This window comes from uncultured Microbulbifer sp. (genome assembly GCF_947504145.1).
In the GTDB taxonomy this organism is placed as follows: domain Bacteria; phylum Pseudomonadota; class Gammaproteobacteria; order Pseudomonadales; family Cellvibrionaceae; genus Microbulbifer.
In genome coordinates, this window is the sequence record NZ_CANNGQ010000003.1 from 114,453 (window position 1) to 229,795 (window position 115,343).

105 protein-coding genes, 1 tRNA gene and 1 pseudogene (1 of these 107 only partly in view) are annotated in these 115,343 nt (G+C 56.2%); 36 read left to right on the forward strand and 71 right to left on the reverse strand.

Annotated features, from left to right (window positions below):
• Positions 1-71: 71 nt before the first annotated feature.
• From rfbD (Q1A74_RS11175) to gltX, 14 genes are all read right to left on the reverse strand, one after another.
• Positions 72-956 (reverse strand): dTDP-4-dehydrorhamnose reductase, encoded by an 885-nt coding sequence (gene rfbD / locus Q1A74_RS11175; RefSeq protein WP_299596968.1) that lies wholly within the window; start codon positions 954-956, stop codon positions 72-74.
• A gap of 1 nt (position 957) precedes the next feature.
• Complete coding sequence (rfbC, locus tag Q1A74_RS11180) at positions 958-1,506, reverse strand: dTDP-4-dehydrorhamnose 3,5-epimerase (RefSeq protein ID WP_299595812.1); 549 nt, start codon at positions 1,504-1,506, stop codon at positions 958-960.
• 49 nt (positions 1,507-1,555) lie between these two features.
• Positions 1,556-2,470, reverse strand: coding sequence for a glucose-1-phosphate thymidylyltransferase RfbA (gene rfbA / locus Q1A74_RS11185; protein ID WP_299595814.1), 915 nt, complete (start codon positions 2,468-2,470; stop codon positions 1,556-1,558).
• Positions 2,471-2,623: 153 nt separating this feature from the next.
• Positions 2,624-4,255, reverse strand: coding sequence for an SLBB domain-containing protein (locus tag Q1A74_RS11190; protein ID WP_299595816.1), 1,632 nt, complete (start codon positions 4,253-4,255; stop codon positions 2,624-2,626).
• A gap of 34 nt (positions 4,256-4,289) precedes the next feature.
• On the reverse strand, positions 4,290-5,492 hold the full coding sequence (locus Q1A74_RS11195; RefSeq protein WP_299595819.1) for a hypothetical protein: 1,203 nt from the start codon (positions 5,490-5,492) through the stop codon (positions 4,290-4,292).
• 5 nt (positions 5,493-5,497) lie between these two features.
• Positions 5,498-6,193: an ABC transporter ATP-binding protein gene (locus tag Q1A74_RS11200; protein ID WP_299595821.1), complete on the reverse strand. Its 696-nt coding sequence runs from the start codon at positions 6,191-6,193 to the stop codon at positions 5,498-5,500.
• The gene (locus tag Q1A74_RS11205) at positions 6,190-6,981 is read right to left on the reverse strand and encodes an ABC transporter permease (protein ID WP_299595823.1); all 792 of its coding nucleotides are present in this window, start codon (positions 6,979-6,981) and stop codon (positions 6,190-6,192) included. Before Q1A74_RS11205 ends, Q1A74_RS11200 begins: the two co-directional genes overlap by 4 nt.
• Before the next feature lie 289 nt (positions 6,982-7,270).
• Positions 7,271-8,347, reverse strand: coding sequence for a dTDP-glucose 4,6-dehydratase (gene rfbB, locus Q1A74_RS11210; RefSeq protein ID WP_299595825.1), 1,077 nt, complete (start codon positions 8,345-8,347; stop codon positions 7,271-7,273).
• The gene (gene rfbD, locus Q1A74_RS11215; protein WP_299595827.1) at positions 8,344-9,219 is read right to left on the reverse strand and encodes a dTDP-4-dehydrorhamnose reductase; all 876 of its coding nucleotides are present in this window, start codon (positions 9,217-9,219) and stop codon (positions 8,344-8,346) included. Before rfbD (Q1A74_RS11215) ends, rfbB begins: the two co-directional genes overlap by 4 nt.
• A 52-nt stretch (positions 9,220-9,271) precedes the next feature.
• The gene (gene rfbC / locus Q1A74_RS11220; RefSeq protein WP_299595829.1) at positions 9,272-9,820 is read right to left on the reverse strand and encodes a dTDP-4-dehydrorhamnose 3,5-epimerase; all 549 of its coding nucleotides are present in this window, start codon (positions 9,818-9,820) and stop codon (positions 9,272-9,274) included.
• A 36-nt stretch (positions 9,821-9,856) separates the two neighbouring features.
• Positions 9,857-10,771, reverse strand: coding sequence for a glucose-1-phosphate thymidylyltransferase RfbA (rfbA, locus tag Q1A74_RS11225; RefSeq protein WP_299595831.1), 915 nt, complete (start codon positions 10,769-10,771; stop codon positions 9,857-9,859).
• A gap of 166 nt (positions 10,772-10,937) precedes the next feature.
• Positions 10,938-11,013 (reverse strand) — tRNA-Ala (locus Q1A74_RS11230).
• Positions 11,014-11,196: 183 nt separating this feature from the next.
• Positions 11,197-12,108 carry a UTP--glucose-1-phosphate uridylyltransferase GalU gene (galU, locus tag Q1A74_RS11235; protein WP_299595833.1) on the reverse strand — a complete coding sequence of 304 codons (912 nt, stop codon included), beginning with the start codon at positions 12,106-12,108 and terminating at the stop codon, positions 11,197-11,199.
• A gap of 311 nt (positions 12,109-12,419) precedes the next feature.
• Positions 12,420-13,895 (reverse strand): glutamate--tRNA ligase, encoded by a 1,476-nt coding sequence (gene gltX, locus Q1A74_RS11240; RefSeq protein WP_299595835.1) that lies wholly within the window; start codon positions 13,893-13,895, stop codon positions 12,420-12,422.
• 326 nt (positions 13,896-14,221) lie between these two features.
• Here gltX and Q1A74_RS11245 point away from each other — a divergent pair, with 326 nt between their 5' ends.
• From Q1A74_RS11245 to Q1A74_RS11255, 3 genes are read left to right on the forward strand one after another with little or no spacing between them, the layout of a single operon-like run.
• Complete coding sequence (locus Q1A74_RS11245) at positions 14,222-14,785, forward strand: hypothetical protein (protein ID WP_299595837.1); 564 nt, start codon at positions 14,222-14,224, stop codon at positions 14,783-14,785.
• A 54-nt stretch (positions 14,786-14,839) separates the two neighbouring features.
• Positions 14,840-17,353 (forward strand): TcfC E-set like domain-containing protein, encoded by a 2,514-nt coding sequence (locus Q1A74_RS11250; protein ID WP_299595839.1) that lies wholly within the window; start codon positions 14,840-14,842, stop codon positions 17,351-17,353.
• Entirely contained in the window at positions 17,350-18,438 is a 1,089-nt protein-coding gene (locus Q1A74_RS11255; protein WP_299595841.1) for a hypothetical protein, read from the forward strand. The genes Q1A74_RS11250 and Q1A74_RS11255 overlap by 4 nt, the downstream gene beginning before the upstream one ends.
• 22 nt (positions 18,439-18,460) lie before the next feature.
• Here Q1A74_RS11255 and Q1A74_RS11260 read toward each other — a convergent pair whose 3' ends face one another.
• The 8 genes from Q1A74_RS11260 to fliD all read right to left on the reverse strand — a co-directional run bounded on the left by Q1A74_RS11260 (position 18,461) and on the right by fliD (position 24,562).
• Complete coding sequence (locus Q1A74_RS11260) at positions 18,461-19,135, reverse strand: molecular chaperone (RefSeq protein ID WP_299595843.1); 675 nt, start codon at positions 19,133-19,135, stop codon at positions 18,461-18,463.
• Positions 19,136-19,800: 665 nt separating this feature from the next.
• Positions 19,801-20,367: a flagellar transcriptional regulator FlhC gene (gene flhC / locus Q1A74_RS11265; protein WP_299595845.1), complete on the reverse strand. Its 567-nt coding sequence runs from the start codon at positions 20,365-20,367 to the stop codon at positions 19,801-19,803.
• 10 nt (positions 20,368-20,377) lie between these two features.
• The gene (flhD, locus tag Q1A74_RS11270) at positions 20,378-20,680 is read right to left on the reverse strand and encodes a flagellar transcriptional regulator FlhD (RefSeq protein ID WP_299595847.1); all 303 of its coding nucleotides are present in this window, start codon (positions 20,678-20,680) and stop codon (positions 20,378-20,380) included.
• 531 nt (positions 20,681-21,211) lie between these two features.
• Positions 21,212-21,460 (reverse strand): hypothetical protein, encoded by a 249-nt coding sequence (locus Q1A74_RS11275; protein ID WP_299595850.1) that lies wholly within the window; start codon positions 21,458-21,460, stop codon positions 21,212-21,214.
• 16 nt (positions 21,461-21,476) lie between these two features.
• Positions 21,477-22,142, reverse strand: coding sequence for a flagellar hook-length control protein FliK (locus Q1A74_RS11280; protein WP_299595852.1), 666 nt, complete (start codon positions 22,140-22,142; stop codon positions 21,477-21,479).
• A gap of 251 nt (positions 22,143-22,393) precedes the next feature.
• The gene (locus Q1A74_RS11285; protein ID WP_299595854.1) at positions 22,394-22,780 is read right to left on the reverse strand and encodes a flagellar protein FliT; all 387 of its coding nucleotides are present in this window, start codon (positions 22,778-22,780) and stop codon (positions 22,394-22,396) included.
• The gene (gene fliS / locus Q1A74_RS11290) at positions 22,770-23,201 is read right to left on the reverse strand and encodes a flagellar export chaperone FliS (protein WP_299595856.1); all 432 of its coding nucleotides are present in this window, start codon (positions 23,199-23,201) and stop codon (positions 22,770-22,772) included. The genes Q1A74_RS11285 and fliS overlap by 11 nt, the downstream gene beginning before the upstream one ends.
• A 5-nt stretch (positions 23,202-23,206) precedes the next feature.
• Positions 23,207-24,562: a flagellar filament capping protein FliD gene (gene fliD, locus Q1A74_RS11295; protein ID WP_299595858.1), complete on the reverse strand. Its 1,356-nt coding sequence runs from the start codon at positions 24,560-24,562 to the stop codon at positions 23,207-23,209.
• Positions 24,563-24,816: 254 nt separating this feature from the next.
• Between fliD and Q1A74_RS11300 the strand changes: the two genes are divergently transcribed.
• Positions 24,817-25,947 (forward strand): FliC/FljB family flagellin, encoded by a 1,131-nt coding sequence (locus Q1A74_RS11300; RefSeq protein ID WP_299595860.1) that lies wholly within the window; start codon positions 24,817-24,819, stop codon positions 25,945-25,947.
• A gap of 91 nt (positions 25,948-26,038) precedes the next feature.
• Here the strand turns inward: Q1A74_RS11300 and fliE are convergent, their stop codons facing one another.
• A complete protein-coding gene (gene fliE, locus Q1A74_RS11305; protein ID WP_299595862.1) occupies positions 26,039-26,389 on the reverse strand; it encodes a flagellar hook-basal body complex protein FliE in 351 nt (116 codons plus the stop codon).
• Positions 26,390-26,624: 235 nt separating this feature from the next.
• Between fliE and fliF the strand changes: the two genes are divergently transcribed.
• From fliF to fliR, 13 genes are all read left to right on the forward strand, one after another.
• The gene (fliF, locus tag Q1A74_RS11310) at positions 26,625-28,346 is read left to right on the forward strand and encodes a flagellar basal-body MS-ring/collar protein FliF (protein WP_299595864.1); all 1,722 of its coding nucleotides are present in this window, start codon (positions 26,625-26,627) and stop codon (positions 28,344-28,346) included.
• A gap of 40 nt (positions 28,347-28,386) precedes the next feature.
• Entirely contained in the window at positions 28,387-29,373 is a 987-nt protein-coding gene (fliG, locus tag Q1A74_RS11315; RefSeq protein WP_299595866.1) for a flagellar motor switch protein FliG, read from the forward strand.
• Complete coding sequence (locus Q1A74_RS11320; RefSeq protein ID WP_299595868.1) at positions 29,366-30,067, forward strand: flagellar assembly protein FliH; 702 nt, start codon at positions 29,366-29,368, stop codon at positions 30,065-30,067. The genes fliG and Q1A74_RS11320 overlap by 8 nt, the downstream gene beginning before the upstream one ends.
• 44 nt (positions 30,068-30,111) lie before the next feature.
• The gene (gene fliI, locus Q1A74_RS11325) at positions 30,112-31,458 is read left to right on the forward strand and encodes a flagellar protein export ATPase FliI (protein ID WP_299596971.1); all 1,347 of its coding nucleotides are present in this window, start codon (positions 30,112-30,114) and stop codon (positions 31,456-31,458) included.
• Complete coding sequence (fliJ, locus tag Q1A74_RS11330) at positions 31,455-31,919, forward strand: flagellar export protein FliJ (RefSeq protein ID WP_299595870.1); 465 nt, start codon at positions 31,455-31,457, stop codon at positions 31,917-31,919. Before fliI ends, fliJ begins: the two co-directional genes overlap by 4 nt.
• 18 nt (positions 31,920-31,937) lie before the next feature.
• Positions 31,938-33,158, forward strand: a complete 1,221-nt coding sequence (locus Q1A74_RS11335; RefSeq protein WP_299595872.1) for a flagellar hook-length control protein FliK — start codon at positions 31,938-31,940, stop codon at positions 33,156-33,158.
• Between the two features lie 221 nt (positions 33,159-33,379).
• Complete coding sequence (fliL, locus tag Q1A74_RS11340) at positions 33,380-33,865, forward strand: flagellar basal body-associated protein FliL (protein WP_299595874.1); 486 nt, start codon at positions 33,380-33,382, stop codon at positions 33,863-33,865.
• 11 nt (positions 33,866-33,876) lie between these two features.
• Complete coding sequence (fliM, locus tag Q1A74_RS11345) at positions 33,877-34,926, forward strand: flagellar motor switch protein FliM (RefSeq protein WP_299595876.1); 1,050 nt, start codon at positions 33,877-33,879, stop codon at positions 34,924-34,926.
• Complete coding sequence (gene fliN / locus Q1A74_RS11350) at positions 34,923-35,390, forward strand: flagellar motor switch protein FliN (protein WP_367275385.1); 468 nt, start codon at positions 34,923-34,925, stop codon at positions 35,388-35,390. Before fliM ends, fliN begins: the two co-directional genes overlap by 4 nt.
• A complete protein-coding gene (gene fliO, locus Q1A74_RS11355) occupies positions 35,387-35,794 on the forward strand; it encodes a flagellar biosynthetic protein FliO (protein ID WP_299595878.1) in 408 nt (135 codons plus the stop codon). Before fliN ends, fliO begins: the two co-directional genes overlap by 4 nt.
• Before the next feature lie 44 nt (positions 35,795-35,838).
• Positions 35,839-36,567, forward strand: coding sequence for a flagellar type III secretion system pore protein FliP (gene fliP, locus Q1A74_RS11360; RefSeq protein ID WP_367275399.1), 729 nt, complete (start codon positions 35,839-35,841; stop codon positions 36,565-36,567).
• Positions 36,564-36,833 (forward strand): flagellar biosynthesis protein FliQ, encoded by a 270-nt coding sequence (gene fliQ, locus Q1A74_RS11365; protein WP_299595880.1) that lies wholly within the window; start codon positions 36,564-36,566, stop codon positions 36,831-36,833. The genes fliP and fliQ overlap by 4 nt, the downstream gene beginning before the upstream one ends.
• Positions 36,834-36,891: 58 nt before the next feature.
• Positions 36,892-37,641, forward strand: coding sequence for a flagellar biosynthetic protein FliR (gene fliR, locus Q1A74_RS11370; RefSeq protein ID WP_299595882.1), 750 nt, complete (start codon positions 36,892-36,894; stop codon positions 37,639-37,641).
• Between the two features lie 17 nt (positions 37,642-37,658).
• Here fliR and flgL read toward each other — a convergent pair whose 3' ends face one another.
• The 11 genes from flgL to flgB form a co-directional block, all read right to left on the reverse strand.
• A complete protein-coding gene (flgL, locus tag Q1A74_RS11375) occupies positions 37,659-38,855 on the reverse strand; it encodes a flagellar hook-associated protein FlgL (protein ID WP_299595885.1) in 1,197 nt (398 codons plus the stop codon).
• A gap of 44 nt (positions 38,856-38,899) precedes the next feature.
• The gene (gene flgK, locus Q1A74_RS11380) at positions 38,900-40,519 is read right to left on the reverse strand and encodes a flagellar hook-associated protein FlgK (protein ID WP_299595886.1); all 1,620 of its coding nucleotides are present in this window, start codon (positions 40,517-40,519) and stop codon (positions 38,900-38,902) included.
• 71 nt (positions 40,520-40,590) lie between these two features.
• Positions 40,591-40,968, reverse strand: a complete 378-nt coding sequence (locus Q1A74_RS11385; protein WP_299595888.1) for a rod-binding protein — start codon at positions 40,966-40,968, stop codon at positions 40,591-40,593.
• Positions 40,968-42,083, reverse strand: a complete 1,116-nt coding sequence (locus Q1A74_RS11390) for a flagellar basal body P-ring protein FlgI (protein WP_299595890.1) — start codon at positions 42,081-42,083, stop codon at positions 40,968-40,970. Before Q1A74_RS11390 ends, Q1A74_RS11385 begins: the two co-directional genes overlap by 1 nt.
• Before the next feature lie 34 nt (positions 42,084-42,117).
• Entirely contained in the window at positions 42,118-42,675 is a 558-nt protein-coding gene (locus Q1A74_RS11395; RefSeq protein ID WP_299595892.1) for a flagellar basal body L-ring protein FlgH, read from the reverse strand.
• Between the two features lie 116 nt (positions 42,676-42,791).
• On the reverse strand, positions 42,792-43,574 hold the full coding sequence (gene flgG, locus Q1A74_RS11400; RefSeq protein WP_299595894.1) for a flagellar basal-body rod protein FlgG: 783 nt from the start codon (positions 43,572-43,574) through the stop codon (positions 42,792-42,794).
• Positions 43,575-43,589: 15 nt separating this feature from the next.
• On the reverse strand, positions 43,590-44,345 hold the full coding sequence (locus tag Q1A74_RS11405) for a flagellar basal body rod protein FlgF (protein WP_299595896.1): 756 nt from the start codon (positions 44,343-44,345) through the stop codon (positions 43,590-43,592).
• 27 nt (positions 44,346-44,372) lie between these two features.
• On the reverse strand, positions 44,373-45,563 hold the full coding sequence (gene flgE / locus Q1A74_RS11410) for a flagellar hook protein FlgE (RefSeq protein WP_299595898.1): 1,191 nt from the start codon (positions 45,561-45,563) through the stop codon (positions 44,373-44,375).
• Between the two features lie 51 nt (positions 45,564-45,614).
• On the reverse strand, positions 45,615-46,289 hold the full coding sequence (gene flgD / locus Q1A74_RS11415; RefSeq protein ID WP_299595900.1) for a flagellar hook assembly protein FlgD: 675 nt from the start codon (positions 46,287-46,289) through the stop codon (positions 45,615-45,617).
• Positions 46,289-46,696 (reverse strand): flagellar basal body rod protein FlgC, encoded by a 408-nt coding sequence (gene flgC, locus Q1A74_RS11420; protein ID WP_299595902.1) that lies wholly within the window; start codon positions 46,694-46,696, stop codon positions 46,289-46,291. Before flgC ends, flgD begins: the two co-directional genes overlap by 1 nt.
• A gap of 33 nt (positions 46,697-46,729) precedes the next feature.
• Positions 46,730-47,164: a flagellar basal body rod protein FlgB gene (gene flgB, locus Q1A74_RS11425; protein WP_299595904.1), complete on the reverse strand. Its 435-nt coding sequence runs from the start codon at positions 47,162-47,164 to the stop codon at positions 46,730-46,732.
• A 167-nt stretch (positions 47,165-47,331) separates the two neighbouring features.
• On the opposite strand from flgB, the gene flgA reads away from it, so the two are divergent.
• The 4 genes from flgA (at position 47,332) to Q1A74_RS11445 (ending at position 50,209) form a co-directional block, all read left to right on the forward strand.
• The gene (gene flgA, locus Q1A74_RS11430) at positions 47,332-48,042 is read left to right on the forward strand and encodes a flagellar basal body P-ring formation chaperone FlgA (protein ID WP_299595906.1); all 711 of its coding nucleotides are present in this window, start codon (positions 47,332-47,334) and stop codon (positions 48,040-48,042) included.
• A gap of 104 nt (positions 48,043-48,146) precedes the next feature.
• A complete protein-coding gene (flgM, locus tag Q1A74_RS11435) occupies positions 48,147-48,431 on the forward strand; it encodes a flagellar biosynthesis anti-sigma factor FlgM (protein WP_299595908.1) in 285 nt (94 codons plus the stop codon).
• Entirely contained in the window at positions 48,428-48,877 is a 450-nt protein-coding gene (locus tag Q1A74_RS11440) for a flagella synthesis protein FlgN (protein WP_299595910.1), read from the forward strand. The genes flgM and Q1A74_RS11440 overlap by 4 nt, the downstream gene beginning before the upstream one ends.
• Positions 48,878-48,964: 87 nt before the next feature.
• On the forward strand, positions 48,965-50,209 hold the full coding sequence (locus Q1A74_RS11445) for an EAL and HDOD domain-containing protein (protein ID WP_299595912.1): 1,245 nt from the start codon (positions 48,965-48,967) through the stop codon (positions 50,207-50,209).
• 117 nt (positions 50,210-50,326) lie between these two features.
• Here the strand turns inward: Q1A74_RS11445 and Q1A74_RS11450 are convergent, their stop codons facing one another.
• Positions 50,327-50,449, reverse strand: a complete 123-nt coding sequence (locus Q1A74_RS11450; RefSeq protein ID WP_299595914.1) for a hypothetical protein — start codon at positions 50,447-50,449, stop codon at positions 50,327-50,329.
• A gap of 47 nt (positions 50,450-50,496) precedes the next feature.
• On the opposite strand from Q1A74_RS11450, the gene Q1A74_RS11455 reads away from it, so the two are divergent.
• Positions 50,497-50,883: an energy transducer TonB gene (locus tag Q1A74_RS11455; RefSeq protein WP_299595917.1), complete on the forward strand. Its 387-nt coding sequence runs from the start codon at positions 50,497-50,499 to the stop codon at positions 50,881-50,883.
• Positions 50,884-50,950: 67 nt separating this feature from the next.
• On the opposite strand, the gene Q1A74_RS11460 is transcribed toward Q1A74_RS11455, so the two are convergent.
• The 13 genes from Q1A74_RS11460 to motA all read right to left on the reverse strand — a co-directional run bounded on the left by Q1A74_RS11460 (position 50,951) and on the right by motA (position 66,268).
• Positions 50,951-51,649, reverse strand: a complete 699-nt coding sequence (locus Q1A74_RS11460) for an RNA polymerase sigma factor FliA (RefSeq protein WP_299595919.1) — start codon at positions 51,647-51,649, stop codon at positions 50,951-50,953.
• A gap of 156 nt (positions 51,650-51,805) precedes the next feature.
• Positions 51,806-53,890, reverse strand: a complete 2,085-nt coding sequence (flhA, locus tag Q1A74_RS11465; protein WP_299596977.1) for a flagellar biosynthesis protein FlhA — start codon at positions 53,888-53,890, stop codon at positions 51,806-51,808.
• Positions 53,891-53,895: 5 nt separating this feature from the next.
• A complete protein-coding gene (flhB, locus tag Q1A74_RS11470) occupies positions 53,896-55,065 on the reverse strand; it encodes a flagellar biosynthesis protein FlhB (RefSeq protein WP_299595921.1) in 1,170 nt (389 codons plus the stop codon).
• A gap of 104 nt (positions 55,066-55,169) precedes the next feature.
• Positions 55,170-55,862, reverse strand: a complete 693-nt coding sequence (gene cheZ, locus Q1A74_RS11475) for a protein phosphatase CheZ (RefSeq protein ID WP_299595923.1) — start codon at positions 55,860-55,862, stop codon at positions 55,170-55,172.
• A 39-nt stretch (positions 55,863-55,901) separates the two neighbouring features.
• Complete coding sequence (gene cheY, locus Q1A74_RS11480) at positions 55,902-56,288, reverse strand: chemotaxis response regulator CheY (protein ID WP_299595925.1); 387 nt, start codon at positions 56,286-56,288, stop codon at positions 55,902-55,904.
• Between the two features lie 37 nt (positions 56,289-56,325).
• A complete protein-coding gene (locus Q1A74_RS11485) occupies positions 56,326-58,083 on the reverse strand; it encodes a methyl-accepting chemotaxis protein (RefSeq protein ID WP_299595927.1) in 1,758 nt (585 codons plus the stop codon).
• Between the two features lie 45 nt (positions 58,084-58,128).
• Positions 58,129-59,181 (reverse strand): chemotaxis response regulator protein-glutamate methylesterase, encoded by a 1,053-nt coding sequence (locus Q1A74_RS11490; protein ID WP_299595929.1) that lies wholly within the window; start codon positions 59,179-59,181, stop codon positions 58,129-58,131.
• A gap of 188 nt (positions 59,182-59,369) precedes the next feature.
• A complete protein-coding gene (locus Q1A74_RS11495) occupies positions 59,370-60,215 on the reverse strand; it encodes a CheR family methyltransferase (RefSeq protein ID WP_299595931.1) in 846 nt (281 codons plus the stop codon).
• Positions 60,212-61,900 (reverse strand): PAS domain-containing methyl-accepting chemotaxis protein, encoded by a 1,689-nt coding sequence (locus tag Q1A74_RS11500; RefSeq protein ID WP_299595933.1) that lies wholly within the window; start codon positions 61,898-61,900, stop codon positions 60,212-60,214. The genes Q1A74_RS11495 and Q1A74_RS11500 overlap by 4 nt, the downstream gene beginning before the upstream one ends.
• A gap of 6 nt (positions 61,901-61,906) precedes the next feature.
• Positions 61,907-62,410 (reverse strand): chemotaxis protein CheW, encoded by a 504-nt coding sequence (locus Q1A74_RS11505; protein ID WP_299595935.1) that lies wholly within the window; start codon positions 62,408-62,410, stop codon positions 61,907-61,909.
• Entirely contained in the window at positions 62,407-64,536 is a 2,130-nt protein-coding gene (gene cheA, locus Q1A74_RS11510; protein WP_299595937.1) for a chemotaxis protein CheA, read from the reverse strand. The genes Q1A74_RS11505 and cheA overlap by 4 nt, the downstream gene beginning before the upstream one ends.
• Positions 64,536-65,408: a flagellar motor protein MotB gene (gene motB / locus Q1A74_RS11515; protein ID WP_299595939.1), complete on the reverse strand. Its 873-nt coding sequence runs from the start codon at positions 65,406-65,408 to the stop codon at positions 64,536-64,538. Before motB ends, cheA begins: the two co-directional genes overlap by 1 nt.
• Positions 65,405-66,268 (reverse strand): flagellar motor stator protein MotA, encoded by an 864-nt coding sequence (gene motA, locus Q1A74_RS11520; protein ID WP_299595941.1) that lies wholly within the window; start codon positions 66,266-66,268, stop codon positions 65,405-65,407. The genes motB and motA overlap by 4 nt, the downstream gene beginning before the upstream one ends.
• A 245-nt stretch (positions 66,269-66,513) precedes the next feature.
• On the opposite strand from motA, the gene Q1A74_RS11525 reads away from it, so the two are divergent.
• The 5 genes and pseudogenes from Q1A74_RS11525 to Q1A74_RS11545 all read left to right on the forward strand — a co-directional run bounded on the left by Q1A74_RS11525 (position 66,514) and on the right by Q1A74_RS11545 (position 71,034).
• Positions 66,514-67,206 (forward strand): glycerophosphodiester phosphodiesterase, encoded by a 693-nt coding sequence (locus Q1A74_RS11525; protein ID WP_299595943.1) that lies wholly within the window; start codon positions 66,514-66,516, stop codon positions 67,204-67,206.
• The gene (locus tag Q1A74_RS11530; protein WP_299595945.1) at positions 67,190-68,398 is read left to right on the forward strand and encodes a glycerol-3-phosphate dehydrogenase/oxidase; all 1,209 of its coding nucleotides are present in this window, start codon (positions 67,190-67,192) and stop codon (positions 68,396-68,398) included. The genes Q1A74_RS11525 and Q1A74_RS11530 overlap by 17 nt, the downstream gene beginning before the upstream one ends.
• 162 nt (positions 68,399-68,560) lie before the next feature.
• Positions 68,561-69,529: pseudogene (gene dusA, locus Q1A74_RS11535) on the forward strand (tRNA dihydrouridine(20/20a) synthase DusA); the annotation flags it as partial.
• Between the two features lie 75 nt (positions 69,530-69,604).
• Positions 69,605-70,549: a transaldolase gene (gene tal, locus Q1A74_RS11540; RefSeq protein WP_299595947.1), complete on the forward strand. Its 945-nt coding sequence runs from the start codon at positions 69,605-69,607 to the stop codon at positions 70,547-70,549.
• Positions 70,550-70,575: 26 nt separating this feature from the next.
• Positions 70,576-71,034 carry a TerB family tellurite resistance protein gene (locus Q1A74_RS11545; protein ID WP_299595949.1) on the forward strand — a complete coding sequence of 153 codons (459 nt, stop codon included), beginning with the start codon at positions 70,576-70,578 and terminating at the stop codon, positions 71,032-71,034.
• Between the two features lie 59 nt (positions 71,035-71,093).
• On the opposite strand, the gene Q1A74_RS11550 is transcribed toward Q1A74_RS11545, so the two are convergent.
• From Q1A74_RS11550 to hrpA, 7 genes are all read right to left on the reverse strand, one after another.
• The gene (locus Q1A74_RS11550) at positions 71,094-71,618 is read right to left on the reverse strand and encodes an STAS domain-containing protein (RefSeq protein ID WP_299595951.1); all 525 of its coding nucleotides are present in this window, start codon (positions 71,616-71,618) and stop codon (positions 71,094-71,096) included.
• Between the two features lie 409 nt (positions 71,619-72,027).
• Positions 72,028-73,230: a SpoIIE family protein phosphatase gene (locus Q1A74_RS11555; RefSeq protein ID WP_299595953.1), complete on the reverse strand. Its 1,203-nt coding sequence runs from the start codon at positions 73,228-73,230 to the stop codon at positions 72,028-72,030.
• Positions 73,214-74,167, reverse strand: coding sequence for an MlaA family lipoprotein (locus tag Q1A74_RS11560; protein ID WP_299595955.1), 954 nt, complete (start codon positions 74,165-74,167; stop codon positions 73,214-73,216). Before Q1A74_RS11560 ends, Q1A74_RS11555 begins: the two co-directional genes overlap by 17 nt.
• Before the next feature lie 186 nt (positions 74,168-74,353).
• Complete coding sequence (locus Q1A74_RS11565; protein ID WP_299595957.1) at positions 74,354-75,175, reverse strand: DUF2063 domain-containing protein; 822 nt, start codon at positions 75,173-75,175, stop codon at positions 74,354-74,356.
• Complete coding sequence (locus tag Q1A74_RS11570) at positions 75,165-76,040, reverse strand: DUF692 domain-containing protein (RefSeq protein WP_299595959.1); 876 nt, start codon at positions 76,038-76,040, stop codon at positions 75,165-75,167. The genes Q1A74_RS11565 and Q1A74_RS11570 overlap by 11 nt, the downstream gene beginning before the upstream one ends.
• Positions 76,041-76,153: 113 nt before the next feature.
• Positions 76,154-76,489, reverse strand: coding sequence for a hypothetical protein (locus Q1A74_RS11575; RefSeq protein WP_299595961.1), 336 nt, complete (start codon positions 76,487-76,489; stop codon positions 76,154-76,156).
• Positions 76,490-76,756: 267 nt separating this feature from the next.
• Complete coding sequence (gene hrpA, locus Q1A74_RS11580; protein ID WP_299595963.1) at positions 76,757-80,671, reverse strand: ATP-dependent RNA helicase HrpA; 3,915 nt, start codon at positions 80,669-80,671, stop codon at positions 76,757-76,759.
• Between the two features lie 259 nt (positions 80,672-80,930).
• Here hrpA and Q1A74_RS11585 point away from each other — a divergent pair, with 259 nt between their 5' ends.
• On the forward strand, positions 80,931-82,412 hold the full coding sequence (locus tag Q1A74_RS11585) for a peptide MFS transporter (protein ID WP_299595965.1): 1,482 nt from the start codon (positions 80,931-80,933) through the stop codon (positions 82,410-82,412).
• A 49-nt stretch (positions 82,413-82,461) separates the two neighbouring features.
• Here the strand turns inward: Q1A74_RS11585 and Q1A74_RS11590 are convergent, their stop codons facing one another.
• From Q1A74_RS11590 to dnaX, 10 genes are all read right to left on the reverse strand, one after another.
• On the reverse strand, positions 82,462-83,643 hold the full coding sequence (locus Q1A74_RS11590; RefSeq protein WP_299595967.1) for a VWA domain-containing protein: 1,182 nt from the start codon (positions 83,641-83,643) through the stop codon (positions 82,462-82,464).
• Positions 83,644-83,709: 66 nt separating this feature from the next.
• Positions 83,710-84,555: a MoxR family ATPase gene (locus tag Q1A74_RS11595; RefSeq protein WP_299595969.1), complete on the reverse strand. Its 846-nt coding sequence runs from the start codon at positions 84,553-84,555 to the stop codon at positions 83,710-83,712.
• A 182-nt stretch (positions 84,556-84,737) separates the two neighbouring features.
• Complete coding sequence (locus Q1A74_RS11600) at positions 84,738-85,418, reverse strand: YEATS-associated helix-containing protein (protein ID WP_078084697.1); 681 nt, start codon at positions 85,416-85,418, stop codon at positions 84,738-84,740.
• A gap of 294 nt (positions 85,419-85,712) precedes the next feature.
• A complete protein-coding gene (locus Q1A74_RS11605; protein WP_299595975.1) occupies positions 85,713-86,075 on the reverse strand; it encodes a hypothetical protein in 363 nt (120 codons plus the stop codon).
• Between the two features lie 60 nt (positions 86,076-86,135).
• The gene (locus tag Q1A74_RS11610; protein ID WP_299595978.1) at positions 86,136-86,588 is read right to left on the reverse strand and encodes a YcgN family cysteine cluster protein; all 453 of its coding nucleotides are present in this window, start codon (positions 86,586-86,588) and stop codon (positions 86,136-86,138) included.
• A 10-nt stretch (positions 86,589-86,598) separates the two neighbouring features.
• Complete coding sequence (locus Q1A74_RS11615; protein ID WP_367275387.1) at positions 86,599-86,904, reverse strand: YcgL domain-containing protein; 306 nt, start codon at positions 86,902-86,904, stop codon at positions 86,599-86,601.
• 12 nt (positions 86,905-86,916) lie between these two features.
• Positions 86,917-88,071 (reverse strand): ribonuclease D, encoded by a 1,155-nt coding sequence (gene rnd / locus Q1A74_RS11620; protein WP_299595980.1) that lies wholly within the window; start codon positions 88,069-88,071, stop codon positions 86,917-86,919.
• Positions 88,071-88,697, reverse strand: a complete 627-nt coding sequence (gene recR, locus Q1A74_RS11625) for a recombination mediator RecR (RefSeq protein WP_299595983.1) — start codon at positions 88,695-88,697, stop codon at positions 88,071-88,073. Before recR ends, rnd begins: the two co-directional genes overlap by 1 nt.
• 82 nt (positions 88,698-88,779) lie before the next feature.
• Positions 88,780-89,127, reverse strand: a complete 348-nt coding sequence (locus tag Q1A74_RS11630; protein ID WP_367275400.1) for a YbaB/EbfC family nucleoid-associated protein — start codon at positions 89,125-89,127, stop codon at positions 88,780-88,782.
• A gap of 79 nt (positions 89,128-89,206) precedes the next feature.
• Positions 89,207-91,279: a DNA polymerase III subunit gamma/tau gene (gene dnaX, locus Q1A74_RS11635; RefSeq protein WP_299595988.1), complete on the reverse strand. Its 2,073-nt coding sequence runs from the start codon at positions 91,277-91,279 to the stop codon at positions 89,207-89,209.
• A 322-nt stretch (positions 91,280-91,601) separates the two neighbouring features.
• Between dnaX and Q1A74_RS11640 the strand changes: the two genes are divergently transcribed.
• From Q1A74_RS11640 to Q1A74_RS11660, 5 genes are all read left to right on the forward strand, one after another.
• Complete coding sequence (locus Q1A74_RS11640) at positions 91,602-92,129, forward strand: RNA polymerase sigma factor (protein ID WP_299595990.1); 528 nt, start codon at positions 91,602-91,604, stop codon at positions 92,127-92,129.
• Between the two features lie 439 nt (positions 92,130-92,568).
• Entirely contained in the window at positions 92,569-93,651 is a 1,083-nt protein-coding gene (locus tag Q1A74_RS11645; RefSeq protein ID WP_299595992.1) for a FecR family protein, read from the forward strand.
• Between the two features lie 121 nt (positions 93,652-93,772).
• On the forward strand, positions 93,773-96,685 hold the full coding sequence (locus Q1A74_RS11650; protein ID WP_299595994.1) for a TonB-dependent receptor: 2,913 nt from the start codon (positions 93,773-93,775) through the stop codon (positions 96,683-96,685).
• 332 nt (positions 96,686-97,017) lie between these two features.
• On the forward strand, positions 97,018-99,795 hold the full coding sequence (locus Q1A74_RS11655) for a TonB-dependent siderophore receptor (RefSeq protein ID WP_299595996.1): 2,778 nt from the start codon (positions 97,018-97,020) through the stop codon (positions 99,793-99,795).
• A 310-nt stretch (positions 99,796-100,105) separates the two neighbouring features.
• The gene (locus tag Q1A74_RS11660) at positions 100,106-103,057 is read left to right on the forward strand and encodes a TonB-dependent receptor (RefSeq protein ID WP_299595998.1); all 2,952 of its coding nucleotides are present in this window, start codon (positions 100,106-100,108) and stop codon (positions 103,055-103,057) included.
• A 114-nt stretch (positions 103,058-103,171) separates the two neighbouring features.
• On the opposite strand, the gene Q1A74_RS11665 is transcribed toward Q1A74_RS11660, so the two are convergent.
• From Q1A74_RS11665 to Q1A74_RS11675, 3 genes are all read right to left on the reverse strand, one after another.
• Positions 103,172-104,824 carry a sulfotransferase gene (locus Q1A74_RS11665; protein WP_299596000.1) on the reverse strand — a complete coding sequence of 551 codons (1,653 nt, stop codon included), beginning with the start codon at positions 104,822-104,824 and terminating at the stop codon, positions 103,172-103,174.
• A gap of 143 nt (positions 104,825-104,967) precedes the next feature.
• Positions 104,968-105,246 carry a hypothetical protein gene (locus tag Q1A74_RS11670; protein ID WP_299596002.1) on the reverse strand — a complete coding sequence of 93 codons (279 nt, stop codon included), beginning with the start codon at positions 105,244-105,246 and terminating at the stop codon, positions 104,968-104,970.
• A 118-nt stretch (positions 105,247-105,364) separates the two neighbouring features.
• Positions 105,365-106,471 (reverse strand): class I SAM-dependent methyltransferase, encoded by a 1,107-nt coding sequence (locus tag Q1A74_RS11675; RefSeq protein ID WP_299596007.1) that lies wholly within the window; start codon positions 106,469-106,471, stop codon positions 105,365-105,367.
• 23 nt (positions 106,472-106,494) lie between these two features.
• Between Q1A74_RS11675 and Q1A74_RS11680 the strand changes: the two genes are divergently transcribed.
• Positions 106,495-107,079 (forward strand): MarC family protein, encoded by a 585-nt coding sequence (locus Q1A74_RS11680; protein ID WP_299596009.1) that lies wholly within the window; start codon positions 106,495-106,497, stop codon positions 107,077-107,079.
• A gap of 515 nt (positions 107,080-107,594) precedes the next feature.
• Positions 107,595-110,294, forward strand: a complete 2,700-nt coding sequence (locus Q1A74_RS11685; protein ID WP_299596011.1) for a TonB-dependent siderophore receptor — start codon at positions 107,595-107,597, stop codon at positions 110,292-110,294.
• Positions 110,295-110,363: 69 nt separating this feature from the next.
• Here Q1A74_RS11685 and Q1A74_RS11690 read toward each other — a convergent pair whose 3' ends face one another.
• Entirely contained in the window at positions 110,364-111,560 is a 1,197-nt protein-coding gene (locus Q1A74_RS11690; RefSeq protein WP_299596014.1) for a tetratricopeptide repeat protein, read from the reverse strand.
• 176 nt (positions 111,561-111,736) lie between these two features.
• On the opposite strand from Q1A74_RS11690, the gene Q1A74_RS11695 reads away from it, so the two are divergent.
• A complete protein-coding gene (locus Q1A74_RS11695) occupies positions 111,737-113,275 on the forward strand; it encodes a peptide MFS transporter (RefSeq protein WP_299596016.1) in 1,539 nt (512 codons plus the stop codon).
• Between the two features lie 102 nt (positions 113,276-113,377).
• Here Q1A74_RS11695 and Q1A74_RS11700 read toward each other — a convergent pair whose 3' ends face one another.
• Both Q1A74_RS11700 and pnp read right to left on the reverse strand, forming a co-directional pair.
• Positions 113,378-114,202, reverse strand: a complete 825-nt coding sequence (locus Q1A74_RS11700) for a sulfite exporter TauE/SafE family protein (RefSeq protein ID WP_299596018.1) — start codon at positions 114,200-114,202, stop codon at positions 113,378-113,380.
• A 100-nt stretch (positions 114,203-114,302) separates the two neighbouring features.
• A protein-coding gene (pnp, locus tag Q1A74_RS11705; RefSeq protein WP_299596020.1) for a polyribonucleotide nucleotidyltransferase crosses the window boundary here: on the reverse strand, positions 114,303-115,343 show its final stretch. 1,077 nt of this gene lie beyond the right edge of the window; 1,041 of the gene's 2,118 nt are visible here — the last part of the coding sequence; its start codon lies beyond the right edge, outside the window — the gene reads right to left on this strand; the stop codon is at positions 114,303-114,305.

Here is a 115,343-nt window from a genome sequence, read left to right on the forward strand (position 1 = left end):
GGAGCAATCAGTTTTGAATTTGTTTTCTTAGTAGGGCATTACTATGCCGCAGTTCACCTGAAGGGATACTTCTACAAGTTGTGTGAAGCCAGAGCAGCCCTCAGTACTTGGCGCCAATGATTCAGCTCTACGCCGGCTTCCTTTGTTAGCCGGGTTTTATCCAGCACACTGTAGGATGGACGTGTTGCTGGGGTTGGGTAGTCGCTGGTGGCAATGGGGCCAATTTGTACTTCGCAGTCTTGAGGCAACAGGCCGGCGGCTTTGCCTTCTTCATAAATTGCGACGGCAAAGTCGTACCAGCTGGCAACACCAGCGTCGGCGCAATGATAAGTTCCACTGGCTTCGGGGGTTTGAGCCAATGCGTAGAGGCTCTTTGCAAGAGTCCCGGCCCAGGTGGGTGTTCCAATCTGATCAGCAACAATACCGAGTTGGTCGCGCTCGCTCATGAGACGCAACATGGTGGTGGCGAAGTTACTGCCCTTACTGTCGTAGACCCAGGCGGTGCGCACAATGATCGCTTCCGGCAGAATGGCTTCGATGGCCTCCTCGCCGCGCGCCTTGGTTTCGCCATATACACTGACGGGCTTACGGATATCTACCGGCTGGTATGGATTCGACTGCTTACCGTCGAACACAAAATCGGTGGAAACGTGAATCAGGCGAATTCCCAACTCGCGGCAGGCGAGAGCCAGATTTTCTGGACCGCGTGCGTTAATAGCGTGGGCTTGTTCTACTTCGGATTCGGCCTTATCGACCGCGGTGTAGGCGGCAGCGTTTATAACTACATCTGGTTTCGCCTCACTTAGGACAGAAAATACCTGTTCTTTGTCAGCGATATCCAAGGTTTCGCGGCCGTGGGCGATGACGGAAATATCCGCGGGTGCTTGCTTTTGCAGTTGCTGGCCCAGCTGGCCGTTTTTACCAGTGATCAAAATTTTCATTTTTCTTCCCTGCACATCAATCAAAGACGACTGCGTCTTTCAGCAGCTTGCCTTCGGCGTCTTTGGCGGAAAGCTTGGGCTGCTCGCCGTTGACCAGGGGCCACTCGATACCAATTTCCGGGTCGTCCCAACGCAGGGAGTGTTCGTGCTCCGGTGCGTAATAGTCGGTGCACTTGTAGACGAACTCGGCGGAATCGCTGGTGACATAGAACCCATGGGCGAAGCCTTCTGGAACCCAGAGTTGGCGCTTATTATCTTCGTTTAGTAGTACACCCACCCATTGGCCAAAAGTGGCGGAGCTTTTACGCATGTCTACGGCTACGTCAAATACTTCACCGGCGGTTACGCGCACCAATTTTCCTTGGGTGCTTTGGGTCTGGTAATGCAGACCGCGGAGAATACCTCGACTGGATTTGCTATGGTTATCTTGCACAAAGGTACGCTCGGCACATTCGCGGCTAAAGAAGTCCTGGCGGAAGGTTTCCAGAAAGAAACCGCGTTCGTCACCGAAAACTTTGGGTTCGATGATTTTCACATCAGGAATTTTTGTTTCTATTACTTTCATAATTCTGTTCGCCTGCAGGCAGGCTTCCACATCTTGTAATCAGGGCGAATTAACGTGAGAAAAGGTGGTCGGTTTTGGATTCGGCGAGAATCTGCATCAAGTATTCCCCGTAGCCGCTCTTAATCAGAGGCTTGGCCTGCTTTTCCAGGGCTTCTTCGTTGATAAAGCCTTTGCGGAACGCGACCTCTTCAGGGCACGCAATTTTCAGGCCCTGGCGCCGTTCGATGGTCTGTACGAACTGTGCGGCTTCCAGCAGGTTGTCGTGGGTACCGGTGTCGAGCCATGCGGCACCGCGGCCCATCAGCTCTACGTTTAGATTGCCCTGCTCCAGGTACATACGGTTGAGGTCGGTTATTTCGAGCTCTCCACGGTGGCTCGGTTTGATTTCTCGTGCCAGGTCGCAGACCTGGTTGTCGTAAAAATAGAGGCCGGTAACCGCGTAATTGGATTTTGGCTGCTCAGGCTTTTCTTCGAGGCTAATAACCTTGCCTGATTTATCAAACTCGGCGACACCATAAGCGCGAGGGTCAGCGACGTGGTAACCGAATACGGTGGCACCCTCGGTGCGTTGATCAGCACTTTTCAGAACTTCACTGAAGTGCTCGGCGTAATAGATGTTGTCGCCCAGCACTAGCGCACTAGGATTATTGCCAACGTGTTCGCGGCCGATCAGAAATGCTTGTGCAAGACCATCTGGAGACGGCTGAACCGCGTAAGTGATGTTGATGCCCCACTGGCTTCCGTCTTCCAGCAATTTCTGGAAAAGAGACTGCTCTTCCGGGGTGGTAATAATCAGGATATCCTGGATACCTCCCATCATCAGGGTGGTGAGGGGGTAATAAATCATCGGCTTGTCGTACACGGCCATCAACTGCTTGCTGACGCCTTTGGTCAGCGGATAGAGTCGAGTACCTGACCCGCCAGCCAGAATTATTCCTTTTCGTGACGAAGTTCCAGTTTTCATTCATTCCTCCAAGTACAATTTATTTAAAGTTGGACGACTACTGTGCAGAAATTTTAGGGTCAGTTATTTAATCTATTTGCCACGCAGCGCGATTAATTCTTCTGGCGGCCCGACCTACCTCCGAGCCGCCCCCTTCCAATTAGAATGACTTACCTAAAAAGACAATACTGCTGCAGTACCAACTGCAATACGGTACAAAATCTCCGTTACATCTTTGGTAACTTGCAACTCACTCGCCTGAATCTTTGGCATGATCATGATCTCGTCACCCGGGCGTAGCACACCCTTGAGACGATTATCAAATTTGCTTTCCTTTATGCGACTGATGGTTCCATCCATGTGCAGCACAACGAGTTCGTCGGAGTTTGCGTTATTGGAAAAACCACCAGCCAACTCGATGTAGTCTTCCAGGGTATTGCGCTCATCAAATATCAACGAAGTGGGGAACACCACTTCACCCACTACTGACACGGTGGACGAGCGCAAAGGAACGATCAGCGAGTCACCATCTTCAAGTAACATTTGCCCTGCGTTGGCATTGTTCGCCAGCACTACCTGCCCTCGCGGCCGAACATTTCGTGCCTTGGAAATAAAATTCTGGATCATGGAAGCCGTATCCTTAATTGACGCCTGGTCTGCTGTCGTCGTGGGTTGACGGGTCAGCGCTTCCATTTCCAAGGCATCCAGTGAACGCTCCAGTGCCACTTTCTGCTTTTTCGCCACGCTTTTGCGGTATAACTGAAGTGCAAATGCATCGGCATTATCCCGGTATCGCAACTTGTCAAGAAGGTCCTGCAGAGTAGCACCATACGGCAATACATAAGCGGCCGGTCCATTCACTTCGCCACTGACACGAACAGAGATACTGCTGACTTCACTATCGCTCACCAGCTCTACATGAGCACCTGGGTGCAATGGGGTACTCAGGGCCTCTTCCAGCGGGAGGTAACTCGCCTGCTGCTCGTTATCAATGATCTGGGTAATGCGTGCAAAATTGGCCTGCGGGTCGGGCTTGGCAACCAGCAGCATTTCGCCAAGGTGGGTGGCAGGACCCACAAACTCGATCTGGCCGGACTCCTGTACGGCGCCCTCTACGCTGATATAGCCCTTACGCGGCCCGACGACGATGGAATCTCCATTGCGCAATTGCAGCGCGGGCATTTGCCCCTCCACCAGGAAACGATAGAGGTTCACGCGGTGTAACTCTTTACCCTGGCGCAACACTTTGACATCGATGTAGCTGCCACTCTCGCGATTAATACCGCCGGCACTGTCGAGGTAGTACAGCACGGAATCCGATGAAAATCCGGGGTACAGGCCCGGGCTTTTCACAAAGCCAGTCACAAAGACTTTTACTGGCTGGCTAGCCTCAAGGTTTGCGTAGGCTTGTACATTACTCTTGAACACCCGCTTTACATGCCGCAGTACAAAGCTGTTGAGCTCACCGTTCTCAACACCTGCGACGTGTACCGGCCCAACTTCCGGAATAAAAATATTCCCCTGTGCATCCACGGTCAGCACTGCGTTAAAGCTGTAGGCTCCCCACAGTTGCAGGGCAATCTGGTCGCCCACGGTAATGTGATAGCCGCCATTGAAGCCGCTAAAGGGCTGGTCTTTAAAGGCACCTTTGAACAGGGATTCGCCGAAAACGGGGAGATGGCCCCCCGTGGACACCTGCAGCCGGTCTTTTTCCAGCTGCTGGGTATCCAGCGCAACGGCACTGGCACTGAGCCCGGTGGCTACAAGCGCGCTGATCACCCAACGCTTTATCAATGTTTTTGTCATAACGCTTATCAAATCTGGGGATTAAATGTTCCGCTTACACACGGTGATCACGAATACTGGCGACCAGCATTTTGCCGATGCCGTACAGCAGTAACAGAATCACTGCCAGGCTCGTAAGGTTGTACAGCTTATGCGGATACTCCGGGTCTTCTGCAATGGAAGGCTGGCTGATTACCATCAAATGCTTCAACTTGCCCGAGGCCTCCATACGTGCGGTTTCCAGAGCCGTGAGCGATGCCTGATAGGCATCCATGGCAAACTGCAGGTCCAGCTGTAGATTTTGGAAGTGGGCGTTGAGGCTATTGAGGCGCTCTTCGCCACCTTCTTCAGCCACTCCGACAAGGCGGATTTTTTCCGCCTCAATTTGTTGCTGTAGGGAACTGATCTCCGCCTGCAGGGAAATCACCTGAGAGGAATCCGAGTGCAGGTAGGTTTTTGCCGCCGTGAGCTTCGCCCGAAGCTCGGCGAGCTTGGCCTCCAGTCCCTGGATAATGGCGCCGATACCTTTCGTCAGTTCTTCCGGGCTGACGACCTGATTCCGGTTCTGAAAATCCAGGATTTTTTGCTTGCTGGTACGCAGCTTGGTCTGCGCAAGCTCCAGCTCACTGCGCACAAATGATACCTGCTTGTCGGCGAGCTGATTACTGATGGCATTGACAAAATCTTCCGACTTGCGGATTACCGTTTCTACCAGCCACTGTGCAAATTCCGGCTCAAAACCCTGCATTTCAATACTGATGATGCCAGTGGTTTCGTCATGTGCTACAGCGATATGCGCGCGATAGTATTCGAGGTAATCTTCCTGCGAAGCATCCACGGGAAGCCGCGAGAACATATCGTACTCATCGCTCTTGAAATACGCAGCAAGCCCCAACTCTTGGTCCAGATACAGGGCCATATCCAGTGACTGGACATAGTTCACCACCAGAAAGGCGTCTTGGTTGTCACTTCCCATACCTGGCACCAGGAACCCAAGGCTCGATGACATTCCCTGACTGCTGCTGTTGTCTTTTACGATCAGCTGCGTGGCGCTGACGTAGCGGTCTGAAACCCAAAACAGGTAATAACCACTGACAAATAGCAGTGGCAGCAAGACAAACAGTGCCAGGCCAGCCCAGCGGCTGGCGCGCGCAGGCGATGCACCGACACTTGCCGCAGACAGCTTCCGCAGTATTTTTTTTGCTGTATTGGCCGCTTTTGTTTGGCCGGTCGCCGGTGCTTTTTCTACTGTTTCCATAACTCTTACTTTTGTCCGCCCGCGGCAGTCTGCGCGGGCTTGGGAATCCCCTGCTGGTACAGGGAAATCGCTTCTTGAACGGTATCGAATATCTGCAAGCCGGAGGGGCCAAGATAAATTCCCACGTCACAGTTTTTTTTCAACGTCGGCATGCTGTGGGCGACGATGATGAAATTCGCGGTTTTGCGCTTTTCTGCGATCACCTGCTCGCACTTGTGCTTGAAGTGCGCATCCCCTACCGACATCACCTCATCCACCAGGTAATAGTCAAAATCCACTGCAATGCTCAGGCCAAATGCAAGGCGCGAGCGCATACCGGAGGAGTAGGATTTAACCGGAGCATCGAAGTAGTCCCCGATCTCGGCGAACTCCTGTACTCGATCCAGTACTTTGCGCTTTGCGCTGCCCCAGATTCCGTGGAGCCCACAAATAAAGGCGGCATTTTCACGCCCCGTCATACTCCCCTGAAAACCGCCGGAAAGCCCCATTGGCCAGGAGATACGCTGGTCGGTAATCACCATGCCGGAATCCGGGTAATCAATCCCACCCATGATACGAAGCAAGGTGGACTTGCCCGCACCATTACGTCCGAGAATGCCGATATTTTTCCTCTCGGGGAAAACCGCATTCACATTCCGAAACAGCACCTTGCGGCCCGCCGGCGTCTTGAAGGACTTGGTCAGGTTCCGCAATTCGATCATTGGCTGCGCACCAGGTCACGCCACTGGCTGCGGTAAACCAATAACCCAAACGAGAGCATGACCAGCGAGCTAGTTGCCAGATAGGGCAGATCGGCGAACATTCCGTGATAACTGGCGAACAGCCCTTCACGGGTCAGCTCGATCATATGCAGCAGCGGGTTCCAAGAGAGATAGCCGTGATACTCCTGCGGCACCTGCTCCAGCGAGAAAAACACCCCAGAGATGAAATACAACGGCCGAACAATCATCGGCGCAAACTTGGCGACCTCAGGAAGTTTTGTGCCCACCACACACATGGTGAGACTGATCCCCAGGCAGAAGCAGAAAAACAGCAGGTTGATTCCGACCAGCAGCAGGAAATCATTGAAACGGGCGGTGACACCGAACCAGGCGAGAATGACCAACAGCACAACAAGGCTGAACAGGTAGATGGCGAATTCCAGCAGTACCCGGGTGAGCACGGCATCAAATGGCCGCAACTGACGGTAGTTGAACAGGCCGCGGTTGGATTCGACTGCCGCCACTCCTTTACTGAAGCAATTGCTGAAGTAAATAAATGGCGCGATCCCTGCCAGCATAAACAGCATGGTGGGAATACCAGGGTAAAACTCCGCACCTGTAAAACTGAAAATTGCCGCCAGTAGCATGATGTGCATGGCTGGCTCCAGCAACACCCACGCATAACCCAGACGCCACTTGCCAAAGCGGGTCTTCATTTCGCGGATCAGGAGTGCGCGAATTACGTCACGCTGGATCTGCCAGGGGCTGCGGTGGATGGAGGGTTGCATGTTGAGCGTTCGGATTCTTATTACTTCTGGCTACTTCTACGGCACCCCACCCCGATGATCGCAACCACCTCAGGAGCACCACTGTCAAGAGATCCTTCTCTAATTTCCTCGGCCACACCAAGAAATTGTGACGAGCTTCCATGCAGCAGGCGCGAAATTGTACAGCAGTCGGTCGTCCGATTCACGTCTAATTCAATTACAGACCATTACAGACTGTATGAATTTGTATCAGTGCCGAAGCATCAGCAACTCAATTGCGGTTAAGTTTTAGGCAGGCAAAGGGCGGTCTTCAATTTTTAGACGGGTGTACTAACGTGGCCCACCAGGACTCGCTCTGCAGGTACCACTGGATGGTTTTCTCAATTCCCGAGGAAAAAGATTCCACCGGCTGGTAGCCGAGCTCACGGCGAGACTTGGACGGGTCGATGGCGTAGCGACGGTCGTGACCGGAGCGGTCAGTCACGTAGGTGATGAGCTCGGCAGAGTGCCCATCTTTCGCGCGGCCCGCGTGCGGGAATCGGTCACTTAGCTCTGGATTACTGGCGAATGCTTTATCCACCAGCTCACAGATCAGTTTGACGATATCGATATTGGCCCACTCATTAATACCGCCGATGTTGTAGCACTCCCCCAGCTCGCCTTTTTTGATCACCAGGTCGATACCGCGCGCGTGGTCTTCCACATAGAGCCAGTCACGGATCTGCTGGCCATCGCCGTATATAGGCAGGGGCTTGTCGTGCAGGATGTTGGTAATGACTAGCGGGATCAGCTTTTCCGGGAAGTGGTAGGGCCCGTAGTTGTTGGAGCAGTTGCTGGTGGTGACCTTCAGGCCGTAGGTGTGGTGGTAGGCGCGGACCAGATGGTCAGACGCGGCCTTGCTCGCGGAGTAGGGGCTGTTGGGTGCGTATGGAGTGGCCTCGCTAAAGGCGGGATCATTGGGTTCGAGGGTGCCGTATACCTCATCGGTGGAGACGTGGTGGAAGCGGTGGCTCTCCTTGTTCAACCCCTCCTCCAGCCAAATTTTTTTTGCCGCCTTCAGCAGGCTATGAGTACCAATGATATTCGTTTCAATAAACGCATCGGGACCCGTGATGGAGCGGTCTACATGGCTCTCTGCAGCGAAGTGCACCAACGTATCAATTCGGTGTTCTTTGAGCAGCGTTTCTACCAGCGGGGTATCGCAAATATCGCCGTGGCAAAAGGTGAAATTGGGGTTATCCGCAACAGGATCCAGGCTGGCTTGATTGCCAGCGTAGGTGAGCGCGTCCAGAACAACAACGTTGTCTTGAGGGTAGGTTTTCATCCAGTAGTGGACGAAGTTGGCACCGATAAAGCCGGCTCCGCCGGTTACGAGTAGATTGCTCATTTTTGCAGTTCCGTTGAATTGAGTGCGGCCCTTAAAACCTGGCGCCAGTGTTTCAGCTCTACACCGGTGTCTTTTACCAGGCGGCTCTTGTCCAGCACGCTGAATGCGGGGCGGGCGGCAGGCGTTGGGTAATCCGCTGCTGTTATGGGGCTGATTTGCACCTGTTTGCTTTCTGGCAACAGGCCGGCGGCCCTGCCCTCTTCATAAATGGCTACGGCAAAGTCATACCAGCTGGCGGCGCCGGCGTCGGTGCAGTGATAAATGCCACTGGCTTCGCGGTTTGCCGCCAGCGCATAGAGTGATTGCGCCAGGGTACCGGCCCAAGTGGGGGTTCCGATCTGGTCGGCCACCACGCCCAGCTGATCGCGCTCGCTCATCAGGCGCAGCATGGTGGTCGCGAAGTTGCCCCCCTCGCGATCGTAGACCCACGCGGTGCGTACGATGATGGCTTCGGGCAGGATGGCCTCAATGGCTTCTTCGCCACGGGCTTTGCTTGCACCGTATACGCCCAACGGACACCGGGTATCTTGTGGCTGATAGGGCCGGGACTGTTTACCGTCAAAAACGAAATCGGTGGATACGTGAACCAGGCGAATGCCCAACTCCCGGCAAGCTAACGCCAGGTTTTCGGGGCCGCGGGCGTTGATCAGGTGAGCCTGCTCGCAATCGGATTCGGCTTTGTCTACGGCAGTGTAGGCAGCGGCATTGATAAGCAGGTCTGGCTGCTCTTGCTTAAGGACGGTGAACACCTGTTCTTTATTGGCGATATCCAAGGCGTCACGGCCGTAGGCGATAATGGTGCTATCGGCGGGGGCTTGCTTTTGGAGCTGCTGCCCCAGTTGGCCGTTCTTACCGGTGATTAGTATTTTCATTTTTTGAATTGTTCGCCTGCAGGCAGGCTCCTACAGGTATTTCCGAGGTGAGTTAGTCGAAGGTGACGGCGTCTTTCAGAAGCTTGCCTTCGGCGTCTTTGGCGGAAAGCTTGGGCTGCTCTCCATTTACCAGAGGCCATTCGATACCGATTGCGGGGTCGTCCCAGCGCAGGGAGTGCTCGTGCTCAGGAGCGTAGTAGTCGGTGCACTTGTAAACGAACTCGGCGGACTCACTGGTAACGTAGAAGCCGTGGGCGAAGCCTTCCGGCACCCAGAGTTGACGCATGTTGTCGCTGTTCAGCAGTACGCCCACCCATTGGCCGAAGGTGGCGGAGCTTTTGCGCAGGTCTACGGCGACGTCGAACACTTCGCCGGCGGTGACGCGCACCAGCTTGCCCTGGGTACTCTGGGCCTGGTAGTGGAGGCCACGCAGGATACCCTGACCGGATTTGCTGTGATTGTCTTGCACGAAAGTGCGCTCGGCGCACTCGCGATTAAAGAAGTCCTGGCGGAAGGTTTCCAGGAAGAAGCCGCGTTCATCGCCGAAGATTTTGGGTTCGATGATTTTTACATCGGGAATGCTGGTTTCTAATATTTTCATTGTTTGCTCGCCTGCGGGCAGGCTCCTACGTGGTCTTTAGCGTGTGAAGCGGTGGTCGCGAGCGGACTCGGCAATCAGCTGCATCAGGTATTCGCCGTAACCACTCTTCATCAGAGGCTGGGCCTGTTTTTCCAGCATTTCAGTATCGATAAAGCCTTTGCGGAATGCGACCTCCTCCGGGCAGGCCACCTTCAGGCCCTGGCGGCGCTCGATGGTCTGCACAAACTGGGCGGCTTCCAACAGATTGTCGTGGGTGCCGGTGTCCAGCCAGGCGGAGCCGCGGCCCATCAACTCGACATTCAGTTTGCCCTGCTCCAGGTACATGCGGTTGAGATCGGTGATTTCCAGCTCACCGCGGTGGCTGGGCTTGATTTCCCGTGCCAGGTCGCACACCTGGTTGTCGTAAAAATAAAGGCCGGTTACGGCGTAGTTGGACTTTGGCTCTGCAGGCTTTTCTTCGATGCTGATCACTTTGCCGTTACTGTCGAATTCGGCAACGCCGTAGGCGCGCGGATCGGCAACATGATAGCCAAACACCGTGGCGCCCTCTGTTCGCTGGTCCGCACTTTTTAGCACTTCGTTGAAACGTTCCGCGTAGTAGATGTTATCGCCCAGCACCAGCGCGCTGGGGTTGTTACCCACGTGCTCGCGCCCGATCAGAAATGCCTGGGCCAGACCATCCGGGGATGGCTGCGCCGCATAAGAAATATTGATGCCCCACTGACTGCCATCTTCCAGCAGCTTCTGGAACAGTGACTGCTCATCCGGCGTGGTGATAATCAGAATATCCCGGATACCGGCCATCATCAGCGTGGTAAGCGGGTAGTAGATCATGGGCTTGTCGTAGACCGCCATGAGCTGCTTGCTGACACCTTTGGTCAGCGGATACAGACGGGTGCCGGAACCCCCGGCCAAAATAATGCCTTTTCTCGTCGCATTCCCTGTGTTCATTCACTCCCCCAATTGAGTTATCTGCATGCTTATTGGTCGAATAATTTACAGTAATTCCGCGGCTGTATTAACCTCGACGCGTTCACTGCTCCAACTTCCGTGTGGTTTCGCGGAGCGCGGCCAAAACAAAAAAGGCCGCATCCTTTCGGATGCGGCCTTTTAAATTTGGTGGAGCCTAGCGGGATCGAACCGCTGACCTCAACACTGCCAGTGTTGCGCTCTCCCAGCTGAGCTAAGGCCCCATATTTGGGTTGCTTTCACACTTGGGTTTCCCCCGAAAGCGAGGCGCATTTTAACAGCGACCCTTCGGGTGTCAACCAGAAAAAACAACTTTTCAAATCAAATAGTTAGCTTCGCTCAGACAGCCTGACACTGAACCCGGGGTCAGCCGCCTGCCCCGGGCACTTCCACTCAGGCTTCGACCCTCAGGCCACCGCTGCTTCGCGCTGCTTCTGGCCTTCGAGGAATTCGCGAAGGCCGGCGCCGATATCGGCGTGGTGCAGGCCGTACTCAAACTGGGCCTTCATGTAGCCCAGCTTGTTGCCGCAGTCGTGACTGTGACCAACGATCCGGTAAGCTTCTACGCTCTGCACCTTGAGTAACTCGTCGACGGCGTCGGTCAGCTGGATTTCACCACCAGCACCCGGCTGGGTCTGGTCCAGCAGAGACCAGATTTCTGCGGGCAGCACGTAGCGGCCCACAACGGCCATGTTGGATGGAGCCGCATCGACGCTGGGCTTTTCTACCATGCCGTCGATTTTGGCTACGCCGCCTACTTTCAGGTCTGCGCCGAGGCAATCCACAACGCCGTATTTGCTCACTTCTTCCCACTCGACCGATTCAACCATGATTTGGCTGGCACCGGTCTGCTCAAAGTTGCGCACCATGGCTGCGAGATTGGTGTTGGTGAGGTCAGCTGCATATTCATCCACGAGGACGTCTGGCAGCAGTACCGCAAACGGGTTGTCACCAACCACGGGACGCGCGCAGGAAATGGCATGACCGAGGCCTTTGGCTTCGGCCTGACGCACGGAAATCACCGTCACATCGCGCGGGATGATTGCGCGGACTTCTTCCAGCAGCTGACGCTTGAGGCGATTTTCCAGCTGGGCTTCCAGCTCGAATGAGGTGTCGAAGTGGTTGGTGATGGCGTTTTTACTGGCGTGGGTGACCAGGACAATTTCCTTGATCCCCGCTTTGACCGCTTCGTTTACCACGTACTGGATCAGCGGCTTGTCGACGATCGGCAGCATCTCTTTCGGGATGGCCTTGGTGGCCGGCAACATACGGGTCCCCAAACCCGCCACTGGGATGACTGCTTTTTTAACTGTGGTCATAAACTTTTCCTTATTAGTCGAAGTACTTCCCGGTTAATCCTTTAAACCTCTTGATGGCGGGATTCTAACCATGAAATGTGACAGTTGTCACACAAAGAGAGCAGTTAGGCGCCAAGTGTTTCTTTTGAGGCCACCAGGGCCTCGATGCTTTGATAATTAGATAGGCAATAAAAATGCCACCCTGGTTTGGGAGAGCAGCATTTGTTTGGTCGAGCGCGGAGTAGTAAGCGCTTGTAGGAGCCGGCCGTGCAGGCGAATGGGGGCCGGCTTTCGCCAGGTTCGCCTGCAAGCAGGCCCCTACAGGGGGTAAATTATCCGAGAGAAGCGAACTCTTTTTCCCAGCGCTTTAGCACCTTCTTGCCGGCCCCGCCCAGCACATCAATCGCCTGGCGCAGGCGGGCGCGGCTGAGATCCGGGCCAAGCAGACCCATCGCGTCCATGACCGAGAAGCTGGCGGTGGTGCCACTAATGGCCACAAATAACGGCGCGTTGAAGTCCTTGAGCTTGATATCCATCTGGGTAGACAGCTCTTTCACCGTGGCGAAGATGTTGTCTTTACTCCAGCTACGCAGGGCTTCCAGCCGCCACAGGGTGAACTGGAGCAGCTTCTTCTGCTCATCCAGCTCCAGGCGGTTGCCCGCAAAGCTATCTTCGGTCAGCGGCAGTTGGCCAGCGGCGAGGAAGCTCACCAGGGGCATGAAGTCGCCGAAGGTTTCCATCCGCCCTTTAGCCTGGGGCAGGACTTTGAGCAGGTTCTCACGGTTCAGCAACCATTGCTGCAGGCGGTCAGCCAGCTGTTCGTCTTGCAGCTCGCGGATCCACAGGCCGTTCAGCCAGCTCAGTTTTTCTACATCGAATACCGGACCACCGAGAGACACGCGCTGAATGTCGAAGTGCTTGAGCATCTCGTCGAGGGTGAATTTCTCGCTCTCATCCGGCATCGACCAACCCATGCGACCGAGGTAGTTCAGCAGAGCCTCGGGCATAAAGCCAGCGCGCTGGTAATAAAGGATAGAGGTGGGGTTCTTACGCTTGGACAGCTTGGTCTTGTCCGGATTACGCAGCAGCGGCAGGTGGCACAGCACCGGCATTTCCCAACCAAAGTATTCATACAGCAGCTTGTGCTTGGGGGCGGAGTTGATCCACTCCTCGCCGCGCAGCACATGGGTGATCTCCATCAGGTGATCGTCAACCACATTGGCCAGGTGGTAGGTGGGCATGCCGTCGGACTTGAGCAGGATCTGGGCGTCTACCTGGGCCCAGTCGATCTCGATGGCGCCGCGCAGCAGGTCTTCCACCACGCAGGTGCCGGATTCCGGCACATTCATGCGCACCACATAGGGCTCACCGGCCGCCTTGCGCTTTTCTACCTCTTCCGCGGGCAGCGCCAGGTCGGAGGGCTTGAGGGTTGCCTTGCCGGATTCCTTCAGCTGCTCGCGCAACTGATCCAATTCTTCCGCTGTACGGTAACAATGAAAGGCATGACCTTTGGCGACCAGCTCATCACAGTGCTTTTTATATATGCCACCGCGTTCGCTCTGGCGGTATGGGCCATGCGGACCACCCACGTCCGGACCTTCCTGCCAGTCGAGCCCCAACCAGCGCAGACTGTCCAGAATTGCCTGCTCGGACTCCGGGGTACTTCGAGCCTGGTCAGTATCTTCGATACGCAGAACAAACTGGCCACCTTGGGCCTGGGCAAAGCACTGGTTAAACAGCGCGATATAAGCGGTACCTACGTGTGGATCACCGGTGGGGGATGGAGCAATGCGGGTTCTTACGGTCATTGGAAGCCTGATGTTGGACTGGTGACTAATAAAGGAAGATAGATCTTAGAGGCGCGGCATTATATCGCCGAGATCCAGGGGCGCACAGGGGGCAGACCCAGGCGAACCGAAACCTGTATTACCTGACAAGTCGACCGCTCTCGGCCAACGTGAAAATATCTTTAGAAAAATTCCGTGACTCGAGTCACAGAATCGGTATTATCGCGTCACAGTCGACGAAACTGGAGGATTTTCCGCCAATTTGCTGTAGCCGACGCCAGGGAACGCCCATAAGATGCGCGCCCGATAACCAATAACCCTACAACAACACTTGGGGATACTCTGAAATGTCTAAAGCTCTTCGCTCAATGCTCGCAATCGCGGTATCTGCCGTGTCATTCGGCACCATTGCCGCGACCAACCCCGACGCAGCAACAGCAAATGAATCCGAAGGCGATTTTACTATTACTATGGGCCTCGCTCCGTATATCGTTGTGAATCACTTTAACGATCTGGCACTGACTGTAGACCCCGCTGTAGGTGCAACTGGTCAGGAAGACATCTGCGTAGGCGGCTACGGTTTTCCCGATTACAGCATTAGCTTCTCGAGCGCAAACAGCAGCACCGGCATGCCGTTTGCCTTGAAAGGTGATTCGACAGGCTCCACTGACTTCGTACCCTACTCTGTCGAATTTGCAGACAGTGTCACCGCCTCTACTGGCGACAGTGTTCTCGCTGATGGCACGACAGGTACAGGCGTACGCTATGCACGCACTGCAACCGTGACTGACTGCCTCGATACCGCAACAGACAATGCACGTATCTTTATCGCGGTTGATGCAAACGACTGGCAAGGCGTTAGCGAGCAGTCTTTCACTGACACGCTGACCGTCACCGTTAGCGCCATCTAACCTGGTGCGCCCGCCGTCAATCTCTGACCGCGGGCATATACGGGCTCAACGACAATGAAGCGCGCCATTGTAACTGGACTGCTAGCACCGGTTTTAATTGCGCCGGGCCTCGCCTGCGCCACGACCGCTTTCATTTTGGAAACCGGAACGCCTGCGGGCTTCGAGGATCTGTCGGAAGCCCGCCCCTTGGTAGTGGACGTCTACTATGGTGGCCAGTTAATTGGAACGGCCACCGCATCTGTAGACCCCGGTTTTATCGAATTCGTGGTACCTGAGGCACTCATTCCACTGTTGCCGGAAACCTTAGCACCAGATCGACTGATTTCAGCACTCTCACAACCACTCCCCCGAAATGCCCGCAAAATTTGCCGATCGGCAAGCCATTCCGGATGCGGCTACCTGGCTCCGGCAGAGTACAAGGACGCGGGCCTTATCTTTGACGAAAGCCGCTTTCGTGTGGACTTGTTCCTCGCGCCTGATTTACTGCCCAGGCAATCTGCGATTTCCGATCCGTTTCTACCCGAGTCAAGCACTGGTTTTTCGTTTATCCAAAACCTTGCTGGTACCTGGTCAGGCGTGCGCAGCGAATCCGGGGAGGACGCGCACAGCTCAGCGCTGCTTGGGGATACGATCCTGAGCTACGGAGAGCATGGGTTACACAGCCAGTGGGCGCTTACTGACGAGCAGTCACAGGTGTACCAGCTGTACTGGAATCACGATTACCGTGGTCACGCCTGGTCCGCTGGGCTGATTTACCCAGAGAGTGATATTGGTGGATTTGCACTCTCGCCCCAGCTCTATGGGATCGAGTACCGCAGTTCTACAAACAGCCGGACTGACCAGCGGTACACCCAGGGCGCACCGCTTGAAGTAAATATGCCGGTGCGAGGCAGGGTTGAGGTCCGTCGCGATGAGCGCCTGGTCCACTCTCAACTGCTGGAAGCCGGAAACCGGCTTTTAGATACCTCCTCTATGCCTAGCGGCGCGTACGAGGTTGAAATCCGCACGTTCGACGAAAGCGGCCGTCTCCTGGGCGAGTTCAGACAATTTTTTGCCAAAGATGCCCGTTTACCCGCACCGGGAGAATGGCGCTGGGCCATTCAGGCCGGTCAACCCGTCCGCCATACTACCGATATGCATTTGCCGGAAGCACTGGACGATTACATTACTCAGGTAGGGCTGGCACGGCGCCTTTACGACAACACGAGCGTTTTTGGCAATTTCGCCACCACAACGGATGAACAGCTGATCGAACTCGGCAGCCGCTGGGTAGGGCCCGGTCTGGAAATTGCACCGAGTGTCGTTCACACCGCCGATGGACGCAGCGGCTTTCGTTTGAATATGCTGGCCCGAATTTCGGGTATTACTGTAAGTGCATCAGAAGCGAGGCTCGATGCCGCCCCTCCGGTTGATCGTTCGAGCAATCGCTATCCGCTGCTCAGCTCAGGTTACCGCCAGAGAAATTTCGCACTCAGTGGCAACGCGCTCGACTGGCGTTATACGTTGCGCCATACCGAGAGAGACAACCGCTTTTATACACTTCAGGGAAGCTACCTGCCGGCGCCTTATGGCGATTCCGCACAGAAGCTCTCCACCTTGGAATTTCGCCGCAATATATTACGCAGCGCCAATTGGTTAGGGGATGTGACCCTGACACACAGTATTGCGGACGGAGAGCATCTGACCCTGGCCAGTGTCGAGTTCCGCTTCAATGGCAATCAACGCAACCACAGCGCCAGATTACAGGCCGGCCAGGGGCGCGGCGCTCCAGGTACCCGCGCAGCATTTACGTCGCATTGGCACAACGCTCCCTCCGCCACCATGCGCGTCGATCAGCAGATCTCCGGCGAATTAAGTGAATACGGTTCGTATCTGGGGGGGCAGTTCGCTGTATCCGGTAGACGCGGACGAGCCAGTGCCACAGCCGCTTATCGGAATGGTGACGAGTACCAGTCTTTCAATTATCTGGGCAGTTTCAACACCAGTGTATTGAGCACTGAGAATACGTTCGCCTGGGGCGGAGACAATACACTCGACAGCGCAGTGGTTGTCGGGATCGATGGTGGCGATGATCAACCATTTGAAATCCTGGTAGACGGCGTACGCCGTGGAACCGCAGTCGCCGGTGAGCGTTCCGTTATTCGATTACCGGCCTTCGGTAGCTACGACTTGCAGCTGAAACCAATGGCGGATGGATTCTTCGACTATCGCGAATCGCAGCAGACAGTCACTCTTTATCCCGGGAATGTAGCCAAAACCAGTTACGCCGTTGAAACCATCGTTCTGGTGCTCGGCCGATTGGTGAAAGATGGCACACCACTCGCCAACACGCGCATTTCCATTGGTAAGCACAGTACCGTTACTGACGAATTCGGTGTATTTCAGATGGAAATGCCGGTCAGGCCCGGCAAGCTGCAATCCCCTCCGGTGATTTGGGGCAACTGCCGGGTGCCACTGCCAACACAGAGTGCCGGTGAGCACTGGCTCAACCTGGGCGTGGTCAACCTCGATTCAGAGAAGTGCACTGCCGAATCAGAAAAGTATGCAGCCAATGGAGGGAGCAATTGATCATGGCACTATTTCGCCTTTTCACGGTACTTCTCGTTCTGGTAATGCTGCCACTATCACAGGCTTCAGCGCAGCGAAGCTATTCCGGCAATACTCTGGGCTGCGTCTCCGGGGTACCCGAGGTAAGCAGCCAGGATCTGAACGCAGACCGCGGTTTGGGCGTATGTAACGAGAAGCCCATACACCAGCTACAATTTGTGCCCGGGCGCCAGGATCTCGGCACTATTGATTTTTTTATTCGTAGTTGCTGGTCGTGGCATTTTTCAAACCCATGTTTGACGAACACATCCGGCAACAATTTCGGGCGCTACAGCGTAGAAGTCGGCGACACTTCTCTAGAAGAAGGTCTCATTTATCTTACCGGAACAAATGGCGATTCATTGAAAGTGACCCTGGAGTTTGTGCACCCTGCACGTCCAGCGGAGCCACTTACACCCGGTGTCGAAACCACCACACTCTATCCAGGTGTCACTGATTCTCGGGCGGGGCCGGTATCTATTCGTGTATCTCTCGCGCCGGGAGAAAGCCTCATTTCCGACAGTTATAGCGGTAGCTTCGACTTGTATGTTTATCAGTGTGAATGGTGGGAGTGGAGACCCCTGTGTAAAAACGCTCCGGGTGAAGGCGGTGCACCGGCGCTGCTGGCACAACCAGTACGCTTTCAAGTAGGGATGAATCCCGACCCCATGATCAAAATCAGCGGGCTGGAAGACATGGTGATCGACGGGAGCGGAAGTGGCGATATCACTGCGAACCAGACGTTCTGCGTATTCACCACCGATAGCGCTGAATTCAATATCCGCGGTGACAGTCTGAATGGAGACGGTTCCTTCCTGTTGCGGGGGGAGTCAATTACCGAGGAAGTGATCCCATACTCGGTGCGGGTACAGCGTCTTGGGAATACCCGCAGGCCGAGAAACCTTACCGAAGGACAAGTTGCCAGAAAGTGGCCGGGATCGAATCAAGAGAACTGTGGCGGGCAGGAGAATATGCAGATTGAAATAGGCATAGACCGCAGCGATATTGGAAACCCGACTGACACCCTCTATCAGGATGTGCTCACATTGACGGTCACAACTGAATAATCCGCCCTCCGCGTCAGTCGTATCACAGTGGGAGTTCAACAGTTTTCATTTCACGCCCACGCACACGCAGTCGAAAAAATCCATCCGTGAGATCATCCACCCATTCATCTTCTATGAGCAGACGTGCCCCAGCATAAATCCGGCCGCGGGTTTCCATCGGCTTACATTCCTGCGCCTGGCAGTATTCCATTGTCACCACCTCCGCATTGACATTGCCGTGATTGGCCAATGTCAACTGAGCATCCTGACGCTCTAAAGAGACCTGGAACTCTCCCCCCTCAGGCTGCACAAAGACCAATACCTGATAGGCCACCAGAATTTTTAACGCATTCTTTTCTGACTTCAGTTCGCCGACCACAGGTTTGAAGGTTACGCGGTAAACCTGCTCTTTTTCCAGGTTACGATCCAGGGGCATTAACCTGAAGCGCTTGTTCTCTCCCGCGGGAATTACGGCTCGTGAAGGGCTCACCAACAATCGGAACTCGTCAGGGTTGATCACCCGGACACGCTTCTCCGTAGGTAGCCCGGGGTTGTCGACACGATATATTTCCGTCTGCAAATACAGTGTTTCCTGATCCGGATTGGAGACAACGATATCTTCCCTGGCATTGGGCAGATCATCGAGATAGACAATAATTTTATCGAGAGACATGGCCGCCAGCACTGGCTGTGCGAGCAGTAACAACAGTAAAGTCACAAATCGTTTCATGGGACCTGGAGAGTATGCTAATAGATTACCCAATTCTATCGCCCATGCCCTATCGGAGCCACTCCCACAGCCTACTCCGCGACAATAAAAACCAGCTTTACTGCCTGTGACCCCGCCAGGGGAATACACAGTCTCCTTGGCTTGCCGATAGTCACCGCATCTGCACTCGGGGGTTGATCAATATCCCGGATATAGACGTGATATGGGAGTCCGGGCATGCGGTTTATACAAAGGTTGTCGATACCCCCATAAGCACCCGCCCCCAGAGAGACAGAAATCGGTAAATTCAGCGAAATTTTGGCTGACTCCGTCGCTCGTAGAGCAGTTTCTGCTCCCCCGGGTATCTGGGGGAATACCAACAATAGTACCGTCCCGAGTAGGCTCGACCTTCCATACCTCATAGCGCGGAATCCCCAGTTTACTACTGGCAGCCAGTTCCTGAGTCGACACAATTGCGGACTACCTGAGTGTAGTCCTTAGCAAAGAGTTCGATAGCACGGTCTGAGCTGCTTCACGCCGATTTCCAGCTTATTTACCTGTTAATCGGCGGCATACTGAAGAACTTGAGATTTTAGGGAACCTGGAAGGCCCTATATCAGAAAATGGGGTAAAAAAAGGGGAGTAATCACATGCTAAAAAGTCGCGCAGCCCCGTTACCCCAACTGCTCTTTCGCTGTTAGCTCGGAATTCTCATTTATGAGGCGACGTTTGCGGGTCTTCCCCGCCCGCGAGGGAGGCTGGCAGATGCCACATACAAACCCCTGGCTCGGTGTGTGTGCGTGGTTAACAAATTTTCCACTACAGCTGGTACAGGATGACAGCTCAAACAATCCGCTTTCAAAGAACCGCACAAGGGTCCAGGCTCTGGTCAGGCCCAGTACTGGCTCTTCCGCTTCACTGTCTGCCAGCTCCATATACAGCCGATAGGCCTTGATGAACCCCTCCATACGCTCGCACCCCTGCTCTCCAGTGAGGCGCAGAAATATCCCGTAAAACAGGGAGGCATGAATATTCGGCATCCAGGTGGTAAACCAGTCCGTTGAAAACGGCAACATACCCTTGGGTGGAGACATTCCACGCACTTCTTTATACAAACGGATCAGCCGACCCCGGCTGAGGTCGGTCTCCGATTCAAGTACCTGTAAGCGTGCATTCAGCTCGATTAGCTCAATCGCGAGCTGCACCTGCTGCATTTCGTTGAGCAGACTTTTTTGTGACATGTTGCCGCACTCAGTTGACGCTGGAAGACATCAGGAGCGCGGTATGAATATGGCCCAGATTCTCTGCCCGCTTGTTATTGGTCAACTGCTCAAGCTGGATGGGGTTTTCAAGATTCAGGCGAAAAAGAAATTGATTGGACCGAGCGAGCCGCGTCAGTTGCTTGGCAGTAAGAGAGGCCAGTTTGCTGGCGAGAGACTCATCAAGTTTGAGGCGGAACAGCGCTGTTGCAAAATCTTCTTTCAACAGGCGTTGCGCCAATAGCAGATAGCTGAGGTTAATCTCCTGAATTTCGCCAATTGCACTATTCAGCATGGTTCTCGTACTCCTTCAATCTTTGTTATTGACTGCCGGGCTCTCCGGCCAGCGCTTAATACATCCAAAGACGAAGGGTTCCTCGCTTTTGACTCCTTTCAATATTGAGTGGTTGCATCGATGCAACCACAAGATCACGCACTTGTTTAGCGTGCTCGTGACCTGTATCCATCCCTGGAATGAATATGCGCAAATGTGAGTTCCGGCAAACCCGATACCACTGCAGAAGCGACATAGTCAGAAAGTTACCACTTCGCCTAAACGTCCCACGTTTGAGGATGCTCGACGATGCTCTAAATACCCCAAGAGCTTCAGCTGCGGGGAGCAATGGACACAATAGCCAACCGCCCCCAGTATCCACCCACCCAAATGCAGCTTTTTCTGTTAACTGGTTCACACTGTAAACGTGCACCCGTTCAACTTAATGAGAAATTACCACAACCTTGTAAGCAAGGCATACTATTTTTTTAGGAAATTGATCCAATTGGATCTTTACTGACTTTCATTCTCATTTCAGTTTTGTTACACCGCCTAAACCTGACCCCGGCGCTGCGATTCGTCTACGCTAGAAATCCATAACAGCATTTCTACAATGACCGGATACATCTCCTGAGGTATCTGTACATCGAGATCCAACTGCGCAAGTAGCGCAAACAATTCGGGGGCATCGTGTACGAAAACACCCTGTTCTTTTGCCGCTGCAATAACGTGCTCTGCCAGGGTGCCGTATTCCCGGGCGACCCGATCAAGGCTTCTATCTGATGGTTTTATTTTGTCCATTCAATATCCAGATTGTTTAATCGTCATCCATGAGAACTACGTCTGCCTGAACACTGGTGAATCCGGCACCCAAAAACCGTTGCTGTAGAGATTCCACGAAGACCGACACCGCTTCTAGCGTCGCGTTGTCACGCACCTTCACCTGAATACTCAACGCGCGACCATGCATAGTCGCAGAGAGAACAACAGCGCCCAGATACTGCAGTTGCAGCTTTATCTCCGCACACCATGCGGAATCGCGCCTCTGCAAATGGTGTTTATTCCTGCGTGGCTCCGTATCGAAGAGATCGCCAGCAACCTGCTGTATCAAAAATTCCGCAAATAGCCCCGGCCACAACTCCCCTTCCCAGCGAAGCTTTGGAATCGACAACAGGTCCAGTTGCTGACGCACCAGCCCCTGTAACCCCTGCTCAAATCTGCCTGTATCAGTGCCGTGCTGCCGCCACAGCGCCATCTGTGGCTCCCTGTCCAGCAGCGACCTGTCGCGCTCACCCCTATGCCAGCGCACCAGGTGTGCTTCGTAAAACAGGCCGCTCAACTCGATACGCTCGCGAAGTTCGCCAGCGGCCACAATCGCGTTTGCTACCGGTGCAGACACGACAGGTACCGGCGAACGAATGACACTGGTGGTTGCACTGGACTGGCTCAAGATATTCGACAACTGTCGAGCAACACTGCTCAAGTGGGAGCGCCCCGCTTGTGAGCGCTCGCTTACTGGATGACTAAGAAATGGTGGGAATGTAGAAAATTTTTCCGAAACTGCGCGATCGGCAGGCCGGCGCGGGTTCAAGCGCGAGTCGCTACGTACCGCCTGCACCCCCTGGGCAGGCACCAGCGGCTTAACCGCCGCTGGTTGCCGTTCGGGACGCGCGGTATCGACCCTTTTACCCAAGACCTGATGCAGGAGCGTATCCAGCAGTGCAGTGATTCCACTCACTGACCAGGGGTACCCAGAGGAATCAGGGAACCGTAGGTGCGAGACAGGTCACGCTTGCGCTGACTGGTGCCTATCAGCTGTTGCAGCTCGTCCTGGCGCTGGCGCAGGCCTTTGCGAACCTCAAGATCCTGCTCAAGAATCTGCTCCAGTAATTCAGCCTTGCGTTGACGCTCACTCTCACTAAATGCCATGCCAGCTTCCGCGCTGGCAATGGCATCCACCTCTATGGCGTAACAGGTCTGCTCTTCGACCAGGTTGAACCAATCGTGCTCGCGAACACAGGCAAGCATCCGCGAGGAGCGCGCGAGTAGACTGGTATAAGCGGCCAGCACCCGTGCGGGTGAGGTCAGAGGGTTGTCACCGACAATCGCATTACGCCTCATGCTGTTGCCCCGGCTCAATCTCGTTCCATGCGGACGCCAGTTCACCCAGCAAACGACGAGCTTCAACGAACCCTTTCTCATCGTTTTGCAGATTGGCGTTTAACAGTAAACGTGCAATGTACTCATAAAGCGCACCCATGCGCTCTGCCAGCTCGCCACCACGCTCTCGATCCAGCGCTGCCAGCAGGCCATTATTTACAATATCCAGCGCCTTCGAGACAGCCTGCCCCTTTTCCGCCACATTGCCATCCTGCAGATGCACCAATGCGGTACCGATTGCCGTATCCGCTCCCTGAAACAACAATACGATGAGCCGGTGAGGGCTTGCAGACATCACATCACTTTCAAGCCCCACACGGGCGTAGCTGGCGGCACCTCGGGCACGTCCAGCGATTCCTTTTGCGTACAAATCAGACCTCACTGTTGTTATTGTTTAAGCTGTGCAGACAGCGCATCGAACTGCTGTGTCAGATAAGAACTCGTCGAGTTCATCTGTGCAATCAGGCTATCCAGCTGACTGAACTGTGTGCGGTAGCGATCGACAGTGCTGGCAATCTGCGCTTCCATTCTCTCGTAGCGCTGATCCATTGACGCAACACTGGTTTCCAGCCCGCTCGTCGCATTGCCGATCAGCCCCCCCTCTTCCGTCATCGCTTCCAGCGCGGATGCCATACGGTCCGCAAAGCCATCACTGTCTTCCGACACCCCGGCAAATACATCGGTGAAATCGCCCAGTTGATTAGCAATCAGATCAGCGACCTTTTCGTCATCCAGAGCCAGGGTACCGTCCACTTCCAGTGTGATACCCAAATCGGCGAGGGAGGAAAATGTATCACTCTCAAGAGAACCACCGACGATATCCCGCAAACGGGACTCAACACCACGCACCGCCGCATTGCCCTGCAAGATTCCGCCAACGCCGGAAGCACTATCAAACGACGTCAGGTCAGAAAGAGAACCCTGCAGACTGTTATAGGCATCAACAAAATTGGATAATTTTTTCTCAATACCCGCGGTATCCCGGGTGACTTCCAGCGTAGTACTGCCGGTTTCTTCCAGGTTCAGCGTGACGCCCTGGATTGCGCCTTCCACCCGGTTGCTCTGGGACTGAATGGCAATCCCGTTGACGTTCAGTTCGGCGTTTTGCGCCGCCACTTCCGTCGCGCTATCCAGGGCAAGCTCGTCGCCAAAACTACCGGCGGCAAACACCACAGAATCGATCGCTGCATCGGATCCGGTTTGCGAAGAGCTCACCACCAGGCGGTAAGGTTGGTCGCTACCATCATTGACGATGGAGGCCACAACACCGGCCCCGGCTTTGTTGATGGCATTGCGGATATCTTCCAGGGAACTGTCAGCTTCATCGACAGAAACGCTGAACTGCTCGCCACTCCCCAGAGTGAAATCAATACTGCCTGCGCCCAGGTTTACACTCTGCTCTGCCACGCCAGCGGTGGCGATGCTGTAACTTTTCGCGCGCTGCGTGACTGCAACCTCGTAGGTGCCCACCGGAACGTCTTCACTGGAACTGATGGTCAGCCCCTCTCCACTCAAGCTGGTTTTCACACCGGAGAAAGCAGACGGATCACTCAGCTCGGCAGCCGCACTTTTTACCTTATCCAGGGCGCTTTGCAGCAGGCCAAATGCGGAGATCTTGGTCTCATAGCTTTTCTGCTGTTGCAGAATCGGGGTCAATTTCTGCCGTTCGGCAGACTCGAGCTGATCCAGCAGGCCGCTCAAGTCGAGGCCGGATCCTATGCCCAACGAAGATATGGTGGCCACACTCGCCCCCTCCTTATATAAGTTCGATTTCAGCGACTCTGTTCAACAGGAGTGCCGTTCTTTACTCCCACATCGGCCGAGATCCTCGTGACTTTAGTACTGAAGAGGACTCAAGCTCACCAGCGGCGAATACGGATACACCATCCAGAAATATTTGAGAAAGATTAAAGTCCTGACATAGGCGGCCGAAAAACTGGGTAACGGCCAGCGCCGTTGTTTCAATTTCAAACGGTGACACACAGAGGGACAAAACAATGTCAGTGATCAACACCAACATCACGGCCATGATTGGCCAGCAGAACCTGAGCAAATCTCAAAGCGCCCTGCAGACCTCCATGGAGCGCCTGTCTTCCGGTCTGCGCATCAATAGCGCAGCCGACGATGCCGCCGGCCAGGCCATCGCCAATCGCATGAGCGCCCAGATCACCGGCCTTTCTCAGGCCCAGCGCAACGCCAATGACGGTATCTCCGTCGCGCAGACCGCTGAAGGTGCCCTGAACCAGGTCAACGACAACCTGCAGCGCATTCGTGAATTGACTGTGCAGGCTCAAAACGACACCAACTCCCAGAGCGACCTGGACTCTATCCAGGATGAAATCAATCAGCGCCTTTCTGAAATTGACCGGGTATCCTCCGAAACCAATTTCAACGGCGTCAAGGTTCTTTCAGAAGACCGCAGTTTTACCATTCAGGTCGGCGCCAATGATGGAGAGTCTATTAGCATCGACCTCAAAGAGATCAATGCGCAGACACTGGGTATGGAAAACTTCACAGTTTCCGGACTTTCCGACGAAATTACCGAACTTTCCGGCACCGATGCCAATGGCAATGAAGTCACTACAGCCGTTGACCTTTCCGGTATTGATGTCAGCAACTTTGCCGCGACCGACGCTTCAGAACTGAAGCTTCGTTCATACACCGACGCGGGCGGCACTACTCAGTACGCCATTCAAGATACTGATGGCACTCTGGCAAAAGTTGCTGCCGCAGACATTGATACTGATGCGACTTCCGCCACATTCGGCCAGATTACCGACTTTGCCGATGCGACCGCAGTGACTACTGCGAAAGCTGCTTATGACACCGACGCAGAAGCCGGACTCACTTCAACCGCTAACCCACTGGCGGCACTGGATACTGCTCTTAGCGACGTAGACGCCCTGCGCTCTGACCTGGGTGCCATCCAAAACCGTTTCGAATCGGCAATCAACAACCTGAGCACTACCGAAACTAACCTGTCTGCGGCCCGCTCTCGCATTGAAGACGCGGACTACGCGGATGAAGTATCCAATATGACCCGCGCACAGATCCTGCAGCAAGCCGGGACTTCCGTGCTGTCACAAGCAAACCAGCTGCCGCAGAGCGTTCTGTCTCTGCTGGGCTAATCGAGACCCCGGGCCAGTGGCCCATCCTTCCTGGCCCCTTCACGGGGCCTTTTTTGTATCCGCTAAACGACGAAAAAAGGAAAGCAGGTTTTCACACCTGCATGTTCATGATGTCTTTATAAGCTGTCAGCAATCGGTTGCGCACCTGAACACCCAGCTCAAACGCAATCCCCGCTTTCTGCCCTGCGATCATCACCTCGTGCAACGCCACATCCGATTCGCCCGACTGAAAGGCACGCGAACGGGCACCGCTTTCAATCTGCAGCGCGTTTATACGTTGCAGGCTTTCCTTCAGCGCTTCCCCAAAACCGCCACCCACAGCCGGGGCGCCGCCGGGTGCCGACAAATCTGGTAACGCGCGCGGCGCCGCAGCTTCGCTGGCCAATCCTCGCATCTGATTCAACATCCCCTGCATCTCCGGGGCGGTGATTGGTATGGTCATGAATGCATCTCTTGTAGTTTCGCAGCGCAAAGGTAACAGGGCCCTTCAGAAAGCCAAGCAGGTAAATAGCGGAAAAAGTTGCGGCTTTTCTTTCCTTTGCCTGAGCGGGAGCTATTGATAATCACGGCACTGTTCCGGCCCGTCTGCCAAGCAGGGTGAAACAATAGGATGAATTCGCAGAAATGCCTTCCACAATGCTTATAAAACCGCCTGTCTACTGCGGAGTCTTTCCCGGATGAGTGCTACTAGTAGACAAAGCGCAACCTCGGCAACACAGACACTGAACCAGTTGCCGAGCAGGCTACTGGCCAACCCACTGATCTTGTTGCTGGTGGGAGGCTCTGCCGCCATTGCTCTGATCGCAGCGGTATTACTGTGGTCTCAGGCTCCGCAGTATCGGGTGTTGTTCAGCAATATCAGTGAAGCAGACGGCGGCCGCATTATCAGTGAGCTGGAGAGCCGCGCCATCCCGTACGAGTTCAGCCCCGGTGGCCGTACTTTAATGGTGCCGGAAGACCAGGTGCACCGCCTGCGCCTGCAACTCGCCGAACAGGGTCTGCCCAGTGGTGGTAACGCGGGCTTTGAAATCATGGACCAACAGGCATTCGGCATCAGCCAGTTTGCCGAGCGGGTGAATTTTCAGCGCAGCCTGCAGGGGGAGCTCGCCAGCTCCATTGAGTCACTCGGGCCGGTGGTGCGCGCACGGGTTCACCTTTCCATGGCCAAGCCCTCGGTATTTATTCGAGAGCGTGAGCCGGCCAAGGCTTCTGTAATTCTTACCCTCGCGCCGGGGCGGGTTCTCGGTGAAGGACAGGCGAATGCCATCGTACATCTGGTATCCAGTAGCGTGCCCGATCTGGGGGCCGACCAGGTGACACTGGTGGATCAGAATGGCCGTCTACTGTCTCGACCAGGAGCGGATGAAAACAGCCTCGACGGTACTCAGCTCGACTACATTCACACCCTTGAAGCCAGCTACCAGCGGCGTATTGAACGTATTCTGGAACCGCTACTGGGCAGCGAAAATGTGCGTGCCCAGGTCACCGCGCAGATTGATTTCGACCGCCGCGAAGAAACCAGTGAACGCTACGCTCCCAACCAGGATGGTCAGCCCGCCGCGGTGCGCAGCAAGCAGCACAACTCCGATTTCAATGGCGATGCTGTCGATCTGGGCGGCATTCCCGGTGCCCTAACCAATACTCCGCCCGGCACCGCGCCATCCCCGATTGTTGCCAGCGAAAACACGCAAGCTGATGAAAGCGAACAAAAACCGGATCGCAAGCACATGCGTCAGGAGCAGCTGGTCAACTATGAGCTCGACCGGGATGTTACCCATATCCAGCGTCAACGCGGCCGCGTAGAGCGTCTCACCGCGGCAGTAGTGGTGAATTACCAGGAAGTGGTAGACGAGCATGGCGCGGCTTCCCAACAACCCCTGAGCGATGAAGACTTGCAACACATCGAGCAGCTTGTACGGCAGGCCATGGGCTATTCCGAAGCCCGCGGTGATGGGCTTGAGGTGGTCAACAGTCCCTTCTCGGTCAACGAAGCAGAAACCCTACCAGAGCTTGAGTGGCACGAGGACCCCTTCTGGCGTCAGTTGATCCTCGCGTTTGGCCGCTACCTGCTGGCCGGTATCGCCCTGCTGCTTGTGGTCCGCTGGTTAGTGCGCCCGCTGGTGAACCGACACTTGCAAATGCGGGCCGCCGCACCGGTGGCAATTCCGGCACCGCAAAAATCAGCGGCGCCAGCACAAGCGGGCGCGGTTCAGCCGACCCGCGCGGAGGCCGAGGGCCTCGAATATGAAGAGGAAGAAGAAGTAACCGAGCCAATGCCCCGTCGCAAACGCCGCTCCTCCATCTATGAACAGAGCCTGATGGATCTGCAGAGTATGGCCAAGGACGACCCAGCGATGGTAGCCATGATTGTACGCAGCTGGATACACCGGGATGACTAACAACACTCACTTACAAAATGCCGTCCAAAGGCAGAAGACAATGAGCAACATGCGCCGCAGTGCCATTCTGCTACTCGCACTGGATGAAGACTGTGCGGCGGAAGTGTTCAAACACCTGAGCGCCCGTGAAGTGCAGGATATCAGCCAGGAGATGGCCTCGCTGCGCTCGGTATCCCACGAAGAAATGCGTTCAGTGCTGCAGGACTTCAATACCGAATCCGAAGAATTTGGTGCGCTCAATCTGTATTCCAGTGAGCGTATCCGGGCAGTATTGACGAAAGCACTTGGCAACGAGCGCGCCTCTAGCTTGCTGGAGGATATCTTTGACATTACCAGTGCAGATTCCGGTATTGATGCGCTCAACATCATGGAAGCAAATGCAGTGGCGGAAATGATCCGTGACGAGCACCCTCAGATTATTGCCACCATTCTTGTCCACCTCGAGCGACGCCAGGCCGCCTCCGTTCTGGAGTATTTCGAAGACAAGCTGCGTGAAGACGTCGTGTTGCGTATCGCGACCTTCAGTGGCGTACAGCCAGCGGCGTTGCAGGAACTGACAGAAGTGCTCACCAGCATGCTCGATGGTCAGAATCTCAAACGCGCAAAAATGGGCGGCGCGCGCACCGCGGCGGAAATTCTCAATTTGATGAATTCGAATGCCGAGGAAAATGTGATCGAACGCGTGCGTGAACATAACGAAGATCTCGCACAAAAGATCATCGACGAGATGTTCCTGTTTGAAAACCTTTTGGATCTGGACAACCGTGCCATCCAGCTGCTACTGAAAGAAGTAGAGAATAAACAACTGGTTACCGCACTCAAAGGCAGCAAGCCCGAGCTGCTGGAAAAGTTCCTGTTCAATATGTCGAGCCGCGCCGGCACCTTGCTGCGCGAAGAACTGGAAGCAAGTGGCCCACTGCGGATGTCGCAGGTAGAGCGGGAACGCAAAGCTATTCTGCAGGTGGTGCGTCGTCTTGCCGATACTGGCGAAATCGTGCTGAGTGGTGGAGAAGAGGTTTATGTCTGAAGCTGTTTCCTGGCGCCGCTGGCAGCCTGACGATTTTACCGGCGCGCGTGAGCGCCGTGACTCGGTGCAGCGCTCACTGACGAGCGAGCTGGATGCACTGCGCGAACAGGCGCGTGCCGAGGGGCGCAAACAAGGCTACGAAGCCGGTTATGCCGAGGGCTACGAGTGCGGTCAGAAAGAAGGCCGCCGCGCAGGCACAGAAGAAACTATCCAGCAACGCCAGGCCTTGCTCACACCGCTGAACGATCTGGTACAAAACTTCAACGATGCACTCACATCACTGGATGGCGAGATTGCCGACGATATTTCTGCACTGGCACTGGTGATTGGTCGCCACCTCGCTGACGAAGCACTGAATGCGCAGCCACAATACGTGTGCCATCTGGTTCGCACGCTACTGCGTGAGGAATCAACCATCGGCGACAAGCCTCGTCTGTGGTTGCACCCGGAAGACCTGAATTTGGTAGAAGCGACACTCGGTAACGAATTGACCAGTGCGGGCTGGCGCCTGGAACAGGACCCGCGCACTACCCGCGGCAGCTGCCGGGTGACTACCTCCAGTGGGGAGCTGGATGCGACCCGCGAAACGCGCTGGCAGGAAATCCTGAAGCGCGTCAGGCCTCTCGCACCGGAATCGAGTGATGCCACTCACGCCGAAGAACAAGATGCGAAAAAAAATGGAGAACACCCGTGATTACCGCGGAGAAACCTCTCCATAAACAACGCTGGCGACACAGCCTGCGCGCCGCCGCGGAATCTGCCTCCCAAGCACCCCGCTATCGCAATAGTGGAAAAATCGTGCGCGCAACCGGACTGGTGCTCGAAGCCGTGGGCCTGAGAGTTCCCCTTGGCAGCGGTTGCTCCATCGAACTTTCCCGACCAGATTCGGCCACACCCGATTACGCGGAAGCGCAGGTCGTGGGCTTTACCGGCGACCGGCTTTTTTTAATGCCGCTGGAAGAAATCAGTGGTCTCACTCCGGGGGCACGGGTTTTCCCGCTGGGCGGGAACGGTGCACGTCGCTTCCCTCTGGGAGAGCAGTTGCTGGGCCGGGTAGTGGATGGCAGTGGACGACCGCTGGACAGCGGCCCGGCCCTGGATCTCAGCGAGAGCGACAGCCTCGCGGCTGTGCCATTCAATCCCCTCAACCGTACACCCATCCACCAACAGATTGATGTGGGTGTGCGCACTATCAATGGTTTATTGAGCGTCGGCCGCGGCCAGCGTCTGGGCCTTTTTGCCGGTTCCGGCGTCGGCAAATCTGTATTGCTGGGCATGATGGCTCGCTACACCAGTGCCGATGTCATTGTGGTAGGGCTGATTGGTGAGCGGGGCCGGGAAGTTAAGGATTTTATCGACAACATTCTCGGTGAAGAGGGGCGACGTCGCGCAGCGGTAGTCGCCGCGCCTGCAGACACCTCTGCGCTCCAGCGTCTGCAGGGTGCCGCCTACGCCACGCGTATTGCGGAATATTTTCGTGATGCCGGCAAGAGCGTGCTGCTGATCATGGATTCGCTGACCCGCTATGCCATGGCGCAGCGGGAAATCGCTCTTGCCATTGGCGAGCCGCCGGCCACCAAGGGTTACCCGCCGTCGGTTTTCGCACAACTGCCAGTACTGGTGGAGCGCGCAGGCAATGGCGAGAACGGCGGCTCGATCACTGCCTTCTACACCGTTCTGGCGGAAGGCGACGACCAGCAGGACCCCATTGCAGATGCGGCCCGCGCGATCCTCGATGGACATATTGTCCTGTCGCGCACGCTGGCAGAATCCGGCCACTACCCGGCGATTGATATCGAGGCTTCCATCAGTCGTGCAATGAATGCCATTGTCGATGGAGACCACCAGCGCCAGGCTCAGCGGCTTAAGCAATTATTTTCCCGCTATCAACGCAACCGCGACCTGATCAGCGTTGGCGCCTACAGCCCGGGGCACGATCCCGAGCTGGATCAGGCGGTGCAGCGTTACCCCTATATTGAACATTTTCTGCAGCAGGGCATGGATGAACGCGCTGATATCGAATCCACCACCGCCGCACTGGCTACTCTGGTGCCAGCTTCATCGGGTACAGGAGCCAGAGCATGATTCCGTCCAGGCCACTGGATATTCTGATAGACCAGAGCCGTAAGGCGCGGGACACCGCGGGCCGTGCACTGGCAGAGGAGCGCAACGCGCACGAGCAGACCAACGCACAACTGGAAATGCTGCAGCGCTATCGCGGCGAGTACTGTGAGCGCCTGCAACAAGCCATGGCAGGCGGGATTAGTGCCTCTACGTTGGCCGATTACAACCGTTTTATCCGCTCCCTGGACGACGCCATTGCGCAAGCGAGAAACCTGCTGAGCCAGCAACGGGAAAAAGTGGACTCCAGTAGTGAGCACTGGCGCCACCACCAGCGCAAGCTCACTTCCTTTAGCGCACTGGAAACCCGCCGTACGCAACTGGAGCAGCGCCAGGAGGACCGGCGCGAACGCCGCCTGGCCGACGAAACAACCCAGAACCTTCTCGCCCGCCGCACTCCGCGTGACGGACGAAGCCCATTTTAATCATTGGATCTCCCTTCTATGAACATCACAGCCCTGCTTGCCTCCGCAACCGCCCAACAGGCAGCCAGCAGCCAGCCTGCTGATGGATCAGGAAAAAACCGAAGCGCCCCTCCGGCGAGCGCGGCAAAACCATTCGCAGACCGCCTGCAATCCGCTATCCAGTCAGCCGCAAATAATCCCGATCAAAGGTCTTCCCTTCCCGGACAACAGCCCCCGCTCACAATTCGTGGAGAAAGCAGCGTATCCACCGCTGGGTCGGAACAGATAGCGAATCTGGGCGAAGTGCTCGGCGGGAAGCATATTGATCCGGAGGAGTCTCTGGAGCTGGCAGCCGAGCCTGGAGAACGTATGGAAGCGGATACCGGCCTCGCTCTGATAGCGGCGCCCCAGGGACTGGCCCTCACGACGCCGTTACACATCGACGCGACACAGGGCCCAGGGCAACCTGCTGCAGCGGTTGTGGCAACGCACGTGTCAGGTAGCCAGCTAGTGGGCACTCCCGCTTCAGCACTATCAACAGAGAGTGCCGCGAAAACAGAAATCACTGCGGCCGCTACCAACTCGCTCACCGCGCAGGCTACGCCATTGAATATCGCAGCAGCCGGCGACCAGCAAGCGCGAGGCACTTCGACCACCGGCACGGTAAACACGGACATAACCACAGCAAACCTGGTGACCAACGACGGCAGTGGAATCACACAGCCAGTGTCACTGACGTCAACAAATACACCAACGCAATCACAACCCGTGCCTGCCGCCCCGCTCGCGAACAGTTCGATCAACGGTTCCGTGCCAGTCATGGGTGCGTCACTTGGCTCAGATGTCTGGGGAACAGAATTCAGTCAACACCTGTTGACCATGGCACACCGTGGAGAAAAACAGATAGACCTCTACCTGCACCCCCGCGAGCTGGGTTCTCTTTCCGTAAGCCTGAACCTGGATGACCAGAGCGTACGGGCCCAGTTCCTCTCAGCGAACGCCGCGGTGCGCAGTGCGGTCGAACAGGCTCTGCCACAATTGCGAGAAACCCTCGCCCAACAGGGAATAGCCCTGGGCGAAACCTCCGTTGGCCAGCAACAACAGCAGGCTTCACAGCAGCAACAGACCGCCCAACAGGAAGCCGATGGTAAATTATCACTCGGACCTGCAGCGAACCCTGCGGACAGCCTTGACGATTCTCAGACCACCATCAGTCACTCCCTCCCCACCCGCACAAGTGGAATCGACCTCTACGCCTAAGCATTTTTCCACTGACCGGGTAGATGCGCCCAATTCCCATATAGTTCCAAAACCTTGAGATGGGCCCAAATCCTGGGCCTTTTCTTCCCTTCAACCCCGCGCCACGCCGGCATACTCCCCGCAACCCATGCATGAAAGTCCACGGGTGTATTTGGTGCGGCTTTCTGCACACATTGCTTCGCGATCTTTTCGGTACTTTTCGGCAAATAAGGCACATCTATATGGCTGACGACACTCCAGGACAATCCCGCGGTCTCCTCTGGCTGGCCAGTATTGCGGTGGCCCTGATTGCCGCTTTGGTCGCGCTGAATCTGTATCTGCTGCTGCGTGAGGATCCCAATAGTGCTGTGACGACTGCGCAGGGAGAAAGTGCGCCCGCGCGCGCAGACAATCCCATTTTTGTGCGTATTACTCCGTTCACGGTCAACCTGCAAGGTGACCAGATGGCCAACCGTCTGCTGTACGTAGGCTTGTCTCTCCAGGTGGGGAACGACGAGACCCGGGACTTTCTTGTGGAGCATATGCCTCAGGTTCGCAGCCGCCTGCTGATCCTGCACTCCGCTCAATCCTCCACAGGCCTGGCCTCGCCGGAGGGTAAACAGAATCTGGTGAAAGGTATTCTCGACACGCTCGCTCAACCGATGAGCAGCAAGCAACCAGAGCTACTCATTGATGATGTTCTGTTCACCGAGTTCATCGTGCAATAGGGAATTTTCGTATGTCCCAGGACGATCTGCTTTCCCAGGAAGAAATCGATGCGTTGCTGCATGGCGGCGATGGTGATAGTGGCGAAAGTAATAACAGCACTAGCGATAGTCCGCAGATGCGGCCGTACGATCCGGCGTCGCAACAGCGTGTCATTCGCGAGCGACTGCACAGCATCGACGTAATCAACGAACGTTTTGCGCGAAATTTTCGCGTGAGCCTGTTCAATCTGATTCGCCGCTCTGCAGATATCAGCGTGGAATCTGTTCGCTACCAGAGCTTCAAGGATTTCGCGCGCAATCTGCCGGTACCCACCAACCTCAACCTGATCGCAATGAAGCCCCTGCGCGGTACCGGTTTGATGGTGTTTCCACCAGCGATGGTATTCATGGTGGTAGACAGCCTTTTCGGGGGTGATGGCCGATTTGTCACCCGCAATGAGGGACGGGAATTTACCAACACGGAACAGCGTGTGATTCAGCGGGTACTTAACCTCGCCATCAATGCCTATCAGGATTCCTGGCGCTCGGTGTATCCGCTTGAAATCAGTTACCTGCGCTCAGAGTTACAGGCACGCTTTGCGAACATCACCAATTCACCGAACGAAATCATCGTAAACACCACCTTCCATCTGGAAGTGGGCAACCTTTCTGAACGTTTTCAGATCTGTATGCCCTATTCGATGATCGAGCCGCTGCGCGATCGTCTGGCCAACCCGATGGTAGACGGCCGCGACCCCGGCGATCAGACCTGGAACCGCCGCATGGCCGGAGAAATCCGCCAGTCAGAAGTCGAACTGGTGGCGGAGTTCGCCAATATTCCCAGCCGCATCGGCAAGGTGCTGGCACTGAAGCCCGGTGATATTTTGCCCATCGATCTACCATCCAAGGTTACCGCCCGGGTAGACGGTGTCCCGGTACTGGAATGTGAGTACGGGAGCCGCAAAGGCGTGAGTGCCCTGCGTGTAGCCAAGGTCATTGAACGCACAGCACCGAGGCCGACATCCCTGACCAGTAACTTCAACGCGGGCCTGGCCCCGCAACGAGAGGAGTCCGAAGCATGAGCGACAGCGATCAAGCGGAACAAAATAGCGAACCGAAAGATACCGACAGCTGGGCTGCCGCCATGGCGGAACAGCTGACAGACAATACTGACGACGCCTGGTCCGAGGCTTTGTCTGAGCAGAAAAATGGCGGTGAAAGCCCGCGCAACGCAGCAGAACAGGTATTCAAACCGCTGGAAAACCGCAGTGCAGGTGGCGCCGCGCAAGATCTGGAAATGGTGATGGATATTCCAGTGAAACTGAGCGTTGAGCTCGGCCGCACCCGTATCACCATCAAACAGTTGCTGGAGCTGGCACAGGGGTCAGTAATCGAACTGGACGGCCTCGCCGGTGAGCCCATGGATATCCTCATCAATGGATACCTGGTGGCCCAGGGCGAAGTGGTGGTCATCGAAGAAAAATACGGTATTCGGATCACGGAAATCGTTACTCCCCAAGAACGAATTCACAAGCTCAATCGATGAATGGTGCAAGTGTCGCGGGCGGCGAATCCGTAATCGGCCTGGCGGTGCTGGGTAAAGTAGCTGGTGTGCTGATCGCACTGGTTACCTTTATTTTGCTGTGCGCATGGCTGACCCGCCGCCTGGCGCCGGGGCTGGCTCGCAATCACGTCGGCCCACAAATGGACATCGTAGCCAGTAAAGCGCTGGGGACACGAGAAAAAGTGGTGGTATTGCAGGTGGAGGAGCAGTGGCTAGTGCTCGGTGTGGGGGGCGGACACATCACACATCTGCACACGCTGAACGCAGCAACACCGCCACACAACAGTATGCAAATCACAGATCACAGCGATGACTCCAGCAGTTTCGCAATTCGCTTCGCGCACGCCCTGCGGCAAAACTTGCGTGGACGGGGAAACCGCTCGTGAAACTACCTCGCCTGCTCACGAACCGGCTTTCACTACCCTGCGGTCTGTTATTGATTGCAGTTTCCCTATTGCCTGCTGAAAGCTGGGCCCAGGGCACCAATCTCAGCGGCCTGATAAGCCAACCGACGGCGAATGGTGGACAACAATGGTCCATCAAACTGCAGACATTGCTGCTGCTCACCAGCCTTGCGTTTTTACCGGCAATCCTGCTGATGATGACCTGTTTCACCCGCATCATCATCGTACTGGGACTTCTGCGCACCGCCATGGGCACCCAGGCCGCGCCTCCCAATCAGGTAATTCTTGGGCTTACCTTGTTTCTCACCTTCTTTGTCATGTCGCCCGTATTGGAGAAGGTGCATGAGGATGCATGGCAGCCATTGAGCCGGGATGAAATCCAGTTTGAAGAGTTCCTGCAGCGGGGCAGTGAGCCAATGAAGGCTTTTATGCTGTCGCAGACTCGCGAACCCGATATTGCACTGTTTGCACGACTGGCGAACGTGGGGCCACTTCAGGGGCCGGAGCAGGTGCCGCTGCGGGTATTGTTGCCGGCATTTGTCACCAGTGAACTCAAAACCGCATTTCAGATCGGCTTTACCATTTTTATTCCATTTCTGATTATCGATCTGGTGGTAGCCAGCGTACTGATGGCGCTGGGGATGATGATGGTGCCACCGGCCACTATTTCACTGCCCTTTAAATTGATGCTGTTCGTGCTGGTGGATGGATGGCAGTTGTTGATTGGATCTCTCGCACAGAGTTTTTACCCATGACGGCAGAAACCGTAATGAATCTCGCGTATCAGGCAATGCTGGTTGCCCTCTCCCTCGGCGCTCCGATGCTGATCACAGCACTTCTGGTCGGCCTGTTGGTGAGTCTGTTTCAAGCGGCTACACAAATTAATGAAATGACCCTGTCGTTCATTCCGAAAATCCTGGCAGTATTCGCCGTACTGGTGATTGCCGGCCCCGCCTTGTTGGCGTTGATCGTCGACTATACGCGCACTCTATTCCAGAATATTCCATCGCTGATTTCCTGATGCCACGCTTCCACATCCAGTGATCGATATTACTTACGCCCAATTGCACGCATGGTTGGTGGCTTTTCTCTGGCCTTTCGTGCGCCTGTCCGGATTCTTCATGGCCGCACCGCTACTCGGCCACAAGGGAGTACCTGCCCGGGTCAAGATCGGTCTCGCCGTATTGATCACTTATGCCATCGCACCGGGTCTGCCCCAGTTGCCGTCGGTACCAGTGTGGTCCTGGGCCGGCCTCGGCATCATGATCGAGCAGACACTGATTGGCGCGGCCATTGGGCTGGTATTGCGGGTCATGTTTGCGGTTGTGCAGGCGGCGGGGGATTTCATTGGCCTGCAGATGGGCCTGGCATTCGCGACTTTTGTCACCCCGGACGGGGTAAACACCATGGTGCTGTCGCGTTTTCTGCACCTGATTGCGATGATGGTTTTTCTCGCTGTGAACGGGCACCTGATTGTGATTGATACCCTGGCTGCCAGTTTCCACACTCTGCCTATCGGCTACAGCGGGCTCAATCCGGCAGGCTTCGAAATGCTCGCCCGCTTCGGAAGTACGATTTTTTCTTCTGGCCTGATGTTGGCATTACCGATGGTGGCGGCACTACTGATCGTCAACCTGTCTCTCGGGATTCTCAACCGGTCTGCACCACAGCTGACGGTATTTTCCATCGGCTTCCCCGTTTCCCTCACTTTGGGATTGGTTCTGCTGCTGGTATTGATGACCGACCTGGGTCGCTTTTTACAATTGCTATTTGAACAAGGGCTGGCGACGATCGAGCAAATTCTGCTTACTCTGGCGTCACCGCCCTAAACGGCGCCGTTTGACAATTACATACGGTCGAACAGAGTCATTCCCTTGATATCGATAAACGCCTGCTGCGCAGCCTGCAGGCCAATCTGCCGCAGACTGTACTCGGCAATAGCTGATACATAATCCAGATCCACCAGGCCAGACAGCTTTTCTTCGTAGTTCAGGCTGCGATTGCCCGCTACCGAGTCCACCACGTCCAGTTCATTCATACGCGCGCCAACCGAGGCGCGAGTAGTCAGTACGTTGTCGAGGCTGTTATCGAATTCCCGCAGCACACTGCTGAGTGTATTTTTACGTGCCGCGATATCCGCACCACTACTGGAGGGCTGTTCAAGCACCGCCAGTGCTTTTTCAAACGTCTTGAACAGATCTGTATTCATATTCTCCGCCTGGTCCATATGCAGGCTATCACCATCAGCGGGCATACCGTCCAAAGTGATGGAAAGCCCACCGAAACGGATTGCCTGACCCGGCTCGTAACTCTGCGCCGCGCTACCATTTACCGAGTAGGTGGCAGCCCCTCCTGAAACAGAAAAGGAAATATCAAAAGCGCCTCCAAAACCTGCGTCACTTTCATCCACTACCAGAGGGCCCTTGAAGGTGACGTTGCCCTGGTTGCCTGTGGCAGCTTCCGCCACATACCCTGCGCCGCTGTGGACGCTACGGAAAATATCCTCACCGTTGTCTGCCACCGGCATCAGGCGGGAGGCATCTACTCTCACCGCCCGGTTGTTGGTATCGCCTACATAACTGACATTCCCGCTGGCGTCGCGCACGAATGGTTCGCTGCTGTCCCGGTAACCGCCGAACAAGTAGCGTCCATTGCCATCGGTGGCATTTGCCTGCCCGATCACGGTTTCATAGATACCACGAAGTTCGGTGGCCACTGAGGCGCGGTCCGCATCACTCAGTGTGTCGCTGGCTGCCTGTAGGATGAGTGTGCGCGCACTGCCGATGGCATCGCTGACACTGTTGAGCACGCTCTCTTCCTGCGCCAGAGCGTTGCGCGCACTGATGCGTGCATCGGTGTACTGGCTGTTGACCGCAAGCGCCTGGGAAACCTGAACCGCCTGTGACGCGGCCTGCGGATCATCAGAGGGATTAACCACTCGACGGCCGGAAGCAATCTGCTGGCTTACCTGCATCAAGTTGCCCTGCTGGCGATTCAATGAGCTCATGCTCTGCTCATAGATGGTAAGAGTGCTGATACGCATAGCTTATATCTCTTTTAATTCCATTCCGGTGTGGGTCAGGTTGTTCAGCGCAGGCCGAGAATTTCATCCAGAACCGTCGATGCGGTCTGAATCACTTTCGCGTTGGCCTGGTAAAATTGCTGAAAGCGAATCAGATTGGCTGCCTCCTCATCTAGATTGACCCCGGATTCCGACTGCTGCAGTGCGTAAAGTTGCTCACTCAGTCCCTGGCGCGCATCCAAGTTGACCTGCGCAATATTGGTGTGGCTTCCCACATCGCTGACCATGATTGCATAGGCCCCATTGAAGGTCGCACTCCCGCCGACGAGACTCTGTTGCTGTAGCTGTTGCAGGGCCAATGCGTTTTCGTTGTCGCCGCTGCCACCACCTGCACCGGCGGCAATGGCTGCGGTATCGCGAATTACGTTATCCATGCTACCGGCAGCGCCGCGCACCGGCTGCAATTGGAAGCGGTCGCCATCCACCAGCGCAGAGGCATCATCAATCTGCAGGACCACACCACCCAGTTCGACCTGCCCACTGCTGTCCAGAGTGACGGTAAACCGTTCACCGTTATCCAGGCGGGTCACCTGAAATTCCCCGTTGGCAGCATCGCTTACTTTCAACTCGTAATCGGTCGCCGCCAGTTGGCTCAGATCACCAAACGCAGCCGCAAACACCGCGCTGCCATTATTGCGTTCATTACTCAGAATACGCGGCTCCGCCACAGTAAACAGGTCGCCACCGGCGTTGCCATTCAGGTCGAATCCTGCCCGGTGCTGTTCGTTGACGGCACTCGCCAGGGTTACTGCCAGCTGGCCCAACTGGCTCTGGGTGTTGTCCAGCGCTTCGTTGCGGAAACTCAGCAAACCACCCAGTGTGCCACCACTGATACTGCTGTCTTTCAGTGCAATCATGTTGCCCGCAGAATCTCGATAGCCCACAACAGTGCGGGAAGGGTCGGCATCGCTGGCGATCGCCTGTAGATCAAAACTGGTGCTGTCAGCAACTATCGGCTGACCATTGCCGATGGAAAGGTTATAGGTTCCACTCTCCTGAACCGTAAGCTCCACGTCGAGACGTGTACTCAGATCCGCCACGAGCTGATCCCGCTGGTTAAGCAGGCTGTTCGGTGCTTCCCCATGCTTGGCTCTGGCCAGTGCGATTTCTCGGTTGAGATTGGCAACCTGCCCCGCAGTATTGTTAATCTGGGAAATCTCGTCGCGAATCTGGGTGTTGATGCCATCCTGCATATCGTTGAGGTATTCATCGAAAGCACGGAACTGGGCACTCATGGTATCTGCCGCACCGATCACACCCTGACGCGCAGCCGGGTCTGAAGGCGCACTCGCCAGGTCTTCAAACGAGGAAAAGAAATCCTGCATCAGCGGCGCCAGGCCTGCCTGCTGATCTGCCAGCAGATTGTCAATCTGCGAAACCTGCGTGACATAGCTGCTCAGTGCGCTGGTTTCACTATTGGCGCGGTTCAATTGACCGGCAACGAAGCCGTCAAACTGGCGTTGAATATCCTCTACGGTAACCCCACCGGAACCACTGCGCTCGGACAACAATGTCAACTCCCGGTTGTAACCCGGGGTGTAGACATTACTGATGTTATTGCTGGTGGTGTTGAGGGCGTTCTGTGCGGCATTCAGGCCGCTGAGGCCAATTGAGAAGATGCTCATCGTCGTAATTCCATATCACCGTTGATCCTGTTATCGGCGGAGCCCCCCTCCGTCTTGAGTGCCAGGAGCAATTAATTATCGCGGCTTTTATCTGGGCTTGTATCTGGGCTTGTATCTGGGGTTGTGTCTGGGGTTGTATCTGGACTGCCAACAGAAATGTCGCGGGACAGCTGGCTCACTAATTGTTCCGCGAGCCCCAGGCCACGCCCGGAGAGATGACTGGAAAGTTGCTGGTCGAACATGGATTCGTAAAATCGGGTGGCGGAGCTGTCCATCAAATCCGAGCGCGGCATTGCGTCGCGCATACTTTTCATCATCTGGTGCAGGAACAGTGCTTCAAACTGTTCAGCGGCAGCCTGCAACTGCTCGTGCTTGTCTCGCCCCTGCTGCAGGCTATTCAATCCCTGTACGTCCAGCGCAAAACCGGCGCGTGTATCAATCGGCCTCATCAGATCACCTCCAACTCTGCGCGCAGTGCGCCAGCCGCCTTGAGCGCTTCAAGAATGGTCATCAGGTCTGTCGGTGTGGCACCCAGTGCGTTCAACGCATCCACAACTTCCATCAAGTCTGCGCCTTGAACAAACTTGAGCGCGCCCACCTGCTCTCGAACGGAAATATTGCTATCCGGCACAACCACCGAACGACCATCGGCAAACGGTGATGGCTGGCTAACGCCAAAGGCGGTGTCGATCACGACCGACAGATTTCCGTGGGCCACTGCAGCGGGCTCCAGAGTCACCTGTCCATTCAAAACCACGGCACCGCTGCGGGCGTTGATGACAACACGTGCCGGCGGCGCCAGTGGAGTTACATTGACCTGTTGTACGCGGGCGATAAAGCGAACCCGATCGTTGTCGTTATCCGGGCTGATGATGCGCACCAGACCGGCGTCAACTGCGCCGGCCACCTCGCGGCCAAATGTGCGGTTGATGGCCTGCACTACCCGCTCGGCAGTACCAAAATCCGCTTCGCGCAACTGCAGATCAAGAAAACCACCAGCACCCAGGGCCACTTGGACTTCGCGCTCGACCAGTGCACCACCGGCAATCCGCCCACCGGCCTGCTGATTAACCTGAACACTGGAGCCACCAGACTCGGCGCCCGCGCCACCGACCAGAAGATTACCCTGGGCTACCGCATAGGTGAGTCCATCCACACCTTTGAGCGGCGTCATCAACAGGGTACCACCACGCAGACTGCGCGCATTGCCAACGGAGGAGACCACTACATCCAGTCGCTGCCCGGGGCGTGTAAAGGGAGGCAAATTCGCGGTCACCATCACCCCCGCCACATTGCGCAACTGCATATTGGTACCCGGAGGTATAGTGATACCCAGCTGGGCGAACATATTGCCGAGACCCTGGGTGGTAAATGGAGTTTGCATTGTCTGATCACCACTGCCATCCAGACCGACCACCAGGCCATAGCCCACCAGCTGGTTGTCACGCACACCCGCAAAGTCAGCAAGCTCACGAATCGGCGTGGCACTTGCCTGAGCGCTGGAGATTGCGCTCACGTTCAATGCAACCAATAGCAGGAAGGACACCGAAAAAAATTTATTCATGGGCGTGTCACAGTTCAGATGAATTGAGGAAAGATCAGTAGGGTGAAATGTTCAGCAGAAGCCGCTGAAACCAGCCCATAGTCTGCGCTTCATTGCTGTAGCCGTTGCCAACATACTCAATGCGCGCTTCGGCCACCTGGGTCGACAACACCTGATTGGCGGCGGTGATTGCCCGCGGGTCAACAATACCGGAGAAACGGATGAACTCCGTTCCCTCATTGATACGGATCTGCTTTTCGCCGCGCACCCGGAAGTTGCCATTGGGCAGCACTTCAAGCACGGTCGCCGTAAGTGTTCCGGAAAAGGTATTGCGTGCTTCAGCGCCGCCACCACCCTGGAAATTACTATTGCCGGTGATATCGATACCGTAGTCGACCAGTCGCTCGAGCCCACTCGGTGCAGTATCTGTCGTCAATGTGGTGGCACCCTCGCGCTCCGCATTAACTTCCGAGTTTCGCGACGCACTCACCTGCTCATTGAATATTACGGTTAACAGGTCTCCGCTCATCCGCGGGCGGTCCTCTTCGAACAGCGGTAGATAACCGGTGTCCGGCTGAAAGATCGCGCCGTTGGCACGCGGAGCAGGCGGCATTGGGATCTCGACCCATTCCGGGTCTCCCGCTAAAGAAGCTTGCGGCAATTGTGCACAACCCGCTGAAACGATCGCCGCTACCGTCACTATCAATCGCACCAGCTGCTGCATGACAATCACAACTGGGCCAGACGCGACAGCATCTCGTCGGACGTCTGCACGGCTTTACTATTGATTTCGTAGGCACGTTGGGTCTGTATCATGTTAACCATTTCCTCCACCACATTGACGTTGGAGGTTTCTACAAAAGACTGATACAGACTGCCAGAACCATTCATACCGGGCATGCTTTCACTGCGCATGCCAGAAGCGCTGGTTTCCAGAAACAGGTTTTCACCAATGGCTTGCAGGCCTGCGGGATTGACGAAAGTGGACAGCGTTAGCTGGCCAACCTCAACACTTTGTGTGGCCCCGGGCTCGGTGATGGATACCAGGCCATCTTTCCCCACGGTCACCGATAGTGCATTTTCGGGAATGAGCACGGCAGGCTCCAGCGGATAACCACTGGCAGTTACCATCTGTCCATTCTGGTCCAGCTGAAAACTACCGTCGCGGGTAAATGCTGTACTGCCATCCGGCATACGCACCTGGAAAAACCCTTTACCATTAATCGCCAGGTCTCGGGAGTTTCCAGTGTTTTCCAACCCACCCTGTGAATGCAATCGTTCGGTGGCGACCGGGCGAACACCGGTGCCCACCTGCATGCCCGATGGCAGAGTGTTTTGAATATCGTTTCGAGCGCCGGGCTGGCGCATATTCTGATACAGCAGATCCTCAAATACCGCACGGGATTTTTTGAACCCGTTGGTGCTGACGTTAGCCAGGTTATTGGCAATTACGTCCATTTTAACCTGCTGGGATTCGAGACCAGTTTTTGCGGTCCAAAGGGATTTGATCATGTTGAAATCTCTCGCTTAATCCAGTGACAGCAGACTGTCTGCCTGACGGCCATTTTCATCGGCACTCTCGATGACTTTTAGCTGCATATCGTAACGACGCGCGTTGTCGATCATCGCCACCATGGACTCCACCGGGCTGACATTACTGCCTTCCAGAGATCCGGATACCAGCCGCGCCTGTTCATCCTGTGCCAACGGAGCCACATTGCCTGTGGCGTCGGATGCAGCTCGAAAAAGCCCATCACTGCCGCGCTGTAGCGGCACCTCCCCGGGGGTGACCAGTTTCAGGCGCGCCACCTGCACCAGTGCTTCGGGGTCTTCCCCTGCACCAATCGCACTGATCGTGCCATCGGCTCCCATGGAAAGGCTCGCGCCTAACGGAATAACAATCGGACCATTTTCACCCATAACCGGGTTGCTACCGGAGGTGAGTATTCCGGTGGCATCTACCTGCAGGTCGCCGCGGCGGGTATAGGCTTCGCTTCCATCACTACTCTGTACCGCAAGCCAGGCGTCACCCTGCAGCGCGATATCCAGGTCGCGGCCCGTGGCATTGATCGGACCTGCACTGAAATCCGCTCCGGGAGTGGAAGCAACCACCGAGGTGCGGGTAGCCAACAGCGCGTCGCCCTGCACGGGCACCGCGCGCAATGCGTAAAGCTGCGCGCGGAAACCGGAGGTTGTCGCATTGGCCAGGTTGTTGCTCACCACCGATTGCTGCTCCATGCTCTGGCGAGCGCCACTCATGGCGGTGTACAGAAGACGGTCCATAGGTTTTCTCCGATTGCGTCAGAAGCGTCAGCGCAGATTCACTGCTGCCTGTAGCACTTCGTCCTGTACCTTGATGGTCTGGGTGTTGGCCTGGTAGTTACGCTGCGCCACAATGAGGTCCACCAGTTCGCGGGTAAGATCCACGTTCGATGTTTCCACCGCACCGGATTCCAGGGTGCCAAACTGGCCGACGCCAGCCAGTCCCAGCAGGGGCTGACCGGAGCTGGCGGTTTCCACCCACACATTGTCGCCATTTGGAGACAAGCCTTCCGGATTGCGGAAGTTAGCCAGAGAGATCACTCCTAGTACCTGGCTCTTCTCATTGGCATAGTTGCCCCGCAAGGTGCCATCGTCGTCGAAGGTGATACCCACCAGAGCGCCTGCGGCATAGCCATTCTGATCCAGAGAATTCAGTGCAAAGTCATTGCCGAACTGTGTGGAACCATCAAAGCGGAGATCAAAATCCAGCACATCGGCACCACCGCCCGGCGTAAAGCTGTATGTTGGAAAAGTGCTGCCCGGTTCGTTCAGGCTGCCGTTGTTGTCAAATACCAGCTCGCCCGTGTTCACGGTGTCTGCATTGCCATCCACCGCCACACGCACTTCCCAGACGTTATCTGCCGTCTTGGTAAAGTAGGTGGTCATGGTGTGCTGAATACCGAGAGAATCGTAAACGGTACCGGTGTTGGCATAGGAGTAACTATCGCCATCGGTGGTGTCGAATGGAAAGGCGGTGCGATCAATCACGTCCACGGTTGCATCCAGGTTCATGGAAACTTCCACACCACTGGTGGCGGTTGCGTTCATTGCGTCGGCCGGCACCCGCAGCTCCACCGGCTGGCCACCAGTACCTACGCCCGCAGGGAAACCGGTCAGACGCGCGCCCTGGGCGTTCTGTAAATACCCGTCTGCAGTCAGTGTGAGCTGACCGTTGCGGGAATACACAACTTCACCGGCCTGAGTAAAACGGAAGAATCCGTTGCCGTTGATACCCAGATCCAGGCTGCGGCCGGTAGCCTCCAAAGTGCCGTTGGAGAAATCCTGCAACACGGCCGCCACACGATTGCCCTGGCCCGCGAGTGCGCCGGTGTACACATCTGCAAACTGTACGCTGGAACCTTTAAAACCCACTGTCTGTGAGTTGGCAATATTGTTACCGACAACATCGAGATTGGTGGCCGCAGAGTTGAGCCCGCTAAGCGCTTGTGAAAAACCCATAATCAGTACCTGTTGGAAAGTGAATTCTGGAAATTGATTGGTTACTTCGAATCAGAGAATCTGGCGAATATCGTCCAGGCTCACCGGTTCGGTGATGCCACCGAGATCAAGTTTCGGTGCGCCCTGCTCGTCGAGGCTCACTCCGCTGACCAGCGCGTAGTTCAGGGTGCTGGCCAGCAGAGAGTCGCCATTCGCCGACGCGCTGACAGACACCCGGTAAGAACCTTCCGGCGCGACGGTGCCGTCATTGGTCATGCCATCCCAGGTGAATGACTCCACACCGGCATCGAGCGAGAACGGCTCGAAGCTGCGAACCACTTCACCGGCGGCGTTGCGAATAGTGATATGCACGTTATCCGCCGCCTGCGGTAGCTCAATACCAAATGGTGTGGTTGCGGCCTCTTCGCCGACCAGTACACGGTCCCCTTCCACCAGCACACCTTTGCCGATCATGTCCGCTGCCTGCAGCATCTGGCTGGTATCCAACTGGCCGTTGATGCCGGCCAGGGTTTCATTGAGACTTTCAATCCCGCTCACGGTATTGATCTGGGCCAGCTGCGAGGTCATCTCCGCATTTTCCATTGGATTCATGGGATCCTGATTTTGCAATTGCGCAACCAGCAATGTCATAAAGCTACCCTGCAAGTCGGCGCTGGCACTTGCCGTAGCCCCGGTCGCATTCAGCGCAGAGCGCACACCACTATCAATTACGTTCGCTACCGCCATCAGCTTTCTCCCAGTGTGAGTGTTTTCAGCATCAGCTGCTTGCTGGTATTCATCACTTCCACATTAGCCTGATACGAACGGGACGCAGCAATCATGTCTACCATTTCATTGACAGGCTCAACATTCGGCACGCTGACATATCCGCCCTCGTCTGCCAGTGGATGATCTGGACGATATTCCTGGCGAAGCGGTGCGGTATCCTCCACCAACCCGCGCACGCTTACACCACCAATGTCGCCGTTCTGCTGTTGACGCGCGGCAAAAATCAGATGCTTTGCGCGGTAGGCTTCGCCATCCGGTCCGGCCACGCTGTCCGCGTTGGCGAGGTTGCTGGCTGTGACATTCATCCGCTGGCCCTGCGCCGCCATCGCTGATCCGGATATTTCAAAAATGGAAAACATCGACATGCTGTACTCCTGTAATTTTATTCTTGCGACGCTTTATTCCGGCTGCATTGCCGTTTTGAGCCCGCGAATGCGGCTATTGAGCAGCGTAAGAGCCGCCTGATATCGAACTGCGTTATCGGTAAATCGGCTGCGTTCCTGATCCATGCTGACCGTATTACCATCCAGACTGGGCTGATCCGGCACGCGGTAAAGCATATTTGGGCCACCATGAATGCCGCTGCGCGCCGTCATGTGCTGGGATGAAGTGGTTGACAAAACCAGCCCCTTACCCCCTCCCTTCAAGTTCTTCGCAGGACCATTCGCAGCGCCGGTTGCCTGTGCAAGTGCGCGAGAAAACTCAAAGTCTCGCGCCTTGAAATTTGGGGTATCCGCATTGGCAATGTTATTCGCCAACACCTTTTGACGCCGCTCACGCAGATCGAGCGCCTCGCTATCGAAATTGAGGACTGCGGAAAGCCGATCAATCATACGGATTCTCCCGGTATTACTTTTTCAGACTGAAGACTACAGATCGCGGCGGCGCCACAATGCCGGAAATAAGCGGGTGTTTTTGCTCCATTTCTGCCGTTCAACAAATGGGATCCTTCTTACAATGCCTTCGAATCTTAAACTTCCTGTAAAGGTGTACGACTTGAATGTCCCGCCCACTTCTACGTTCATTAGCATTGCTTTTACTGCTCGTATCCGCTGACCAGGCGGCGGCCAAAACTGCACTAACAACGGCATCCGCTGCTGCAAAGCAATTCCTCACCCGGCAAAGCCGCCACCTGGGTGAACGTGTGGAAATTGAGGTCCAGGATATTTCCGACCACTGGCCTTCCTGTAAAAACCCTACCGTCTTCCTGCCTGCGAACGGAAAACTGCAATGGGGCCGGGTCACCGTAGGAATACACTGCGCCGACGCCCCGCACACACGATACCTACAGGCGAAGATCCGAGCTTACGGACACTACTGGACCGCCAAACACAGAATCCCAGCGGGTGCAGAAGTGACCGAAAGCCTGCTAAAGAAAATTGAGGGAGAAATCAGCGCGCTGCCGCGAGGGGCGCTACGCAAGCGCTCGGAGATTGTGGGTAAGGTCGCCAGCCGAACACTGCGCCCAGGGAGCGTGTTGCAGCAACACCAATTGAAGACAAGACCGCTGGTGTCTCGAAGGCAGCTGGTTACCCTGATTGCCTCCGGCCAGAGCTTCCGCATCGCCCGGGAAGGCCGCGCCATGGATGAGGGTGCCAGAGGCGAACCGGTTCGGGTACGCCTGCCAAACCGCAAAGTAATTTCGGGCTTTGTAAGTGGCCCCGGACTGGTCGAGGTAAATCAGGCGATACGTCCCAGGAAGAGTCCCTAGATACGCCATACCACCGCCGGAAACGTGATGCGCATCACGAAAACAGATTAAAGGCGGGCGCGAAAACGCCGATATACCGTACGAAGAACAACGGAGACTGCCGCTTGAAAATCCAGAATATGACCCAGCTGACGCCCGCCAGCACCCTGCGTGAAAAGCCGGCCAGCGGACCGTCAGAATCGGTGCAGACCACCGGCCAGCCCGGTGCACCGAGCAATATCACCCAGCTGCACCAGCCCACGGCAGACAGCAGCCAGGACATTGACGCCCCGCGTGTGGAAGAACTGCGCGAAGCAATCGCATCCGGCAAATTTGATATCCGTGCGGACCGCATCGCCGAAGGCCTGATTGCCAGCCTGCAGGAACAGACGTCGACGGGCGAACCGTGAGCCTGCCCCAGTTCATTCAGCAGCATCGGCAGAGAGTAGAACAACTCACGCTATTGTTACACGAGGAACGCGAGGCACTCAGCGCTGCCGCCGTTGATGGCAAACGCCTGACAGACATCGCAGCGCGCAAGCAAAATAGCCTCAGCGCGCTCAATGACTTCGAACAGCAGCGACGGAATACGCTGCGACAGCTGGACTACGAAGACAGCCGAGAAGGTGATGAGTACGCGGCGCGCGATGCCGGATGCCTTGAACTCTGGCGAGAACTCATCTCGCTGGTGAACAAAGCTCAGCAACTAAACCAAGCCAATGGTTCCATGATCGGTATCCGCTCCGAGAGCAACCAACGATTGCTCAATGCTTTGCAGGAAGCCGCGGGAAAAGGACTATATGGCCCCGACGGTCGCTCCCGCACACACAATGGAAAAATCAACTCGCGAGCCTGAAGACGCAGGCTGCAGTTCGCCCTCTGCAGCTTCACTTCTTGCAGCACCTTCCATTGCATACCCATATATCACTCAGGAGCTCACAACGTGACATCACTTGCTCAAGCAATCAGTGACGACACCCTGGATGTACTACTGGCTTGCCGGCCGGTATTCACCCGCAACCACGATGTCGCCGCTTTCGAACTGTTATTACAGGGCGAACAATCGCGCAAGGGCGCGACACTCCGACAAATCGAAGCCAGTAGCCCGATCATCATGGGCAATTACAATCAGGTGTACCAGAAAGGGCACACAAAAAGCGTGCCCGGCTTCCTCAAGGTCACAGACGATGTAATTCTGGCGCCAGGGCTGCCGGAATTATCCCAACAGCACTACATCCTCGAAGTCGCCGAGGATGTGTTGCTTACGTCTGAGCGAGTGGAACGTTTACGAGAGTTGGCCAAGCGTGGATATCGCATTGCGCTGTCCAGTTACGATCCAGAAGACAGTGAACTGGATGCCTTGCTCGACGTCGTACACATTGTAAAACTCGACGCGAGCCAGATGAGCGATGAACAGCTGCAGGCTGCTGTTTTAAAGCTACGCAGGCACGGAGTCGAGACCCTTGCCGATAATTTAGAGACCAAGGAGCGGTTCGCCACCTGTCTGGATCTCGGGTTTACTTATTATCAGGGTGACTTTCTCAGTGTACCCTCGCCGGTAAAAGGCAGAAAAATCAGTGGTAATAAAGTACTTTTGCTGGATCTGCTAAATGAGCTCCAGAATCCAGCCGCATCTCCGATACGGCTGGAGGAAATCGCGTTACAGGATGCCAAACTTACTTTTCGCATTTTAAAGCTGGTCAACTCGGCCGCAGTCAGCCTGCACCGGGAAATAAACTCCATCTCCCATGCGATCAGCCTGCTCGGCATGAAGGAAATCCAGCGTTGGGCAAGTCTTTTCCTGATTGAGGGCGAACAGGGAAAACCCGAAGAGCTGACCCGGAAGATGTTGATCCGAGGCCGCATGTGCGAAGTAATGGCCGAGGTCAGCGGGAATGGAAATGCCAGTGACAATTTTATCGTCGGGTTACTCTCGTTACTCGATGCGATGATGGACATTTCTATGGACGAACTCATGCAGCAGGTGCCGCTAAACCAGGAAGTGAAAGAAGCACTGCTGTACCGCAACGGAAGTCTCGGCACCGTTCTGAATGAAGTGGAGCTGTATGAGCAGGGCCGATTTTCAGAGCTGTCTCTCATTGGCAGCCACCCCATCTACGAAACTGCTTACCGACACAGTGTATCCTGGGCAAGACAGGCACAGCAGGCACTGAGCGGAGATTCGTAACCCCGAACCGCACTCTCACAGGATGAGCGGGCAGGCCCGGCAGAGCACACGCTTTGCTCGGGCCTTTTTTTGCAAGGTCCACTTCGCACAGCTCGTCAGCAGCCCTGCTTCACTACCCTACTCTGCCCGCACCCATTTCTTCGCGCACTGCTGGAGCATCCGCAACAGCCACTGCTCGCTAAAGCTTTTCTGGACACCGCCGATAAAACCCATAGCGGGCAGACGGTTGTCTGCCTGCATCGCCAACTCACAGTCAGTATAGAAACAAAACCTACCGGAAATCAGCCATGAAAGCTTTGCATTTTGCGCTGGCTCTGCCGCTTTTGGCCGCCAGCCTGTCCGTTGATGCCGCCCCACGTCTCGCCGGCGTGAAACAAGAGAGCGGTGTAGACACATACTCAAGCACTCTCAACCATCACACGTTAAAAAATCTCCGCTATCCAAGACGGGCTCAACAGCGAGGTTGGGAAGGAGAAGTGGTGCTCAAAGTCCTCGTTAACAAAAGTGGCGAGGTGCAGGACATTCAGGTATTGGAGGAATCCAGCTATTCCAGCTTGAACCGGGAGGCGTTGCGAAGTGTTGAACGCGCAAACCCCTATCCACAGATTCCGGCGAACCTTGGAGTGGACAATTTCACCTTCACGGTACCAATCCGCTTCTCTATCGGCGGATGACGCCAAGGGCTCTTACACAATACGGCGGCTCGGCCGCCGTATACTCATTTCAGTATCGTCTCGGATCTCAGTCTACAAGTCGCGCACGCAATCGCTTGATTGCCTGGCTGTGCAACTGACATACACGGGATTCGGTAACACCCAGGACTGCACCAATTTCCTTCAGGTTGAGATCTTCCTGGTAGTACAGTGCCATCAACAATTTCTCACGCTCCGGAAGGTGTTCGATGGCGGCAACAAGCTTATGCTTTTTCTCACCTTCCACCAGTGCGGCAAACGGGGTAGGAGGAGATCCGGCACCGGCTTCTGGTTCACCACTTTCCGCGACTATTTCGTCGAACGGCAACAGGTGCCCACAGTTCGTATCTTGGAGCAAGCGGTGGTATTCCTCAACCGAGATCCCCATGGCGGTAGAAATCTCCCGCTCTTCCGCGGGACGCCCCAGGTTCTGTTCTAGCTTGCGTAGTTGCTGCTCCAGCAAACGTGCATTGCGACGCACGCTGCGTGGTAACCAGTCGCGCGTACGCAGCTCATCAATCATAGCGCCACGGATACGCTGGTTTGCGAATGTGGAAAAACTGGCTCCGGCATTGGGATCGAAACGCTGCGAAGCGTCCAACAGCCCTACCATTCCCGCCTGTATCAGGTCATCGAGGTCAATGCCCGCTGGCAGTTTTACTTGAAGAGACAACGCATGGCGTCGTACCGCAGGAAAGTGTTCCTCCAGTAGCGCATCCCGGTTGATCGTTCCCTGTGCTGTATACATTGCAGTTCCCCAGCCACCTTTTTCAGGTTTTTTTAGTCGGCCCGGCAGTATCTTCCTGTTGGATATACTGCCGGAGCCAAGTGCATTATTGGCTGTGTGGGAAAATTGTATGTACGGAATAAACCCTATTGAATATGCCTTTTCAGGCCTTAAACGTTACGCACTCGCAGCCGTGCGATCGCCAATCAGATTGGTGATCTTCACCATGCGGTCATCCGGAATCTCCGCCTGAGACAGAACCGCCAACTGTCGCAGGCGGCGCCGAAGAAAATGTGCCAGTAGTGGCCGCAACGAGTGGCGCACAACCAGTACCGGAGGATTGCCAGCGGTTTCCTGGCGTTCGATCGCAGCCGCAGCCTGAGACATCAAGGTATCCGCGAGCCCGGGCTCCAGAGCACCACCGCTTTCCATCGCCTGTGACAATACTTGCTCCAGCTGGCTATCCAGCCCCATCACTCGCAGTTCTCCACTACCCGGGAACCATTGATGCGTGAGCACCCGCCCAAGAGCAACGCGCACCCGAGCAGTCAGTTCGTGCACATCAGTGGCCTGCTCGCCCTGATCCGCAAGTAAATCGAGTATGCTGCGCAAATCGCGAATGGGTACCTCTTCTTCCAGCAGGTTTTGCAGAATACGTTGCAGGGTCGTGAGGGTGACAGTTTTCGGCACCACCTCCTCTACCAGGCTCTTACTATCGCCGGAGAGCTTATCCAGCAACTGCTGGACTTCCTGACGCCCGAGCATTTCCGCGCAGTGGCGATGCAACAGATGGTTGAAATGCGTTGCGACAACCGTACCTGCATCCACCACCGTATATCCATACACCTGGGCCTGCTCACGCTGGTCTTTTTCAATCCACACCGCAGGCAACCCGAATGCCGGCTCTTCGGTGACGGTTCCCTGAAGCTCGCCACTCACCTGGCCGGGATTAATTGCTAGCCATTTACCCGGGTGCGCTTCACCACGCCCGACCTCTGCCCCCTTCAGGCTGATCACGTACGTATTGGGAGACAACTCGAGATCGTCCCGTATATGAACCACCGGTGGCAAAAAGCCGACCTCCTTCGCGAATTTTTTACGCACGCTTTTAAGGCGCCCAAGAAGTTCGCCTTGCTGACGTTGATCCACCAGAGGGATCAGGCGATGCCCTACCTCCAGCCCCAGAGTGTCGATCAACTCCACATCATCCCAGCTCGCTTCAGGCACTTCAGGAGGCGCCTCAGGATCCGAGCTCATCTGCTCGCGCACGATCTGTTCATCCCGGCGCCGGCCCATCATCCAGGCAATACCCGCCAATGCAGCAGTAAACAGCAAAAAGACCAGGTTCGGCATTCCGGGCACTAGGCCGAGCAGCCCCATAACGCCAGCAGCGAGGTAGAGAACCCGAGGATTGCTCAGAAGCTGCTCAATCATCTGCTGACCAACATCCTGATCGGTATTGACCCTGGATACGGTTACCCCCGCCGCAGTGGAAATAACCAGTGCGGGAATTTGCGCAACCAAGCCGTCGCCAATGGTGAGCAACGTATACGTCCGCGCGGCTTCACCAAAGGAAAGGTCGTGCTGCATGGTGCCTATCAACAGTCCGCCAATGACATTCACTGCCATGATTACCAGCCCGGCGACCGCATCTCCACGCACAAATTTGCTTGCACCGTCCATGGATCCGTAAAAATCCGCTTCCTGTGCGACTTCAGTACGGCGTGTACGCGCCTCTTCTTCTCCGATCAGGCCCGCATTCAGATCCGCATCAATGGCCATCTGCTTGCCCGGCATGGCGTCGAGCATAAAGCGCGCCCCCACTTCAGCAATACGGCCCGCACCTTTGGTAATCACCATGAAATTAATCACCACCAGGATCAGGAACACCACCAGCCCCACAGCGAAGTTTCCGCCGACCAGAAATTGCCCGAAAGCCTCAATGACCTTGCCGGCAGCGGCGCCACCGGTGTGCCCCTCCATCAACACCACGCGCGTGGATGCCACATTCAGCGCGAGCCGCAACAGGGTGGTAAATAGCAACACCGCAGGAAACGCCGCAAAATCGAGAGCCCGTAGTGTGAACATACTCACCAACAACACCATCAGTGAAAGCGCTATGTTGAAGGTGAAAAACAGGTCCAGCGCGAAGGGCGGGAGCGGCAGGATCAGCATCGACATGATCAGCAAGATCAAAATCGGCCCCGCCAATATTCTGCCTTCCGGCAACGACAGGCCGCTGCGGGAAAAATACGAAGTCATCAATTTCACGGGTTTACCTCAAACTCATCGGGTACTGGCAGTTGTTCCGGCATTGCGGGGGAAATTTCGCCCTGCTGCCTGGCACGGCGCAGCTGCATAGCCCACGCCAGTACTTCCGCTACTGCGGTATACAGGGGGGCAGGGATTTCGTGATCCAGATCCACATGGCGGTAGAGCGCACGCGCCAGCGGCGGTGCTTCCATACGCGGGATGTTGTGCTCGTCTCCCAACTCACGGATACGGGCGGCCACCGCTTCTACACCTTTTGCAATTACCCGGGGAGCACACATCTGTTTGTCGTCATAGCGCAACGCCACTGCATACCGGGTGGGGTTGGTGATGATCACATCCGCATCGGGAACCTGGGTCATCATCCGGTTGCGCGCCATGGACTGCTGCTGTTGGCGAATACGGGCTTTGAGCTGGGGGTCGCCCTCGCTCTCTTTGAATTCTCGCCGAACCTCCTCCTTGCTCATGCGCAGTTTTTTTCCGTGACTCCAGAGCTGATAGGGCGCATCAATGGCAACAACGAGGATCAGGGAACAAGCCATTAGACCGCAGGCCTCCGCCGCAAGCTGGAGCGCAGAAGCCATAGCACGCTCAGTGCCAAGATCCATCAACGCCAGGAACTCGCCGCGACGGCTGTAGAGAAACAACGTCAGGACGGTTCCGACCAGTAGGGATTTAGCGATCGCTTTGCCAAGCTCGGCGAGCGCCTGGGAGGAAAACTGCCGTTTCAGCCCCTTAATCGGATTGAGCTTGGACAACTGCGGCTTGAGAGATTTCGCGGAAATGAGAAACCCACCAAGGAGGTTGGGAGCCAGAAGGGCTACCGCGGCAAGAATGGCAAACAGCGGTATCAGTGCCAGAAGGCTGTGAGAGACCAGGTTAGCGCTGGCACTGACCATGACCACCGGATCGAAGACACGTTGGCGATCAAATAGAAAGGACTGCTCCATCACCAGCCCCAACTGCGCAAAAAGAGCTGGCCCCAGGGCCCAAAGACCACCAAGGCCAGCGCACAACAACAGCACGGTTGCAAGCTCGCGGGAGCGCACCACTTGCCCGTCTTCACGCGCTTTTTCAAGGCGTCGGGGCGTGGCAGCTTCTGTTTTTTCCTGATCCTGGCTATCGTCCGCCATATTGGCATCCGGTGGTATTCGGGTGCCGGCCATTGTCAGCCACTATGGAGATAGCTAAAGACAGAATAAGCGGGTTTTGAAGCCGCTAATTCCCGCCACGGCTATGTACGCGCTCCCAGGAAACAGAAAAACGGTGATCAGAACCCCAATTCTTCTAGCAGGTCATCCACCTGTCCCTGGCTACTGACGACATCATCCGCTTCCGTATTGATCTGAGGGCCATTGACCAGTGACGACTCTCTTCTGCGCTGGTTGTCTGCTGCAGAGCCATCTTCCAGCCGGCGCCGGAAGGCCTCGCGCTCCTCCCCCTCAGGGACGCTTTCCAGTAAAACCTGAAGCAACTGGCGCTCGACTTCCTGGATGACCTCCATCATCTTCTTGATCACCTGACCCGTGAGATCCTGGAAGTCCTGGGCCATCATGATTTCCAGCAATTCCTTGTTGGTTTCACGGGCCATGGTCGGCACAGCAGAAAGATAGTCGCGGGTTTCCCGGACCAGCTCACGGGCCTCGTCGAGCTCTTTGGGATTTTCGAACCAACCCTGCCACTGCTGATCAAGTGCGTGTGCACGCGACTCAATTTCATTCTGCAAAGGCTGCGCGCGGTCAACGCAGTTGAGAGCACGCTCTGCCGCCTGTTCCGTCATGGATGCCACATAGTCAAGCCGGGCACGCGCATCGGGTATCGCTTTTGCCGCCTTTTCTACCTCCTTATCGAGCCCCAGTTCTCGCATGCTGTCACGCAGCATTCTGGTCAGCTGGCCGACCCTGAGCACCAGTTCGTCATTTTGTGTGTGATCGAAGCTGCACGGTTTTAATTCGCTACTCATTGTCACGTCTCCTTTTGGAGGTAGTGGAGATCGTCACGCTCATTTTCCCAGCTTCTCAAAAATTTTGTTCAGTTTTTCCTCCAGCGTCGCAGCAGTAAATGGCTTGACAATATAGCCATTGGCACCGGCCTGCGCTGCCGCAACAATATTTTCCTTCTTTGCTTCCGCTGTGACCATCAATACTGGCAGAGCCTTGGTCGCTTCGTTCGCGCGTATATCCTTGAGCATATCGAGGCCATTGAGATTTGGCATATTCCAGTCGGAAACGACAAACTCAAAACCGCCGCCATTCAATTTCGTCAACCCTTCCTGGCCATCTTCCGCTTCATCAACATTATTAAAGCCGAGCTCTTTGAGAAGGCTCCGGATGATTCTTCGCATGGTGGGGAAGTCATCCACCACCAGAATCTTCATACTTTTATCCATGCTCTGCACTCTCTCCACACACTATTTCAATTCAGGATCAAAACTCTTCCCATTCATCGACGCCGGCATGGGCCAGTTCTCGCTCTGCCTTTTCGGCAGTCGGGGATTTCTTCGCTTCCGAAGTTTCGTGCGATTCCGCTTTATCAGCCCCTGCCCGTGACTTTGGCTCAGCGGCCAATTCCGCCTCTGGCTCAGGAGATGTGGATGCGTAACCGCCATCTTGATCTGACGCACTGGCTAGGCGGAAAATTGCCACCGCCTCTTCCAGCCGTTGCGCCTGAGCTTCGAGGGAAGCGGCTGCGGCTGATGCCTGCTCCACCAGACTGGCATTCTGCTGAGTAGACTCGTCCATCTGGCTCACAGCACGGCTAACCTGCTCGATTCCACTGCTCTGCTCCTGAGAGGCCGCGGAAATTTCGTCCATGATGTCGGTTACCCTTTTTACTGCGTCCACCACTTCTTTCATGGTGTCGCCGGCCTGAGTAACCAGATTAGCGCCCTGCTCTACCTCGTGTACTGAATTCTCAATGAGCGCCTTGATCTGCCGTGCGGCATCGGCGCTGTTACCCGCCAGGTTGCGAACTTCTCCCGCTACCACGGCGAAACCACGGCCCTGCTCGCCGGCGCGCGCGGCTTCGACTGAGGCATTCAGGGCGAGAATGTTGGTCTGGAAAGCAATCGAATCAATCATTCCGGTGATTTCCGCCACCTTGCGAGAACTCTCGGTAATCCCCTGCATTTTGCTGGAAACTTGCTGCATGACATCACCGCCACGGATAGCTGTGCCGGATGCATCGTTGGCGAGACCACTCGCCTGACGCGCATTGTCCGCATTCTGTTTCACGGTTGCGGTCAGCTCTTCCATACTGGTCGCCGTTTCCTCGAGCGAAGCGGCCTGTTGTTCGGTGCGTGCGGACAGATCGATATTGCCGCGAGCGATTTCCGAGGAACCACTGTAAATCGATGTGCTACCAGTACGAACCTGTGTGACAATCCGGCTCAGGCTGCGCTGCACATCGCGCATCGCATGAAACAACTGACCAATTTCGTTGCCACCGTGATCGCTGATAGGACGAGACAGGTCTGCCTCCGCAATACTTTTCAGATTCTCCATGGCTTCGCCCAGTGGGCGTACAACCACATTGCGTAGCAGCAAGTAGATCAACGCAAGAATAATCGCAATACTGGCAATCACTACGACCCCAATATTGCCGTAGGTACCAGTGGTTTCACGGTAGTCCTGCATAATCTGTTCGCTCTGAACACCGGCCTGATCCAGCAAAGACAGCAGTGCTACATTGAGGTCATCGCTGAATACACTGATGTCTTCTTTGCGCTCGTTGTAAGCGTCAATGTCCGGGTTTTCCTGCACCAATATCTGGTACTCTGCATCCAGCTCCTCCAGCATGTCTGAGAACACCAGCGAAAGACCTTCAAACTCAGCGGCCTCCTCTTTGGTCATCTCGATGTTGGCGAGCGCTTCAAATTGCACATGCGTTTTCTGTAGTGTTTCACCCACACCTTTCAGGTAGGTTTTTGCACTCAGGTTCCGCCCACTTTCTAGTTCACCTGCGGCGAGGTTCATTTCAATCATGCTCTGATTGAGCGTTGAGTACGCGCGGAATACATCGTGCATAACACGTACATTCACCTGGTGCAGGGTACGTATCGAGTCGTCGCCGACCTGGTTGGTCGCCATTCGCAAGGCGACCAGTGACCCCATCAGCAGGGTGCAACACAACAGCACTCCGGCCACCACTGTGTTGATATTGAGGTTTCGAATCAGTTTCATCATGGCCGGCGTTTCTCCTCGTCGGTATTACTGGAATTTTGGTTGTTTCTATACGCGTTGAGCGCGTCCGGAAGCGGCCGCCAGCGTCAACATATGCCCGGCAACCCCCGCCAGTGGCACAATCTCTTGTGCGGCACCCAGCGCGATTGCCTCCCTGGGCATGCCGAACACCAGTGAAGATGCTTCGTCCTGAGCCAGGGTGGCAGCACCGGCCTGTCGCATGGCCAGCAATCCCACAGCCCCATCGCGCCCCATACCGGTGAGTATCGTTCCAATAGCATTGCGCCCCGCTATTTCTGCGGCGGATTCAAACAGCACATCTACCGATGGACGGTGTCTGTTCACCGCAGGTCCTGAATCCAGCTCCACCAGATAGTTGGCACCACTCCGCGCCAGCTTCAAATGTTGGTCACCGGGCGCGATATACGCGTGTCCGGGCAAAATCCGCTCGCCCTGCTCCGCTTCCTTCACCTGTATCCGGCAGAGACGGTTCAACCGCTCCGCGAACGAGCGGGTAAATCCGATCGGCATATGCTGCGCAATCAAAATTGCCGGACAGTTCGCGGGCAGCGGTTCAAGTATCTGTCGAATGGCCTCCGGGCCTCCGGTAGAAGCCCCAATGATCATCAGCTTTTCGCTGGAAACCATCACAGGCTCCAACGCCGGTTGCACCTCATTTTTTCGCACGCTACGGGTAGGTCGGGCGCGGGCAGCAGCGCGAATTTTCTCCGCGATCTGCTGACTGTATTCAAGTAACCCACTGCGAATACCCAACTGCGGCTTGGCGACAAAATCCACCGCACCCAGTTCCAGTGCCCGCAACGTGATCTCAGAGCCGGACCTGGTAAGTGAAGAAACCATCAGTACTGGCATTGGCCGCAAGCGCATCAACCGCTCAAGGAAGTCCAATCCATCCATTCTTGGCATCTCGACATCCAGGGTAAGCACGTCGGGATTCAGTCGTTTGATCAAATCCCTGGCCACCAGGGGATCGGGAGCAACAGCGACAACGTGCATATCCGTCTGGCTGTCGATAATTTCCCGCATTAATCCCCTGATCAGCGCCGAGTCATCGACACAGAGCACTTTGATTTTTTCCATGGGTAACGTTTGCTCTCCCGCTTACGCTACAGACTCAATGATCACACCCCTATAAAACTCGGCATGTTGATTGAGAAATAGCAGAACCTGAAGTATTCATCGGCCGCCGGGCACGGGCCTTTAGGGGCGAGTCGCAGTAATTTTATGGGAGGCTAAATGTACTAGACCCGGATGCGCGAGGATCGGCATCAACTGAGGGTGTATACCGTCTGACCACGCAGACGAAAACGCTGGCTGATGTGGGTAAAATTCTCAGAGTGACCGACAAAAAGCAGACCGTCCTTTTTTAGCATTCCGGAAAAACGCTCCAGCAAACGGGTATGCGTACCCCGGTCAAAGTAAATCATCACGTTGCGACAGAAAATCGCATCGAATCGTTGCTGGGCCGGCCAGTGCTGCCCTATCAGATTTAAATGTTCAAAGTGAACCTGCTTTGCCAGCTCCGGGCGTACACGGACATAGCCGGTATGTTTACCATTCCCTTTCAGAAAAAAGCGTTGCACCCTTTCCTCGGAGACCTGGCGCCGAACCCGCTCCAGTGTATAGACACCATTGCGTGCCCGTGCAAGCGCATCACTGTCGATATCTGTCGCATAAACGTTCAAATGCAAAGGGCTAGGCAAGGTTTCTGCAAGCACCATGGCAATGGAGTACGGCTCTTCTCCGGTTGCGGCACCCGCACTCCACACTCTGACCGTGTCTCGCCGGTGTTGGACATGCTCCGCCAGTAGCTGGAAGTGATGCCCCTCTCGGAAAAATGCCGTGAGGTTTGTGGTCAGCGCATTCACAAATTCCTGCCACGCGTCACGTTCGGAGCCCGCGCTTAGCCACTTCAAATAGTCACTGAAGCGCCGTAGCCCACGATTACGTACACAGCGCCCGAGACGGCTGTAAACCATATCGCGTTTATGTTCCGCGAGTACAATCCCCGCACGTCTAGCAATCAACTCCCGAATACGATGGAAATCTCGGTCGGTAAACTCCAGCTCACGCTGAATGGTCGACGCAGCCACTGCCTGATTCAAAATGATCAACCCACGCGATGCTTGAAGAGGCCGGTTTTTTCGGCGCTGTCACCACCGTGTAGAGGCTCCGGCTCAATTGAAGCTGCTTTCCGGAAAGCCTTGTCAAGAGAATCCTTATCCGATGCCTCCTTGGCCCCCTTGCCTAACGAGAAGACCGCCACGGCTTGAGACAGGCGCGCCATACGCCCCTGCAGAGCAGCAGAGGATTCTGCCGTGGCCCTCACTCTATCGGCGTTCTGTTTGGTGACTCCGTCCATTTGCGCCACCGCCACATTGATATGGCCTATGCCGGTGCTCTGTTCCGCAGATGCCGTGGAAATTTCGCGCATGATATCGCTGACCCGGGTCACGGACTCAACCACACCGGCTATCGACGAGCCCGCCTGCCGAACCAGCTCCGCGCCCCCATTCACTTCGCGATATGAGCTGTCGATCAGGCTGCGAATCTCTTTTGCCGCATCGGCGGAGCGCCCTGCAAGGTTACGTACTTCTTGGGCTACCACAGCAAAGCCGCGCCCATGCTCACCGGCCCGGGCAGCCTCTACCGAAGCATTGAGCGCGAGAATATTGGTCTGGAATGCGATGCCATCAATCGTCTCAATAATCGCCGCCATTTGCTTCGAACTCTGCGTGATACGCTGCATTGTGTCGACGATCTGCGCCATGGTCTCACCGCTCACTTTCACTTCCCTGGAAGCACTTTCCGCGAGACCAAACGCCTGCTGTGCGTTGTCAGCATTCTGACCAACCGTGATCGTGATCTGCTCCATACTGGAAGCCGTCTGTTGCAACGACGCGGCCTGTTGATCTGTGCGTGAAGCCAGATCGTCATTCCCTTCAGCGATGGTACGGGCAGTGGGTGCGGAAATTTTTACACTCGCATTCACCTCGCTCACAATATCGTGAAGACTGCGATGCATGATGGTCAGCGCCTGACCAAGGGACGACATTTCACCACCCGCATAGCCCCGCGGCTGCACATCCAGATTCCCCGCCGCAATCTGTAGGGCGAAATTCTGCATGTCTTTCACTGGCTGCAGAATACTGCGCGCCAGTGAGTAGGTGAGCCCGGCTAAAAGCCCAAAGCCCACCAGAGTAATAAGTACTATCCAGATCACATCCTGCTGTGCGAATACAGACACAGCGCCAGTGCACATTGAGAAACCAGCGAGCCCCACCACAAGGCCCAACCGAAGTTTTAGAGAGCTCTCTCTCGCTCGCTGCCACCAGCATTTGGGGCCGCGCGCCAGTATTTGTCCCCGCCGCAAGGTCAGTTTACGTCCGCGACCTTCCCGCATGCCCGAATAACAGGGCTCCGCTCGTTCAATCTCTGACCGTTCAGCCTTTAGCCGCACGGAGACATACCCTGTGACACGACCGGAATCTACCGTAGGTATGACATGTGCGCGCACCCAATAAAAACCACCGTCTTTACGGCGGTTTTTAACCAGGCCAATCCAGACTTCTCCCTGTTTTACGGTCTTCCACAGATCGGAAAACGCCTGCGGAGGCATATCCGGATGCCGCACGACATTGTGGTTCTCGCCAATCAACTCCTCCCGAGAAAAACCGCTCACTTCCACAAACGCTGGGTTGGCATAAACAATGCGCCCGCTGAGATCCGTTCTCGATATCAGGAAATCTTTTTCGCGCAGGTGATACTCACGGTTGTTTACCGGCTGATTGTTTTTCATGAAACTCTACTCTCCGGCTTCCGCAACCAGTTCCATTTCCCGGCTGGTCAGTAGCTTTTCGATATCGACCAGCACAAGCATCCGTTTCTCGAGATTGCCGAGGCCGCTGATGTAATCCAGTGGCAGATTCACACCAAACTCCGGCGCCGGCTTTATCTGCTCATCACCCAGGGTCATCACATCGGAAACCCGGTCTACCACAATCCCTACGACTCGTTCAGCAATATTCACCACAATCACTACGGTCTGATCATCGTAAACGGCGTCAGAAAGACGAAACTTTATGCGCAGATCCACAATCGGCACGATGATACCGCGCAGGTTGGATACACCTTTGATGAAGTCCGGCGCATTCGCGATACGGGTTACATTGTCGTACCCTCGAATTTCCTGCACCCTCAGGATGTCGATGGCGTACTCTTCTTCACCCAGAGAAAACACCAGGAACTCACGATCCCGACTCTGAGCCTGGGCCGCAGATGTCTTTTCCGCTGCGCCTATATAGTTCATGCGTTTGCTCCCTCTACATTGGACACTGTCCGCTTGGCCTGTATTGCCGCGGTAGTTCCGTTGGAAATTCTTTGGGCAGACTCGAAAGCGGCTCCCCGAGATTTTTTACTCTGGTGCAGGCGGTGCAGGTCCGCAATATCAAGAATGAGCGAAACACTACCGTCGCCAAGGATGGTGGCTGCAGAAACCCCGGGTACTTTTCGATAATTAGTTTCTAGGTTTTTTACCACTACCTGCTGCTGGCCTATCAGTTCATCCACCAAAAGCGCATAGCGGCACCCCTGGCCGTGTACGATCACGGCGATTGCACGTGCCGGCTCGGTGATCGCATCAGGCACATCGAATGCCGCGTGTACCGAGAGTAGGGGCAGATAGTCTTCACGCACTTTCAGCAATAGGTCTTCACCTGCCATGGGGTAAAGATCTTCGTGGCAGGGCTGCAGAGATTCGATAACGCCACTCACAGGCAAAACGAAGGTTTCGTTGCCAACGCGGACCGACATACCATCCAGAATTGCGAGTGTTAATGGCAGCACAATACGTGTAGTGGTGCCGTTGCCCGGGCGGGAGTCGATCTCTACATGCCCCCCCATGGCTTCGATGTTGCGTTTCACTACGTCCATACCAACACCGCGCCCCGAAACATCGCTGACTTCGGCGGCAGTGGAAAACCCCGGAGCGAAAATCAGCTGCCAGATGTCCTCATCATTCATGTTGTCCGAAATGGCCAGGCCGTTCGCCGCGGCTTTGCTAAGAATCTTTTCCCGGTTGAGGCCGCCACCATCGTCGCTGACTTCGATCAGGATATTACCGCCCTGGTGTTGCGCGGACAGCAGCAAGTTGCCAGTACGCGACTTGCCTGCGGCCTCTCGCTGATCAGGCGATTCGATACCGTGGTCGAGACTGTTCCGCACCAGATGGGTAAGGGGATCGATGATGCGTTCGGTCAGCCCCTTGTCCAGCTCGGTTGATTTTCCCTCAGTAATCAACTCGATCTCCTTACCCAGCTTGCCCGCCAGATCCCGCACCAGGCGCGGGAATCGGCTGAACACATAGTCCATGGGCACCATACGCACCGACATCACAGCTTCCTGTAAGTCCTTTGCGGTACGCGACAACAGGGTCAGGCCACTACTGAGTTTGGCGTCATTCGTGCTGCCGGAATCTTCGACCACCTGATCCAACATCGACTGGGTGATAACCAACTCACCCACCAGATTGATGATCTGGTCCACCTTGGCGACTGGCACACGGATCGAGGAGTTTTCACCGCTACCGCCACCCTGAACCGGCGGTTTGCGCGTTGGCGGCGCCGTGACTTTTATCTCCTGAGCACCGCTCTTCTGCGGTGCTTGAGGCTTCTCATTGCTGGAACCTGAGGGTTTCGGAACTTCATCCTCCTTCGGTGCCGCCGCTGAAAGCGGCACTATCTCCAGTTGGTCAGGCTCAGTGACAAAGCAAAGTACTGCTTCGATATCGTCACAGCCAAGTGAAGATACGAGCACGATTTCATAACGATTTTCATCTCCCGATTCGTTTACCACGCTGCCCAGGTGGGACAGTTCTTCGATCAATAAACGACGGTCTTTTTCTGCCACATGGAGCAATGCAACCTGATACCGGCCTGAATCCGTTGTCGGCTCTGACACGGCTTCGCTCTGGGTTGCAGACGCCACCTCGGCAACCGAAGCCTGTGCACTGGTTACAGCAGGTTCGCTCGCGCTATCCACATCCTCACCGATCTCTTCCAGCGCAAGCTGTCGCAAGATCTTGCAGATATATTCAAGGGCTTCCGGTTCCGGTTCAGCACTCTGGCGATAGGCATCCAGTTGATCATTCAGCATATCTTTGGTTTCCAGGAATACGTCTATCAGGTCGCGGCGCAAAGTGAGCTGCCCACAACGTGCATGGTCGAGCAGATTTTCCAGCAAATGCGTGGTGCGCTGCAGCGCTTCAAAACCGAAGGTTCCGGCCCCCCCCTTGATCGAGTGTGCAGCGCGGAAAATCGCATTCAGCTGCTCTGCATCTGGCGCATCAACATCCAGTTCGAGCAGGTGCTGTTCCATTTCTGAAAGCAGCTCAGCCGCCTCTTCAAAAAAAGTGTCGTAAAAATCTGTAATATCCATCATCGCTCCTGCAGGGCATGTAATGGCTCTGCCCTGCCATCGGCACGAATGCGCAACGCCGCCTCCGCGCTAAGTACAAGCAGACTGATCCGTCGATTGACCGCATCTCCAGGGTGGCTACCCGGTACAGGTACCCGATCACCCATGCCGATAACCCGCAACATTTTTTCGCTGTTCAGTCCGCCGGCCACCAGTGCGCGACGACTGGCATTGGCACGATCAGCAGAAAGCTCCCAATTACTGTACCCGGCATCACCGCCGGCATAGCTCAAGCTGTCCGTGTGACCGCTGATACTCACGGCATTAGGTAATTCGTTCAGCAGCGGCGCCATTGCGCGAATCAATTTGCGCATGTGCGCCTCCAGACGATCGCTACCAATCTGGAACATGGAGCGCTGTTCGGTATCCAGCATCTGAATGCGGAGCCCCTCGGGAGTCATTTCAAACCGTACCTGGTCACGCAACTCCCACAACTCCGTATCCTGCTGAATGACGCTCTCGATACGGAAGCGCAGATCCATCAGGGTTCGCCGTACATCTGTGGGCAGCCGCTGGCTGCGCAGATCCACGCGCGCGCGCTCACCATTCACATGTGCGGGGTCGGTGCCACCACCGGGAATAACACTGGTACTCGCGCTGTCGCGGTCCCCATTGCTGAGCGCGACAGCGAGCGGGGTACGAAAATATTCAGCCAGTCCCTGTAGCTCCTGCGGCGATGCGTTGGAGACAATCCACATCACCAGGAATAACGCCATCAACGCGGTCATCAAGTCCGCGAGTGCGATTTTCCAGGCGCCTCCGTGGTGTCCTTCACGCACCTTTCGCGGGCGTCGAACAATGATGGGGCGAGCACTTTTGTGTAAGTTACTCATGTCGCTGACAAGGTCGGCCGCACATGATCTTCAAGCTCGCCAAATGTGGGGCGATCCGAGGTATCGAGTGTCTTGCGACCGAACTCCACCGCCAGCTGCGGGGCATAGCCATTGAGGTTCGCAAGGAGTGTGACCCGCACGCACTGCAACACTTTCACCGCCTCTTGCACCTGCCGCTCGATGCGACTGGCAAGCGGGTTGACGAAACCATAAGCCAGGAGAATCCCCACAAACGTGCCTACCAGTGCGTGGGCGACCATGATCCCGATTTCCCCAGCCGCCGCATCGGCCGATGCCAGCGCCTTTACCACGCCAAGCACCGCCGCCACGATGCCAAATGCCGGCAACGCGTCGCCTACTTTCAGCAGCGCATCTGCCGGCACTCGGGCTTCGTGTTCGAACGCCTCAATTTCATGGGTCATGAGCTCATCCAGCTCCAAGGGATCCATGCTGCCGCTCACCATCAAGCGCAAATAGTCCGTGGTGAAGCTCATGATCATGGGATCCTTGGCGACGCGGGGAAATTCACCAAAGATTTCACTGTCCGCCGGCGCCTCAATATCTTTTTCGATACCAATGGCGCCGTCGCGACGCATTTTCCACAGCAACTTGTAATGCAGAGCCATCAGATCCATGTAGATGGACCTGTCGTATTTAGCCGAGCGTTTGAGACGTGACAGTGTGCGTACCGTGGCGCGAATCGCCTTGCCATTGTTGGACGCAATAAACGACCCCAACGCCGCACCCCCAATAATCAGAAACTCCATTGGCTGAAAAAGTGGGCCCAGGTGACCACCAGACATGGCGAACCCGCCAAACACCGACAGCACGACTATCACGAATCCTATAAATATCAGCACGCAAAATCCCCACTTGCCCAAAGCCTCTGCGAAAGGCTATCGGCACTTTGCCCATGAGCTTGAGGGCAGATCGCCAGAAAACCCCACAAGGTCGACTTCCCGACGCCAGAGTTGTCTCACTCCGGTTGCAAGGTGCTGTGTACCAACTATTTTCTTTATATATAAATCTGCTTTGGTGAGTGCGCGCTCAGCGTCTCCGAGCGAAATGACTCCTTGAAAATAAGCCCCACCCGGAAGCCCCATTCATGCTGATTGCGCATTTAGGCGACAAAATTCACCACCCGGAAAACACTCTCGCCGCGTTCGAGGCAGCGCATGGCCTCGGCGCCTGCGCCATTGCCACCGAAGTGCAGTTCAGTAAAGAACGTACGCCCTGGTGCTGTGCGGGTGTGGGGATGGATTTTGCGCAAGTAGGGATTTCCACGCCGCTGCACCTGCTGAAAGACCGGGACCTGAAGGCCCTGCCGCTGAGCAGTTTTCAGCAACTGGTGGACTGGGCCGGGCGACACCGGCATCTGGAGTGGTTTGTGGAGCTGAACCCGGAAACGCTTGCCCATGTGGGTTCGGAAGCGGCGATTCGTCGGCTACGGGACGAGATTTCCGGCTGTACCGACGCCTTTGTTGTTCTCACCTCCGACCTACGCAGCCTGCGCCTCGCGCGCAATCTGGGCTTCGATCTGGTCGCACTGCGCGTTCCCAACGTTGCCCGCTGCCTGTCCGCGGACGTGGTCACACTGGCGCCTGATTTTCTGTTTATTGACCAGGCGACAGTGGACTGCCAGGAATTGCCCCCGGGCCCCTGGCAATGGGTAGTACACGAGATCAATACCACCCAGGGTGCCGTACACTGGCATCACCGGGGCGCACACCATATCCTGACGGGGAATCTGCCGCTACTGATGCGGTCCCGGGAGGCCAGCAATGTCTATGGAATTTGATGTTCTGGTTGTCGGTGCCGGCATCCAGGGGGCGGGGGTCGCCGAGGCGCTTACTGCAGCCGGGTACCGGGTAGCGATTCTGGAGCAGGAATCCGTGGCCCATGGCACCTCATCGCGCTCGTCAAAACTGATCCACGGCGGACTGCGCTATCTGGAAAGCGGGCAGTTCTCGCTGGTGTACGAATGCCTCAAGGAGCGGCGCTGGCTACTGGCAAACAAGCCAGATCTGGTGCACATGGTGCCCTTCCTGATCCCGGTTTACCGGCACAGCCGCCGCCCCAGCTGGAAAATACGCCTGGGGCTCAGCCTCTATGCGCTTTTGGCTGGGCTACTTTCCTCGAAAGCGCGCTTCCGTTCGATCAGCCTGCAAGATCACGATGCCCTGTGTGGGCTCAACGGCGACGATCTGATTGCGGTCTACCGCTACTACGATGCGCAGACCGACGACGCAGCCCTCACCCGCGAAGTAATTCAGACGGCTACACGGGGCGGCGCCGAACTAATCTGCCCCGCAAGCCTTGTTGGTGCAGAGGTCACTGACAAATTTGTGCGCGTAGACTACTTCCACGAAGGCCTGCTCAATACCCTGCACTGCCGCACGCTGGTCAACTGCTCCGGCCCCTGGATCGAAGAGACCAACAGCAAGTGCACCCCCAGTGCCAAGTTGCCTCCGCTGGAGCTGGTAGCCGGTACCCATATCCAGGTGCCGTTAAAGATCGCGAACAAGATCTTTTATGTAGAGGCCGAAGACGGCCGTGCGGTATTTGTGATGCCCTGGCAGGGAGAAACCCTGGTAGGCACCACCGAGCGTCCCTATCACGGTGACCCCTCCGAGGTCGCCCCCACGCTGGAAGAAAAGGCCTACCTGCTGCGCACCCTGAAGCAGTATTTCCCAGAAACCCGCCCGTTGCAGCTGAATCAACTGAGTGACAGCTTCGCCGGACTGCGGGTCTTGCCCCACGCCAGCGACAACCCCTTCTCCCGCAGCCGGGAAACCATGATCTGCTGTGACAACCCCAAGCGCCCACGCATCGTCGCGGTCGCAGGCGGCAAGCTCACCAGTTACCGCGCCACCGCGCGCAGTGTGGTGAAGAAGCTACGCCCGCTGCTCAGCACGGAAGAAGACTGGTCACCCGCCCCGGCGTCTCAGGCGAACGATGCGCACGAGGCCGCGAAAGAGCGCAATCTGTAGCCGAGCCAGTCACCGCTCGCGGCGACCGATCCGGGCCAGCGCGCCTTATCTTGTTATACTGCGCGCAGTTTTATCGTCTGATCGCTGTTTATGTCTCAATCTCCCCAAACCCCGCCCCAGTCGCCGTTACCGTCCGCCCCCGTCACCGCAGGGAGCGCCACGACCGTTGCGCACCGTTTCTGCACAGCCCCGCTGATGGATTGGAGCGACCGGCACTGCCGTTATTTCTGGCGGCAGTTCAGCAAGCACGCCCTGCTCTACACGGAAATGGTCACCACCGGTGCGATCCTGTTTGGGGACCAACAGAGTCACCTGGATTTCAACGTGGAGGAGCAACCGGTGGCGCTGCAGCTTGGGGGCAGCGACCCGGCAGATCTGGCGCGTTGCGCCCGGATTGCGGAGCAATGGGGCTACAGCGAAGTGAACCTTAATTGCGGCTGCCCCAGTGATCGGGTTAAAAAAGGTCGCTTTGGCGCCTGCCTGATGGCGGAGCCAGACCTGGTGGCGGAATGCTTGGGGGCAATGCAAAGCGCGGTTTCGATACCGGTGACGGTGAAGCACCGCATCGGTATCGACGATATGGAGGACTACCCGGGGCTTTCACGATTTGTCGAAGCACAGGCGGGCGCCGGTATCACAACGTTTATCGTGCACGCGCGCAAAGCCTGGCTGAATGGCCTGAGCCCGAAAGAGAACCGCGAAGTACCGCCGCTCAAGTACGATATGGTTTACCAGCTGAAACGGGATTTTCCCGAGCTGGAAATTGTCCTCAATGGTGGCATCAACTCGCTGGAGGAGTGTCGCGAGCATCTACAGCAATTAGATGGTGTTATGCTCGGGCGCGCGGCCTACCAGACACCGGGCCTGCTCGCAGATGTGGACGCAGCTCTGTTTAACGGCGAGCCCGGGCCGACGCCGGCCGAAGCGGTTCACAATATGCTGCCCTATATCGAACGGGAGCTTTCTCGCGGGCAACGCCTGAATCATATTACCCGCCATATGATGGGGTTGTTTCAGGGGGTGCCGGGGGCGCGGCGTTTTCGTCGCTATCTGAGTGAGAATGCACATATGGCAGGTGCGGGGCCAGAGGTGCTGGAGGATGCACTGGCGCTGGTGACGCAGGCGGCCTAGGCGTGGAAATGGGTGGATCGGCCGCAAACGCATCCACCAAGAACAAGAGTTTTAAACAAATAAGGACGTGGGGAAATGAACAAACTGGACCAACTCAAAAAACGCAGCCTGGTGGTTGCCGATACGGGCGATATCGAAGCGATCCGCCGCTATCAGCCGCAAGACGCCACCACCAACCCCTCATTGCTTTACAAGGCGGCGCAACTTCCCCAGTACCAGCAACACCTGAAGGATGCCTTGGCCTGGGCCGAGCAGAAAGGCGGCGACGTGATCGCCCTCGCCTCGATGAAACTGGCCGTATCCATCGGCTACGAGATTCTACAGATCGTGCCTGGTGTGGTGTCCACGGAAGTGGATGCACGCCTGTCGTTCGACACTGCCGCGAGCATCGAGTACGCACGTCAATTGATCGCTATGTATGAACAGGCCGGTATTGAGCGCGAGCGGGTACTGATCAAACTCGCGTCCACCTGGGAAGGAATCTGCGCGGCTTCGGTGCTGGAGCGCGAAGGTATCCACTGCAACCTGACCCTGCTGTTCAGTGAATGCCAGGCGGTCGCCTGTGCAGAAGCCGGCGTCACGCTGATCTCCCCATTTGTGGGCCGCATTCTCGACTGGTACAAAGCCAGCACCGGGCGCGAAGACTACACTGCAAAAGACGACCCTGGCGTACTCTCGGTCACCAGTATTTATGAGTACTACAAATCCCGTGAGTACCCCACCATCGTGATGGGTGCCAGTTTCCGCAACACCGGCGAGATCGAAGCGCTGGCCGGCTGCGACAAGCTCACCATCAGTCCGCAGCTGTTGCAGGAATTGCAGGATGACAACGGCACTCTCGCCGACGGCCTGGACAGTAATATTGCCAGCCAGGCGCGCCCGGCCAGCGATATGACAGAAGCGAAATTCCGCTACCAATTAAACGCCGATGCCATGGCCACGGAAAAGCTTGCGGAAGGTATCCGCAACTTCGTGGCCGATCAGGTGAAGCTTGAGGAATTACTGCAGAAATCGCGGTAACACCACGAAAAGAAAGGAACCCCAGCATGCTCCGACAGATTCGTAAACTGTTCGACCAGATCGGCCAGGGGGAGAGCGTGGAAGTGCGTACGGAAAAAGACGTGCGCATGATCAGCGCCGCACTGATGGCGGAGATTGCCACTGCCGACCAGAAAGTGGACGAACGCGAGCGCGCAGCCCTGATACGCCTGTTGCGGGAACACTATGAGCTCGACGAGGAAACCGCCCTCAGCATGGTGGAGCAGGCGCTGGCGGACCGCCACGAGGCGACTTCTCTGTATGAGTTCACCCAGACGGTCAACGACAATTTCAGTGAGCGGGACAAATACCTGCTGGTAAAGCAGATGTGGCTTGTGGCTTTCGCCGACGGTGAGATTGATGCGTTCGAGGAGCACTTGATTCGACGGGTGGCCGAACTGATTTACTTACCACACGGACTGTTTACCCGGGCGCGCGCCGAAGCTCGGGATGAAGACCAGGGATAGGGGCGATACGCCGTAACAGGTTTTGGAGCGGCGCTTAAGAAAGGCCCTGTTACAACCCCTCAGTGGTTTGCCGCTGACTTGGCGTCCTGGGCAGTCTGTTCGCTCTCCAGTGCATGCACCAGATCGCGGAAGGTCGCTTCATTCTGCTCGTTCATACTCATCAGCACGCGGTGCGCTTCCAGCACCATTTCCCGCGCGGTGTGCTCGTCGGGCGCATTGCATTTGAGAGGCGCCGGTTCGGCGTGGTAGGCGTCGTTGTCGGCATCGCTGGAGATGTCCATCAACTCCTCAAAGCCCATGGAATCCAGCAGGTGCAGTAGGCCACGATCTTCACACAGCACCAGAGGCTTGCCGCCCTTCTGCTCCGCGCTGCGGAAAGCGATCTTGGCCATCAATCCCAGAGTAGTGCTGTCGACACCTTCTGTTTCGTGCATATCGAACACCACACCGCGAAACGCGCTGTGGGAAAACATCTTGTCGATAAAGTTATCGAAAGACGTGCACAGATTAAGACGCACATCGCCCACCAGTTTCACCACGTAGATGCCCTGATGGTCGCCAACCATTATCTGCCCGGACTGCATAGTAACCTCTAGCGCACCCTGCTCTTATCCCGAGCTAGGGGCGAGATGGATGAGTTGCGGCTTGTGACCGCGGCACAGTTCCTTGTGCAAGCCTAGCGCATTTGCACCAATCCAGGGACTAATTGCCAAGGACTGGCACGATAGAGCCAGAAGTGGGGCGGAGCTTACTCCTGCCCACCGGTGCTGACAAGACCAGTGTGAACCGGTTAGCAGGTGTGACCGGAAAGTCCGGTACTTTATGTTTCCGGGCTCTCCAGGTACCTCAGGAAAATCGGTTCACGGGGCCAGTTTCCGACACTTATCGTGAATGCGGCATGAATAAGGCAGGCATTCTCGATGAGCAGCCCGAAATGTAATGACGCTGGCCGAGAGTAAGAAAAATGCAGCAAAAAGCGGGCCGGAACAGCGCTTAACGCTCGTCCTGGCGCAGGGTGAGAATGGTAATGTCGTCGGGGAAGGATTCGGCAGTATCAACCTTTAGCGCAGAGCAGAGGCTGTCGAGATCACCGCGGCTGCGGTCGATGTATTGCAGCAGGATCTCTTCTTTTTCCAGAAGGTCTCCCGGCAGCAATTCCAGCACACCATCAGAGCAGGCCACAAGACGCCAGCTCGCTGGCAGGCTGCGGTGCCGCACCTCCCAGCCGCCGTGCTCGAACAGCCCCAGTGGGCGCCCTTTTCCGCTAAGCCACTCGGCACCGCCACTGGTGACCAGGGCTGGCATGGGTACCTGACCGGCCACCGCGTAATGCAACTGACGGGCGCGGCTGTCCACCACCCCCACAAACATGCTGGCATGCTTGTCGAGCCGCGTGGCGAGCAGCTCACTGTTGATCATTTCCAGAATGTCGGTGAGATCCCGATCGAGGTTGTTCAACTGGCTGAACAGCGGGCGCTCGCGCAACAGGTGCATGATGCTGTGCTTGATCAACGCGGTCACCAGTGCGGAAGAGACACCGTGCCCGGACACATCCACCAGGTAGAAGGCCACAAAGCGCTCGCCGAACAGCCCGTAGTCGATGAAGTCGCCACTCAGATACAGAGATGGCTGCAGACGGTAGGCGGCCTTGATACCAGCCGGGTATTCATAGGGAGTGCGCGGGAGCAGGTGCTGCTGCAATTGACGGCCAGCTTCGTGATCCCGCTGCAGTAGCTCGATATGCTCTTTCAACTCACGATTGCGCGATTCCAGTTGCTCGCGGTATTCGCAGTTCTCCGCCGCCAGATCCCGCGCCTCCATGATCCGCGTCACCGCGTGATCGATCACGCTCTCATCGGCAATGGGCTTTAGTAAGTAATCACTCGCCCCCAGGCGCAACGCCTGCACTACGTCGTCCACTTCGCTGTTGGACGCCAGCACCACCACCGGCGTCCCTGGCGAAAGGTGCTTCACCTTGCGCAGCACCTCCAGCCCGCCCATATCCGGCAGGTGCAGGTCGGTAATCACCAGCTGGTACTGGTCGGGGGTAAACTGGCCGATGGCCTGGACGCCATTTTCCAGCAGAGTCACGGTATAACCGAGACGCGTGAGGGCACCCTGTACCAGATCGCAGGACGGCGACGCCGAATCGATCAGAAGTAGGGTGTGACGTGCACGATCAGAAATCGTATTCATCCAGGTCGCCGCCAAAATCGTCTTCCTGCTCACCATCGTTGATCAGGAACTCACGCCGTTGCAGGTAGGCATCGCGCATCAGCACGTAGCGGTCACCCTGCAGCAAGGATTCCGCCTGCAGCAGGCTCGCTCGAAGTTGAATCAAATCAAGGGTTTTCAACGTATTCTCTACGGCGTTGTCGTCCAGGTACGTCAAAGGATTGGTGTACCACTCCACCACTTCCGCGGGAGCATCGCGCACCGTGGATGGGCCGAGGAAAGGCACTACCAGATAGGGTCCGGAAGACATGCCCCACACCGCCAGGGTTTGGCCAAAGTCTTCGCCGTCGCTTCGCTCAAGGCCCATGTGCTGAGCCACATCGAACAGGCCGACGAGCCCTACGGTGCTATTTACCAGGAAGCGGCCGGTGTCATTACCCGCCTGCCCCCACTTCCACTGCAGGACGTTATTCAGGACATTATTGACTTCGTGCAGATTGGAAAAAAAGTTGGAGATGCCCGTCTGCATGAAGTGCGGCGTTACCTGCCGGTAGCTCACCGCCGCCGGCTTCAGGAACCAGCGATCCGCCGTATCATTGAAACGGAACATGGCGCGATTGAAGCCCTCCCAGGGGTCGCGATCTTCCGGCTCTTCCACACTGGAAAATTCATCGGCCGGGTCGAAGCCATACTCGCTCTCGAGCTCCGAGCCAAAGTCGTCTTCGAACTCGGAACCCGCATCGTCTTCGCCGGCACCAAAATCATCTACCGCAACCTCACCTGCGCCACCTGAATCGGTTGCACTCGCGGGCTCAGAGGCAGCGGGCTGAGAAGACGTGGCTGCTGGCGCTTCGTCCGGCAGTTCCGCAAATGGATCTGACGCATCCTGCGCCATTGCCAGGGGAGCGGACAGTACGGCCGCCAAAGCCCAGGCTGTTAGGTGTGTGCGTTCAAGCAATTCCCTGCTCCTCGCAAAATGGCTTGTGAAATAAGCGTGCAGCACAGGTGCGCCATACAAGCATGTAAGGTAGTTTCGATGATTCAAACCAGAGTCTGTTTCCGTTTGCGCGATATTACCACTGGCCGCTTAGCCAGCATAGCAGCTGGCAGTTTGGCCAAGAACGCTGACAGGTTTTATAAGGGTTTAAATAGAAGACCTGAAGCCGGCGAGAATATCCAAGCTGTGAAGCTTTCGCAGAATATCGCCGCCAAACTCCACAACTTGTTCCGGCTGAGGATGCTGTATATCTGCAGCGAGCGTCTCCAGTAGTTCTCGCCCGGTAGCCGCCCCGTTTTCCCGTTGAGACTGAACCAGGGACAACAGGTGCGAAGTGACCGCATTGGCCTCCAGGAACGCGACTGTATCAGCGCGATTGCGGTATACAACCAGAAATGTGGGCGTTTGCGGTGGATCGACAGGCTGAAACGCCGGACCAATATGATGCACCGGAAACTGGTAGCTGAGATTCCACGCCAAAGGCGAGGCAACTGGCGAAAGCTCCAACACCTGCCTATCGGTGTAGGTCTCCGCCAGTCCAGTGGGAAATTCCTCTTCGCTCACATCCAGTGCCAGTTCCACCCACTCGTAGTGGGCAAGCTCCAGCATATATGGCGGATCCTGCTCGCTCTCCGTAAATTCCCCCCGCTCAGTCTGCAGGTACTGCAGGAACTCTTCGCTAATCTGCAGGAAGTACGGGCTGTGAGACTGATGGCGGTGCACAAAATCGCGCACCATGGCATGCCAGCGCTCGTTGTCAAAAATACTGCGCAGTACCGGGAAGCCACCGGCGATAAAGGATTCAATATTGTTGTAAATCAGGTCGCGATAGATGCCCATACGGCGCTCTTCGATGCCCGCTGGCGCCACTACCGCTTGTGGTGCTCTCAGGTGTGCCGCGAAATACCCCTGCATTAGCTGAAAACCGGCCTGATATTTTTCGTTTTTCTCGCGCTGATCAACGGCCATGCATCACCTCCGCCCGAAGGGGCTGCTCGCCCTGACCTCGACTCCCGGCGGACGTCTGATAAGCACGAATACGCTCGACCTCTTCGCACAATTCCAGCAGTGGCGGAATGTTGAAGTCTCTTTCCAGCAATGTGGGGATGGGCCCGAAAACCTCATACGCACGCTGTAGCAATTGCCACACCGGGTCAATTACCGGCGCGCCGTGGGTATCCACCTTGAGATCGTCTGCCTCATCGAAATGACCCGCCACGTGAGCGTAACGGATGCGCTTCCCGGGCAAACCCATCAGGAAGGATTCCGCATCATAACGGTGGTTGATGGCGTTAACGTAGATATTGTTGACATCCAGGAGCAGATCGCAATCCGCCTCCTCTAGCACAGCCTTAAGGAATTCCAGTTCCGACATTTCCTGCCCGGGTGCCGCGTAATAGGAGACATTCTCCATGGCGATACGCTGCTCCAGAATATCCTGCACTCGCCGGATTCGGCCGGCCACATAGTGCACCGCTTCTTCGGTAAAGGGGATGGGAAGCAGATCGTACAGGTGTCCCTGATCAGAACAGTAACTCAGGTGTTCACTGTAACAGCGAATATTGTGATCGCGGATAAACTGCTTGATGGCCCGCACCAAATCCTCATCCAGCGGGGCTGGTGCACCGATAGATAATGACAGACCGTGAATCACGAAGGGAAAACGCTCGGTAAATTCGCGAAACCAGCGGCCGTAGCGCCCGCCCACACCAATCCAGTTTTCCGGCGCGACTTCGAGGAAATCGACCTGATCGACGGTCAATGTTTCGCCCATCATGGACCGCCTCAAGCCGAGGCCAGCGCCGTGAACGGGATAGTGATTGGATGTGCGCATGGTGGGAGCCCGGCTTATGTTGTTTGCCCCCGTGAACAGGTGTTTTGTCCAGGGGGACAGCAACAACCCGGCACTGGGCCGGGCTGTTTGGAGGAATCTACGCTAGCGGTTGATTAACCGCCGCATTTGCCCTCGCCACATTTACCTTCTTTTTTCTTGCCTTCCTTTTTGCCTTCGCCACATTTACCTTCGCCGCACTTACCTTCTTTTTTCTTGCCTTCTCCGCACTTGCCTTCGCCGCATTTACCCTCTTTTTTCTTGCCCTCACCACATTTGCCTTCACCGCACTTACCTTCTTTCTTCTTGCCGTCATCCGCCATTTTCAGGTTGTAGCCGGCAGTCAGTTCGGTAGCGGTAAAAGGGTTGGCGGTTGCTGAAGTGCTCATGGCAGCAGACGCGATAAAAGCAGCACCGACAGCGGCTGCGATCGGCAGATTTTTCTTGTTCATATTCAAGCTCCTATTGGAAGTTTCAGATGCGGGTACTCACTCAAGGGTACCAAAAGTCACTAAAAGGATACTGAGAGGCCGTTCACTTCACGCCCCCTGGCGTCATTTACCACGCCGGGCGCGAAAACCGCCGTTCCCGGATTATAGTGCCCCGGAACCGAGTTGCCTTCAAAGTTCGACCAGCGGTTCAGAAATCGGGTTCAACTGTCGCAGCCCAAAGCGTGAACCAGGTCCGAAAGAGGCTGAGGTCGCTTGAGTCCGGTGAGATCAGTAGCCAAGATCTGCCCAGAACTTGCGCAAGCGCTTGATCGATACCGGCATCTGGGTTTTCAGTGTCTGCGCGAACAGGGAAACGCGGAATTCCTCCAGCATCCAGCGGTATTCCACCAGCCGGGGATCGCCCGCCATCAAAATGAGATCACTCTTACTCGCGAGCGCCTGATAGGGTTCTTCCGCTTCCTGGAACTCGGCAGTGAGGCGGCGATCTCGATTTGGATCGAGGGCGGCCTTCTCCAGCCGCACCTCGATGCCTTTCAGGTAGCGGCCGTACTGACGCAACATTTCAAGCGGAACCTGGAACAGCACACCACGGTAGAAGAGCCCGCTCAACTGGCGATTGATATCCCCTACCGCCATGGCCACGGCCAGATTTTTCTGCTGTTTGATCTGTTTGCGCAGCGGCACCAGTTGCGACAGCGCTTTTACCAGCAGATCAGCAATTTCCTGCGCTGTGGCGATCAGTCTGTCCCGCTGTTCCAGCGCGCTGAGAAAGTCTGCCTGGGTGCGGGGCCAGCTTTCATCGGTCCAGAAACATTCCCGCACTGCCGCCATCAGAATATCGTCCGCTACGTCTTCCCGTCGCCCCAGGTCTGCAGCACTCAGGCCGAGCTCTTTGCCTTTCAGCAATTCCTTGCGCAGGTATTTTACCGGTTCGGATAAATGCAGGATGGCGAGGCGGCAGATACCGGCGCGGGTAACGCGCTTTGCTTCTTCCGGGTTATCCAGTAGTTTGAGTGCAACACTATCCTTACTGGCGATCAGGGCCGGGTAAGCACGCACCTTGAGCCCACCTTGATCCAGCTGGTAAGTTTCCGGCAAACCACCGAAGTCCCACTCGGTAATACCTTCGCGCTCGAAGTCGTCACCGGCACTGGCCAGCTCCTGCTGTACCCGGTCGCGATAGCGGGCCTGAAGTGTTTCCAGGTCCCGCCCCTGATCCAGCAGCTGGCCTTTTTCGTCCAGCACCTGGATATTAAACCGGTAGAAATCTTCAACGCCCTGCTCTGCCTGCAGCCAGGCATCCTCCGGTAACTCCTGCGCGGTCTGACGCTTCAGTTCGTGGGCGAGCGCCTGCCACAGGGGAGTACTGCCTGGCTGCAGTCGCGGCAACGCCTTATCTACCGCCGCGGGCACTGGTACAAAGTACTTTCGGTACTGTTTGGGCAGGTTTTTGATCAGCGCAATACACTTGTCCCGCAGGATTCCCGGCACCACCCATTGCAGGCGCGCGGCGGGTACCTGGTGCAAAGCGCCTACGGGCACCTGAATGCTGACACCGTCCTCGATACTGCCGGGCTCGAAGTGGTAGCTGAGCGGGTATTCAATGCCGCCACTGGTCAGGGAATCCGGAAACTGCGCCTCGCCCACATGGTCCGCGTCCTGCTGCATCATCAGGTCACGGGGCAAAAACAGTAACTCAGGATCTTTCTGCTCCACCTGTTTGCGCCACTTTTCAAAGCCGGCCAGGTTGACTACGTCAGGCGGTACCCGCTCGTCGAAGAAGCGGTACACCACTTCGTCGTCCACCAGGATATCCCGGCGGCGGGACTTGGCTTCCAGGTCTTCGAGTTCTTCCAGCAACGCTTTGTAGTGTCGGATAAATTTACCCTTGCCACGATAGCGCTGCTCAACCAAAGCCTCGCGAATAAATACCTCGCGCGCGACAACCGGGTCCAGCTTGCCGAAGTGGATACGCTGCTTTTCCACCAGAACCAGGCCGTACAGGGTGACCTTCTCAAAGGCCATCACGGCACCGGAGCGCGGGTTGTAATGCGGCTCAAAATAATTGCGCTTGACCAGGTGATCGGCGCATTCCAGAACCCAGTCCGGCTCGATTTTCCCCACGGTATGCGCGAACAGACGGCTGGTTTCCAGCAGCTGTGCCGCTACCACCCAGCGCGGCGGCTTCTTGTACTGGCCGGAGCCGGGAAAGATATGGAAGCGGCGGTTGCGGCAGCCGAGGAACTCTTTGTTTTCATCCCGCGCGCCAATATTGTCCAGCAACCCGGGCAGAATCGCCTTGTGCACATTCGCGTAAAGCGCCGGCTCCCGGTTCAGCTTCAGGTCGCTCCCGGCTTCATTTAAGCCGCGGATTGCCAGACGCAGCTGGTGGTGAATATCTCGCCACTCGCGCAGCCGCTGCCAGGAAAGAAAGTTTTTCTGGCACCATTTGCGCAGCTGGTTCTGACTCAGCTCCTGGCGCTGAGCCTCAAACCCGTCCCACAAGTTGACCAGGCTCATAAAGTCGGACTGCTCGTGTTGCCACTGCCTGTGCTTTTCGTCTGAGGCCTGACGCTTTTCTGCAGGCCGCTCACGTGGGTCCTGAACAGCCAGCGCGCTGACGATGATCAACAGTTCGCGCAGGCTGCCGGCAGGCCCGGACTCCATCAACATACGTCCCAGACGCGGGTCCAGTGGCAAACGCGATAATGCGCGGCCCAGCTTGGTGACCTGGCCTTTTCCGTCAACCGCTTTCAGTTCCTGTAGCAGGTTATAGCCATCGTTGATCAGACGCTGATCCGGCGGATCCACAAACGGAAAATCGCGAATATCACCGATGCGCAGCTGCAACATCTGTAAAATTACCGCCGCCAGATTGGTGCGCAGGATTTCCGCATCGGTAAATTCCCCGCGCTGGATAAAATCGCTCTCTTCATACAAGCGAATACACACACCGGCGCTGACCCGGCCACAGCGACCAGCGCGCTGGTTGGCGCTGGCCTGGGAGATGGCCTCGACTGGCAAGCGCTGGATTTTGCTGCGGTAGCTGTAGCGGCTGATGCGCGCCGTACCCGGGTCAATCACATAGCGAATCCCGGGTACGGTAATAGAAGTTTCCGCCACGTTGGTTGCGAGCACGACCCTGCGCCCTTTATGGGCGGCAAATACCCGGCTCTGCTCGGCAAGGCTGAGGCGCGCATACAGTGGCAGCACGTCGAGATGGGGCAGATTGGCATCCCGCAGCGCCTTGGCGCACTCGCGGATTTCCCGCTCACCACTCATAAACACCAGAATGTCACCGCCGCGACGGGGTGAGGATTTTTCTTCGTACAGCAGCTCTTCTACCGCACCGACGATCTGCTCATTCAGGTCGGCATCACTGTCTGCCGGCGGGCGATAGTGGATATCCACCGGGTAGGTGCGGCCGGAGACTTCAATGATGGGGGCATCGTCAAAATGCTTTGAAAACTTCTCCAGGTCGATGGTAGCGGAGGTGATGATCAGCTTCAGATCCGGGCGCTTCGGCAGCAGGGTTTTCAGGTAGCCGAGCAGAAAATCGATATTGAGGCTGCGCTCGTGGGCCTCATCGATAATCAGCGTGTCGTAGTGGTTGAGCAGCGGGTCCCGCTGGATTTCCGCCAGCAGGATACCGTCCGTCATCAGCTTGATATGGGTGTGTTCGGTACTCTGGTCGGTAAAGCGCACCTGGTAGCCCACAGAATCGCCAAGAGACTGGCCCAGCTCTTCCGCAATCCGGTTGGCGACCGTACGCGCGGCGATCCGCCGCGGCTGGGTGTGGCCGATCTGGCCAAAGATCCCGCGTCCCAGCTCCAGGCAGACTTTCGGCAACTGGGTAGTCTTGCCCGAGCCGGTCTCCCCCGCCACCACTACCACCTGGTTGGCCGCTATCACCTCCGCAATTTCTTCCCGCCGCGCTACCACCGGCAGCCCTTCCGGCCATTCCACCTTCGGCAGCTTCTGCCGACGCGCTTCTGCCAGGGCCACGGAAGCCGCCACGCGGGTTTCCAGCTGGGCAACCATCTTGTCCGCAGGCTTACCCTCTTTCAGCCGACGCCTGGCGTTCTGGAGGGTGCGCTGCAACTCCAAGCGGTCGCGCCCCATACACTGGGGGAGCAACTGCTGATACGGCTGCAGATTGGGCGGGGTGGATTCTCGACTCATATGACTGCTTATTCAGAGCTCTTCAGGGGAAAGTAGCAAACCGGCGATTATACCTGCTGGGGACCACCGGGGTCTGCGCCTACACTTGCGGGCGCCGCACTCAGACAGCAAGCCTGATCTATACTCAGGTCATTGGCGCACATTACAACCCTCAAGTTGAGCCCCGTGCGCAACAAATTTTCAGCCTAAAGCCACGATTGAGCCGTGCTTGCCACCGCGAGCCCGCAACCCCCAAGCGCGAAGATGTTCAGGAGCGCCCATGCAAGATCTCAAGCCAAAACCCCCAGCCTCCGCCGGCGAGATGATGGGGCACCCCAAGGGGCTGTACCTGCTGTTCGGGACCGAGATGTGGGAGCGCCTGAGCTATTACGGCATGCGCGGTATCTTTGTGTTCTACCTCACCTCCACCGCGGCGGCCGCGGCGTTCGGTTGGGATGCGCTTTCCGATACCGAACTGCAATCCAAGGCGCTCAGCTATCTGGGCACCTACGCCATGCTGGTATACCTGACGCCGATCATTGGTGGCTGGATGGCCGACAACAAGTGGGGCCAACGGCGCTGCATCATGTTTGGCGGGGTGCTGATGATGCTGGGGCAATTTGCCCTGGGTTTCCCGCACAAATGGCTACCGGACGGTACCGAGATCTACGGGCTTTGGCTGGGCCTCACCCTGATGATCATCGGCAATGGTTTTTTCAAACCGAACATATCCACCATGGTGGGCGACCTCTACGAAGAAGGTGACAAGCGCCGGGATACAGCGTTTACCATTTTCTACATGGGGATCAACCTCGGGTCGATTCTCGGCTATTTGGTAATCGGCTGGATCGGTGAGAAGGTGGATTACCAGCTGGCATTTTTTGTGGCTGGCCTGGGAATGCTGCTTGGCCTGATCCTGCAAGCCACAAAGTCGGACAAGTTGCTCGGTGAGATCGGCAATCAGCCATCGGCCAAGCTTGGGCTGAAACCGAATCTGAGTAGCGACGAGAAAAAACGCCCGCTGACGGTAGAGGAGCGCGACCGGATCAAGGTGATCCTGATCCTCGGGCTGTTTACCGTGATTTTCTGGGCCGGTTTCGAACAGGCCGCGGGCTCCATGAACCTGTTCGCGAAGTACAACACTGACCTCCACATTTTCGGCTTCGAGATTCCGGCCAGCTGGCTGCAGATGGTGAACCCGCTGTTCATCATTATTCTTGCACCGATTGTAGCGAGTATCTGGGTGGGACTTGGTTCACGGGAACCGACGTCACCTGGAAAGTTCAGCCTGGGTCTTATTTTCCTCGGCCTGGGTTTCCTGTCCATGGTCGGCGCGGCGATGCAAATTGGCGATTCGGAGACGGCGAAGGCGAGCCCCTGGTGGCTGGTGGTGGCGTATATTTTCCACACCATTGGCGAGCTGTGCCTATCGCCCATCGGTTTATCGATGGTCACCAAGCTGGCGCCGCTGCGCTATCTGAGTGTGATGATGGGTTTGTGGTTTGCATTTATCGGTGTGGCCAATAAGGGTGCGGCGGAGATTGGCAAACTGGTGGGTGAATCGGGTCCCATAGCGACTTTTGGTGGGGTTGCCGCGGCAGCGATTATTGCCGGGCTGGTACTATTTTTTATTCGCGAGAAGCTGGTGGACTGGATGCACGGTGCAGAAGAAGACCACACCGTCATCAAAGACACCACCAAAGAAGAAATCAGTATCACCGCGGATCACGACGTGGCGCCCAAGCGGAAGTTTGGGGAGTAGCCTCTGCGCCCTCGCATCGCAGTCCTACACTTCGAATCAGGAAGGAAACTCAGCGACCCTTCACTAAATACGCAATCGCCTTATCCAACCCCTCAATCGTCATGGGATACATATGTCCGTCGACGAGCCTCTGGGTCATGGCAATGCTAGAAGTGTATTGCCAGTACTCCTCAGAAGTAGGGTTTAGCCACACAAGCTTTTCGTAGGTATTGGTAACTCGCTGCATCCAGGCCGCGCCGGGTTCTTCGTTCATATGTTCGACACTGCCGAAGCGGCTGGTAATTTCGTAGGGCGCCATAGAGGCATCGCCGATAAAAATCACTTTGTAGTCTTTGCCGTAGGTGCGCAGAACTTCCACCAGTGACGTCGCTTCGGAATATCGGCGTTGATTGTCTTTCCACACGTGTTCGTACACGAAGTTGTGAAAGTAAAAATATTCCAGGTGCTTGAATTCACTGCGGCACGCGGAGAAGAGTTCTTCGCACTGCTTGACGTACGGGTCCATGGAGCCACCGACGTCGAAAAAGATCAGTACCTTCACCGCATTGTGGCGCTCGGGCACCATTTTGATATCCAGCAGGCCGGCGTTGCGGGCGGTGGAGCGGATGGTGTTCTCGAGGTCGAGCTCCTCGGCTGCACCGGTGCGGGCGAACTTACGCAGTTTGCGCAGCGCGACCTGGATATTGCGGGTGCCGAGGCTGACGCTGTCATCCAGGTTGCGGAACTGGCGTTTCTCCCACACTTTTGACGCCGACCTGTTGCGGCTTTGTCCACCCACGCGAATACCACCGGGGTGATAGCCGCTGTTGCCAAACGGACTGGTGCCACCAGTACCGATCCACTTGTTGCCGCCACTGTGTTTTTTCTTCTGCTCTTCAAGGCGTTTCTTGAACTCCTCGAGCATTTTTTCCAGTCCACCCATGGACTCGATCTTCGCTTTCTCCTCCTCGCTCAGCTGCTTCATAAACTCCGCGCGCAGCCAGTCTTCCGGGATCATCTGTTCGAGAATATCGTCCAGGGTTTCCAGGTCTTTGAAGTAGGCGGCGAAGGCGCGGTCGAATTTGTCGAAGTGCTTTTCGTCCTTCACCATGCAGGTGCGGGCGAGAAAGTAAAACTCGTCCAGGTTGGCGTAGACCAGGCGCTGCTGCAGAGCTTCCAGCAACGAGAGGAGCTCGGTTATGGAAACCGGGAGGTCGTAGCGGCGGAGATTAAGGAAAAATCCGATAAGCATTGGGTTTTCCGGGAGGTTGTAAGTACCAGTTAGAACCTGCAGGGCAGGCTCCAACGCAGCGCTAATTCAGCGATTTTCACGGCGCGCCATAAATGCGAGACGTTCCAGCATGTGCACATCCTGTTCGTTCTTGAGCAACGCGCCATACAAGGGCGGAATTGCCGAGGTGGCATCGCGGTTTTTCAGAACGTCTTCAGAGATATCGTCCGCCATCAACAACTTCAGCCAGTCGATAAGCTCTGATGTGGAAGGCTTTTTCTTCAATCCAGGCACATCGCGGATCTGGAAGAAAATATCCATCGCCTCGGCAACCAAAGTGTTCTTGATATCCGGATAGTGCACATCCACGATTTTCTGCATGGTCGCGCGGTCCGGGAAACTGATGTAATGGAAGAAGCAGCGGCGCAAAAAGGCGTCCGGTAGTTCTTTCTCATTGTTGGATGTGATGATCACAATCGGGCGCTGTCTGGCGGTGATGGTCTCGCCGGTTTCGTATACATAAAACTGCATACGATCGATTTCCACCAGCAGGTCGTTGGGAAATTCGATATCGGCCTTATCGATCTCATCGATCAGCAGCACCACCCGCTCGTCGGCGTCGAAGGCCTCCCACAGCTTGCCCTTTTTAATGTAGTTGCCGATATCGTGCACCCGGTCCACCCCCAATTGGGAATCCCGCAGGCGCGATACGGCGTCGTACTCGTAGAGGCCCTGCTGCGCTTTGGTGGTGGATTTGATGTGCCACTGGATCAGTTTCAGGCCCAGGCTGCTGGCCACCTCTTCTGCCAGAAGTGTTTTGCCGGTACCCGGCTCGCCTTTGATCAGCAGCGGGCGCTGCAGGGTAACTGCGGCGTCTACCGCCATCTGCAGGTCGTCTGTGGCGACGTAACTGTCGGTTCCAGTGAATTTCATGGCCGCTCCGAATGTCTGTACACGATAAATACCCATGGTAAAGGAAGCACAAAGGGGCGCCCAAGGCGTAAACGGTCAGATTAAATGACGGCAGCGGCCGCATCCGGCAAGATTGCGACCCAAAAAGAATCGGCAGTCACAAACTGCCGGTAAGGAAGAAAACGGAGGCGACTCAGTGAGAATCAGGCGACCTGTGCGCGGCGGCGGCGCACTACCTGGCGGCCCTTGTCGGTGATATACCAGCGGATACCCAGATGGCTGTGGATCTTGCCCACCATCTCCAGCACCAGCAGGCTGTTGAGGGCGCGGGCCACAGAGTTGGTTTCCATATTGCCCTCCTGCACCATGCCGGCGAGGGAGCGGAACACACAATCGCCGTTGTTGAGCAGGCTCAAGACATGCAGGGCGTTGTCGTCCAGTTTGCGGATTTGATTGAAGTCCAGGGTAGGCCCCTGATCCGGGTCCCCTTCGATTTCATGCTCCAGCAGCGGCATCATCTCCAGCTGCATCGCACGGATTTCCTGCTCCAGGTTTTCCACCCGCGCCCGCGCGATACTGGCATCCCGCAACTGTCGGCGGGCCGCATTGAACACGAACATACGCGAAGCGATGGCGGCGAGCAGGCAGTAGCCGGTGAAGATCAGCAGACGAGACGGATCCCCCTGAATTTCAATCAGCAGGTCGCTCTGGGTGAACTTGAGAAAGATCGGCACCATCAAAGCGCCGCACAGCCCCATGATCAAACAGCGGGCGAGACCCGCGGGATCTTCCTCGGTAAACAGCATCTGATAGTAATTTACCAGGCCGCCGAGGATACCGGAGACCAGCATGACCGCGGTCAGTATTAGCAGGTGATCGAGCATCCCTGTCCCTTTTATTCCATGCACGGCAGGCGCTGCGCCGTTTGGTACCGTAATTTAGTACAACATTTTGTGCGTTTTTCTTCGGCTTCCAGGCCGTGTCCGGGTGCGTCCTGGCGTAAGAGCCATTCGGCGCCGCAGTGACGAAAACTCCACCAGCGGAAGAGATTGCTGCGGGCTCTATTAGATATAGCAGTTAGCGCGATGATCGGAGGCGGCAGACAACCGCCGGGGAAAGGAAGTGGCGCCAGTTGCTCTCTATACAAAGCACTGGCGCAGATTCGAAGATATGGACTATCAGTACTGGTCACTCTCGGTCATGGGGCGATCTTTGCGACGGCGCATCATCAGGATGACGATGCCCACAATCAACATCACCGCAAAGGCGCCCGCAGCCGCAAATACCAGGCTTGCGGCCACCTCCGGTGTCGCGCCCTCTTCTTCAAACACAGTCTGGTAAACGAACAGTGGCAGCACTGGGGTCAGAGGGCCATCGGCGACACCCCGCGCCGGCACCAGCAAGACGGTGGCCGCCTCCAGCAAGAGGAGATTGCGCACCCAGGACCAGCTCCAGTTACGCATAAACCACCAGCCCGCAGCCAGTAATACGACCACACCTCCGACGTAAATCGCCCAGGCAATTTTGAATTCTTCTGCCATATTTTAGTTCGCTTTTGTATTGCTCTCGTTGAACGGCAGCAGGCCGTCAATACACTGAAGTCAATCGTCACCCACCCAGGTGACGATGTAATCCTCGTAATCTTCCGGGTCCACTTCCGTTTCGCGGACCACTTTATTCTGCACGGAGATACCCGCGCGATGCACCGATTCCGGGTCGCCAGTCACCAGCGGATGCCACTCCGGTAATTGCCCGCCGTGGGCCAGAATCCGGTAAGCACAGGTGGCGGGCAGCCAGTCAAAACCCGCGGCATCTTCCGGCGTCAGCTGGATACAATCTGGTACCTGCTGTTTGCGATTCGGGTAGTCGCTGCAGCGGCAGCTGTGGGTATCCAGCAATTTACAGGAAACACAGGTGGTAAAAACCTCGCCCGATTCTTCCTCTTCCAGGCGGTGCAGGCAACAGCGCCCGCAGCCGTCGCAGAGCGATTCCCACTCGGCTGCAGTCATTTCCGCCAGGGTTTTGCGTTGCCAGAAAGGCCGTTGGCTGACCACGATTATCCGCTCAGCCCCGGGGTAGCTTGCTGTTCTGCGCGGCAATTGCCCGCATCTCATCGTCCACCACCGGCGGCATCTGCAGATAGTAGCCTTGATCCTGCACGGTGTGCATGACCTTTTCCACATCGGCGCGCGCGAGTTTGCGTTCGGCCGTCAATAACATGGTGGTCACATGCACCGGCTTGCCGAACAATTCCAGCAGTTTTTCTGGCACACGCCCTGACAAGCCACCAGCCCCCTGCTGTTTTTCTACATACAGGTACATTTCGTTTTCCCGCGGGCTGCGGTAAATATCACACAAGAGCTTCATCATTTACGTCTCGATTCACTTGTTGAGCACAGCCAGCTCTTCAATCAAAGGGTCGCCAACAATGGCGCGGCGCCAACCGGTCAGGCGGCCTTCCAGCTCGGGTTTGTCCGCCTGCAGCAGCTGCTCCAGTTCTTTTTTTCGCACCAGAATTTCCGGTGGCATGCCCGCCGCTTCCGCCAGTGCATTGACCTTCTGGCGCAGCAGCTTCAACACTTCACCCTGCTCACGATTCAGCGGCTGCGGCAGACGTTGTGGCGGATCACTACGCTCGCTGGCGCGGGTGATGATTTCCAAAAGGGTTTCACCGTATTTGCGCAGAGTTTTCCCCTCAAGCCCCGGCTGTGAAAGGGTCGCCATATATTTGGGCATAGCCTGGGCGAGGCTCATACAGACATTTTCTTTCAGCAGGTGGTTGCGCGGCATATTCCGTGCGCGCGCCTCGTATTCGCGCCAGGCACACAGGTCCTGCAGTACCGCAAGCTGGTTGGGCCGCAGGCGCCAGGCACCTTTCACCTTTCGGTAATACAGTTCCGGCGCATCCGGTGTGTTGGCCACATCGACAATCGCACTGCAGTCTTCCTGCAACCACTCCAGGCGGCCCTGTTCCCGCAGCTTTTTAAGCAGCATGGCGTACACCAGCGGCAACCAGGCTACGTCCAGTGCGGCGTAATTTTTTTGCGAGTCACTCAGCGGGCGCTGCAGCCAGTCCGAGCGAGTCTCACTCTTAGGGAGGTCAATCTGCAGCAGCTGGCTGACCGTAGCCGCATAGCCGAGACCGGCGCCGATGCCGGTAATCGCGACGGCAATCTGGGTATCGAAGATCGGCGCTGGTACGGCGCCCAGCAGGCGGTCCAGTGTCTCCAGATCTTCACTGCAACTGTGCATGATTTTCACCACGCTGGTATCCAGCAGCAGCGCGCGCAGCGGTTCGAGGTCTTCAATCGCCAGGTTGTCCACCAGATAGCAGCGCTTGCCGTCGCCCAGCTGCACCAGCGCCGGGAGCGGATAAAACGTCCGACTGCGCATGAATTCGGTATCCAGGGCAACAGCGGCCTGAGTGCGCAGACGCTCACATAGTTCTTTCAGCTGTTCGCTGCTGTCGATCCAGACCGGCGTGGTATCTACCAGCTGCTTTTCGACAATTGGGGAGTTTATTTTCTGATCTGCCATTACAGTACCGTGCGGCTGTTGAAGGCGTGCGCCAGGGTGCCGCCGTCGATATATTCCAGCTCTCCACCGATGGGCACACCGTGGGCGATGCGGCTGACCGACACCCCTTTGGCACGGGCGCGTTCGGCAATAAACTGTGCGGTTGCCTCACCTTCCACGGTGGGATTGGTGGCGACAATCAATTCGGTGATGCCGCTATGTTCAGCACCGCTTTCACTTTCATCGCCACTGCCTGCCAGGCGTTCACCGAGCAGATCCAGGCCGATATCCGCGGGGCCAACGCCGTCGATTGGTGACAGGTGGCCATGCAACACAAAGTAGAGCCCGTGATAATTACCCGCCTGCTCGATGGCAAGTACATCCGCCGGGGTTTCCACCACACACAGCAGCGTGTGATCGCGGCGAGTGTTTTTGCACAGGGAGCAGACCGCCTCTTCCGTCAGGGTGCGGCAGCGGCTGCAGCGGCCGACCTTTTCCACTGCCTGCTGCAGGGAGCTGGCAAGCAGGCCCGCGGCGTCGCGGTCTTTTTCCAGCAGGTACATGGCCATACGCTGGGCGGACTTGGGGCCGACACCGGGAAGGCAGCGCAGGGCGCGGATCAGGTCTTCAATCAGGGGGCTGAACATAGTGTGTGTTCGACAGCTCTAACAAATTAAAAAAAGAAAAAGGGCCCTCAACGGGCCCGAAAATTCAGGGGCTGAGCCGATATCAACCGAAAGGAAACTTGAAGCCTTCCGGCAGGTTCATTCCGGAAGCGAGGCCGCCCATCTGTTCTTTCTGCAATTTCTGGCTGGCCTCTTCTACCCGCCGCACGGTGTCGTTCACCGCGGCCGCCAGCAAGTCTTCCAGCATTTCTTTATCCTCACCGAGCAGGCTCTGGTCGATATTCACATCCACCACATCGTGGCGGCCATTCATGGTGACCTTGATCATGCCGGCACCGGACTCACCGGTGACGCGCAGCTCGGTCAGCTCTTTCTGCATTTTTTCCATGCGTTCCTGCATGTCGGCCTGCATCTTCTGGGCCTGCTGCATCAAATCGCCCATACCTTTCATCATGGAATTCACCGTTCAATCAATAGATTCTTCAGTTGTCAGCGCGCACTGCGCACGATCGGACCAGTGCAGGTCCGGGTCAGCCGAGATACTCGACCGATTCCGGAACCAGTTGCGCGCCCAGTTCGGACTGTAACTCCTGCACTACCGGATCGCTGTTCAGCGCATCCCGCGCAGACAGTTGCCGGGCTTCTTTGGTAGCCGCAATCAGCCTGGCCGGCGTGCCGCCGTGAACTTCGCCAACCTGGATCTGCACAGTGACCGGCTGACCAAAAAAGTCTCCGAGTACATCTCCCAATCGGCGCTGGTGCCCCTCGTCGTACAGACTGCTGAAGGACTGATCCAGAGTAAAAGACAGTATATTGTCCTGCCGTCCCAGAAACTCCAGGTGCGACGCAATGGAGTGCAGGATACCGGTCACCCCCACCTGTGGATACATCGCCGGCCAACTGCCGGGCGATAACGCATCCAGACGTGCGGCGGGTACTGCCGGGGTTTCTTTTTCCACAGGTTGCGCCGGCACCGCTGGTGCTGCGGGCTGGAATGCCTGGCTTGGTGTCGCCTCCACCTGTGCAACCTGTTGGCGCAATTGCTCACGCAGGGCTGCGCGGTCGTCGGCTGCTGGAGCCGACGCCTGTGCCGCTGGCTCAGCGGGAGTGGCAGGCTGCGCTGCAGCGGCTTCCTGTTGCGGCGCCGGCACTGACGAGCCTGCCACAGCGTGCTGTGGCGCAGGCTCAGCGACGGACTTTTTTTCGTGACTCTCCTGAGTCTGCACCGGGGCCTGTGTCGACACCTGGGGAGTCGGATCTTCGGACCAGGGCGGCGCATCGTCTACCGGGGGCTGGGCTGATGCCTGGGTCGGTACCGGCTCGGCTTGCGCAGGCTCTACAGAAGCAGGCGTGGCGGGCACTTGCTGACGGGGCGACTGCGGCTGCTCTGAAACCGGGGCTTGTGCAACCGGTGACTGGGTCGCCTGAGTCTCTGGCGTGGGCGACGCTTGAGAAGAGTCCTGCTCCCCTCCCGCCTGACCAGCGCCAGACAGCCTCGCCGTGGGAATATTCGCGACCCCCTGGGGTTTGAATGCCAGCATGCGCAGCAGCGCCATCTCAAAGCCTCCGCGGGGGTCTGGCGCCAGAGGCAGGTCGCGACGGGCCAGCAGGGCCATCTGGTAGAACAGCTGGACGTTTTCCCCGGCCATGGAGGCCGCATGGCGTTGCAACAGTTCGGCATCCCCGAGGGCGTTATCGATAGCCTCCGGCAATACCTGGGCGATAGCGACCCGGTGCAGAATGGCCGCAAGCTCTGCCAGTGCTGCACTGTAGTCCGGCGCCTGCTGCGAAAGCTCATCCACCGCGGCAAACAATGCCGCCGGGTTTTCTTCGGCCAATGCCTGAATCAGCTTCCACACCAGGGTGCTGTCGAGCGTGCCGAGCATGGCCCGCACTTCGCCCTCACTGATCTTACCGCCGCCGAAGGCGATGGCCTGATCGGTCAGGCTCATGGCATCGCGCATACTGCCATCCGCCGCGCGCCCCAGGTGCCAGAGCGCCGCCTCTTCAAACGGTACCAGCTCTTTTTCCAGCACAAAGCGCAGGTGGTCCACCACCCGCTCCGGGGTCATATTTTTGAGGTTGAACTGCAGGCAGCGGGACAACACCGTGACCGGCAGCTTCTGCGGATCGGTGGTGGCAAGCAGGAATTTGACGTGCGGCGGCGGCTCTTCCAGCGTCTTCAACAGAGCGTTGAAAGAGCTGTTGGAAAGCATGTGCACCTCATCGATCAGGTACACCTTGTAGCGGCCCCTTGTGGGCGCGTACTGGACATTTTCCAGCAGCTCGCGGGTATCTTCCACCTTGGTGCGAGACGCCGCATCCACTTCGATCAGGTCGACAAAGCGACCATCGGCGATTTCCGTACACACCGAACACTGGCCACAGGGCTCCGAGCTGACGCCGGTTTCGCAGTTCAGGCACTTGGCCAGGATCCGCGCGATGGTGGTCTTGCCGACCCCCCGGGTACCGGCAAACAGGTAGGCGTGGTGCAGGCGATTGTTATCCAGGGCGTTGATCAGGGCCTGCAGCACGTGCTCCTGCCCCACCATCTCCCGGAACAGTCGTGGCCGCCATTTGCGCGCCAGTACTTGATAACTCATTCGCTCTCCGCACCTGCCGGTGCCATGTTTATAGGAAGGTTGTATGCCGATACCGGCATACAAGAAGCCGGCCATTATACCGGCATCATCGCGTAGGAATAGTGACCCGCCAACGGCCCACTTACCGACCCAAATTGGCGACGAGATACCTAAAGGGGGTAACCATCTGCCCGATCTGGTCATTTCATCGTGTCAAAACGACCACTCGTCGATTGCTGTGTGCCTGTGTTATAACTTGTCGGTGCTGTCCACCAGCACCCAGAACAACAACGCAATCACAACAACAATCATATTGAGCGCTGTACGGGGATCCCGCTGACTGATGAATAGAGCCCGGAAGACACTTCTGGAGAAGCTGTTTGCCGACCACGGCCAGGCACTGGTGCGTTTTATTACACGCATCGTGCGCAGCACCGAAGACGCCGAAGATATTGCCCAGCACGCCTATCTGCGCCTGCAGAAGCTCAGTGACGAGAAAGACCTCGAAAACCCCCGTGCCTACCTGTTTCAGATCGCCAACAACCTGGCAGTAGACCAACTGCGCCGCGGCAAGCTGCATCTGGAGTACGTCAATCAGCAGATGCCTGCTGAGGGCGCCACGGCCACCGACGACGACCACGCCTTTCACCAATCTCCCGAGCGGGTGCTCGCCGCCCGGCAGCAGCTGCAGGCCATTCATGAAGCCATGGACAACCTGCCGCTCAAGTGCCGCCAGGCCTTCCTGTTGCACCGCAGCCGCGGACTCTCCTACTCGGAAATCGCCCAGGAAATGAACATTTCCGTCAGCAGCGTGGAGAAATACATTCTCCAGGCTCTGAAGGCCTGCCGGAAGAAAGTCGGAAACTTATAGGGCTTCCGCGCATCCCACCAAGTATCCAGCGCGTCTTACATCCGTAGGAGCGCCTGCCCACGACCGCCCACCAAATGCCGACCCGAACAAGTTTGGCGCACGTACCGCCCCTGGTGCACCGCCTTGCAGCAAACATTGTCAAAAATGTTTGAGGGGGCGGGACCAATGTTCGTCTTACTTATGAGCAGCGGTATCCGGGCGATAAAAGGCGGATTCCGCAGAAAATATGTGCTAAATTTTGCGTCGATTTGTCGCAAAGATTGCACAGGAAGACAGTGAAGTTGATTTGAACGCCGCCCGGTAGCACCATATTGGTGCAAGCGGCAGCGGAATGCCAGATAATATCGGCAGTAATGGAGAGCACCGAGAGGCGCCAATCCAGCAAATGACAGCTCTGACAGGCAGTTAACAGGTTATTGGAAAACAAGGTATTAGTGCGGTGAACCCTCAGGAAGTACAAGACGTACCCACAGAAGACAGGCTGGACCAGGCATGCGCCTGGATTGCACGCCTGCGTTCTGACGCGATCAGCTCCGCTGACCGCCGCGCTTTTGCCGCATGGATCGCGGAATCTACCTTTAATCGCCAGGCCTTTGACGAAATGGCCGAACTCTGGGGCGACCTCGGCGTACTGTCTCATCTACCTCTGGATGAACTGTATCCAGAAAGCGTACCCAGCGCGGATCATCGCGCAAATACCGGCTCCGCTCCCACCAAATCTTCCAGCAGCGCTCGCCCTGCGCACGCCACCACGGCCGACAATAGCAACTGGAATCTGCCCCAGTGGCTGATGGGTGGTAGCGCCGTTGCCGCCTGCCTGGGTATTGCCCTGTGGATCGGCAACCAGTGGCTACAGCAGGCCCCGGTGCAGCAGCAGATGTACACCACGGCTGTGGGCGAGACCCGCACTGTCGCCCTGCCCGACGGCTCCGACGTAAAACTGAACACCAACTCCGAGCTGATCGTCAATTTCAGCCGGGAAGAGCGCCGCACCCAGCTGCTGCGCGGTGAGGCCTACTTCGACGTAGCCCGCCAGACCTCGCGCCCGTTTACCGTAGCCGCCGGCAGCGCAAACATTCGCGTTCTGGGGACCCAGTTCAACGTAGAGCGCAACCCGGCGAACACGCGCGTATCCGTGACCGGCGGTACCGTAGCAGTAAGCGAAGCGCGCACTGCCAGTGGCCTTCAGCCAGAGTCCATCAAGCTGACCCGCAACCAGAAAGTCAGCGTTTCCAGAAGCGGGCTTTCCGATGTGGGCCGCACATCGGCAGAGGAAGCGCTGGACTGGACTCAAGGGCAGCTGGTTTTTGAAGAGACCCCGCTCGACGAAGCACTCGAAGAGCTCAACCGCTACCTCAAGGTACCGGCAGCGGCGGCACCCGGCGTCAGCGACCAGACTCTGTCTGGCACTTTCGAGTTGACCGACCCGGAAAACACCCTGGCCGCCATCGCCACCGCACTGGATCTCGAGCAGGATCAGAGCGATCCCAACCTGACTCTCTTGTCACCCAAGCCTAACTAAGATATAAAACCTGCCTTGGGTGATCGTTCTTTTTTTAGCCAAAAGCTTGCCGATCACTCAAACCACAATACTAAACAGAATTAACTGCTGTACCCGGTTGCTGATCGTACCGGGTGCGCAGGTGGGATCAGCAGAATTGAACTTTCGGCACTGGGCAGCACTGTCATTGACTGGCTTGCTGGCACTCACACAGAGTGCCGCTGCGACCTGCCCGAAATCCGGGGTTCCGATCTCCACCGGCCCGCTCTCCCGCGCACTTATCACCCTCGGCCGCCAATGCCGGGTGTCTCTGGTAGTCCAGGACAAAAGCGCCTCCTCTATATACGTCCCCGATCAGACACTCGAGACCCCCGATGGCAGTATTGCGCCCGCGCTGCATCAGTTACTTGAAAAAACGGCGCTAACCTTTACCCACACGGGCACCAATGCCATCGCCATTGTGGCCCGTAGCGAAAGCGCCAGCGACGGGGACAACTCTGAGCCCCCCCTGCTCCCGGCAGAAGAAGTCACCGTAACCGGACGCAGCCTCACCGGTAGCCACCTGCGCCACCTGAAGCTGGACAGCTATGCGCCAATTGACGTACTTGCCCAGCCGGAGCTTGAAATCACCGGCGCCCAGACCATCTCCGAACTGCTGAAATTCCTGCCTGCGGTGTCCGGCAACTCTACCAGCACCTCGGTCACCAACGGTGGCAACGGTACCGCCACGGTGACGCTGCGCGGCCTACCCGCCAGCAACACCCTGGTGCTGATCAACGGACGCCGCATCGTCAACAACGGTTTCGGCGGCGAAGCCGCAGACCTGAACACCATTCCCCTGTCTGCCGTCGACCGGATTGAAGTACTGAAAGATGGTGCCTCGGCAGTGTACGGCTCCGATGCCATCGCCGGGGTAGTCAACATTATCCTGCGCCGGGATTTCGATGGTCTTTCGGTCAACAGTTACTACGGCCAGGCAGAGCGCGGCGACCAGCAGACGAGCTCCCACAGCATTACCTGGGGGGCGGGCGACGATGAGCGCCACCTGATGTTCAGTCTGGCCCACTACCAGCAGGGCGAAATTTTCAGCCGCGACCGCGACCTTTCCTCGTCCGCGGACAACCGCGCACGCGGCGGCACCGACTTGCGCTCGTCCGCGTCCCCCCAAGGGTATATTGCGCTGTCCGACCGGGTTGTAACCAGCACCACTGACGGCATCCAGGGCTGGACCCCGGAAGATCTGTACAACTTCCGGGAACACACCTCCGCACTGGTGCCTTCAGAGCGGCAGTCCCTGTACATCGCCGGCAACCAGAGCGTCAGTGACTCCGTGGAGACCTTCGCCGAATTGATGGCCGTGCGCACACGCTCCGAATCCACCATGGCCGCCACGCCGGTTTTCACCCGTTTCGATAACGGCGACCTACGCATCTCTGCAGACCAGATTTACAACCCGTTTGGAGAAGAAATCACCGACGTACGCAAACGCGTACTCGAACTCGGCCCGCGCGTTCAATACAACAATACGAACACCTGGCGGTTCAACTCCGGCCTGAAAGGGCTTGTGGACGACTGGCAATGGGAGCTTACCGCTGCCGCCCATTACACCCGCGCCAAAGAGCGACTCGCCAATCTGATCGACCCAAACCGCCTGTCCGCCGGCCTGAAAGGTGCCGACATCTGTAACGCAGAAACAAACTGTACTCCGGTGAATCTACTTGGCGCACCCGGCAGTATCGACCGGGAGCAACTGGATTACATCCGCGGCGAAAACCGTGTGGACGGCGCCAGCCGTATGGCCTCACTAACCTACATCGCCAACGGCCCTCTGGGAGAGAACCATGCCGGCGATATCCTCGCCGCGGCAGGTGTGGAGATCCGCCGCGAAGCGATCGACTTCACCTCCACCGACGCCGATGGCCTCTCCCTGATCGGCGGCATCGCCTCCGGCTCCGCGCAGGGGGAGCGATTGATTGGCGAGGCATTCGGTGAGATTTCCGTACCGTTGAAAGCGGATTCCCTGTGGCTGGATGGCGCCGTGCGCTACTCGGATTACAGTGACTTTGGTAACACAGCCAACCCCAAAATGGCATTGCGCTGGCGACCCACGCCTTCACTGCTCGTGCGCGCCAGTTACGCAACCGGCTTCAAAGCACCCACGCTGGTAGATATGAACCAGAGCGGCCATCAAAGCCAGGAATTTCTTTTCGACCCCTGCACCAATAGCAATGCCGCATCTCTGCCCGGGTGTAATGGCCGCGCGGATCAGGCACGCATTCAGTATTTAACGGAATTTGGTGGGAACCCGGATCTTCAACCGGAAACCTCCGACAACCGCTCCATCGGCGTGGTGTGGACACCGGGTGACTATACCGGCTTCCACGCCAGCCTGGACTTGTTCGAAATTCGCCAGAACGACGTCATCGATACCAGCCCCCAGTATCTGATCAATCAAAACGCCATAAACAACCTGTTTGGCGATCGCGTGGAGCGCGATGACAAAGGCGATATTACCCGCGTAATTGCCACGCGCCTCAATATCGGTGCGCGGGAAGTACGCGGGGTAGATGCGAGTCTGCGCTATCAACACCAGTCCAGGGAACTCGGTTTGATCCGCTGGTCCATGAACAGCAGCCATATGGCCAGCTACCTGAACCAGCTGGCGCCGGGCAGCCCCATCGAAGACCTCTCCGGCACTTTTGTCGACTCGGCCAGTGGCGGCGCCGGCTCGCTGCCGGAATGGAAAGCCAACACGGGCGTATACTGGCAACGCGGCCGCTGGGAAGGTGGATACACCATTCACTACGTCAGCGACCTGCAGGAAGATTTCACCCTCAGCGACGAGTTCGTGACCCGCAAAATCGACAGCTGGTCCACACACGATTTACAAGTCGCCTACGGCGTACCCGTCGGGTTCCGCTTTGCCATTGGTATCGACAACCTGCTCGACGAAGCCCCGCCCTTTGCCGCCTCGGCATTTAATGACAACTTCGATGCCCGCACCTACGATCTGACCGGCCGCTACTGGTACACCACTTTCAGTTTCTCCATGTAGAGCACGCTCCGAAACAAGACGTGAAGCAAACGCTGCCAGTATTTTCACAACTTTGTATTTTCCCCTCTATCCTGATTGCTGACCGCCCCCCTGCGGCCGTGGTTTATTCCCCCAAAATAAAAACCAGCGCACACGCTGTTCGTTTTTCCCTCCTTTTTTGACGCCACAATTGGCACAAATGAACCAAAGGCGCAATTTCATTCACGAATAACCTTGAACAAGGAAAAATTGTTCTAGGGTTGATAGCAAGCCTCTGTTGATAGAAGTGTGTAGTTGTCAGGGAGGGCATGGCCATATTCGGCGAACATCACCGGTATCAGGAGAGGTATACCATGGACAGAACCCGTCTTTCTCGGGCAATCAAAGGCGCGATAGCAGCTGCCGCCGTTACATCCAGCTTTTCTACCATTTCTATTGCTCAGGATGCACAGGCGCAGGTTGAGGAAATTGTTGTAACCGGTTCTCGCATTCAGCGTGCGACGGACGCCAATAGCGCCACACCGATCAGCGTTTTTGATGCAGCACAACTGGAACAGTCAGGCCAGACCACCCTGGAAGACTTTCTGCAAAATATCCCATCCATGACTGGTGGCCAGCTGGGCTCATCCGTCAACAACGGCAGTGGCGGTCTCGCTACGGTATCCCTGCGCGGTCTCGGCTCGTCGCGCACACTCATCCTCATGAACGGACGCCGCCTCAGTTCTTCCGGCGGCGCCACGGGTGTAGTTGACCTGAACACCATCCCAACCTCGATCATCGAGCGGGTAGAAATTCTGCGCGACGGCGCGTCGACCATTTACGGTTCCGATGCTATCGCCGGGGTTATCAACATCATCACCAAAAAAGGCTTCGAAGGTGCAGAACTCACCTTCGACTACGGCGCCTCTACACATGGCGATGGTGACGAATACCTCGCTGCCATGACCATTGGTACAGGTAATGACAAAGGTCATGTGATGTTGAACGCGCAGTACACCAAGCGCCAAGACATCTGGCAGGGGGATCGCAGATTCTCCGAATGTCCGCTGCGGGAAATTGCCGGCAATGTAGTTTGTGGCGGTAGCTCTACCACGACGCCTGCACGCTTTTCTCCAACTGCAGATACCGATCAACAGTTAATCGTTGATCCGAATACCGGTGTGGTACGCGACTTCAATGCCGCCACCGACGCCTACAATTTCGCAACAGCAAGCTACCTGGCAACGCCACAGGAAGTCGCGTCCATTTACGGATACGGGAGCTATGAGCTCTACGACTGGAAAGACGTGACCGATGTGCGGGCCTTCAGCGAACTCTCATTTGTAAACCGTCGCTCCGATCAGCTGATGGCCGCTGAGGGTACCTTCTGGGGACCAGTAGTTCCCACCACCAACCCCTACAACCCTATTGGTGAACCGGTCAGTATCGGGCGCCGCCTGGAAGAAACCGGGGGCCGTGCATTTACCCAGGACTTGAATACCTGGCGCGGTGTTGTCGGCCTTGAAGGTGAGTTCTGTAATGAGTGGACCTGGGACCTTTCCTACAACTACGCCCGCTGGGTAGATGCCCAAATTGACCGAGGCCGCGGTAACACCGTGCGCTTTGAAAACCTTCTGGATCCCGTTGCCTGTGCTGCGGACCCAGAGTGTGCTGCGGCAGTAGGCGCAACCGGCGTCACCGCCTGGAACCCCTTCTCAGAAGGTACGCTCACACCAGAAATGCAGAACTACGCACTGGTCACCAACTCACCGCTTGAGCGTTCTTCGCTGCGCAGCTTCCAGGCCAACCTGGTCGGTGACTTTGGCGAATGGGCACTGACCGGCGAAGCTCCGGCGTGGGCGGTAGGCTATGAAAACCGCGCAGAACGTACCGAGATTGTGCCGGATGGTGCAGCGGAGATCGGTCAGATCTATTTCGTGAATGGCGATGCCTGGGGTGGTAACTACAGCGTGGACGAGTTCTACGGTGAGGTTCGAGTACCTGTCCTGGAAGGTCGCCCCTGGGCCGAAATTTTGGCCTTCGAGGCGTCATTCCGTTATTCGGACTACAACACCATCGGTAGCGACACCACCTTTGGCGCCGTAGTGGAATACGCACCGCTCGACGAACTGCGCTTCCGCGGCACCTATTCTGAAGGCTTCCGCGCACCGGGCCTGGACGACCTCTTTCTGACCCCGACCGTATCGGCAGAGACCTACGCCGATCCGTGTAACGAGTACGGTTCAGGCGACAGCGCCAATGTCATCGCAAACTGTATGGCTGACGGTATCGGCCCTGGCACCACCATCGCCTCCACCCAGGCAACAGGCTTGTTTGGCGGCAACCCGGACCTGGAAGCAGAGAAGTCCGAAAGCTACACCCTTGGTGTGGTGTGGACCCCCAGCTTCACCGATGACATGGGCTTCACCGTCGATTATTTCAACATCAATATCGACGATGCCATCGGCACGCTGACCACCAACACCATCGTACAAGGCTGTTACGAAAGCTCCGGATTCAGCTCACCTCTGTGTAACCTGATCACGGGTGCGGCAGCAGTAGGCTCCAATCCATCATCCAGCAGCCCCTACCGTCAATCGGATAACACGATTGCCGGCCAGCTGTTAAACAGCCAGAACGTAGCCACCTTTGAGACTTCTGGTGTCGACCTCGGCTTCGACTACAGCATGGATGCTGGCCCCGGTATCGTTAGCGTAAACCTCTCTGCTACCTACCTGCACGAGTGGAAATATCGCGGCAGCGCAGACGACCCCACCATTGACCTGGCCGGCTACTTCGGCGCAGACCCGGTAACCACCGCTATCGTCGCCTTCCCCGAGTGGAAGTTCTACGGCACCGTGGGGTACGAGTACGACTGCTGGAGCGCCTTCACCACCGTGCGGATGCTCGGCGAAGTCGACGACTTCGACCCATCTCCCAGCGATCTGGCAACCCATATCGATACCACCTGGTATCAGGATGTGAACTTCAACTACTTCCGCTGGGAGAATATCACTCTGACAGGCGGTATCCGCAATATGTGGAACCAACAGCCTCCCTATGTCACCAACAACGATGACATGAATACCCTGATGAGAAGCTACGACACCGTCGGCCGCTTCTTCTACGGTAGTGTGACGCTGCAGTTCTAAACTAAACAGACCTCTCCAAGCCCCGCCAACTGGCGGGGCTTTTTTTTGCCCGCCCGTTTATCCCCGCACCACCGACACGCCTTGCAACAAGATCCCAAAGCCAAACGATCGTCTGCAAACCAGAATCGAAAAACCTGCCTAAGCTGTCTTTCTTTCGGAAAAGAAGAATTTTTAATTTCTTTTTGAGGGAACTTAATTCCCATCCGTTAAATAGTCGTTGGGAAGAGAATGACCGCTTGGGGGTAGTCGTTCTCAAACACGCCAAATCTGGCAATACATGATAAATCCAACGATCAAGAGAGGATTTCAAATGAAAAAGAACCTTCTGTCTGTGGCGGTAGCCGCTACGATTATGGTTCCTGCTCTGCCTGCATTTTCACAATCAGATGCGGAGATGGTAGAAGAAGTGGTCGTTACTGGTTCTCGTATCGAGCGTGCCAATGACGTAAGCGTAAGCCCGGTAACTTCTGTTAGCGCAGAAGACCTGAAAGCTACCGGTGTAGTTCGGGTTGAAGACCTGATTAACGACCTGCCCCAAGTGGCAGCCACCCAGACCGCTGGCCAGGCCAACGGCTCTACCGGTACCGCAACTGTCTCCCTTCGCGGCCTCGGCTCTCAGCGCACCCTGGTACTTATCGACGGACGTCGTATGCCGGCAGGCTCTCCTCTGGCTGGCGGTTCTGGTGCGGACCTTAACCAAATTCCTGGCGCTCTGGTTGAGCGTGTAGAAGTTCTTACCGGTGGCTCTTCTGCCACTTACGGTTCTGACGCTATTGCCGGTGTTGTGAACTTCATCATGATGGATGACTTCGAAGGCGTTCGCTTCGAATCTCAGACCAGCGTGTACCAGCACAATAACAACAACAGCGACATGCAGGGCCTCGTCACTTCCAACGGATTTGACGTAGCCGACGGCAGTGTCACTGACGGCGAAACCAATGATTTCTCCATGATCATTGGTGCCAACCTGGACGGCGGCCGCGGCAACGTAACCGCATACGCCAACTACCGCAAAATTGACGCGGTTCTCCAAGCCGACCGTGATTACAGCGGCTGTGCCGTTTCTGGTAGTCCGGACTCTTTCGGTTGCGGTGGTTCCTCCACTGTACCCTGGGGTCGCTTCACTGACTTCGGCGCCAACGATGGCGACACCACCGAAGGTTTCGACTACAGCGTAGATGGCACTGAATTCACCGACTTCAGCCGCCTGTATAACTACGGCCCGCTGAACTACTTCCAGCGTCCGGACGAGCGCTGGACCATGGGCGCCTTCGGTCACTACGAAATCAATGAACACGCGGAAGCCTACACTCAAGTAATGTACGCAGATGACCGCACTGTTGCACAGATCGCGCCTTCCGGTGCCTTCTTCGTGACCAACGACCTGTTCTGTGGCAACCCGTTCCTGTCAGATGATCAGTACGACGCAATCTGTGGCGTTTACGGCCTGGGCAAAGACCAGTTCGTAAGCGACCTGGAAGTGGTTAACACCGATCCAGAGACCGGCGAAGTAACCACCAATCCTGGTGCACTCTACATCGGCCGACGTAACGTTGAAGGAGGCCCGCGACAGAGCGATATGCGCCACACCACTTTCCGCGGTGTGTTCGGTGTTCGTGGCGACATCAACGAGAACTGGGCTTACGACGTTTACGGTCAGTTCTCCGAGGTTAGCCTCGAAGAAACCTACCTGAATGACATGTCCAAATCTCGTATCCGTCGTGCGCTAGACGTGCGTACAGACGCGGACGGCAACCCTGTTTGTCAGTCCGTTCTGGACGGTTCCGATCCTAACTGTGTACCCTGGAACATCTTCCAGGAGGGCGGTGTAACCCAGGAGGCGATCGATTACCTGGTATTGCCTCTGTTCGCTCGTGGCACCACCGATCAGGAAATCATTTCCGGTTACGTAACTGGCGACCTGACCGATTACGGCGTAAAACTGCCGACTGCTGACAGCGGTGTAGCAATTGTTGCTGGTTTTGAAAGCCGCCGCGAATCCCTGAACTACTCCCCAGATTCCGGCTATCAGAACGATGAAGGTGCAGGCCAAGGTGGTCCGACCCTGCCAGTTGACGGCGCACTCTCAGTGAAAGAAATATTCACCGAAGCCAATATTCCGCTGCTTAGCGGCATGCCGGGCGCTGAGTACCTGGGTCTCGAAGTAGCTTACCGCTACTCTGACTACTCCACCGACGCTCAGACCGACACATACAAGCTGGCTGCTGACTGGCAACCGACTACCGACCTGAAAGTTCGCGCGAGCTTCCAGTCTGCAGTTCGTCACGCGAATATCCGTGAACTGTACCGCGCACAGTCCATCGGCCTGTTCGACATGACTTACGATCCGTGTGGCTCTCGTACCGATGACGACGGCGTTGAAATCGGCCCTGAGTACAGCGCAGCTGAATGTGCCAACACTGGCACTACTGCCTCTACCTACGGCGGTAACTTCGACTCCCCAGCTGGTCAGTACAACTTTGTTGGTGGTGGTAACCCTGAGCTGACACCGGAAGAGTCTGAAACCGTATCTTTCGGTATCGTGTACTCTCCTGAGTTCGTTGAAGGCCTGACCGTTAGCGCGGATTACTTCAACATTGAAGTGACCGAAGCGATCGCTGGCATCAACCCAGAAACTGTACTGCGTCGCTGCGCAGAAACCGGCAACGCCCTGTTCTGTGACTCAGTAAGTCGTGGCGCTAACGGCAACCTGTGGATCGGCACTGCTGGTATCACTGCTACTGATGTGAACATCGGCTTCTTCGAAACCGAAGGTATTGATATCAATGCTAACTATGGCTTTGACGTTGGTGCATACGGCTCCGTAGACATGAACTACATTGCCACTTACCTGACCAAGTGGGATCAACAAGAGTTCGTTGGCGAGCCGGTCGAAAGCTGCGCTGGCAACTGGAACAGCTCCTGTGGTACTCCGACTCCTGAGTATGTAAGTACTCTGCGCGCCACTTGGGCAACCCCCTGGAATGTGGACGTAACCGGTAGCTGGCGCTACATTGGCGAGGTTACTGACCTCGGCAGCAACGGCGCTGACTTCGACGCGATCAGCTACTTCGACCTGGCCGCAGCCTGGTCCGCTACTGACAACGTCACTATCCGCAGCGGTATCAGCAACCTGCTGGATGAAGAGCCGCCGCTGACTGCTGATGCGGGTGCTGGCATCTACGGTAACGGCAATACCTTCCCAGGCGTTTATGACGCTCTTGGTCGCTACGCCTTCCTGGGTGCATCTGTAAACTTCTAATCCTCACGAATTAGAACGTTCACAAAAAAAGCGCGGTGGGTAAAACCACCGCGCTTTTTTGTTATCTGGAACAGACTACTTACCCGTGGACGTAGCGGGTAATCCCGCTCACTACTAGGCCTTTAAATATTTTTTCAATGCCGAAACATGAACGTTATAGTTCTGGTGCCGATTTACAGAATCTTTGTGCAATCCTTTTCTCACCTGCCAGACACTGGCAGTTTTTACGTAATTCTCTCGCTGCTGAAAATCAAGACAAGCATCCTCCCAATCGAGCCCGAGAAAATCGAGCATCTTACGAATCTCGACGCCTGGATTCTTCACGAGATCCTCATACACAATCTCAAAAATACTATCCGGGAACAAACGTTGCCAATGGCGCATTAATCGCTCCTGCTCGACGTAAAAGTGCCCAACCGAATCAAGGTCGACTGAGTAATTCATATCTCCACCTAGCTGCTGAAAATAAACAGACAGGCAGTTATCAAGGAGTCCTCTCCTTGTCCAGATAAATCGAGAATTGGGCAGAGCGCGCTTAATCAGGCCTAAATGTAGAAAATTGTCCGGTCGCTTGTCAGTAACAATTGCGCCCTGACCAAACCTGCGCACCAGGAATTCGCCATAGTCTTTTCCCGTATTAGCATAGAATCCGGCATCAACATCTTTGATATGTTTCGGGTACTTATCTCCGAGATTGCGAACCAACTGAGGAAAAAACTCCAACTCCCCTCCAGATGAGATTTTAGAGTGGCCACTCAATACCTGCTCAACCAGAGTAGACCCAGAACGAAACATTCCACAGATAAAAACCGGAGATCCTCCAGATGGACTGCAAGACGCTGTGAATGATTTTCTAGGAGAGGCGCGCATCAGGTCATCAATAAATTTTGATTGGTCTGCTTTGCTGTATGGCGTGAACCTCAACCTACCCAGATTGTTCGCTTTCGTATAGCAAGTAAATGCCCACTCATATTCACCGCAATCATCAAACAGCTTACCGAGTGAGAAACTCAACTCTTCACTATCCGCCTTGGACAGCCCTTTATTCGCCAACATTGACGATACCCTTTCGATCAACGGATCACCTGGGTGCTTCACAGTGGTGAGATAGGCCAACCGGCTAATCGCCAGCACACAAGCATTGTCGACTGTCAGCGCCTTTTCATACAGAGCAGACGCCGAGGCCCGATCACCACACTCTTCCATCAATGCCGCCAGATTCAGAATGGCCGGCAAATAGCTCTGACGGACTCCTAATGCTTTCTCATAGTTCGCGCGCGCTTCCGGCTCTCGGCGCAACTCGGTCAAAATAACACCCATATTGGTGTAAACTTCTTCCTTCCCCGAAACCCCCATTGCCAATGCTTTTTGGTACCAGTTCAACGCTTCTTCAAGCTTCCCCGCCTGCCTCAGTAAATAAGCAAAGTTATAAACCGTGTTGGGACGATCAGGCACTCGCTCCAAAAACATCTGGTATCCATGAATAGCTTTCTCATAATTCTTACAAGACTGTGCGTACTGAGCCAGCTGAAGCCACCATTCTGGGATCTCTTTAAAAGATCGAGCCATTTCCTCAATACAGGAAATCGCCTGCTCCGACTTTTTTTGCCGATCATAAAGTTGGAACAGCTCTCTATACACAACTTCTTCCGCACCACCGAGTGAGAGCAGCTTCCGGTACAATTGCTCCGCCTCATCAAACCGCTTACTTTCAACGAGCAGCCTTGCCTCACGAAGGTGTTTGGATATATGTGTTGGTACCGTCATAAATTCAGCGACCAGGGGTCATACCTAAAAAAGCGCGGCCAGCTCACGCTGGCCAGGTGCAAAAAAGGCACCTTGACTTTCAATACTGAAGCCAAGGCGCCCTCGTCAAAAATTATCAATGCAGGAGAAAAAATCTCGCGAGATCAGTAATTTGTAGGCTTACTACGTGTGTCGTCATCCAACATTTTTTTGGTTTCGTAGGCCATACGGTCCCACTCTTCCTGAGTCATGCAGGTTTTTTGCTTGAATCGAGATCCGGTAATCGCCCGCACCTTACAAATTTTTTCTTCTTCCGCAGCAGCAAGGTTCGCTGTCGCTGAGCCATTCTGCGCCGCACCAGTGGTCTTTTCCCCTGCACCAGAGGAACACCCAGCCAACATACCCAACCCCATCCAAACACAAAAAACTATCTTCAGTTTCATATCAATACCCTACTTATTATCAAATTTCGTTCTACCCGCGCTAGGGGAAGAGACCCACATGTTACCTCTGTGGAATTTGTATATCCACAGCGCTCCCCGGAGGGGTTTTTCACATAACTTAGCGGCAACCACGGCCATTGTTCTGCGCTTTTTCCGCAATTACAGACCAGGCTAAAGGGGCCGAATGGTCTGCCACTGCCAACGCGTCCGCAACATGCAACTCAAACCCGAAATCGGCCATTTCTGCTTTCAACACCTCAAACTGTTGATCGTCAAGGGCCGCGTGACGCATGGAGTTCATTCTCTCGGTATAGTACTGCAACTCACGAGAAGCCTGGCGAAGCCAGACGTCAACTTCCTGCCGGTCGAATGCTGGCAAGTTTGTGTGGATATGATCAATGTCCAAGTACAGCTTTCGGACTACGCCCGAAGCTACATTCCTTCCGTACTGCGCCATGATTCGCTCCATAATTCGAAACGCAGGAATCAAGCTCTTTGACGTTCGCTCATATTCAGACCGCTCCCCGCCCGCCAGCACATTGAACGCGTGGGGAAACATATTCATGGCGCCCTGCAAAAACCCACTCTTTTGAACCTCACAAAGCGCTACATAATTGTCGTCACATTCTTTAAAGATAGCGCCGCCCCTGTGATGCAACAGTAAGGCTAACTGTCCTCCCGGCCTGACCAGTTTGCACAACGCCACTACAGCGTCAACGCCGGCATATTCAACACCAAATTGGCTCACTACAATATCCACGCTGTGCTCGGCAATTGGCAATGCAGCGCCATTTGCCACAATCCCGGACACCGCCGGCCAGCGATCCCGTACTGCACCCAATGCGTCATGTGATAAATCCACACACACAGCATCACAGCAAGCCCCATCACCCAGAGCGAATAAATGCTCAAAAACTGCACCTCGACCACTGGCGACATCGACAACCCTCAGGTTATCAGGTGCACTTTTTGCGCCAACACGCGCATCGCTAAAAAATTTGTGCCAGAATTGGCTTATGGCCGGATGGTCTGTCCCACTAATTTTACAGGCCTTTTTTTCGTCTGCCTGCTGCCAGTAAGACTGCCAGCTTGCGGCTGTGCTTGTTCTCATACTGCCTGTCTTCCCAGCTTTTTCTTCTGAAACCAAACGCTGCCAGATATGGCGTGGACGCTCACGAAATTTAGTAAGTAGTCCTGTAGAGACGAATACAAACAGTTTTCCCACAATCATTCAGATATACAGCGACCATGGACACCCTAACCGCCTTCCTCACCCTCCTCTTCGTCATGGACCCCCTGGGCAACATCCCGGTGTTCCTTGCGGCCCTGAAGAATGTTCCGCCCAAACGCCAGCTGTACGTCATCATGCGCGAGCTGATCTTCGCGTTGATTGTGTTGCTGGTATTCCTGTACGCCGGGCGGTTCGTACTGGCGTGGCTGGGGTTGTCTCAGGAGGCGATCCGGATTGCGGGCGCGATCATTCTGTTCCTGATTGCGATCCGTATGGTGTTTCCTATTGAGGGGGGGATCATGGGAGAGCGGCTGGAGGGAGAGCCTTTCTTTGTGCCGCTGGCGGTACCGCTGGTTGCGGGCCCATCCACTATGGCGATCCTGATGCTGATGACCAACAGTGAAGGTGAACAGCTTTGGGACTGGACGTTGGCTCTACTCGGAGCCTGGGCGGTTTCCGCCGTCATTCTTCTGGCTTCGTCGCCTCTAGCGAAGTTGCTCGGAAATCGAGGGCTCATTGCCGTTGAGAGGCTGATGGGTATGGTCCTGGTGATGCTGGCTGTTCAGTTGTTCCTGGATGGCATCAAGCAGAGCCTGGGCTGAGACCGACCTCTTCGTGGGGTGGCACTAAACCTTGAGGTGCCACCCATCTAGATCAATTTGACGCCAGCGGGCGCCGGTAAAACTGCACTTTTCCGTCATTTATTTTTGCCTGCCAGGCGCCCTTACCCACGGGATATTTATTCGCCCAACAAACTCACTTCAGAATAATGCTCCAGCAGCAGCACTCCCTCATAAAATACGCGCGTTTTTCAACCAAAACGGCCAGCCGGTCATTTTTTAACCTTCCTCACAAAGACTCATTTTAGTTACACGCATCCTAATAAATTCATTTATATGTAATCATTTAATAATAATTGACAGATATGCCGGATATATAAACTTTTCGAAGATTACAAAATAACCACTGTGGTTACATATAAGACAAAATATTGAATTTACCTGTGATGCTTCAATGTCAGGTAAGTTCCACAAAGTGAATTGATCCTTTAAAGTCAGCCCGCACTCGAATTACAACAAACCTATAAAAGTGCCTCTAAAACATAAAGGATGCATTTATGATCAAGACCAAGTTGAGTATCGCCATCGCAGCACTCGGCACCATTGCCGCCACTGGCGTTTCCGCTCAGGAAAACGTACCTGGCCCGACTGTCGAAGAAGTGATCGTTACCGGTTCCCGTATTGCACGTGACCCGCTCTCTACTACTGGCCCTATCACCATCGTAGATTCCGAAGCGATTAGCCGCTCCGGTGTTGGCACCATTGACGAGCTGCTGAACCAGCTGCCGTCCATGGGTACTACTGGTATCAATGCAAACGACAACAACGGCGGCCAAGGCCTGGCGTTTGTTGATCTGCGCAACCTGGGTTCTGCACGCACCCTGGTACTGGTAAACGGCCGTCGCTTTGTCTCTTCCGCTTCCGGCGTAAGCTCTGCGGTGGACATGAACAATATCCCGGTAGACATGATCGACCGTATTGAAGTTCTGACCGACGGCGCTTCTGCGGTATACGGCGCTGACGCCGTTGCCGGTGTAATCAACGTGGTCATGAAGGATTCCTTCGACGGCGTTCGTATCAATGCCCGCGCTGGCGCCACTAAAGATGGCGGCGGTGAAAATGGCGATCTGTCCATCACCTTCGGTCACGAAGGCGAGCGTGGCAGCTTTGTTGCCAACATTACCCACGCTCAACGCGACGAGATCACTTACAACGATCGCGACTGGGCCGGCCTGACCAGCTCCATGGGCCCGAACGGTAATATCTTCACCAACTACGGCAGCTTCAGCATTGGCGAAGACGGCGTAACTTTGGGTGAATATGCCGGCTACGACATCGGTCAGCATATGTGGCTGTCCGGCGCCATGGAGCGCACTTCCGCGACTGCGTCCGGTAAGTTCTCCATCACCGACAGCGTTGAGCTGTGGAGTGAAGCCAGCTTCACCACCAAAACCAGCAACCAGCAACTGGCCGCCCAGCCGCTGTACGCCGGTAACGGTTTCAACCTGAACCCGGAAGAGCACCTGCCTGAGGCCGTTAAAGCTCAGCTGCAAGACGCCTGGCAAAAAGCCGACGATGCCTACGCAATCGAACTGGCAGCCTACAACGCAGCGCATGCCGAGTGGGAAGCACAGGGCAGCCCTGAAGGCCAGGAGCCGACCGCACCGGTTGCTTCTCACGGCACCGACTGGGTAGACGGCTTCTCCGACTTCCGCATCCGTCCGGTATCTGGCGGTACTCGCTCTTACGAGCAGACCACTGACACCTTCCGTGTTGCGGGTGGCTTCAACGGTGACTTCTCCAACGGTTGGACCTGGGACACCTTTGCCAGCTACGGCAAAAACGAAGGCGAAAACGTCATCCTGAACTCTTACAACAAAACCAAGTTGGATGAGATTTTCAGCGGTGAAGCGGGCCTGGACTATGATTTCGCTGGCGGCATGAGCCCGGAAATCATGGACTACTTCCGCTACGACGACTACGAAGACAACTCCTATGAGCTGCTGAACTTCGGCGCGTCCCTGTCTGGTGACATCGATGCCATCGAATTCCAGGGCGGCGCACTGGGCTTTGCGGCCGGTGTTGAGTACCGTGAAGAATCCGGTGAATTCAACCCGTCTGCACAAACCCAGAGCGGTGAAACCTTCGGTAACCAGCAAGACGCAACCGGTGGTGAATACGACGTAACCGAGGTATTTGCAGAGTTCAATCTGCCAATCCTGCAGGGCGCGCGTTTCGCGGAAGAGCTGACTGCAGACGTGGCAGTTCGCTACTCTGACTTCAGCACCTTCGGTGGCCAGAGCACTGGTAAAGTCGGCGTGGTTTACGCACCGGTAGAAGACCTGCGTTTCCGCACCAGCTTCTCTACTTCTTTCCGTGCTCCGGGCATCTACGAGCTGTACAGCGGCTCTGCACAGAGCTACGAGTACCTGATCGACCCGTGTGACACCAGTGCAGCAAACGAAGATGGCCAGGGCGCAAACTGCGGCATGGTTGGTGCTGGCTTCACCCAGGCGGGCAACCAGGTTCCGACCAACATCGGCGGTAACGAAGAGCTGACCCCGGAAGAAGCAAAAACCTTCACTGCCGGCATCGTGTGGACCCCGAGCTTTGTAGACGACCTGTCTATTACTCTGGACTACTACGACATCAGCATTGAAGACGCGATCACTTCTCCAGACCTGCAGCGCATGCTGGACGACTGCTTCCGCGACGGCGACTCCGCTGCGTGTCAGTTCGTAACCCGTGGTGCCGGCGATCAGATCGTTGCACTGGAAGGTGCGAAGATGAACATCGGTCAGATCGACACCCGTGGTGTTGACGTAGACATCGTTCAGAACCTGCACTTCGATTCCGGTCGACTGGGCCTGCGTGCACAGGCTTCCCGCCTGCTGGAGTACAACGAGTTCAACGAGCAGTCCGGCACCGAGTCTGACTACCTGGAATACGTTGGCACCACTAGCGGCCTGTACGTGAAGTGGCGCGGCCTGGCCAGCGCAACCTGGTACGGCAACGACTGGGATATGGGCGTTGACATGCAGTACTTCGACGACGGCTACAGCCCCTACCTGCCGGTTAAGTCCATGACTTACCTGAACCTGAAAGCAGGCTGGGACGTAAACGAGTCTACTCGCCTGTCCGCTGGTATTGACAACGTTTCCGATAAGGATCCGCATACCACTTCCGGCAGCGACTGGAACAGCTTCTACGACTTCCAGGGTCGCTACCTCTGGGCTGGTGCTTCTTACCAGTTCTAAGTTGCGAACTTGACGTCCTAGACGTTCCGTCAAAAAAAAGGGGATGCCATTGGCATCCCCTTTTTTTGTTTAAGGCCCATCAATCAACAACTGCAATTTCTGGTTGTAGGCTCTTTGCGCCCCCGGGCTATCGGTCAAGGAAAACGCTTGAGAAAAATACGTTTTAGAATCCTCCAGATCCCCCAGTCGATAACTGGTCAGCCCCATCAAAAAATGAAACCGGTGATCGTCTTCGTACTGCCAGATTGCACGCTTCAGCTGCCGTTTTGCGCTTTTGAAATCCCCGTGCTCATAGGCATTGCGGGCCTGGTAATAAAGGTAATAGGGGTTGCGCTCGCGGTGGTAGCGGGCCTTTTCTGCGTAGTAATCGGCAAGTTCTAGCTGCTGTTGCTTGCGGTAGAGCCGCTCGAGATTGCTCATGGCAATCGTGTGCCGGCCGTCTAACTGCAGGGCCTGCAGGTAACTCTGCTCTGCTGCTGCAAATTCCTGGTTGCGGCTGTACAAAGCGCCCAAGTTTGCCCACAGATCGCCATCGCCAGGGCGCAACGACAGGGCCTTGCGCAAGTAGCGGAACGCTTCACGCATCTCACTTTGCTGCATCAGCTCCAGTCCGCGGTTGCTGTAATACTGGGCAAAGGCTTCGGTGTCGGTGAGCTCGCGCTGGTCGTAAACCGGATCGTAGGCAGCGAGATTGAAATCCACCACGCGGCGCCCTCTCGGGCTCTCGCTCACCATGTTGATATGGCGGTAAACCACAAAGGTCTGCTCTTCGTCGTGCCCCCACACCGGTGGCACTTCAACCTGGTTGAAATAGGCTTCCGCACCCAGCGCCCGCGTCATGGCCACCATCATCACGGTAAACGCCATGCAGTTGCCCACCCCCTGCTGATAAGTCTCGGCGGCTGTGAGGGTCTGATCCGCCCGGTACTCGACCGTGAAATCACGCTGCTCGAAGCCGCGCAATAAGGCCTGCAAACGCTGCCGAGGGTTGGCATCTGGCGCAACTTGGGCCAGGTACGCACGCATCTGCGGTTGCAGCCCGAGAATGTCGTCCTCAGGGAGCGCCTCAGGGCTCAGTGGTTCACCGAAGATCGCCGCACCGGAGAGCAGCCAGCCCGTATCGATTGAAGCGTGCTGCTCTGGAGCGGAGCTGGCACAGCCACCAAGCGCGGCAATACAGAGGCCGAGGCCGAAGGCTTTCCAGCGCTGCGTAAATCGCAGTGACCACTTTTTCACTGCCAGTCCCGAATTTTGCGGGGTTTTCATCGTTATTCTCCCCATAACGTGTTCTGAATCTCTGATTTTCCACAATTCCTGTCGTGTAGGAATCCCTTTTGCAGGTTCATTTCCTGTTTCACCTGTAACCATTCGCCAGTTTCCGAGACCGCTGTTACACTCGGAAAGGTTTAATTTATAACGTTATAACAACCGGAAACGCTGATATGTCGTCACTACCACAACACAACAGCGATGGCTTCTTTGGTCATCCCAAAGGGCTCTCCACCCTCTTCTTTACTGAGATGTGGGAGCGCATGAGCTATTACGGCATGCGGGCGCTGTTGGTCCTGTTCATGACCGCCAGCCTGCAGGAAGAAGGCCTCGCCTTCACCGTCGCAGCCGCTACCGCTATTTACGGCCTCTACACCGGCGCGGTGTACTTCCTGGGCCTTCCCGGGGGCTGGATTGCCGACCGCTTGCTCGGTGGTCAGCGCACCGTCTGGTACGGCGGTATTATCATCATGTGCGGCCATATCGTGCTCGCCATCCCCAGTGATCACACCTTCTTTATAGGCCTGATTCTGGTGGCTACCGGTACGGGTCTGCTGAAACCCAATATCAGTGCACTGGTTGGCCACCTTTACGCCCACGACGATGTACGTCGCGACAGTGGCTACGCCCTCTACTATATGGGCATCAATATGGGCTCGGTGCTGGGCTACATGATCTGTGGCTACTTCGGTGAGAAGGTCGGTTGGCACTGGGGCTTTGGCGCTGCGGCCGTGGGTATGGCCATTGGCCTGTACCAGTACCGCAAAACCATCGGCAATCTGGGCGATGCCAGCCTGAAGCCGGAGCACCCGATGACCACCGAAGGCGCCAAGAAAGCCTGGGGTGCCATCTGGGCCATCGTCGGTGCTGTAGTGGTCATCACTGCACTGACACTGAGCGGTGTGATTGCATTTGACCCGGTTGCGGTGGCCACCAAAGTAGCCATCTTCTTTACCGCGATCTTCTTTGTGTACTACGCCTATATCTACTTCGGCGGCAAATTGAGCCAGGTGGAAAAGAAACGTATGTGGGCGCTGTTCCTGGTGTGTGTCGCTTCGGCCTGCTTCTGGTCAGGCTTTGAGCAGGCGGGCTCGTCCCTGAACCTGTTCGTCCGCGACTTTACCGACCGCACCGTGGGCTCGTTCGAGATTCCGGCTTCCTGGTTCCAGAATCTGAACCCGATGTTCATCATCATTCTGTCGCCCTTCTTCGCCGCCCTGTGGATCAACCTGGGCAAGCGCATGATCACGCCGTCTTACAGCATGAAATGTGCGATCGGCCTGATCATCATGGCCACCGGCTTTATCGTGATGTTCTTTGCCGCCCAACAGGCAGCACAGGGCCTTGAAGTTGCACCCATGTGGCTGGTAACCACATACTTCCTGCACACCGTGGGTGAACTGTGCCTGAGCCCGGTTGCGCTGAGCGCGGTGAGCAAGCTATCTCCGCGCCGCTTTGCCGGCCAGATGATGGGTGTGTTTGTACTTACCTACTCCATCGGTAATGTTATCGCCGGCCTGCTGGCGGGCAACTTCGATCCGGATAACGTTTCCACACTGCCGAACCTGTACCTGCAGATTGCGATCTTCAGCATTGGTATTGGTGCGGTGATTGCGCTGATCAGCCTGAAGTCCAAGCATTGGGAAGGTCAGGGCGAGGATCATATCGAGGCGGTTGAGCCGGCGGAGGCGACGGCTAAGACTGTGGGATAGATCACACCCATAGAAAAAGGCCGCTGCGGGTAACCGCAGCGGCCTTTTTTGTGGGCCGAGGTATACGTATTACCTGCACGGCAGGCTCCTACCGCAGCCCGGTCAGCCCAATGCTATGGCGTAGTTCAGCCAGATAAACCGGGCGCCGATAAAAAACAGTAACCCGGCGAAGCAATTCTTCAGCAGTTGTGGAGAAAGCCTGTGGGCCAGTAACGCACCGAAGCGCGCGAACCAGGTGCTAGTGAGGACAATCCCCAGAAACGCGGGCCAGTAAATATAGCCGCTGCTCCACGCGGGCAGCTCGGCATTATTCCAGCCCTGCACCGCAAAACTCAGCGCCCCGGCAATAGCGATAGGCAGGCCGCAGGCAGCAGAGGTAGCCACAGCGCGCTGCATAACTACATGGCAGCGGGACAGAAACGGCACGGTGAGTGAGCCCCCGCCAATGCCAAATATCGCCGAGACCCAGCCGATAAATCCGCCCGCGAAGGAGAGCCCCACTCTGCCTGGCACCTTGCTACCATCGGTGGGCGGTTGCGATTTGCGCAAACCATCGAGCCACATCTTCAGGGCAATCCCCACGGCAAAAATCCCGATCAACAACTGCAGCCAGGCGCCACTGAGCCAGTCGGCGGTCACCCCGCCAATCCAGGAGCCGATCAGGATACCCGGCGCCATCGTCGCAACAATTTTCCAATCTACGGCCCGCTTGCCGTGATGGGTACGAATGGAACTGATTGAGGTGATGATGATGGTGGCCAGGGACGTGCCAACGGCCATATGGGTCAGAATTTCCGGCGCGATACCCTGGGCGGTAAATACCAGCACCAGAGCCGGTACGATAATCAGCCCACCGCCGACACCGAATAGGCCGGCAATGGTGCCTGCGCAGATTCCAACCACTAAATAGATCAACAAGACTTCCACTGCACGCTCCCCGTTTCCTACGCTTTTTTTTCAAAAAAAAACGGTGGCATATAGCCACCGTTTTTCATTGCCTGCAAGCCGGCGCGTCTGACAGGAGTAATTACTCCTCGCCAGTCGCCTCATCCGCTTCCGCCGCTGCATCGGCATTGGCTTCTTTGATGGACAGCTTGATACGGCCGCGCTGGTCTACGTCCAGCACCTTCACTTTGACCATCTGACCTTCGCTCAGGTAGTCAGTCACCGCATTGACGCGCTCTTCGGCGATCTGGGAAATGTGTACCAGACCGTCTTTGCCCGGCAGGAAGTTTACGAATGCGCCGAAGTCGACGATACGCACAACCTTACCTTCGTAGATGGCGCCGATCTCGGCTTCCGCGGTGATTTCCTCGATGCGGGTTACCGCCGCTTCCAGGCTCTCACCGTCTTCACCGAATACCTTGATGCTGCCGTCGTCTTCGATGTCGATGGACGCACCGGTTTCTTCGGTGATGGAGCGAATGGTCGCGCCGCCTTTGCCGATCACGTCGCGGATCTTGTCCGGATGGATCTTCAGGGTGGCGTAGCGCGGTGCATTTTCATTCACCACGTCACGGGAAGCACCGATCACCTTGTTCATTTCCGCCAGGATGTGCAGACGCGCATGCAGGGCCTGCTCAAGAGCGGTTTCCATGATCTCTTCGGTGATGCCTTCGATCTTGATGTCCATCTGCAGAGCAGTCACACCAGACGCGGTACCGGCAACCTTGAAGTCCATGTCGCCCAGGTGGTCTTCATCACCCAGGATATCGGTCAGAACCGCGAAGCCTTCGTCTTCCTTCACCAGGCCCATAGCGATACCGGCTACCGGTGCTTTCAGCGGTACACCCGCATCCATCAGCGCCAGGCTGGAACCACATACGGAAGCCATGGAGCTGGAACCGTTGGATTCAGTGATCTCAGAAACCACACGCAGGGTGTACGGGAACTCTTCCGGATTCGGCAGTACCGCAGCGATACCGCGGCGGGCCAGACGGCCGTGGCCGATTTCGCGACGACCGGTTGCACCAACACGACCCGCTTCACCTACAGAGTAGGGAGGGAAGTTGTAGTGCAGCATAAAGTAGTCTTTGCGCTCGCCTTCCAGTGCGTCGATGATCTGCGC

Coding starts and splice junctions, on each gene's coding strand:
- Q1A74_RS11695 (WP_299596016.1), top strand. CDS start 111,737: ATGTCGTCACTACCACAACACAACAGCGATGGCTTCTTTGGTCATCCC.
- hrpA (WP_299595963.1), bottom strand. CDS start 80,671: ATGAGTCGAGAATCCACCCCGCCCAATCTGCAGCCGTATCAGCAGTTG.
- Q1A74_RS11285 (WP_299595854.1), bottom strand. CDS start 22,780: ATGAGGCGTAATGCGATTGTCGGTGACAACCCTCTGACCTCACCCGCA.
- Q1A74_RS11530 (WP_299595945.1), top strand. CDS start 67,190: ATGTCTATGGAATTTGATGTTCTGGTTGTCGGTGCCGGCATCCAGGGG.
- rfbB (WP_299595825.1), bottom strand. CDS start 8,347: ATGAGCAATCTACTCGTAACCGGCGGAGCCGGCTTTATCGGTGCCAAC.
- Q1A74_RS11205 (WP_299595823.1), bottom strand. CDS start 6,981: ATGCAACCCTCCATCCACCGCAGCCCCTGGCAGATCCAGCGTGACGTA.
- Q1A74_RS11575 (WP_299595961.1), bottom strand. CDS start 76,489: ATGAACAAGAAAAATCTGCCGATCGCAGCCGCTGTCGGTGCTGCTTTT.
- tal (WP_299595947.1), top strand. CDS start 69,605: ATGAACAAACTGGACCAACTCAAAAAACGCAGCCTGGTGGTTGCCGAT.
- Q1A74_RS11590 (WP_299595967.1), bottom strand. CDS start 83,643: ATGCTTATCGGATTTTTCCTTAATCTCCGCCGCTACGACCTCCCGGTT.
- Q1A74_RS11640 (WP_299595990.1), top strand. CDS start 91,602: ATGAATAGAGCCCGGAAGACACTTCTGGAGAAGCTGTTTGCCGACCAC.
- Q1A74_RS11490 (WP_299595929.1), bottom strand. CDS start 59,181: ATGGAAAAAATCAAAGTGCTCTGTGTCGATGACTCGGCGCTGATCAGG.
- fliM (WP_299595876.1), top strand. CDS start 33,877: ATGTCCCAGGACGATCTGCTTTCCCAGGAAGAAATCGATGCGTTGCTG.
- Q1A74_RS11245 (WP_299595837.1), top strand. CDS start 14,222: ATGTCTAAAGCTCTTCGCTCAATGCTCGCAATCGCGGTATCTGCCGTG.
- galU (WP_299595833.1), bottom strand. CDS start 12,108: ATGACCACAGTTAAAAAAGCAGTCATCCCAGTGGCGGGTTTGGGGACC.
- flgD (WP_299595900.1), bottom strand. CDS start 46,289: ATGGCGGTAGCGAACGTAATTGATAGTGGTGTGCGCTCTGCGCTGAAT.
- Q1A74_RS11605 (WP_299595975.1), bottom strand. CDS start 86,075: ATGGCAGAAGAATTCAAAATTGCCTGGGCGATTTACGTCGGAGGTGTG.
- flgG (WP_299595894.1), bottom strand. CDS start 43,574: ATGATCAAATCCCTTTGGACCGCAAAAACTGGTCTCGAATCCCAGCAG.
- Q1A74_RS11485 (WP_299595927.1), bottom strand. CDS start 58,083: ATGATGAAACTGATTCGAAACCTCAATATCAACACAGTGGTGGCCGGA.
- rfbA (WP_299595814.1), bottom strand. CDS start 2,470: ATGAAAACTGGAACTTCGTCACGAAAAGGAATAATTCTGGCTGGCGGG.
- Q1A74_RS11190 (WP_299595816.1), bottom strand. CDS start 4,255: ATGACAAAAACATTGATAAAGCGTTGGGTGATCAGCGCGCTTGTAGCC.
- Q1A74_RS11390 (WP_299595890.1), bottom strand. CDS start 42,083: ATGAATAAATTTTTTTCGGTGTCCTTCCTGCTATTGGTTGCATTGAAC.
- Q1A74_RS11200 (WP_299595821.1), bottom strand. CDS start 6,193: ATGATCGAATTGCGGAACCTGACCAAGTCCTTCAAGACGCCGGCGGGC.
- recR (WP_299595983.1), bottom strand. CDS start 88,697: ATGTTCAGCCCCCTGATTGAAGACCTGATCCGCGCCCTGCGCTGCCTT.
- Q1A74_RS11565 (WP_299595957.1), bottom strand. CDS start 75,175: ATGGCCGTTGATCAGCGCGAGAAAAACGAAAAATATCAGGCCGGTTTT.
- Q1A74_RS11335 (WP_299595872.1), top strand. CDS start 31,938: ATGAACATCACAGCCCTGCTTGCCTCCGCAACCGCCCAACAGGCAGCC.
- cheA (WP_299595937.1), bottom strand. CDS start 64,536: ATGGATATTACAGATTTTTACGACACTTTTTTTGAAGAGGCGGCTGAG.
- Q1A74_RS11570 (WP_299595959.1), bottom strand. CDS start 76,040: ATGCGCACATCCAATCACTATCCCGTTCACGGCGCTGGCCTCGGCTTG.
- Q1A74_RS11550 (WP_299595951.1), bottom strand. CDS start 71,618: ATGCAGTCCGGGCAGATAATGGTTGGCGACCATCAGGGCATCTACGTG.
- Q1A74_RS11665 (WP_299596000.1), bottom strand. CDS start 104,824: ATGACGGTACCAACACATATATCCAAACACCTTCGTGAGGCAAGGCTG.
- fliJ (WP_299595870.1), top strand. CDS start 31,455: ATGATTCCGTCCAGGCCACTGGATATTCTGATAGACCAGAGCCGTAAG.
- Q1A74_RS11455 (WP_299595917.1), top strand. CDS start 50,497: ATGAAAGCTTTGCATTTTGCGCTGGCTCTGCCGCTTTTGGCCGCCAGC.
- Q1A74_RS11680 (WP_299596009.1), top strand. CDS start 106,495: ATGGACACCCTAACCGCCTTCCTCACCCTCCTCTTCGTCATGGACCCC.
- flgB (WP_299595904.1), bottom strand. CDS start 47,164: ATGATTGATCGGCTTTCCGCAGTCCTCAATTTCGATAGCGAGGCGCTC.
- flhC (WP_299595845.1), bottom strand. CDS start 20,367: ATGTCACAAAAAAGTCTGCTCAACGAAATGCAGCAGGTGCAGCTCGCG.
- Q1A74_RS11460 (WP_299595919.1), bottom strand. CDS start 51,649: ATGTATACAGCACAGGGAACGATCAACCGGGATGCGCTACTGGAGGAA.
- Q1A74_RS11195 (WP_299595819.1), bottom strand. CDS start 5,492: ATGGAAACAGTAGAAAAAGCACCGGCGACCGGCCAAACAAAAGCGGCC.
- flgC (WP_299595902.1), bottom strand. CDS start 46,696: ATGTCGATGTTTTCCATTTTTGAAATATCCGGATCAGCGATGGCGGCG.
- flgE (WP_299595898.1), bottom strand. CDS start 45,563: ATGGGTTTTTCACAAGCGCTTAGCGGGCTCAACTCTGCGGCCACCAAT.
- Q1A74_RS11405 (WP_299595896.1), bottom strand. CDS start 44,345: ATGGACCGTCTTCTGTACACCGCCATGAGTGGCGCTCGCCAGAGCATG.
- Q1A74_RS11275 (WP_299595850.1), bottom strand. CDS start 21,460: ATGGACAAAATAAAACCATCAGATAGAAGCCTTGATCGGGTCGCCCGG.
- Q1A74_RS11600 (WP_078084697.1), bottom strand. CDS start 85,418: ATGCTCGATCACCTGCTAATACTGACCGCGGTCATGCTGGTCTCCGGT.
- Q1A74_RS11545 (WP_299595949.1), top strand. CDS start 70,576: ATGCTCCGACAGATTCGTAAACTGTTCGACCAGATCGGCCAGGGGGAG.
- Q1A74_RS11450 (WP_299595914.1), bottom strand. CDS start 50,449: ATGCAGGCAGACAACCGTCTGCCCGCTATGGGTTTTATCGGCGGTGTC.
- flgA (WP_299595906.1), top strand. CDS start 47,332: ATGTCCCGCCCACTTCTACGTTCATTAGCATTGCTTTTACTGCTCGTA.
- Q1A74_RS11615 (WP_367275387.1), bottom strand. CDS start 86,904: ATGATGAAGCTCTTGTGTGATATTTACCGCAGCCCGCGGGAAAACGAA.
- Q1A74_RS11555 (WP_299595953.1), bottom strand. CDS start 73,230: ATGAATACGATTTCTGATCGTGCACGTCACACCCTACTTCTGATCGAT.
- rfbC (WP_299595812.1), bottom strand. CDS start 1,506: ATGAAAGTAATAGAAACAAAAATTCCTGATGTGAAAATCATCGAACCC.
- Q1A74_RS11500 (WP_299595933.1), bottom strand. CDS start 61,900: ATGAAAAACAATCAGCCGGTAAACAACCGTGAGTATCACCTGCGCGAA.
- fliF (WP_299595864.1), top strand. CDS start 26,625: ATGAGTGCTACTAGTAGACAAAGCGCAACCTCGGCAACACAGACACTG.
- Q1A74_RS11525 (WP_299595943.1), top strand. CDS start 66,514: ATGCTGATTGCGCATTTAGGCGACAAAATTCACCACCCGGAAAACACT.
- Q1A74_RS11630 (WP_367275400.1), bottom strand. CDS start 89,127: ATGAAAGGTATGGGCGATTTGATGCAGCAGGCCCAGAAGATGCAGGCC.
- fliL (WP_299595874.1), top strand. CDS start 33,380: ATGGCTGACGACACTCCAGGACAATCCCGCGGTCTCCTCTGGCTGGCC.
- fliG (WP_299595866.1), top strand. CDS start 28,387: ATGAGCAACATGCGCCGCAGTGCCATTCTGCTACTCGCACTGGATGAA.
- cheY (WP_299595925.1), bottom strand. CDS start 56,288: ATGGATAAAAGTATGAAGATTCTGGTGGTGGATGACTTCCCCACCATG.
- Q1A74_RS11250 (WP_299595839.1), top strand. CDS start 14,840: ATGAAGCGCGCCATTGTAACTGGACTGCTAGCACCGGTTTTAATTGCG.
- rfbD (WP_299595827.1), bottom strand. CDS start 9,219: ATGAAAATACTAATCACCGGTAAGAACGGCCAACTGGGGCAGCAGCTC.
- Q1A74_RS11670 (WP_299596002.1), bottom strand. CDS start 105,246: ATGAAACTGAAGATAGTTTTTTGTGTTTGGATGGGGTTGGGTATGTTG.
- dnaX (WP_299595988.1), bottom strand. CDS start 91,279: ATGAGTTATCAAGTACTGGCGCGCAAATGGCGGCCACGACTGTTCCGG.
- flhD (WP_299595847.1), bottom strand. CDS start 20,680: ATGCTGAATAGTGCAATTGGCGAAATTCAGGAGATTAACCTCAGCTAT.
- fliN (WP_367275385.1), top strand. CDS start 34,923: ATGAGCGACAGCGATCAAGCGGAACAAAATAGCGAACCGAAAGATACC.
- cheZ (WP_299595923.1), bottom strand. CDS start 55,862: ATGAGTAGCGAATTAAAACCGTGCAGCTTCGATCACACACAAAATGAC.
- fliO (WP_299595878.1), top strand. CDS start 35,387: ATGAATGGTGCAAGTGTCGCGGGCGGCGAATCCGTAATCGGCCTGGCG.
- flhB (WP_299595921.1), bottom strand. CDS start 55,065: ATGGCCGGCACCCGAATACCACCGGATGCCAATATGGCGGACGATAGC.
- flgK (WP_299595886.1), bottom strand. CDS start 40,519: ATGAGCATCTTCTCAATTGGCCTCAGCGGCCTGAATGCCGCACAGAAC.
- Q1A74_RS11395 (WP_299595892.1), bottom strand. CDS start 42,675: ATGCCGCCTGCTCCGCGTGCCAACGGCGCGATCTTTCAGCCGGACACC.
- flgL (WP_299595885.1), bottom strand. CDS start 38,855: ATGCGTATCAGCACTCTTACCATCTATGAGCAGAGCATGAGCTCATTG.
- Q1A74_RS11655 (WP_299595996.1), top strand. CDS start 97,018: ATGGACAGAACCCGTCTTTCTCGGGCAATCAAAGGCGCGATAGCAGCT.
- Q1A74_RS11585 (WP_299595965.1), top strand. CDS start 80,931: ATGCAAGATCTCAAGCCAAAACCCCCAGCCTCCGCCGGCGAGATGATG.
- Q1A74_RS11595 (WP_299595969.1), bottom strand. CDS start 84,555: ATGAAATTCACTGGAACCGACAGTTACGTCGCCACAGACGACCTGCAG.
- rnd (WP_299595980.1), bottom strand. CDS start 88,071: ATGGCAGATCAGAAAATAAACTCCCCAATTGTCGAAAAGCAGCTGGTA.
- fliQ (WP_299595880.1), top strand. CDS start 36,564: ATGACGGCAGAAACCGTAATGAATCTCGCGTATCAGGCAATGCTGGTT.
- motB (WP_299595939.1), bottom strand. CDS start 65,408: ATGAGTAACTTACACAAAAGTGCTCGCCCCATCATTGTTCGACGCCCG.
- Q1A74_RS11385 (WP_299595888.1), bottom strand. CDS start 40,968: ATGAGGCCGATTGATACACGCGCCGGTTTTGCGCTGGACGTACAGGGA.
- Q1A74_RS11505 (WP_299595935.1), bottom strand. CDS start 62,410: ATGAACTATATAGGCGCAGCGGAAAAGACATCTGCGGCCCAGGCTCAG.
- Q1A74_RS11685 (WP_299596011.1), top strand. CDS start 107,595: ATGATCAAGACCAAGTTGAGTATCGCCATCGCAGCACTCGGCACCATT.
- fliE (WP_299595862.1), bottom strand. CDS start 26,389: ATGACCATACCAATCACCGCCCCGGAGATGCAGGGGATGTTGAATCAG.
- rfbA (WP_299595831.1), bottom strand. CDS start 10,771: ATGAACACAGGGAATGCGACGAGAAAAGGCATTATTTTGGCCGGGGGT.
- Q1A74_RS11660 (WP_299595998.1), top strand. CDS start 100,106: ATGAAAAAGAACCTTCTGTCTGTGGCGGTAGCCGCTACGATTATGGTT.
- rfbC (WP_299595829.1), bottom strand. CDS start 9,820: ATGAAAATATTAGAAACCAGCATTCCCGATGTAAAAATCATCGAACCC.
- Q1A74_RS11300 (WP_299595860.1), top strand. CDS start 24,817: ATGTCAGTGATCAACACCAACATCACGGCCATGATTGGCCAGCAGAAC.
- Q1A74_RS11320 (WP_299595868.1), top strand. CDS start 29,366: ATGTCTGAAGCTGTTTCCTGGCGCCGCTGGCAGCCTGACGATTTTACC.
- flhA (WP_299596977.1), bottom strand. CDS start 53,890: ATGACTTCGTATTTTTCCCGCAGCGGCCTGTCGTTGCCGGAAGGCAGA.
- Q1A74_RS11690 (WP_299596014.1), bottom strand. CDS start 111,560: ATGAAAACCCCGCAAAATTCGGGACTGGCAGTGAAAAAGTGGTCACTG.
- gltX (WP_299595835.1), bottom strand. CDS start 13,895: ATGACCGTAAGAACCCGCATTGCTCCATCCCCCACCGGTGATCCACAC.